Genomic DNA, 115,343 nt, shown 5'->3' with positions numbered 1-115,343 from the left:
ACACAGAGCAGTGTAGAAATTCGTGTTGCTGCCGATGCGGTCAAGTTCGTCAGGGGCACTGGCATGGAGATATATTCTTCGCCGGTCAGTGCCACAGTCGAATATTGCATGACCCATGATTCCAGCAAGGCGGACGAGTATGAAACGCAACAGGAAGATTATAATGGGCAGTCACCAGTGGTCTACATCGGAACTGTCGAAAAGCCGCTGGTCAGTGATGACGATGCTCCTGATACGGGTGCGGTCTACTGTGTAAACTCCGTCACTCCAATCAACGGCACGCTCGACGACAACCCCCAATATGAGGAGCTTTCCGAGAGGTTGGGCACAGCCATCTGGCGCTATCCATCGCGTGTGCTTGAGCCGGATGAAGAGCAGCCGTCATGGGAGCCGGAGCCAGATGCGGCTTATAAATATAAACGCAAGAATCCTATTGAAGGTCCGGTAGAGGGCGGTTTCTATTCCACTCCCACTCTTGCCCATGCGACAATTAACGGTGCCACCACGCTGGTGTGTTATATGACCGGCTGCGACAGACAGGTCTACGCTCTGGATGCCGAAACAGGCGAGCTTCTCTGGAAGGGCCCGGGCATGACTGTAGGCGAGCGGGCAGATACCGGATGGAATGAAATAACCAGTCGAGACGACGCTTTCGGCGGCAGCATTCGTTACTCCACCAATTCCACTGCGGTCACACGCTGGACTTTTGATTCAAGTAAGCTCGCAATGTCGAGAAGCAGCCAGGGAGATGGTTGGTCATACAGCGTATATGCCTGGATACCTCCTGTCGGCTATGGTGAAACATCCGCAAGGGGTAAAGGCAAATATGTTATTTCATACAATGGCAGTGATACAGCCACTGTAATAATCAACCAATCGAGCACATCAAACCAGGGCAAATGGGTGCAGCTCGGATCCTCATATTTCAACGTCAAAGAAGTCAGTCTCCAGCCGGTTACTTCAGGCAGGACTGTGGTTTCCGACGCTGTAATGATAGTCCCTGATACCATAGGCACATTCAGCTATTGCAGTCCGGTTGCCAATATCAGTAAGTCGCTGAATGAGTATGATGTCACCGGCACAGATACGACCAACATGATCGCCGACACCATTTTCGCCGTCACTGCAACCGGCAGAGTAATCTCTTTCAGCGCAGACGGCCTGCAGCAGGACAATCTCAGCGAGGTCAAATGGGTCTATCCGAAGATTCGGACCAAGGCTGAGATTACGGAACCGAGCGATGCGGATGCAGACCCGCTTGGCTCGATTGGTGCCACTCCGACTTATTGGTTTAAGAACAGCATAGGGCATCTGTTTGTTGCTGCTCTTGACGGCCATATCTATTGCCTCAATACATCAGACGGCAGCGAAGTGTGGACGTATTTCGACCAGGCTGAATCCGATTCATTTGGAGACGAAGTGACTGTGGGTGGTTTCACCTCGACTCCGACTATAGACGACTCAACCAGTCAACTCTTTATCGGCTCGGTAACCGGCTATTTCTACAGTATCAATGCAACGGATGGCAGCCTGATTTGGAGATATCCAGACAATGATACTGAGCCTCTCGGCGCATTCAGGTATTCGACCACTGTTGTCGGCGATGCTTCGGATGGCAAGACAGTGAATGGATCCGCTGAACTGCATCGTGCATGGATAGGCAGCACTGACGGCACTGTTTACAGTTTCAATGCGCAAAAAACCGGGGTTGATCTGGACAACCGCCGTCTATACGTATCATATCCCACATCGAGCACTCGCAAAATTCATGGTGGTGTTGATTACACTGAATTTAGCATTTCTCCGATCCAGGGGTCGGTTGCGTTCGATGCTGCGCCTGCCAGCAAAGACCCAACCTATTACACGCGGTCATCGGACAAGGCGAGTGTGGGCGTGGAAAACACAATGACCATGTATGCCGGTGACATGGAGGGCAGACTCTACTGGCTCAGCGCCAACTCAGGCCGCAGCGACTGGCGTTTTGACTCATCCAATCCGAATGCAACGCAGGCGGATCTTTCCCCTGGCGGAAATGAAAAGAATAGAAAGGGCAAGAACTATCAGTATTTCCAGACAATGGGCGAGCTTTTCTCGTCGCCCAACGTCACGCCGTTCAAATACGGGACTACAAGTAACCCGATAAGTTATGTTTATGTGGGCTGCTCGGATGGTCGGGTGTATGCTTTTTCGGATTATGGCGGTGCGTGGGGCGGCAGTTGGGCTGGTGGTTACTGGCCGTTCCCTGAAGACTCGATGAAGTCCGAGGGCTTGGAATCTGATCCTGAGGTCCAGTGCGAGATTTTCAAGAATGACTTTTATCAGAATTCCGTTAACAACGAGCCTAATCCTAAGGGAACAAAGCCCAGCACGGACCCTGACGGCAATCCTACCACCTTATACTACACACCTTACTCCTCAGACACAAATGCTTGGTATCACTACAACACTTCCGGCAATGAATGGATAGTAAGCCCGGATATGAAAATGATTACCAACGTGCCGACGAGCACGGGTACAGCATTCGATATGGATGTGGACAACCTGCTGAAGGATGCCGCCAAGGAGCAGCGTAAATTTTACTTTGGCGGCAGTGCCCGTACCAATGACACGCCTATCTACTTTGAGTGGGGCGAAACAATCAACATCATCCTGTGGAACCTGCCGGCCAGGAAAAATCTCAAGGGTAGGGGTTCTTCTGCGTTTAAGCTGTCAATGGCGAACGCCAGCGGTGGTTCCAGTGCGGGCAGCATCACGACGAGCACCAGGTTCAAAGTCAAAGAATACAATGTTTTATATGGCAGCACCGGCGATGATTTTGCGCCTTTGTTAAGGGATAGCAACGGCAAGACTGTCAGACGCACCTATGCATATCTTGCTCTCAAGATCAACTACAAGCGGTCCAACAACAATGATCCGCCGAGTCCCGGTCCGGGATGGACATTAAAGATATCTGTCACCAGCAGGGACGGCACCACATCGTCGTCTTCTTACACCACAAAGACCTATCCCATCGCACGCCTGATTTCGGGTAATCCGCCGACACCATTTGTTGCGGACGAGGTATATCAGGAGCAGGATATTGGTGTAAACAATCCCCTTGCCATCATGGACGACCAGGGGGAAACCTATGATGACAATAGCTGGATTACCGGAAAAACAAGCAGCACTAATGTTTCGATTGCCTGGCCGAACTCCAGTAGCACTACAACTGATTTCCGCGCTACGAGCGTTACTGCCTGGGGTTCATACGGCAAGTCCAGAAACGATCCAGAGGCGCATTATAACGGCAATGCCAAGCTGGATACTACCACAGATCTAACTACAGGCACTACAACCAACACGTACAGCAATAGCATTCTGCCGACAGTCGACCTGTGGGCGGTAAACCATGGCACCACTTCGCGTCAGGCGCGGCTTTGGGTAATGGACAGGAGCGCGACCGGCACTAATCAAAGCAAGTCGGGGAATTGGTATAAACTAGGCAGATTCAGAATAAGTGCTGACGAGCTTGGCTGGAATGGTGGTGAGACTGCAATTAAATATTCTGGCGGGGTCAAGTTCCCCTGGGAGTTCAGCATAGGTTCGGCTGATTACCCGAATATTTCAAAGCAGCATCAAAGTTATCAGAAGGCCAGCGATGGCGCTGATCCTTCAAACGGCAGCACCGAACTGCCGCGCGTATATGAGTCCGGTGAATCCAGTATAAAGCCTCCATTGGAGTACGATGATTGTATTTTGCGGCCTGATGCGGTGTATGTATCGATTGATGTGCCGCGTTTCCAACCCGCCAATATTTATGGTGCAGGCAAATCAAACTCGGGTTACAGCAAACGTATGAAGACTTATATTGATTCGGATGGTGATGGGAAGTGGGATTCCGGCAATGTGACCATCGGCAAACCCGCCACCTATCAGGAAGCGTATCGCAGGTTTTCCTGCGGCGTCAGGGTCCCGCCCGATCCAAAGATTGAGGTTGAGCAGCAGACTATCGATATTGGCCGTACGCCTCATGGACTGGGTTTAGGTCTAACTGATGCTCAGGCATTCAGCCCATACAATCCGAATCCGGATGTTTCTCAGTGGTTCAAGGAAGTCACCATCAAGAATGCGGGCAATGTGAACATACCCGATATGTATATAGGCCGCCAGGTTCGCCTATACAGCGATCAGGCAGGTTCAATTTCTCCGGTTCCCTATAACTGCATTACAAGTTCATTGGACTGGAGCGCTGACAGCCCATTCCAGGACTTCAAGGAATCTCCATTTACAACATCGATCACATCGTTAGATATAAACTCGGCATCTGCCAATTCAAATGCCTACTGCTATACGCTCACCAAGTCCAAGGTAGGCGATCCCGACCCAAGTATAATGACGATACCCGACAAGCGTAAATGGGATATGAACTTCTATGACAAGAGCACCACGCGTTACACCAAGGATTATACCGAAGGTGTGCTGACCAATCTCAACAGCGCGTTCGGCACGAGTCTCGATACAGACGAGCCGCTGCCTGTGAAGGTGAGCGTGGAGGTGCCGTTGACTCAGCCGATAGGAGCATATCGCAGTTATGACTTGGCATATGGTCTGCCTTACGTGCCTGTGTTTGCCGACCTTGATGGAGATGGTGTTCTTGACTTGAAATCAGAGCCTGTAGCCGAGACCAGCTTCCAGCTCAATTTAAGCGTACGTGAAAACCAGCTCACGGGCGGTGTCACCAAGTTGACTCTGCCGCAGATCGATATTCCTGATTCGGGCACCAATTTGACGCCGCGAGTGGGTGATTCCACTCCCGCTGCATTCAGGGATCCGGCTTCTGGAAGCATCTATTTATTCTGGTCAAGCAACAGGATGCTGGCCAGCAGCAGCGAGTATCCAACGAGTGCCAATGATTCCAACAGCACAGACTTTGCCAATGCGCCATGGTTTATCGATCGTGCCACATTAAACTGGGATAGTGGTAAGTGGGAACAGGCTGATGAGAATCGATGGTGGTCCGTGCCGACAGCAGGTTCATCGAATTCCATACTGCCGCCTACTGGCAAGCAGTGGCCTACTGATGTGTCTACTCCTATGAGGTGGACACTGGGCGGCAGTGACACTGACTTCTATTCGGTTCGTCACCATTCGCCTTCAATAGCCAACAGGCTCACATCCGACTCGGTAACCGGTTACACTCCAAGCTCAAGTTCATCAGGAAGCGCAAATTCCACGTGGCCCACGTGGCTGGCGTGGGCAGGTGACGCCGATGTAGAGAACAGCGACAATAAAGTCACACAGGATCATTTGATCTTCTATACGAATGTTACCGGAGGCGACGTCACTTCCGAAGATGCCACGATCAACTATATCAAGCATGATCCCATTACGATCAAGCGCTCACCAAGTATGGCTATTTATGGTGACAGAGCCTGGATGTTCTGGCAGGGCGAGAATGACGGCAAGCTCTCGCTTATGTATTCGACAAACGATACATCAAAGTTTTCGATAGACGGATGGGCTGATGACAATGTGCTTGCCGTGTCGGGTTGTCTGTCTTCGGTAAGTGCTCCAAACTGCATATTCCGCCGTTTCTGGGGTGACTTGAACACTAGCCCGGACTATTCCGGCTGCAAGGAGCTTCTGGATGTCATCTACGCGGGGACGAGCAAGTACACCCAGAACTCTGATATACTGCTGAGTCGTTATATCGCTGCAAATCAGAATGACATCAACAACCAGACTGATGCGACCATTAAGGAAGCACTGAGCAATGCTCTGCCGAGCAAAGTCGCTCGGTCCATGCCCAGAGTCTTTAACGAGAAGCTCAGGCGCGATCCCAAATACGGGTTCTATGCCTCGCAGCATCTGTCGTGGATAAAGCCGGATATGACATCGCTTGTTGCGGACAGTTGGGGCAGGGACGAATATACTGCATCCTCAACCGATGTGCCTTATATACATGTGCTGCTGCCCGAGGGCTACACTTTGCCTGACGGGACCACGATTAGCAGCGAATACATAGTAAGCGCCACTGACGGCAGCATCAGGTCTGTGAATGATGGTGATGACTGGAATGACGGGACCGAGGTAGTAGCAGCCTCAGCACCCAGCATTACATACGATGAAGCGACCGGCATATACACTTACGAATATGCCAGTGCTGAGACAACGGCAATATTGGGCAAGATGTTGATCGACTTTTCGGGTGGAGTAGTCCGGTTCACGCAGCCTCTTAACGAGGTCAAGGACGGTGACAGTTTCATTGCGCCGGAGGTTCGTGCGGACTATACTCCTCTGACCTGGCGTCTGACCACTGATGATGCTGTCGATAACAGTCCCAGGGCATTTATCGAGCGCACTGACATGAACTCGACGACAAACCCCGGCTTGTGCAAATTCGATGGCACGAGTGCGCCGGTAGACAGGTTGTGGGTGTTCTGGCGCAAAGCGGGGACCGGTGTCAAGACCAGCACTATATACTACAAGACCTATCGTGTCGGCATTGACCTAGCGGCGCTGGGCTATGACCCAATTCCGATGGTTACGCAGCGCAGTGTTTCGGGAGCTTCCGTGGGTCATGTCAACCCTTCGGCTGACCTGGCTATCGACAATGCCCGTGGTCCATGGGAGGTAAATCGAGCAGGGACCAAGATATATTTCAGTGAGGTCGACGAGCGTTATCAGTCATTAAATGGCGCGTTGTTTGATAATCCTCCAGCCGATATTAAGATCAAGTATACACCCAGTTCATCGAGTGGTACAGGCTCGCAGGTGACTGTGACTGCAAAGGACATATATTGGATTGAAGAGACACCCGAGCAGTCGCTTTTGGGCTTTTCTGCGGACGGAAATGTCAATGAAGACAGCATATATGCATTTGCGGACCCAGGATATCCAAACTCAAGTGGAACTTTCGTGGCTCCAACTTCTTCAAAGATATGGGTATTTTGGACAAGCACCCGTGGCGGCACCTCCGATTTGTTCTGGGAAACAGTGAGTCCGAGCTTTGCCGCCGATTAGTTCGGTTTGTAATACCGATGGCCCCGTGCATATGTGCGGGGCCGGAGGTAATTTTATTGACATTCTGCTGTGTTTGATGCTACGATATTCCTCGTGCATGTTGTTAATGGAGATTAGGAATTATATATGAGTCCGTCACCCAAATCCGCGCCTTCCGCAGTTGTAGGTTTGGACATCGGCACAGATACGATCAAGGTAGCCGAGGCCAAGAAAACCAAGGACGGGATAGCCATAACTGGTCTGGGCATTGCTCCCCTACCTGAAGGTGTGGTGGAAAACGAAGTAATTGTCGACCCCAAGGCTCTGGGCAGTGCAATTAAGTCTCTGCTGGCCGAGAGTGGAATAAAGACGAAAAAGAGCGTCAGTTCTGTGGCGGGGCAGTCACGGGTAGTCGTTCGTGTTATTGATGTTCCCAAGATGAGCGGCAAGGAATTGGCTGAGACGATCAAATGGGAAGTCGAGCGGCATGTTCCGTTTCCTCCGAATGAGATTGTGATGGATTTTCAGCCGGTGGAGCGGCCCAGTGCTGATCCTAACGCGCAGAACATGGAAGTGCTGCTTGCGGTTGCGCAGCAGGAGCTGATAGACAGTCATGTGCAGATGCTTATGGCGGCAGGTCTTAAGCCCATGGCGATAGATATAGAGTCTCTGGCTGCAAGCCGTGCGCTTGTGGAGACTTCCACCAACGGCGTAAAGGACGAAGTTGTCGCCATCGTCAACATTGGGGCACATAACACTGATCTCGGCATATTTGAAAAGGGTATTCTCACGTTTCCAAGTCCTCCGCTCGGCATAGCAGGTGCTACATTCACGCAGGAAATCGCCGAGGCTCTTGGTCAGAGCATTGAGCAGGCCGAGATTACGAAGAAGGAATACGCCGCGGTGGACCTGGACGGTTTTGCGGACAGTGCAGCCGATGACCAGAGTGGTTTCGACTTTGGTTCTGAGCCGACTTCTTTTGGCACTTCGGTTGGTCCTGAGGATTCAGCCGGTAGTTTTACGCTTGATATGGACGAACCCGGTTCTGCCCCAACTCCTGTATCAGGAGATGCGGACACCGAGGCGGTTCAGCCCGGAGGTTTTGCAAACACTATCGACGGTCCCGATTTCGGCTCCGATGATGCGCTTGGCGGGATCACATTCGGTTCACCCGAGTCTGCACCCTCAAAGCCTGCATTTGATCTTGACGGTGAACCGGATCAAGCAAGTCCTGCGTTTGATTTAGGGTCGGACGAACCGGAGGACGAGGGTCAGGCATTCGATCTGGGTGGTGGTGAGCCTGCGAGTGGACAGATAAAGCCGTCATTCGACCTTGATGACCAGGATGAAATGCCGTCGATGGACACTGAAAAGGTGGAGCCTAATTTCGATCTGAGTGACACCAGCAGGAATGCCGATCCCGGTGAAGAGGTGCTTGTGCCGGTGCCGGTGGCCAAGCCTGCTGGAAGTGGATCGATGGAAGAGAATGTTTTCAAAGCGATCTCGGGCGTGTTGACGGACCTTGCGGTCGAACTGCGACGTTCGCTTGATTATTACGGCACGAAGTATGCCAATCCTCCGCAGCGCATATATCTGTGTGGAGGGACGGCCAAAATGCCCAAGTTGGACAAGTTTCTGAGTAGAGAGCTTGGGGTGCCATGTGAAGTTGCTGATCCGATGAAGTATCTGAAGGTAGACGTGCCTTCGGCTTCACCGCAATATTTAAAGGACATCTCGCCGGTCTTTTCCGTATGTATAGGTCTGGCGATTAGAGATATGATCGGCTGAATTGTCGATCGATGGAGTAACGCAAGCAAATGATCAAAATAAACTTGCTGCCGCGTACAATAAACGAGAAGGCGGTCATCAGAAACACAGCGATAGCTTTTGGTGTAGTTCTGATCGCCATCATTGTAGGCGGATTTGTGTTTTCCACAAACCTGGGTAATCAGGTATCCCAAAAGGAATCTGAAGCTCAGGCGGCAGAGGCATGGCAGAGCAGGGTCGAGGGGATTCAAAAACAGGCTGCCGACCAGCAGGCCTCGGTCAAGCCGATCAAGGATAAGCTTGACTTTATCAATTCCGTTCTCAAATTCAACGGTGTATATCCAAAGCTCTTTTCCGATGTTGCCAAGTGGACTTATGAGAAGGTCATGTATACAGGCATGGCTTGTGATGGCACTCAGTTGGTAATCACGGCTCAAACGAAGAACCTCGATTATTTGGGCAGATACCTGCTGAACATGTATCGCGCAACCGACCTTTTTACCGAGGTTACAATTTCCGGTGTTCCGGGTTATGGCGATGCCGGCGCTGCCAGTGTGGCAAATGGTTTTCCGAACGGTATGCCGGGAGAGATGTCACCGCAGATGTCAGGTCCATCGTTTGATCCCGGCACTCAGTCATCTCTTGCCGGCATCAGTGCGATCAGCTCTTCTATGCAGAATATTCCTGGGGAAAAGGGTTGGATCAGCTTTACTGTGTTGTGTAAGCTCAAGACTCCCATAACGGCTCCTTCGTTTGCTGGAGCGGGTGGTTCAGCGCCTGTCGGCGCGCCGGGTGCAACGGGTATGCCATAACTAATTCGGCGGACGGTTAGTAAGGAATAATAATGAGTTTTTCCAAACTTAAACAGATACATGTCATAATCATTGGTGCTTTCCTATGCGTTCTTGCAATTGTCGGCGTATTTATGCTGCTTGTAAAGCCCAAGCAGGAGGCTGTGAAAGCCGCTCAGGCACGAGTTGATAAATGCACGCTTGCTAATTCGGCATCTGAGAACCAGGCCATCCAGAGTTTGAACAATGCGATCCGCGAGACAAATAGCATTCAGCAGATAATGAATGAACAGATGAAAAAGCGCATGCCAAACCTGAACTTTGCCCGCCGCGATCTTGGCATGCTTCAACTTTGGCACGAGCAAATAAGCACGCTTGGCCCACTGCTTGAGAACTTTGCAAAGGACAAGAATGTAAAGGTAATAAACGCCAAGTTTTCGCTTCCGGCGCCCCCGGCAAATCCGAATAATGCAATCTTCGATCAGGATGTGCTGGTATTTCAGCTCGGCACTGTTGTGGTTCAGGGCAGCTTCAAGGACCTGATGGCAAATATACAGCGGTGGAACAACTGCAGCAGACTAGTAATGGTATCACAGCCGATGCTTAGCGGGATTAGTCCGAATCTTACGGCGAGTTATGCTCTTACATGCTATATTTTCCCAGCTGCCAAGGGCGGCGAGAAGATTCAGATGGCAGGCACAGGGGAAGCTGGGGATGCAGCAGGTGCATCTCCTGGTATGACTATGCCTGGAGCGCCATAAGATGGTGCTGATATTGGGAGTTGAACTTTAATGGATTGGCTTAAAGATAAAAAGAACCAGCCGATAATCGCGGTTATCGCGGCAGTGATAATCGTGGCTGTGTTTGTGTTTTTGCTTCGTCCAATGATTTTCGGTGGTGGTTCAAGCGAGGACACTGCAGCCCAGACGTCACCGGATATGACGGGACAGCCTACTACAGATCCGAATATGACGGGACAGCAGGGCGCGGACCCGAATATGATGGGGCAGCCAACTGCATCCCCATCTCCTGATGCAAATACAGCGGCTCAACCGGCTCAGAGCGATCAGGTTTCCAGTGGCGCAACTCCCATGGAGGCATGGAGGTCTGACCCGTTTCTTCCCGTAGGCTATAAGGCGCCGAAGAAGCGTGTTGTGAGAAAACTGCCGATTGCAGATTTTCCTTTTCCGACTGTTCTATTGCCAAAGACAGATATACAAAAGACTGAATATCAAGAGGCTCAGCAGCCGGTCAGGCGAATGGCAGGGTTGTTGCTTAACAAGCGAGTTTATGCGATCATAGAGACAAATGGTTCAACTGAGATTGTCCAGCCAGGTCAGCAGCTGAAGGATCACCTGGCGGTTGTTGAGAAGATAGAGCAGGACAAGGTAATCCTTAAGACGACGGATAAGAAACCCAGATATATAGTTGTAAGAATGGCTTCCTCGCCAAAAAACGATATTGGCACGGGTGCAGTTTCGGGTGAGACAGGTCTCATCGGCGGTGGCGCACCTCAAAAGCAGCGAGGAGTCAGACTGCCGCCGACAATGTGAAGTGATCTATGCTCATAAGCGGAACCTTGATTTGTGATAGCAAGTCAAACCAAATGTAGGCTTCAGCTTGAGATATGGTATTGTATGTGTAGTATGCGCAGGAGGATTAAAATGGGCAAGCAATTAAAGGGGTTAATTGTTGCGCTGATAATAGCGGCAGCAGCCTCGGGGCTGATGTGTTCTGCAGGCTTTGCCGCAGCGGACAAGGGTGAGCCTGTCACTATTGAATTAAAGGATATTGATGTAAAGACTGCTATTGATGCGTTGTTCAGCGGCACAGGCATCGGCTATGCTGTTGATTCTCAGGTGGCAGGTGTTGTCTCATCATTTTCGGTTAAGGACACGCCTTTCGAGGTAGCGCTAAAGACATTAGTAAAGGCAAACGGCCTTGTATATCGTCTTGACAACGGCATCTATATCATCAGCAAGAAGCCCGAGCAGACCGATATGAATCGCCCCGTCGATATTCAGAGTGAGATTCCGCAGGTTGATACGACCACGACATCCGAGTCGATTATCGACAAGGTTGCACTAAACCACACCGGCGCGAGCGAGCTGCTCAATATGATGAATGGTAATACCAACAACACTAACGGTTTTGGCACGAGTGGTTTTGGCAGCAGCAGTAGTTTCGGTAGTATTGGCGGCAGCAGCGGCTTTGGCAGCAGTGGCGGCTTTGGCAGCAGCGGTGGCAGCTGGGGTAGCAGCAGCGGCAGCAGTGGCGGCTGGGGCAGCAGCAGTGGCAGCAGTGGCAGAAGCTGGTAGGATGCTTAATATTATAAAGATTTGTGCCCTTTAACCGGAGGAGGAAATAGTAGATGCTTCAAATATTAAAGCCATGGCATATATCAAGGGTCAGGGCTTTGCTGGTTGCCGTAATGGCTCTCGCAGTATTTATACTTGCGGGCGCAGCGGATGCGATTTCACTACAAATCAAGGACCTTCCGCTCAAGGAAGTGGTAATGCTGCTTACCCAGCAGAGCGGTACAAACATAGTCATAGCGGATGACTCCAAGCTGGATAAAAAGGTAACAGCTTCTCTGAATGATATTTCTATTGAGAAGGCGCTTGATTATGTAGTGAAGGGTGCAGGAGTTTCTTATAAAAAGACAAACGACGGCACATATATAATTGGTGCAGCAATCGATGATGAACCTGCTGTATCGCTGACAGACGTGGCTGCCTCGCTTCCTCCGGTCGAGGTTCCTGCATATCAATCTGTGAGCAATCAGAACAAGCAAGTTGTTGTTGTGAAGCTTATTCATTCCAAGCCCAGTGAATTATTGAGGCTTATCGGATGGGAGGGCAGGAATCCGCTGCCCAACTGTGACTCTATATGTCCCGAAGGCTTTGGTAATGGATATACGATCAGGGAGACAGTCAGGCCGTTGACAACAATCAACAATGACGGTCAGATATTCGATCCCATGTCGAACATACGAAATCAGAACAGCCAGCCGGTTGTTCCGTCAATTGATCCGAGCAGTCTGAGCCGTGGATCGGGAAGAGCAGCCGATCAAGTGACGGGTGCATCGCAATATCCTAATGCAGGTGCTATGCGACCTGGTGGTTATGCTCCCGGCGGCGGCAATTATAATCAAGGCGGCTATGGTGGTCAGACGCCATACTCCAGGCAAGGTGCCACACCTTCTTCATCCAGCACATCCGGCAATGACAGTTTTCTCATGCCGGATGGAATAGATGATGTAAAACCATTCGACCTTGATAACTCGATCATCGTAAAAGGCACCGAGGACGGCATCGAGGATTTCAAGAGGATCGTACGTATGCTCGATGTTCCTCCGAAGCAGGTTCAGATCAAGGCTGAGTTTATCGAGGTTACAACAACCGACATCAAAAAATTCGGAATCGACTGGAGCCTTGAAAGGATCAATGAGAGTTTCAACACATCATTTAATCCTGAAGGCAATGTAGTCATCGGTTTTACCAGTGGCAACCTTACTGCTCAGCTCAAAGCTCAGCTTACGAGCGAAGTCGGACGGATTATCAACTCACCGATTATTTCGACAATAAACAACCAGACGGGTTATATACAGATATCGGACGTTATACCTTATTGGCAGAGCGTAACGGTAGTTTCAGACAGCACCACAAACACTTCCTATTCGGTGAACTATATCGAGATCCAAAGCATATTAGCGGTTTTGCCACGGGTTAACGGAGATGGTACGATTACGATGACTCTATACCCGCAGGTAGCTGACACAGGAACTATATATACAGGTCCTGACGGCACTCAGATTCCTGAAGAGCGCACGCAGTCGCTGTCTTGTCAGAGGCGAGTATCAAATGGTGAGACCGTTGTAATTGGCGGGTTTGTCAGGAAGTCCGATTCCAACTCCTACAAGAGTATTCCAATTCTCTGCGATCTGCCGATTGTTGGCAGTCTGTTCAGAACTCACTCAAACACGACCGAGGATCGTGAACTATTGATCTTTGTTACACCGACCATCATCTCTCCATCTGGCACGGGTGTGGTGGGCGAGTCTCTTGTTCCGTAATCATAGAGTGTAATGATATGATTAAGGGGGTTGCACTATTGCAATCCCCTTTGTTCCATGTACACGGGTTGTTAGGAAAATGGCTGAAATCAGTGTTAACCTAAATGAACGCTCATACGTTATTACGATAGGTGCTGGAATCCTGGCACGTGTGGGAGAGGTCGTCTCTTCCGTGTGCGCTCCAACATCCGCAGCTGTTATTTCAAATCCGACAGTTGCAGGACATTATGCAGCGGAGGTAGTTGCGAGCCTTGAGCATGCAGGCATCCGCACACATACGATAATATTACCAACTGGTGAGCGCTTCAAGACTCTGCACAGTGTGAGCAGGATATACGACGGCCTGTTGGATATGAAGATGGACCGCCGAGGTGTTGTAGTGGCGCTGGGCGGTGGTGTGATCGGAGACATAGCCGGGTTTGCCGCAGCCACATATATGCGCGGCATCGATTTCGTTCAAGTTCCAACGACACTTCTGGCCCAGGTGGATGCAAGCGTTGGCGGCAAAACCGGGGTCGATCTGCCCAGGGGCAAGAACCTTGTCGGAGCTTTTCACCAGCCGAGAGCCGTGGTGATGGATATAGAGACGTTGCGCACGCTTCCGATGCGCGAGCTGCGTTCGGGTTTTGCCGAGGTTGTCAAGCATGGTATAATTTACGACCGGGAGTATTTTGATTATATCGACACCAATGCCAAGGCTCTGCTGGCTCGGGATATGGACAAACTCGAACATACGGTATGCAGGTCAGTGGAAATCAAGCGCGATGTCGTCCAGTCTGATGAGCGTGAGTCGGGCATCAGAGCAATACTGAACTACGGTCACACACTCGGTCATTCAATAGAAGTCCTGAGTGGTTATGGCAAGTACAGGCATGGCGAGGCGTCTTCAATAGGTATGGTAACCGAGGCGCTGTTGGCCGAGGAAAACTCCTTTGCGCAACAGGGCATAACAGATAAGATATCAGCGGTTCTGAGCAAGATGCGCCTGCCGGTGAAGTTCGATGCTTCTCTGAATACAAGTGATGTTATAAGTGCAATCGAGCTGGACAAGAAGACTATGGGCGGCGCAATACGTCTTGCGCTGCCGGTCAAGTTAGGCGAGTGCAGAATCGTGTCAAACATAGACCGCGAAATGATCGCTCGTGCGATAGACAAACACAAGGCATTGTTCTCATGATGAGATTTATCCTGGACATTGCGATTGCTGTGTGGATAATATTAATGGGTGTGCTTTTCGTTCTGAGCCCGTTTTTGGAACTGCTGTCTGTGAGCCGATGCGTATATATAGTTGTTCTTGGGTTGTGCATGACTGGTGCTGCTATATCGGTCATGCTGGCGATTTCGTGCAAGAGGCGCGGGAGATCTGAGACTTGATAGGACATATTGTGAATCATAGGTACGAAGTTTTAGAGAAGATGGGCGATGGACCGGTCTTCTCCGTGTACAAGGCTCGCGACAAGGTGCTCAACCGTCTGGTTGCATTAAAAGTGTTGGCAAAGGATCTGCGGGCGGACAGTGATTGCACTCAAACTATGCTTTCCGGCTACCGCAGTGCTGCTTCACTTGCGCATCCCAATATTGTCAGGGTGCTTGATGTGGACCAAACCGACACTGAGTTTTTTGTTGCTTGCGAGTTTGCCCGTGGGACAAATGTCAAGGAGCGGATTCGCAGAGCTGGTCCAATACCAGCACCCAATGCATTGGATATCATTCTGCCAGTGCTTACTGCAGTCGAGTATGCGCATGCAAGCCGTGTTGTCCATGGTGACATAGCGCCGCAGGACATAATTGTCAGTCCCGACGGCGAGGTGAAATTGACCGATTTCGGTCTGTGGCCAACAGTAAGCGGGTGCCGAGCTGCGGCGGACAAATGCGCAATGCGTTCGGTTCACTATCAAGCGCCCGAGATCACGGAGGGCGGGACTCCGACTCCTCAGGCGGATGTCTATTCAATAGGCGTTATCCTCTATGAGATGCTCACAGGCCAACTGCCGTTTAGTGGCGCAACAGCCATAGCTGTGGCTTTAAAGAAAGTCAAGGAAGTGCCTACTCCTCCGCGTTCAATAAACACTGCCATTCCCAAGTCTCTGAGTGATATTGTAATGCGTGCAATTGAAGCATCTTCTCAAGATCGTTATCAAAGCATTTCGGCTATGCTTGCCGATATCAAGGCTGTCAGCGAGTCTATGAGGACAGGCCACCCAACAGTAGTAAACCCATCGCGCCACATAGCCGCGCCCACCGACGAGTCTCGATCCGAAGAGCAGCTCTTGAAAAAGAACTTCATTTGGCTGGTTGTAGTTTTTGTGGCCGTTGTAGTGCTCTTCCTTGGGATGACGATGTATGTCATAGGTGGCAAGTCGCAGATCAAGGTGCCTCCGCTGCTGGGCAAGACATGGGATGAGGCGCAGTTTATTGCGGACGAAAACAACATCAAGCTCGTCGATGATGGCAGAGCCTTTAGCGATACCTATGCGGCGGGTCAGATATGTGATGTAAACCCGGCCACGGGCTCAACGGTATCTAAGGACAATCCCATAGTAAAGGTAAAGATAAGTACGGGTCCGAGTATGGTTGAGATACCTGACCTCACGGGTCTTCCAGAAACGCAGGCCAATGAGACCGCCGTACATGCAGGTTTTACCATAGGCAGGGTGAAGCAGGAATACAGTGAGAGTGCGCCAGCAAACACGGTTATCTCTCAAGATCCGCCAGAGGGTGTGAAGCGTGCTCCCGGCAGCGCAATAGATATTGTTTTAAGCAATGGTTCCAAGCCGGAGGATGATGAGAACGAAAATACAACTACACCAGCTTCGTCCGAAAGGCAGCATCGCTATAAAGTCAAAGTCGAGGTTCCCGCTGATGCCGATGGCGAGCAGGAGGTCCAGATAGTGGTCGACGACAGCCGTGGTGAGACGACTGCATATTCTGAAAACCGCAGTCCCGGTGACCGCTTTACCGAGACCGTGACCGCATATGGCGACAATGCATCCATTAAAGTATATGTGGGTGGAGAACTGGTCAAGGAGTTTTCGGCTGGAGGCGGCAGCCAGGAGTGAGTATGAGCAGATTGATAATTGCGCCGTCGCTGCTGTCGGCAGATTTTAGCAATTTGAGCAAGGATGTAATGGCGGCTCAGGAGGGTGGGGCGGACGGGCTTCACTGCGATATCATGGACGGCCACTTCGTCCCGAACATCACATTCGGTCCGATGGTGGTGAAGGCGGTCAGGAAGATCACGAGCATGCCGCTTTATGTGCACCTGATGATCGAGCAGCCCGAGCGCTATATCGAAGACTTTGTGAGTGCGGGAGCAAGCGAGATCACGGTTCATGCCGAAGCCTGCAAGCATCTGCACCGCACCATTGGTTCCATCAAGGCACTGGGCGTGCCTGCCGGAGTCGCATTGAACCCACACACACCACTGTGTGTCCTGGAAAATGTAATAACCGACCTGGATGTAGTTTTAATTATGACCGTAAACCCCGGTTTTGGCGGGCAGAGCTTTATTGAGACAATGCTGCCCAAGATATCCAAAGCACGTGAAATGGCTGAAGAAGCAGGCGTTGACATAGATATAGCGGTTGACGGGGGCATCGATGTGAACACTGCTCCGAAAGTCGTTAGAGCCGGGGCAAATGTGCTTGTCGCGGGTTCTTCCGTATTCGGCAACTGCAAGGGTATTATGCAGGCCTGTGCAGATATAAGGTCTGCAGCCGAGAGCGCGCTTTTAGTCGGGGAAATATGAAATGCCCGGATCATTCATCCAATGGCTGGCTCTGGTCGGCATAGTCGCAATACCGACTGTCTTTCTCGTTGAACTGCGCAAATGGCAATCGCCCGGCTCCGTTGTCGGCAGACGCCTACGTATACTTCGCGTAATACTGATATCGATCCTCGAATTGCTGCTTATCATGATCCTTGCGGGTGGATGGGTTGCTCTTCACGTGAGCAAACTCGCCGAGCTGATATATTGGTTCATCTGCATTCTGCTGGGTCTGGCTGTAGTTGTATTAGCGACATTCGATTTGCTGGCTGTGATGAAAGGCTACTCATCGGTTAAAAGCGTTCTGCGCGGTGTTGAAAAGGACGAGCGCAAGTGACACATGAAGACTATATGCGCCGTGCTCTGAGCCTTGCAAAACGCGGCAGGACAAGTCCGAACCCCATGGTCGGCGCGGTGATCGTAAAGGATGGCGAGATCGTCGGCGAGGGATATCATCCCAAGGCAGGTGAGCCGCACGCCGAGGTTTTTGCTCTGCGCGAAGCCGGTGACAGGGCTGCAGGCGCAGTCATGTATGTCACGCTCGAGCCATGCTGCCATCAAGGGCGCACTCCTCCCTGCACCCAGGCTATTATAAAAGCGGGTATCTCCGAAGTATATGCCGCCATGACCGATCCCGACCCGAAAGTGTCCTCCAAAGGTCTTGACGAACTCAGATCGGCAGGAATAAAGGTTCACAACCCTCTGCTCGAAGAGGAAGCCCGCGCGCTCAATGAAGCCTATATCAAGCACCGCACCACAGGTCTGCCGTTTGTGATCCTCAAGTCCGCAATGAGCATTGATGGCAAGATTGCGACCTGCACGGGCGATTCCAAGTGGATCACCAACGAGCGCTCCCGCGTATATGCCCATGGCGTCAGAAGCCGTGTGGATGCTATAATAGTTGGCGGCGGCACAGCGCGCACAGACGATCCTGCTCTGACTGCTCGCATCGGCAGGACAGTATATTATCCGATCCGTGTTGTTATCACGGGTACCGGTGACTTGTCGCCGAGCCTGAAGTTATTCAACGAGCCTGGCGAGTCGATTGTAGCCGCCGGACCATATGCCGATGCTGCATCATTAAGGAAACTCGAAGCGGCCGGTGCGCGTATAATAACATTGAATGAGACGGGTTGTCGTCCGCCACTGACCGGGCTTATGCGCGAACTGGGCACTATGGGATGTTTGAGCGTGCTCATCGAGGGCGGTGGCGAAACAGCGGCCTTTGCCATAGAGGAACGCCTGGTCGATAAAGTGTTATATTTTCATGCTCCAATTATCATCGGCGGGCATGATTCAGTAAATTCTGTTGCGGGTGTCGGAGCGGAGAGTATATCTTGCGCGGTTAAGCTCGACCATATTAGGGTAAGACGATTTGGCGACGACATTGCCGTCGAAGGGTATGTAGTATATCCCGATACTGCATGAGTGCATTTGCTGTGTGCTCGCATAATGTCATTCCGAACGAATGTGAGGAATCTGCTTTGAACTATTGTGATCGCAAATGGAAATCAATCGATCTACGAAGGCTTTCTTAAGAATTGCTGAGACGCTTTCCAGCAAATACTCAATATCAAATCTAAAATACTCAATCATAATGGCTAGGGGTTTTAGTTGTTCACAGGCCTGATAGAAGAAATAGGCACGGTAAAAAGCCTCACCGTCGGCACGGTGGGGCGGCTTGTTGTCGGGTCGAGCAAAGTGATAAATGATGTGTCCATCGGCGACAGTGTGTCCATAAATGGCACTTGCCTTACAGTCACGTCTATTGGCTCGGCTGAGATGACTTTTGATGCCGTGACTGAGACTTTGAGCCGGAGCACACTGAAGAGCCTGCGTCCAGGCGACAAAGTGAACCTTGAGGCAAGCCTCAGGGCGGGCAAGATGATGGGCGGTCATTTCGTGCAGGGTCATGTCGACGGCACAGGGACGATCATGTCGATAGACAGACTGGCCGAGTCCGTGGTGATACGTATAGCTGCGCCGCCCGAGATAATGCGTTATGTGGTCGAGAAGGGTTCCATTGCAGTCGATGGAACAAGTCTGACCATTGCTTCAGAAAATGACCGCGAGTTCACTATTTCGGTGATCCCGCACACTCTTGAGGTGACCACGCTTGGCTTGAGGCGGGCAGGCGATAGTGTCAACCTCGAGGCAGATATAATAGGCAAGTATGTTGAGAAATTTATGAACGCTCGCGGTGAGTCCGGTGTGACCGAAGACCTCCTCCGCGAAGCAGGATTTATGTAAAGGGCATTTGTAATGAATAATACTGAAACAGTATTCGCCAATATCCCCGAGGCCATTGAGGATATCAAGGCCGGGAAGATGATAATCGTGGTCGATGATGAGGACCGCGAAAACGAAGGCGATTTTATAATGGCGGCGCAGGCCGTCACCCCGGAGGCGGTCAATTTCATGGCCAGATACGGCCGTGGTATGATCTGCGTGCCCACAACCGCAACGCGTCTTGAAGAGCTGGGTCTGCCGATGATGGTCGAGAAGAACACAGCCAGGCTTGGCACGGCTTTCACGGTCAGTGTGGATGCCATTCACGGCACCACCACAGGCATCTCCGCTCAGGATCGGGCAAAGACCATCAAGACCTTTGTCGACCCGGATGCCCGTCCCGAAGACCTTGCGCGCCCCGGCCACATCCATCCGCTGCGCGCCGAGGAGGGTGGGGTGCTGGTTCGTGCCGGTCACACCGAGGCGGTGGTCGATCTGGTCAAACATGCCGATATGGGTTCGAGTGGTGTGCTTTGTGAGATTCTCAGCGAGGACGGTACGATGGCCAGGCTCCCCGAACTGATCGAGATTGCCAACAAGTGGGATATGAAAATCGTCACCATCGCCGACCTGATCAAATATCGCCGATTGAATGACCGCCTGGTCTTCGAGTTTGCGGCCTGCCGTATCCCGACGGAGTATGGCGAGTTTATGGCGCATGGCTATCAATCTACTGTCGAGTCCAGCCCTTACATTGCGCTTGTGATGGGCGATGTCACCGACGGCGAGCCTACACTTGTGCGCATCCATTCGGGATGTCTGACTGGTGATGTTTTCGGTTCACTGCGCTGCGACTGCGGCGAGCAGCTTCACAGGGCCATGCAGATGGTTGCCGATGAGGGCAAGGGCGTCATTTTGTATATTTATCACCATGAAGGCCGGGGCATAGGCATTGTAAACAAACTCAAGGCATATGTGCTTCAGGATCATGGCGCCGACACAATCGAGGCCAACCATATGCTCGGCTTTCCCAATGATATGCGCGATTACAGCCTTGGTGCGCAGATTCTGGTCGACCTGGGTCTCAAGAAGATCCGCCTAATGACCAACAATCCGGGCAAATATGTAGCTTTGCAGGGTTACGATTTGGAGATTGTCGAACGCGTGCCCATGGTTTGCGAGCCGAACAAGGACAATGTCCGCTATCTCACCACAAAGCGCGACCGAATGGGACATCTTCTTGATTGAGTAATGAGTATTTTAGATTGAGTATTTGACGTAGGGCGCTCCATATACCGTCATTCCGAGGAGTAACGACGAGGAATCTGCTTTTTTTGTGCTTTGCGGGTAATGGGTGAGGATTTGATCTATGATCGGGTGCGATATCTGATCGCACCCGAAAAAGAAGTCTCGCAATTTCCGATTGCGGTGCTTGATTGTCCGGGGTATTCCTGCCCCGGCGTTCCAACTTGATTGAGTAATGAGTATTTGATATTGATTATTGATTTATGCTTTGCGGGCGGTGCCCTGAAGCTATGAGGTTAACTGAGCGGTAAATGGTCCGGGCTCTTAGCTCTCGACTCTCCGCTCTCAGCTATTTTCAAGGGAGGCAAAAATGCCAAAGGTATACGAAGGTCAGCTTGTTGCGAAAGGCCTGAAGTTCGGTATAGTGGCGAGCAGGTTCAACGAGTTTATAACAAACAAACTTCTGGAGGGTGCGCTCGACGCGATCAAACGTCATGGCGCTTCCGAGGACGATGTCGAGATTGCATGGGTTCCCGGCGCATTCGAGATTCCGGTCATAGCAAAGAAGATGGCAGAATCCAAGAAATACGATGCAGTCATCTGCGTTGGGACCGTAATCAGGGGTGCCACGCCTCACTTCGACTACATCGCCTCGGAGGTATCGAAGGGCATCGCGCATGTCGGGCTGCATACAGGAGTTCCTGTAATTTTCGGTGTAATCACCACGGACAGTATCGAACAGGCGATTGAGCGAGCGGGAACAAAAGCGGGTAATAAAGGCTTTGACGCCGCCGAATCAGCCATCGAAATGGCAAATCTAGTCAGGAGTATCGGTAAATGAAAAGGTTTATAGAGTACTTCGTCGTTTTCATCCTTGGTTTTATAGTTTGCGCCGGGGTGCTCTACCGCTGGTATGGTCCGCCTACTGCCGGTCCCGTTTCCGCGCCCAATATTCCGCGCGGCGGTCCGGCTGTCATAAATGGTGGATCGAACAGCGTCAGTAGTGCTGCTGCAATAGTCAGCGACTATGTGGTGAATATCGATACCACTGGTAAGCCCACGGTGCAGTTCAATCCATTCGATTTCTTTGGTGGTATGCCTGAGAAGGTTGTGCCGAAAGGTCAGGGTTCCGGTGTCATATTCAGCCAGGACGGCTATATCGTGACCAACAACCATGTTGCAGCAGGCGCTGCCGAGATGAAAGTTACTTTGCACAACGGCAGGCAATATGCTGCAAAGCTCATTGGGCGTGATCCGGCTTCGGACATCGCGGTCATCAAGATTGATGCGCGCGGTCTGAAGTATGCCAGATTCGCCAATTCGGACACACTCAAGGTCGGTGACTGGGCGATAGCGGTCGGAAGTCCGCTGGGCTATGAGTCAACGGTAACGGTTGGTGTTGTCAGTGCACTCAGGCGAGGTCCATTCAATATCAATGGTCAGACACTGCAGTTGGAGAAGCTGATCCAGACAGATGCCGCCATCAATCCAGGCAACAGTGGAGGCGCACTTTCGGATCTGAACGGCAACCTTATCGGTATCAACACAATGATCGCCTCGACATCCGGCGGCAGCATAGGTATCGGTTTTGCGATACCCAGCAACACGGCGAAGAATGTGGCCGAGAAGCTGATAAAGAGCGGCAAAGTCGATCATCCGTATCTGGGCATTATGTATGGCCCATATGATTCGGCTCGCAGGAAGCAGCTTGAGCAGGGTGGAATCACCGGTATGCCGAAAGCTGATGGAGCCGAAATACGCGGTGTGCGTCCCGGCAGCCCTGCTGAGCAGGCGGGTTTGCAGGTCGGTGATATCATACTCAAAGTCAACGGCAAGCCTATTTCCAATTCCAGCCATGTTGAAAGCGGCAAGACAAGCGTGAGCAACGAGGTCCTGCAGGCAAAGATAGGTCAGACTATCAAGCTGCAGATATGGCGCCGCACCGACGGCAAGACAGTCGATGTGACTGTCAGGCTCGGCAAGATGCCCGCCGATTACGGAACCCAGCCTCAGCAATGAAGATAGGTGTAATCAGCGACACACACGGCAACATTGCCGCCTATGAAAAGGCTCTGGGCTTTATAGGCGATGCTGATCTGATAGTCCATGCGGGGGATGTGCTTTATCACCCCCCGCGTATGGGCTTTATGGATGGTTATGATATTCCAGCTTTAGCGGAGGCCATAAACTCGTCCGAGATTCCCATCGTGATAGCTCAGGGCAACTGCGACGCGCAAGTTTATGAAGAGCTGCTGAAGATTCCTGTGCAGTCGCCGTATGCGTATGTCTCATGCACCGGAGTGCGTATTGTAATCAATCACGGCCACACGCTCTCACGCGATCAGATGATAGACCTCGGCAAACGCTACAAGGCACATTATTTCATCTCGGGCCATACTCATGTGCCTGTGCTTGAGGATGCGGGTGATCTTGTCCTGATGAACCCCGGCAGCCCATCGATTCCCAAGTATGAGATAGACGGTAAGCCGGTTCCTAGTGTCGGGGTAATAACAGATACCGGTGCAAGGATCATCAACATAAATGATGGGTCTATAATTGCAGATTCAGGTGAGCTTTAATACTTGATTTCAGACTCCAGCGCCAGTCCATCCACGGCTATTACCCGCCACACCTTTACTGGTATGATCCATGCATGTTTTGAGTTTTCTTTTGCCATGTGCAGCGTCAAGTCGCGCTCGTACATGGGGCTTCCATCCTTGATGGCAGTCACTGTGAAGTGCAGTTCCACCTCAGCCTTATCGCCTTCTATACTGACGCTCTTCACCTTTGCGCTGGCATGGTAGTCGGTCTCGACACGCAGTGCCTGAGCAACCAGTATTCTCAGGCGTTCATAAGTCATATCGGTGGAGTCTTTATAGTCTCTGGATACGCATCCGATTGTTCCGCCGAGGTCGCGCTTGTTGATGGATGAGACTGTGTCGCTTACCATAGAACGTATCTGCGCCTCATCAGCGCTTCTGTCCACCGTCACAAATGCGATGATGACGAAAGAGACCACAATTGCAAGCAGAGCCAACCATATATATGTGCGCATAGCGAGATACCCTGGGGATAAAGTGTAAGCATATCATAACACAAAAAATGATGATTGACACCCTCGCGGGCGGGATGTAAAGTATATTAGCATGTATCTATCATACGTTGTAGGACAGACCATAAAAGACCCAAGCGGCAGAGAACTGGGCAAGCTCGATGATCTCATCGCATCTCCCGGGCCGCATCTGCCCGTCATATCGGCAGTGGTTGTAAAGACCGGCAGGCATCAGGTAAGAAATGTCGCCTGGCAGTCTTTTGTGTACGACGAAGAGTCCGAGAGGTTCTCATTGGCGGTCAATGTGGACCAGATAAAGGATTATGAGATAACGGACGAGGATCTGCTGCTGCGGACCAATATTATGGACAAGCAGATCGTGGATGTGCATGACTACCGTGTGGTGCGCGTCAACGACGTGCGTATTGAGCCGTCCGGCGACAGGCTGTATCTGGTCGGTGTAGATACTGGTGCTCGCGGACTGCTGCGCAGGATGGGTCTGATGCATGCAGCGGACAAGCTCTCGAAGATAATCAGGATCAAGCCGAGTTCTAGAGTGATTGCATGGCATGACATGGAGACCTTCGAGCGTGGTCTGGGTCGACTCAAGCTTAAGGTGTCGGCGGAGAGGCTCAGCGCGCTGCATCCGTCTGATATTGCCCGTATTATAAATGAGCTTGATCCTCATCAGAGGGCGGATGTCATAGAGACTCTGGATGTTGAGACAGCCGCCGAGGTGCTTACGGAGGCCGATCCCGAGGTTCAGGCATCGATCGTCGAGAATCTTGAGGATGAGCTTGCGGCGGATATTCTGGAGGAGATGGAGCCGGACGAGGCTGCGGACGTTTTGGGTGATATAAGTGCCGAGCGCCGCGAAGACATCCTGGAAGAGATGGAGCCTGAAGAGGCGGAGGATGTCAAAGAACTGCTTGCCTATGAGGACAACACAGCGGGTGGCTTGATGACGACCGAGTATGTGGCGGTATCGAAGGATATGACCGCCCAGCAGACCATCGACCGGCTGCGTGAGCTTGAGCCGAGCGCGGAGACGGTCTACTATGTGTATGTTGTCGACTCAGCCGAGCATCTTGTGGGGGTATTGTCGCTGCGCGATTTGATAGTGGCGCAGCCCGAGACCAGGATCGAAGATATCATGGTCTCCAATGTTATTCATGTGCATTTGGATGCGGATGTAGAGAAAATCCAGCATACGATGAGTGATTACAATCTGCTGGCTGTCCCGGTTGTTGATGAAGAAAATGAGCTGCAGGGCATCGTCACTGTGGATGATATCCTGGAAGAGATCACGCCTGAGGGTAGACGCAGGCGTATCCCGAAAATCTGGAGCTGATTAAAAGTGGAAAGTGGAAAACGAAAAGCTGACAGTGGAGAGCAAAGGTTAGAAAGCGCCGATCAGGGCGGTGACGTACCCAACCCTCCATTGCGAGTAGTGGAAAATGGAGTGTGGAAAGTGGAGGCTCCGAAACCACTGGCACAGCTTTTGTACGCCGACCAAATACCAAATCAAATATCAAATATAAGATCTCAAATACTAAATTGGAAGGGGGTTAGTTATGAGGCGACTGGGTCGCAAGCGGCTGCTGATGTTTCTGGCCGTAATTGGACCGGGGATCATTACGGCCGCGGCGGACAACGACGCGGGCGGGATCACCACGTACTCGGTAGCCGGCGCCTTATATCGTTACGACCTCCTCTGGGTTATCGTGCTGATCACATTTGTGCTGGCGATGATCCAGGAAATGTGTGCGCGGATGGGTGTGGTCACTCAAAAGGGCCTTGGGGAGCTTATCCGAGAAAACTTCGGTGTCAAGTGGACCATGTTTGCGCTTGGCACACTGCTTATTGCTAACCTCGCAACCACCTCCGCCGAATTCGCGGGCATTGCTGCAAGCCTGGAACTCTTCGGTATTTCTCGATATTTCACAGTCCCAACGGCAGCCATAGTCATATGGCTTTTGGTGGTGAAGGGCACGTTCAAGACAGTTGAGCGCGTCTTTATGGCTCTCACTATACTGTATGCCACATATATCGTAGCCGGAATAATGGCCAAGCCGGACTGGTCTGAAGTGATGCATGCGACCCTGGTGCCGAGACTCAACACCAACCCTGTGTTCATATATCTGGCAATCGCGGTCATCGGGACCACAATCACTCCGTGGATGCAGTTTTTCCTCCAAGCGACAGTGGTTGATAAGGGTGTGCGCGTGCAGAACTATGTATATCAGAAGTGGGATGTATATGTCGGCGCATTCATGACCGATCTGGTATCGTTTTTTATTATTGTGGCTGCTGGTGCAACCGTATACGGCAAGGTGAGCGGCTCAGAAATAACTGCTGCGCAGATAGCCAAGGCGCTTGAGCCTGTCGCTGGCAGGTATGCAGAGATATTGTTTGCCGTGGGTCTGTTCAACGCATCGCTCCTGGCGGCTGCGGTCTTGCCATTGTCGACCGCCTACACATATTCTGAGGCTTTTGGCTGGGAGATCGGGGTCTCTCGCAAGTTCAGTGAGGCACCGATCTTTTATGGCATCTATACATTTTCCATACTCTTTGGAGTGGCGGTCGTCCTGCTGCCTAACAAGGGATTGATCCAGATCATGATCAATGCCCAGGCGATAAGCGGCATATTGCTGCCGGTCATACTTGTATTTATGCTCAAGTTAATCAACCGCAAGGACGTAATGGGATCCTACACAAACTCAAAGGTCTACAATATTGCAGTGTGGGCGATGGCTATAGTGCTGATTGCGATGACTATTGCGTGGCTTGGCGGATTGGTTTTGGGGTTAGGGTAAATATTCTTCCAGTGCATCATCATATGGCTGGGAATCATCATGCTGATCTGTTTCCTCTTCCTCAGACTGCTGCACCTTTGTGACAATTGCTTTCTCTTGCCTGTCCTGATCCAGTCTGCCCGCCTCATCAAGCTCCTTTTTTGCTTGGTCGACAAACGTCTGGGCATTGTTTTTGGACTGTGCCAAGTTGGTTTCCAGATAGTCGATCATACTGGATGCAGCCTGAGCAAAGAGACCGCAGGCCAGGCTGCGATGAAGATTAGCCGGCTGCTTTTGCGCGGGAACTGTCAGGGCATCCAGAAACTGTGCCATAGCCTCAGAGCGCAGAGATAGTCCCCTAATGGTGCTGTAATAGCCCTCACGTGTTATTTTGTGCGCACGGAAATTGTCTGACTCGGACTGATACTGGTTCAGAAGCATCGCGAAAGACTTGTCGAATATCTTACGCAGCATTTCATATCGCCTAGCGACAGTTGCATCCGAAGGGTTTGTCTGCATTGTCTTGAGCTGCTCCAAGACTTTGCGACTCTCGCCGAACAGCGACATCGAAGCATCCACGACCGCAAGTCTTTCATGTGCTCGCCAGTCAGATGGGTTGAGTGAAATCGCCTGCATGTATGATTTGGCTGCCTCATCGGGGTCACCCTTATCCCATAGCTTATCGCCCTCAACAATCTTGGCAATGGCTGCTGAGGCTGCATTTTTTTTGTTGATCCGCACAGGCTGGGTAGTCTGCCGAGTATTGGATGGAGGTTCATGCACACTTGAATTATTTGAAATATCTTGCTCAGGCTCTTTGGTAACTGCTGCTACCTGGCCGGTTTGCATCGCTTCTATCTTCTGCCTTGCCGAATCAACCAGAGCCTTTTCCGCACCTATTGCCAGGGCACGGTCGAGCGTATCCAGTGCTTCCTTATACATTTTCTTTTGCGCATAGGCTTCGGCAAGCTTTATGCGCAGCGGTCCGTTAAATGGGTCAGAGTTCACCGCATTTGAGTATTCCTCGATTGATTCGGCCAAATTTCCGGCGCTGATACTTGCCTCAGCCTTGGAACTGTAGTCACTTGCATCAAGCTGCTTTACTTCCAAGGGTTTTGCAGCCCCAATTGCTATGGACTCATCGCCGGTAGTCGGATCGACAGAATTGACGATAGGCAGTTTTTCAAATGCCTGGCGTGTGACTTCGAGCACAGCCTTGTTTGCGACTGACTGAATGGTGTTATTTATGGCCATGGCGTCCGTATCCATATATACGGCGGAACTTGCTGTTTCCCAAATTTCCTTTGGTCCCGCATTTACGTCGACCAGCCAGATTTTCATTTTGAGAATTTTTTTGCCGATGTCTTGAGGTGTATCTATAGCGACCGCCGCGCACGAGGCATAATCGAACCCAAGGACTTTTGCAACCTCTATCTTCTGTTCGCGAGTGGAATAACTGGTGACGCTGTCTGCGCTGAGCTTTTTATCCAAAACAGCGCGTGCGACGGTAGGTGACTCACTGTCGAATATCATCACATCAACTCGTTGGGTTTCACGGAAGTAGGTTTTAATTGCGCGGGTTGCGGCTGTGATGAATGAATTGTCGAAGTCCTGTGTTTTTTCGGTCTTGTACAGCAGCACGACGGGACGCGACTTCTCCTGTGCCATAATGGGGCTGCCAAGAGAAGCGGTGCATACTATGATTATGAACCATAAAGAAATAATTCTGCTCATCATTGTGCCTGCTGCCAGAGCGCGATCAGCTTTTTGGCATTTTCGATTCCGCGTTGAGCGCTTGTCGCATTGGAGCCGGAATTGATCTCCGAATGAAAATGAGTGATAGCTTGCTCGGCGGTGCTTATTGCCTCCTGTGTTTGCCCTTTATTTCGCAATTGGATAGCGGCTGCAAGAAGGCTGCTGCCGTCTACTTTTGGCGTAGTATTCTCTTTTTGTGGCGATGGGGTAGGCTTGGCCGCTTTTGCCTGGGCTGGTTCGACCGTGGCGCTTGCTTTCTTAGATGCCTTTGGCTCAGCAACAATAGTAAGCTCATTGCCGATTGAAGGCAATTTTACCGGTTTGACCTCTGAAGAGCCAGGTTTGGTGTTTGTTGCAGGCTTAGGAGCCGGTGTTGGCGCAGGAGTCGTAGACTGCGTCGCAGGCGCAGGAAATGTATAGACTTTCAGTCTTGGAGAGGAATTGGTGCTCTCCAGGCTTGAGCTGTTGCTGCCGGCACTAGCCTGCTGCCTGACGATAGAGTTTGGCTTTAATCGCTCAGGCAATTGAGACTTTTTACTACCCGGAATAAGTATGATTGCAAGCATCAGTATAACGATAAACGCGATACCCGAAGCAAACAATGGCGGCGGAATAGAGTGTGCTGCTTTCTTAAAAGTAGCAATTCGCCACAAACCCGGAGTCTGTTTTTTACCCTTGAGTTTTGCCCGCAGCACTGCCAACTTCTCTCTGTCAGCGGTGCTTTTGGGGTTGAGACTGATAATTTGCTCATATTCAGACAGCGCAAGCTCCAGATAGCGGCGGGCGGACTGTGCATTATAAGCGTCCAGTTCCATCTCGCCTTTGCGCTCATATATCAGAGCCAGTACGCCATGCGCGGATGTGCTGCCCGAATTATTGAAAACTATCTTCTCTGCTTCTGCAAGGGCTGCATCCAGGTCCCCCGATTCGTAGCAGTTGTAAACATCGGCCAGCGCTTCACCCAGCGCAACTTCGTCATTGGCCTTGTCCGCCTGAATGTTGTCATCCTCGACCACCCACGACAGGTGCAGTCCACATTCCCTGCAAAACTTGTTTGTTTTTCCATTATATGTGCCGCATTTTGGACATTTCATAGGCAAATACTCGGTTGTATATTGTCAGTTCAAAACAGGCCGGATTGACCTGCATTCTTTGGCGTCATGCCAAGGTGTTCATAAGCAAGCCGGGTTGCGACACGGCCGCGCGGCGTGCGATTGATAAATCCCAGTTGGATGAGATACGGCTCATGAGCATCCTCGATAGTATCGCGCTCTTCACCAGTGGCGGAGGCTATAGTCTCCACACCTACCGGACCGCCGTCAAATTTCTCGATTATACACTTGAGCAGGCGCCTGTCCGCGTCATCCAGTCCGCATTCGTCAATTTCCAGCATCGCCAGGCCGTCTGTCGCCACATTCTGGTTTATTGTGCCGTCAGCTTTGACCTGGGCATAGTCACGCACCCTGCGCAGGACACGGTTAGCGATGCGCGGAGTGCCTCTGGATCGACCTGCAATCTCATATGCGCCGTCGTCAGTTATCGTTACTCCCAGGATCGACGCAGATCTGGAGACTATCGTGCTCAGGCTTTCGACGTCGTAGAACTCAAAATTGTGAACTATACCGAACCTGGCCCGCAGTGGCGATGTGATGAGACCTGTGCGGGTAGTTGCGCCTATCAGGGTGAACTTGGGCAAATCCAGCTTGATTGTCCTTGCACTGGGACCTTTGCCTATCACCAGATCGAGCTGATAGTCTTCCATAGCCGGGTAGAGAATCTCTTCGACCGCGCGGTTTAGTCTGTGGATTTCGTCGATGAATAGCACGCTGCCTGGCTCGATATTGGTAAGGATCGCCGCGAGGTCGCCCGGGCGCTCAATGGCGGGGCCGGATGTGCTCCTTATCGAGACTTCCATCTCGTTAGCGATAATATAGGCCAGGGTGGTCTTGCCAAGGCCTGGAGGACCGTAGAGCAGGACGTGGTCGAGCGCCTCCGCACGCATGTGTGCGGCCTGAATGAATACGCTCAGACTTTCTTTTATCTTTGCGCGACCTATGAATTCGTCGAGCCTGCGCGGACGGAGGGACAGTTCTGCAGCCTGGTCCTCATCCATAAGCTCCGGCGACATCAGCCGCTCCTCAAAATCCATGCTCACTCCTTAACAAGCTGAGAGCGAAGAGTGGAGAGCCAAGAGCCCATACACTCTCTCCGTTCGGACCGGATATCCGATCCGGTCCGAAACAGAATCTCGCAATTTCCGATTGCAATTACACAGGTCAAAAACAGAATGTGCGAAAACTACGGGGTTGCGCCCTCACCCCAACCCTCTCCCCCAGGAGAGGGAGTGGCGTCATGCCTGCTTTCGGCTTTCCACTTTCAACTTTACACTCAGCTTTTCGACAACAACTTTAACGCAGCCCTGACTATATTTCCAGTCTCAGGCGTGCCCTTAATAGACTTCACAGCCTCCTGGGCGGCGCTGCGTGCATCATTGCGATTGTAGCCCAGTGCAACCAGACCTTCGATGGCGTCATCGAGACTGCGCTGCTCTGCAGGCATCGATGCACGTGCCGCTTGCGCCCACTGCGGCAACGTAATCTTTTCTTTCAGCTCTAATACGATCCGTTGAGCTGTCTTCGTGCCCACGCCCGGAACCCTGTTGAGTTCTGTATGACGCTCACCGGATATGGCGCTCACTATCTGTTCGACTGACAAAACCGACAAAATGTTCAGTGCAACCTTGGGTCCGACTCCGCTCACGGTCAACAGCAGTTCAAACAGGCTCTGCTGAGCTTGGTCAACAAAGCCATAGAGCGTGATCGAGTCTTCTTTAACAATTGTCGAGACCAACACCTTGATCTCATCGCCTATCTGGGGCATCTGAGTTATGGTGGCAAGAGGCAGATATGCCTTATAGCCGACACCGTTTATGTCGATTACGACATAGTCGGCTTCCACTCTTGCCAGTTGTCCATGCAGATGTGCGATCAATAGTCTATCCTCTGATTACGAATTGATTCCACTGTTTTCGCGATGAGCTGCGAGCGCGTTCTTTTCTGCCGCCGCAATATCGGCCATCAGGTTGTCGACGGATGCGCTACTTGTCAGATGCGTATCCATGACCACGACAATCTCGACATTCATCGGTTTTTTTGAGAACCTCTGTGAGCTTACGCGATATCTCTTGTACTCACGCATCTCGACTTGCACGCTTCCGCGCTTCACATTGGCAGCAAGCAACTGCTCCAGCGGAATTATACCATCTGTACTGTAGCTGGTCATTATGAATCGTGCGTTTATGGAGTCTATCAGCCTGACGTATGCCTGCAGAGCCTCGGATTTGTAGTTATACGGGCTGCGACGCAGGTCGCGCCAGTCCATACGGATTGCCGACTTTGTGCCATGTGTAATTTTTCTGCTCAGCTTAGGTTTGTCCCACAGCGCAACCGAGTTGAGCACATGATAGTTACTGCCGTATGGATGCTGGTTATACGGCGGGTCGAGATAGGCTATGTCGACCTCATTTTCGCTCATGTCGTCCACCAGTGCCTGCGCATCACGACATGTGACGATGTTGTTTTTGTGATTATCATAGAACACAGCCGGAGACAGGCGCAAGTCCCCTGCTATACGATACAGCGCAGTCCGTGTCTGTCCGCCCCAGCCGTTGTGAAATCCCTTGAATACGCCGCTGGTGTTGCTGTTATAGCATGCCTGGTAAAGCAGCGGAGCCAGCAGGCACTCCTCCTCCACATCTTTTATCTGCCCGGCGTTTTTCCAAAGCTCTATCTGGTTGCGAATCGCGTCTATGCGCATCCCGTTTTTGCGCATATAAAACATGCGATCCCTGGTCACGTCATACTGCGTGTCGTCATCGGGACAGAGGTGCTCGGTGACCCAGTCCACACGCGAAGGCAGGCAATTCAGAATATCTATCGCCGTCTCATATCCGCCGAGAGCAGCAAAAGGTGGAGCCTGATTGCACTCTATATAGCATGTATTGATCGGCCTTGTATACGGCTCCCAGTCATTCGATATGACTCGATAATCCAGAGACTTGGCAAATCGAGACACGACCCCGCCACCCGCAAACAGGTCAAGAAAAGTTGAATCTGATCGGACACCAGTGCTTCTCAGCGCTTTTGCGATAAGGTCGAGCAACTTGCGCTTGTTTCCGATATACGGGATCAACTGGTTATAGAGATAATTGGACCTGGCAGATACCAATTGCTGCTCCGTTGATATTGAGGGTTTCACCCTCAAATTTCCACCAAAGCAGATTGTTTACTTTTATAATACACATATAATTGTATAAACAATTTGCTTTGCCCAGAGTCTCTGGTGGGGGATTGGGGGCAAAGCCCCCACTAATAAATCACTTTATTAAGCGCATACTCCACAATCCCTGATGCTCCTGCGCGCTTGAGGCTTGGGATAAGCTCACGAACGGCGTGTTCTTCCACAATAATCTCAGCAGCGACCCAACCCTCGTCCGCAAGCGGCGAAATGGTCGGCTTTTTGAGGCTGGGAAGCTCGGCCAGAATGTCGTCGAGCTTATTGCAAGGAATATTCATCTTGAGACCCACAAGCCCGTCCGCTGTGAGAGCGGCCTGCAGCAGCATGGCAATGTTTTCGATCTTGCGGCGTTTCCACTCGTCGTTCCATGCGTCTTTATTTGCAATCAGACGTGTCGTGGAGACGAGCAGAGTATCGAGAATTTCCAGACCATGCGCCTTGAGGGTGCTGCCTGTTTCAGTTCCTTCGACTATCGCATCCACCAGTTCGGGGACTTTGACCTCCGTCGCGCCCCATGAGAACTCTACCCGGCAGTTGACCCCATGTTCCTGAAAATAGCGCTTAGTAACGTTTACAAGTTCTGTTGCCACACGCTTGCCTTCCAGGTCTTTGGGTCCTTTGATTCCGGAATCCTTGGGAGCCGCAAGCACCCAGCGATATGGTTTTGTGGTGGCTTTGGAATAGTGCAGTTCACAGACTTCGTGAACATCCGCGTCACATTCGCGTACGTTGTCGTGGCCCGTGATGCCGACATCCAGCACTCCCGCCTCCACGTAACGCGCAATCTCCTGTGCGCGCAGCAGTGTGGCTTCTATCTCAGGATCGTCACAGGATGGATGATATGATCGTGACGAGACCCTGAAATCCCAGCCCGCTTTCTTGAAAAGACCAAATGTAGCTTCCTGCAAGCTCCCTTTCGGCAGCGCAATCTTAAGTGTCAATTATATTTACCTCGATACAAGTTCAACCGCAACATTATATCGTGAGCAGGGAGCCTTGGTCAAATCAGGATTCATGTCGAAACAGTTCAGTTTTCGGGAACAAATACGGCTCGGTGGGAACCTCGCCCTCCCGGAAAGCACACTCTTGGGAGGGCGAAGCTCCTGCTGAGCCAAGACCGGTAAGATCCCATATAACTGAACACTATCAGAGGCAGACTCCCTGATCGAGAAGTGTGCCTATCAATGTGTCAACAGGCAGTTTGCGGGGAGTCGTGTTCATCTTGACCGACAGAGCTGCTGCGGTTCCTGCGGCCTGACCTATTGCCATACAGCAGGGCATCACCCTGGCGCTTCCGGCTGCAAAATGTGTGGCCGAGATCGTGCGCCCCGCAACCAGGAAGTCGTCCAGATTTTTAGGCAGCATACATTTGTATGGGACATGATAGTCCGATCCGGCGGGCACAAATCCGTGATTTTCGAGCTTGTCCAGATGAGCATCGGGCAGATGCACATCAATGTTGTGTGCATACCTGCATATGCCGTCCGGAAACTTGCGCGCCGAGAGCACATCATCTTCAGTAAGAGTGTAGTCTCCGACAATCCGCACGGTCTCGCGTATACCAAGGCTCGGGGCGGTGTCGATCAGGAAGACATTTTCACAGCCTGGTATGTTGCGTCGAAATAGTTCGGTAAGCTCGATAGCTTCTCTGCGGCAGTGTTCAACGGCATGTGAGACGTCCCATGGCGAGCATCCATCCACGCCTGGGCTGTGCAGATTATTGATGCTGAAAACTCCCGGCATCAACGGCACTGGCGTCCAGCAGCCCATTTTCCGGCCTGTAGCTTCGCGGAAGTTCTTATTCAGGCTCAGGTAGACATCCGATTCTCTGACGTTAGCGTTTCCGATCATGAACACCAATGTCGGCGGCTGCATTGTCCCGTCGCTCTGCCTGCCTCTGACAATTTCGGCGCCTGCAAATCGTGCCAGGTCGGCATCACCGGACGCATCTATGACCTGCCTGGTTTTGAAAATTACTTGTCCGCTTTTGGAGCATGTGTCCACTGCCCACTCATTGTTTGTGCGCTCTGCCGACAGAGCTGAAATGCCATAGATTATCTCTGCTCCGGCCTGCCTGACCATTTCATCTGCAATAATCTTCAAGTATTCGGGGTTGATAGATATATATCCGAGTGGTATTTTCGAAGCCGCGCCGACAGACTGCATTCGGATCAGCATTTCTTCCGGGATGCCTTTTATAATGCGCTCGCCCTCGTTTTTCAGCTCATCAGGCCATGGCTGGTTGTCTTCGTACAGGCGCATGCGGGCGAAGTCATTTCTTCGGTCTGCGTTATCGAATGCACCCCAGTTGCACAGCAGCCCACTCGTAGCCGTTCCACCCAGACATTCCGACCGTTCGATCAAAAGCGTATGGGCTCCATTCCTTGCAGATGCAATAGCCGCTATCATGCCCGCAGGCCCGCCTCCGGCAACTATGACATCATATGTTTTATCCGGTATAGCGGTCATTGCTTTTCTCCTGACAAGAAATCACCCGGCCAATTACAGGTGCTATTATCTTCGCCATTGTGCAAAGTCCAAGGTCGGTGGGATGTGTGCCATCCACAGTCTGCTCACCGTCATCATTCAAGAGTGTATGGCATTCGATGTAATAGAGCCTGCCGTTCCAATCATCCACGCAGTCCTCGTAGACCTGTTTTTGAATAAGGTTTCTAGCGGTGGTGTTTTGCGGTTCATCTGGATACATGAACATCCATTGTCGTTGAGCTTCTTCGACCAAGATCACAGGAGTTTCAGGACGAGTTCGCTTGAGCTTGCTCATGAGATAGCGAAGTCTCTGGTCGATGTCGTCGATATCCATGTTCGGCATGCAGTCGATTACATAGACCGAAGGATCAAGCTCGGCCAGAAGATCGGAGACTTCCTTCTCGCATTTGGCACTGCCTGCAAAGCCAAGGTTTATAGTCTGGATATCGAGCTTGCGCCCGATTATGGATGGATATGCCATGCCCGGTCGTGAACAGCTGATGCCATGAAGAATGGATGTGCCATAGAAGACGACAGGCTTTGTGGCGGGTTTTCGCGGAGGGGCGGTTTGAATATCCGAGCCGTCCGCAATGCCGATCTCGACAGATTCGACTGCATTATATATAGGCAGATACAGCGCATATTCTCTCATCTCGCGCGTCATGCCGGTTCTCAGCTCCGATTCATTTTCGACTGCCAATGGAAAGCCCGTTGCCAGCCATCGCAGCCTGCCCTGGTGTCTGACGTAAAGGTCTACTCCGCTCACTCCGGTCGCGGGCATATGTGTAAGTCCGAGTTGGGGATATTCGAGTTTCCACCTGGCATGAATTGCAGGTGAATCGCTGATGAATCGGACGGCTATCCCTGCGCTGTATCGCGACAATTTCCAGAGTGTTTCATTGACCATCGCTTTTGCTTTTGCCGGAAAGCGGTCATAGAAATGCACCGTATCCGTCCAGCCTTTGCCTTCGATGGTTAGAGTCGCGGCGTCGGTCCATTTGATAGAGTTGTTCTGATTCATTGACAGCAAGTCCTGACATAGGTGTTCTATGCGGTCGGCAAATAGATCGAATACTATTTCAGAGCATCACCTATCACGGGCGCAATTGCGTTTGCCATTCGATAAAACCCGAGATCGTTGGGATGCAGGTTGTCGACAGTCGCCTCGCCGTCATCACCCAACAGAGAACTGCCCTCTATATAGTGCATCCCACCGTTCCAACCATCCACACAGTCCTGATATACATCTTTTAGTATAGCATTTTTCTGCAGAAGATTCCATGGGTCATCATGGCAAATACGCTCTTTCTGCAGTCCTGGGCTTTCGATCAAGATGACCGGGGTCCGGGGGGCGGTTATTAATGTGTCGAGCAGATAACGTATTCGCTCGTCAACCGTATCGACAGCCATATTGGGTATACAGTCGATCACATATACCGACGGGTCGATTTGGGCGAGCAGTTCCGAGACTTCATGTTCACACCTGCCGCTGCCAGAAAAGCCGAGGTTTATGGTCTCGATATCGAGCATTCGTGAGATGATAGACGGATATGCTCTGCCCGGACGCGATGCGCATGCACCCTGGACTATCGATGAACCATAAAACACCACAGGTTTGATGTTTTTCTTGTGTTTGCCAGCTTTTCGGATCGTCGAATCTGCGCATACACCCAGTTCAACCGACTCCACGCCATTATACAAAGGCAGGTACAGCGCGTATTCGCACATACGCCCGCAGAGATTTCTTGCCAGTTGGACTTCGTTTTCAGCTTCCACAGGAAAGCCCACCGCCAAATGGCGCGCTCTGCCGTCATTCATTGCATACAGATCTACGCCACTCACTCCTGTGGCGGGCATATGCGTCAGTGCGAGCCGGTCGAGCGTGAGCTTCCATCGGACATGTATTTCATTCGAGTCAGTCTCAAACCGAACGACAATCCCCGCGCTTTGTTTCGCGAGATGCCAAACGTTTGGGTCGACCAATTCTTTTGCTCTGGCCGGGAAACGGTCATAGAAACTCTCAGTGTCGGTCCAGCCTTTGCCTTCGATAGTCAATGAGGCGACATCAAGCCAGGTCAGTGGGGTGTTTGTTGCTTCTCCAGTTGCAGTCACTCTATTTAGCTCCGTATTTTTTCGGCTGCCTCGCATAGTTCTTTCGGCAGCAGGTTAGGGGTGATGAATTTGGCGTCCTGGTCTGCAAGGACGATCGCCCGCTCGATAGTGTTTTCAAGCTCACGCACATTGCCCGACCATCTGTAGTTCATCATCATTTCAAGCGCTTCCGGGCTTACGTGTTCGATCTTTTTGAAGTTGTCTTCGGCATACATCTCAATGAAATGGTCGATAAGCAGCGGTATGTCGTCCACACGATCGCGCAGCGGCGGCATATTTATTGTGACCACCTGCAGTCTGTAAAAGAGGTCTTCTCTGAACTTGCCTTCTTTGACCAGTTTCTCCAAAGGCTGATTGGTGGCGGTGACCATCCGCACGTCCACTTTGATAGTCTCGGTGCCGCCGACCCTCTCGAATTCGCGTTCCTGCAGCACTCTCAACAGCATCATCTGGACCGTGGGCGGTATGTCTCCGATCTCGTCGAGAAAGAGTGTGCCGTGGTTTGCAGTCTCGAACCGGCCTTTTTTGCGATCTATCGCGCCGGTGAATGATCCCTTCTCATGCCCGAAGAGTTCGCTTTGCAACAGTTGTTCGGATAACGCAACGCATGCCACCGGCACAAATGGTTCTTTTGCCCTTACGGAGCCGAAGTGCAGCGCTCTGGCCACTCCTTCTTTACCGGTGCCGCTCTCACCGCGAATAAGGACCGATGCGCGGCTGTCTTTTACCCGCTCGATCATTTCGATGACTTCTTCCATAGCGGGAGAACTGCCTATGATATTGTCCACCTTGCTGATGGTTTTCTTACCTGTATGATTTCTGGCAGCACTTGTGCGGGTGTCCTGGTTCATTCCCCTGCGTTCGAGAGCGTTCTTGACCACGATTTTAATCTCATCTAGGTCAAATGGCTTCGGGATATAGTCCAGTGCGCCGAGTTTCATAGCATCCACAGCACTTTTTATTGTGCCATGGGCGGTAATCATCAGGACGGATATGTCCGGTATAATTTCCTTTGCGGCTGCCAGCAGTTCAACACCGTTGATATCCGGCATTATAAGGTCGCTGATCAATACGTCCACATTGGTGTTTTTTTGCAGGACTTCTTTGCCTTTGCGCCCGTTTTCGGCTGTGAGGACTTTGTGGCCTTCCTTGGTCAGCACAGCTTCCAATACTCTTCTTATGTTCGGCTCGTCATCCACGACGAGTATATTGCCGGTCTTTTTACTCATACTTAAATCATACCACATCTGAGTGTTGGGTGATGGTTATTGGGTGCCAGGGAAAAACACTTTTGACTGTTAAGTTCGATATTTGCCATCCAGGGATCTCCTGACATCGGCAATTCGGCAGCATCCGATATTCGTCGTAATTGCTGATAATGTTATAACATCCATTCTCCGACACTCGATGGTCGGGGGGATTCTTGCCCCCGACCTTTCTTTACGGGCATTCTTGCCCGGATATACAAAGCTATCTAGAAATGCCGGAGTAGGAATGCTCGTCAAGCACCTGATACCCAACACACGTCACCTGTTTCACCTACATGCGCCGTTCCATTGTTTGATCGTAGTCTGCAGCGATGGCCGAATAGGTTTTGGAGCGCGGGAGCACGATCTTGAATGTTGTGCCCATATTCGGTTTGCTCGTTACTTCGATCCGTCCTCCATGGTTTTCGATAATCTTGTGGACCACGCTCAGTCCCAGGCCGGTACCTTTTGTTTTAGTAGTAAAGAAAGGCTGGAAAATGCGCTCAACCTTGTCCGGCGCAATACCTACTCCCGTATCGCTCACCGATATGAACGCACCGCCTGCAGGCATCACTCCCGTCTCTATCGTGAGCATGCCTCCTTCTGGCATAGCCTGCAGCGAGTTGATTATCATGTTTTTGAGAACCTGTTCAAGCTGGCTGTCGTCGGCCTGAATTTCCGGCACGGATTTTGCCAGATCTTCTTTGACCACCACGTTGCTGTCGGTGATATGCACGCTCATCAGGTGCAGCGTCTTCTCGACAATATCATTTATGCAGGCGGGCTTGAGTTCAAGCTGCATAGGCCGCGCGAAATCCAGGAACTCGGTTGTGAGGCGGTTCAGACCGTTGACCTCATCAACGATGATTCCAAGGAACTCGACGATTGCTGGTTCCTCTTCATATTCTTTCTGCAGGAACTGCGCGGCTCCCTTTATGGAACTCAAGGGGTTTCTGAGTTCGTGTGCGATACTAGCTGCAAGCTGGCCGACCGCTGCCAGTTCACCCATGCGCCTGAAGTCGTCCTCCATCTTGATCTCGCGGGTGATATCTTCAAATATAATGACCAGGCCGAGCTGTTCACTTGCGCTGTTCAGCAGTTGTGATACGCTGACATTGATATAGACTTCATCGCCATTGTTTGTCGGATGGAATGCAAGTTTGTATCCGTGATAGGTCTCACCGGTTTTGAAGACTCGCTCGATTGACTTTTGCAGGCTCTGTTTTTCTGATTCCTCGACCTTGAGGTGAGCCATAGCCTTGTCATATTGCATTCCCACGACTTTTTCGACACCGATACCGACAATATTTTCGGCAGCCGCATTCCAAGTAAGGATCATTCCATCTGAATCAAGTGTGACCACCCCTGCCGCTATACTGCTCAGGATATTGTCAGTATAGCTGGTGAGAGCGCTCAGCGCTTCGAGTTCTTTATATATAGCGGCGCCCTGGCTCGCGATAATCGAGAGCACCCGAACGTCATCGTCCGAATAATGGTTGGGGCTGTAGTTGTGCACGCTCATCACCCCGACTACTTCGTCCTGCAGAATGAGTGGAATCGCCATCAATGAGCGCACTTTGTGCAGATGTTCGGTTTTGAACCTTGGGTCGATCTCAATATCCGGAGAGACAATAGCCTTTTGCTCACTAACCGCCCAACTGACAACACCTGCGCCACCAAGCCTTTCATCCGGCGGCATGGATATTTTTTTGCTGCGTGATCGCGCAGCCTTTACAGAAGCGATTCCGGCATCATGGTCAACTGCATAGATAAACGCCTCGTCATAGTCGGCCAGGTCCGATACAATCGCCAGAATCGAGTCGAGGGCTTCTTCCAGGTTCGCCGCGGAACTTATCTTCTTGGAAAACTCATAAAGCGCAGTCATCTCGAGCACACGCTGATGCATCTTCTGCTCATATGTCATGGCATTTTTGAGGACTGTTGCAGCGTGTGACGCCATTATCGATATCAGTTTGAGTTCCGTGCTTTCAAACGCTTCTCCACCGTTTCTATATAGGACGATTGCGCCGATGGTGGTATCCTCAGCGACAAGCGGCGCAAGCATGAGTGTTGTTCTACCCGGCGCGAGAGCTTGAAGCAGTTCTGAGTAGGCTTCACTATCGCTGATATCGTTAGGTGATATCAGCATTGGGGCCTTGAGTTCACGCACAAAATCGACTGATTTTTGATTCTTCGTGGCTTCTTCGATCTTTGCTGCAAGCGGCTTGAGCCCGCCGGAAAAGGCTTTGAGTATCAGGTGACCGCGCTTTGTGTCGAAGAGTAGCAGGCCGGCACCATCGCATCCGACCGCTTTTGCCGACGTCTGCACCAGCATATGAGATGCATTGTCCAGACCGTATGCAGCGCTGATATTACGGCTGTGCTCATAGAGGACATTGAGTTCGGCATATTTTTCTTCCATCGCCTCATAGAGCCGCGCGTTCTCGACGGCAATACCGGCCTGGCTCACGAATGTGGCCAGCAGGTCCACATGCTCGGGTTCTATTGCATTATTATTCACGGAGTTGTCCGCGACGACCACTCCGATAGTTGTCTTTCGCACCACAATCGGAGCTGCCAGGAATTCGCCGGAACCCTGCTGGCTGGGTTCAAAAGGGGAGCCTTGTGAAAAGATAGGAATCTGTTCTTTAGCTGCCAGGCCGATTACTCCTTCGCCCGGCTTCACACGGTCAATGACATGATCATTTTCATCATATCCTTTACGCGCCCCTGCAACGAACTCATTCGCCCTGGTGTCCAGCAGGTATACACAGCACCTGTCGAATCCCACGATATCGGTGATGCTCTCGACAATCTGATCGAGCACATTTTCAAGATCGAGTGTAGAGTTGATAGCCCTCAGTACTTCGGATATTCGCGACATCTCCTCAATCTTGCGGTTGAGCCGTGAGGTTAGATGAGTGTTTGATATAGCGAGCGACGCATGAGTTGCAAAGACGCAAAAGAGCTTTAGGTCATCCTGTGTAAATGGCGGTTTTGGTTTATGGCGTCTGATGCTCAGAACGCCTTTGACATAACCCTCTTCATCTTTGAGAGGTACACACATAGACCCGCTGACACCCGGTCTGGGTTTTATGCTGTCTTTGAACCTTGGATCATGCGATATGTCTTCTATCAGGACCGGCTCGCCGGTCTGAGCCACTCTGCCTGCGATTCCTTCGCCCATGGCTATCCTGGCTCCGTGGACTATATCGTCTGCCAGGCCATAGCTGGATTTGATGACCAGTGTGTTCTCGCCCGGCTCTATCAGCATCAACGAGCAAGTCTGCGCGTCCATCACCGATGCAGCCTTCGTCACGACAGTGTTGAGCAGCGGCATCACGTCATGCGGATCCACGGCCTGTCCCACTTCGTATAGGGATGCGATCTCTTCGAGATGCCTGCGGTCCGGGTGAGTGGATGGATCCGAGGCGTTATGAGACGATCCGGCTCCCAGAGCATCGCGGGAAATATCGAATATTTGCCGCATAATCTCCGGTGCCGATCCGTTCGATCCTATCAGCTCTGCAATTTTATGTATGGCAGAGTTATCCGAGGGCGATTGTGACATAATCTTTTGTAGTGCGCCGGCAGTTATGGTCCAAATTGCATTGACTGTCGAACACCATGTTACCCGTAAATCCTCAACTATAACCTTGTTCCACAGATGAGTTGTTTATGATCTATCTCATGCCTCTTTGGGCAGCACACTTATTATAAATTTCGGTAAGCATATTTGAATAACCTATATGTCCATTGTCTTCGATACCCAGCTTAGCCATCAGCGGCACAGCAATTTTGGACGCAAGTTCTTCTCGCACTTTTCCGTCAAGCTCGGCTTTACGTTCGACAAATCTCTTTATCGTCTCGAAATCATCCGGGCTGACAAGCTCGATATTTCTCACAAGTTCGGCCTCCGGGTATTGCGCAGCGGATGCTTCTTCCTGAGTTTGCTTTTCCTTGGTGTGCATCCATTCACTGCGTTCTTTGACGACCAATGTGCCCGCCGCAAAATCTCCCAGGCGTTTATTTCTGCTGTTTGCCAGCACAGATATCATTCCGACAAGATATATTCCGGGGATCATATCGACTATCCTCACCAGGTTGCGAACGGCGGCGCTTGCGAAGTCTATAGGGGTTCCACCTTCACGAATGGTGCGCATTCTGGCATAGCGTTTGCCGGGCGACTGTCCGTTCCAGACAGTCTCGAAGTAGACATAATAGCCGTACCACATAACAAACGACGCTATTGCCAATAGTGCATTTGCCCAAGTCGTTCCCGGCCATCTGCCGTGTTCGGATAGGAGCATGCGCACCCCCAGCACAGCCAATATCAATAGTACCTGAAGCAGCAGGTCGATAATTGCAGCCCCTGCGCGCGAAGCCAGCCCCGCCAGTTCATATTCTATCCTGACATTTTCAGGCGTAACTACGGTTATGTGTCTCGACAAACCCAACCTCCAACTTCCAACTATCGGCCTCTATCTGCTATAATTCAAATGTGGACGAACGCTCATACATAGAAAACAGACAAGATTCATGGCATAGCCTGTCGAACAAGATCGACCGCATACGCACGCATGGCCTGCGCTCTCTTTCGCGAGCCGAACTTGCATCCATAGGCTCGGAGTATCGCAGCGTAGTCTCCGACCTGTCGTTTGCCCGCAGCCAGGGCGCAAGCAATGAACTGGTGCTCTATCTCAACGAGCTGGCTGCCAGAGCACATGGTATACTTTATGCCACATCCGGCGCAAGTGTCAGCGGAATTTGGTCCTTTCTTATTAGAGAGTTTCCGGCGCTGTTTCGTTCCACAATCAGGCATACACTTTTGGCCACGCTGATCTTCATGGCAAGCTGGGCGGGCGCGTCTTATCTGGTTATTACCGACCCGAGCATATCTTATGCGCTCATGCCAGAGAAGCTGCAGGCCAAGGATGTCAGAAATATCAAGTCTCCGATCCCCGACCCCGCGCAGATGTCGAGTTATATAATGACCAACAACATCAAGGTCGGCATATTTTCATTTGCCGGTGGAATAAGTGCGGGCGCAATAACGGTTTTCGAGATGGTCCAGAACGGCGCGATGATAGGTGTGGTCGCCACACTCTATGCGCCCATAATGGGCAGGGCGCGATTCTGGTCATATATACTCCCTCATGGAATAATCGAGCTTGTGGCCATATTTATATGCGGCGGGGCAGGGTTAATGATAGGCTCGGCTATGATTGCTCCGGGCAATATGCGCCGCTCTGATGCTATCCGATTGGCATCCGGTAAGGCTCTCAGGCTCTTTGCAGGGACGATCCCAATGTTTATCGTTGCCGGGATGATTGAAGGTTTCATCACACCGTCGGTATTGCCTATATGGTCCAAACTCACATTTGCCGCCATAACAGCCATCGGCCTGACAGCGTACCTGGGCTTTGCCGGGGGGATAGGGAATACCAATCCCTAACCTCTAGCCCCTACAACATGTTTTTGCCTTTTATGTTCAGATATTCGTTTATCACAGAAGGCGTGAACTTTTCCGGCGGGACATCGAGGACAATTGCGCCGGAGCGTACCAAATGTGCAGCCGCTTGTTTTCTAGACTGCAGCACCTGTCTGGCCGCAGCGGCATTGAACGCATCTTCTGAGTTTTCAACTTTAGTTCGCACAGCATCAGTCACAGCCGGGTCCGCCATCGTGACGATCAGGCACAGATGTTTTTTAGTAAGGCTTGCGATCTGCGAGATTAATGGCTTTGAGGATTCCGGGTCAACCAGGTCGGTGAAGAAGACTATCAAACTCCGCCGGGTCCATTTTTTTGATAGATAGGGTATCGCGCGGTAATAATTCGAGTCCCCTTCAGCGTCCTTGAGGTTATAAGTAAGCCGCAGCAGGCTCAATGTCTGGCTTTTGCCTGCCTTTGGGGGTGAGTAGTTGGTTATGTCTTCGCCGAAGGTCATCAGCCCGACCTTGTCGCCCTTTATCGCCGCCACATGCGCGAGCATCATGGATGCGTTTATGCTGTGGTCGAGGCGTGTAAGAGTGTCGATCACCGGTCCCATGATGCGCCCGCAGTCCAGGACTATGAGTATGTTCTGCGATCTCTCCTGCTGATATATCCTGGTCACCAGCCTCCCGCGTCTGGCGGAGGCTTTCCAGTCGATTGCTCGAAACTCATCATCGGGCATATAGTCCCGCAAAGACTCGAACTCAGTGCCTCTGCCGCGAATCCGCGCGAACCTCTGTCCCGGCTGGATGGCATGTTCTCGCCTCAGTCCGATCTCATATCTGCGCATATCCAGCAGGTTAGGGTAGACCTTGCAATGCTGCCTTGCTGGAATCTTGTACTGCCGAATGACCAGTCCCAATGGGCCGAAGAGCCGGACGTATATATCCATAAACTCATAGTTACCCCTTTTTGGTGGGATCAGATGATAGGTCGTCTCCCATTCCGACCGGGCAGCTAATATGAAATTGACGACATTTCCATGCGCGTCGAAGCCCTCTGGATATTCATCGCGAACAATGCCGTTCACGTGTCGATAGCCGGAGTTCCTCATGACCAGTCGCACAGGATTTCCAACGCCCAGTGAGAGCTTCTCGTCACAAACACGCATGACCTCGACAGATTTCCCTCGCACGATCCACAGCCATTCCCATGCCGCGGCGGCAGCTGCGAATGTTATTATCACTATTCCGCTGGTCACAAGAGCACCGGACCATCCCGAGAAGCCGATCATCAGCGCTCCGATTACAAGCAGTATTACGAATCTGGTTGTAAAGATCATGTGTTTCCCATCGTCACTGTGTTTTGATTTTTCTTCGGCTCAACGTATTTAGGCGTCGTAAAGGATATGGAGTAATTCCATCTCTCCAGCTCGGCGCCTTTATCCGCTTTAATCTCAAATTTATAGTTGAAGACTTTGTCATTCTGGCTCACAGTTCCATACAGCCTCAACGCTGTAACTGCGGACTCAGGGCTCAGAGGCGAACTCAGCTTGCTCGGCGAACCCAGCCAGGCTTCCAAAGCAGGTCTCTTGTCCCACCTGATATTCAGCAGGTCGAGCCCCTTTTCAGTAAATACGGAGTTTTTCTGTTTTTGTGTAAGCGTGGAGTAGAATTTGAGCAGACCACTGCTGTCGGACCGGCCGATGATCGAATGGATTTCAGATGTATTTATGTCCTTATAACCGTTAAGTATTTCGTCCGATCCTATGTTATATATATATTGATATTTAGTTAACGTCGCCATCCATGTAAGGTCGTCGAGATCGAGCGTGCCGGTGTCTTTGAATACCTCTCGCCAGTGTTCCATCCATTCGTCCGGGATTTGCTGCTGCCTGAGAGTATACCAGTCTTTCTTGCGTAGTTCCACTGTGTTTTCGCGCTTCCACCAATTTGCATTGCATGCACTTGCAACCCGTGAAAGTAAGTCTCCCAGGCTCATTTCAATGCCATGCATGTCCTGCCCCATAATGCCGATTGTGCCGCCGCTTATGTCACCCGGGTAGCCGTCCGAAACAATATTCAACTTGAACTTTTCGGCCAGTGTTCGTGCGAAATCTTCAAGCTGGTATTTTTTAAAGGGAGTGATAACGTCTTTTTCAACCCGTTTCATATCAGGATCATCAGAATGCTGTGCTTCAGGGTCATTACTTATATCGATCAATTCTCGCCACTCAGGCATTGTAGCTTCGATCTGCTTTTGCCAGTATTTCCGGTGGATGTCTTCGTAAGAGTCATCCGAACCCCAAACTTCATCGATGAAATTACCTTCTATCTTTGCAGCATAACTTTTCGGGTCACAGAACCCAAAGCGAAATCCCAGATAACTGTGTGTGGATATGTTCATCGACAGGTTATTTATGTATCCCAGAAATGCTGTTGTGTTGTTGCCGAGCACAAGGGAGATTTTGTCCATGTCTTTGCTGATGTCCTCAGGTATGGATGCAACCTTGTTTGGGTTTCTGCCATATTGAACATCCATCTTGTACAAACCTTTAAAGAAATCGAGCATGGCCTCCTGACCGCTTTGTGATAGCTTTGCCGAATTGATTTCCAACTCAGTTCCGTTCGCCATAGCCATCTTCAGGTCGGGGCATTCTACAAACAGCCTCGACATGGCGTCCGCAGTGCCTGACTGATCCAACGCTGACAGATACGGGTTATCCTGATCTGAATTATCAATCCATGCATCCGGGTCGGCGAGTGTATTCACCAGAGACAGCCTGGCATCGGCAAGTTTCTTTGCTGCCGATTCGGTTTCTTTTTGTTTGCGCATCTCGGCAGTAATTACGGCTGCACGATCCATGTACAGCCGGTATACGGTCTGATCGCCGTCGCCTGTTTTCTTCCACTTGAACTTCATCACGCGTGCTATGGAGTTCATCAGATCGCCGATAGGCATGTCCTTTACAAACACATTCATCCGTCTGTCGCGCACCTGCCAGTCCTTGTCGTTAAACCCGGCATTGAGCGTAATGCCGGTCAAAGTGGACAAGACGTACAGTGTCTGGACGACTGATTTCTTTTCCAGCGAGCACGATATCTTCTGCGCCAGCCTGGAATCGTTGTTTTCGATCTCTACTTCGGCAGAGTTCGGATCAACTGTTGTTTTCCCGAAAGCCAGAGCATCGGACGCTGCGCTTGCCAGCAACATGAAAACGAGCAAAACCACTGAAAAACGCTTCATAAGACATCCTCTGAGGTATTGGCCAGCCGCACAAGTTATAAATTTGTTTACTCAAATCCTCTGCGCATTCCTGCATTTACAGAAACTCGCAGGAATCGAGTTCACTTTCGCATAAGGCCTACCTGTTATGGATAAGTTAGCAGATCTACACACTCACACCACATCCTCCGATGGCTGCCATACCCCGACGCAAGTTGTTGAGGCAGCTGCGAAAGCAGGTCTGACCGCTGTTGCAATTACGGATCACGACACCGTCGCAGGTATAGATGAAGCGCTGGAAGCTGGAAAACACAATTGGATAGAGGTCATACCCGGCATCGAGATCAGCACGATATATCACGATAAAGTCGAGGTGCACATTCTCGGCTATTTTATAGATCACAAGAGTCCTTCGTTGATCGAGAAACTCGATGTGCTCAAAAATGCCAGATATGATCGCGCCAGACAGATGGTTGAAAAGCTCAATGCCGTGGGTGTGCATATCAGCTTTGACCGAGTGTTGGAGCTTGCCCAGCATGGTGCGGTCGGCAGGCCGCATGTAGCGAAGGCCATCTGTGAGGTGGGCGCTGCATCATCCATGGACTCTGCGTTCGGCAGGTTTTTGCAGGAAGGCGGACCCGGTTATGTGCCTAGATATAAAGTGACGCCGTTGGAGGCGATGGAGATAATTTCCGAGGCCGGAGGGGTTTCATGCGCTGCACATGTGGCAAAGCTAAGGAGAGATGAAATCATTGTGGAACTGGTCGGCAGTGGTCTTCGCGCCATAGAGGTCAATCATCCTGATCACTCTTCGGCAGGGCGAAAGTTCTACAAGCGGTTTGCGCAAAGCCGGGGGCTGATTGCAACAGGCGGTTCCGATGCCCATGGTTTTGCGGGTAATATTCGGCCTGGAGTAGGGGATGTGACCGTTCCATATGGTGTTGTCATCGAACTGAGAATCAAGTCTCGACTCAGGCGTGAGTGTTAGGAGAACGAGTTTTCTCACTTTAGCTTCTGACCTCTAGCCTCTATCTTCCAGCAAGGGGGTGTAGATGATGGCGAACAGCAAAGCAGCCATGGAGGTCAGTCCGGTAGTAGCGGCAGTAATTATCATTGTCGCGATATTAGTTGCCGCCGGAATAATGAACTACATGGCCGGTCACCAGAATGCAGCTTCTTCAGATTCCAATCAGGCTCCTGTAAACCCGGCATCCAGTGGCGGGCAGGGATCCAGTGGGCAAAACGTGCCCGCATCGCCTTCGCAGACAAGCCCTGCTTCACCGGCATCGCCCGGTGGGCAATAACCAAAGTTTTATGATCTTGTGGGGCACAACGAGGTGCCCCATTTCTGATTGTTGGAGGTTGGGTTCGATGTCTGAACGATCCGAATGCACGTGCGAAGAAAAACTGGATGCGGCGATAGAGTCCCTGATATATGTTTTTTCCAGCCGTGATGGTCTGATGCGCAAGTCTGCACGTGAGGCGCTCGTCGTCATAGGCAGGCCCGCAATTCCGTCTCTGATTCAAGCGTTGGCGGACAAGAACAAAAATGTGCGCTGGGAGTCTGCAAAGGCCTTGGAAGAAATCGGTGACCCAAGCGCTGCTCAGGCTCTTGTAGCCAGGCTCAAGCAGGACAACTTCGGCATCCGGTGGATAGCTGCGGAATCTCTGGTCAAGTTCGGAAAGGATGGTCTCAGGCCGCTGTTTCTTGAACTGCTGCAAAACCCTGATTCGGGCTTTTTGAGAGATGGGGCGCACCACGTGCTCTATTCCATTGCCGGCAAAGATCCGTCGCTGCAGGGCATCCTCAGCCCTGTCATTGACGGTTTGGGCGCAGTCAGTGGAGCAAAGGATGTGGTTCCATACATTCAAGCAGCTCTGGAAGCTCTCGATATTGAAGCTGAAAGTGTTGAAGAAGACGAACTGCTCGGAGACTCATAGATATGCCGACCCAGTTTCATTCCGAGCAAGGTCAACAACTCAAAGACGTGCCTGTCGAACAACGATTTAAGCTCTTGAACACATCCGACATCGGCCTTCCGCAAAGCGAAGCCCAATCAAGAATGGTCTATCCGACCAGCACGAGCGTTAATGATAACCACTATTAGTGCTCAGGTCATTGCAACTCTAGTCTCTGTTTATGGTTTGTTTATGACCCCGATAGGCTGGGCTTTGGCAGTCTGGGGTTATGCTCTTGCCTGGTTTCTGGTCAACGACCGTATAAAATTGCTTGGATATCGCATCTTGGATCCGGCGGAACCGTCTATCTTGGCGAAAAAAATATAAACTGATGCGGTGTTTGTATTTCCCGATTATGGGTATTATTGATGAGGCTGCATGAAGGAGACGATCATGTTTGCGCGAATACTCTACATACTATTTGCGTCACTGTTGGTTTCGAGCGGCACATTATCTGCCGCGCAGTCTAATATTACTGATGGAGGAACGATTAAAATGCACGAACTACCCCCACTCCCCTACGATTACAAAGCACTTGAGCCTTATATCAGTGAGCAGATTATGCGTCTGCATCATGATAAGCACCAGGCAGCGTATGTTGCTGGTTTAAACAAAGCCGAAGAGGAGCTTGCGAAGGCTCGGTCCGAAGGAAATTTCGCGGTCGTCTCGTACTGGGAACGGCAGCTTGCTTTCAACGGCTCTGGAGATGTGCTGCACACTCTCTTCTTTGCGAGTATGTCTCCGAATGCAGGAGGCGAGCCGACTGGAGACCTTGCAGATCAGATAAAGAAAGACTTCGGCAGTTTTGATGCCTTCAAGAAGCAGTTTTCCGCCGCTGCAGTTGGCGTTGAAGGCAGCGGTTGGACAGCATTAGTTTGGCAGCCTGAGTTTGAAAAGCTCTATATAACACAGATATTGAACCATCAGAACAACGAACTGTCAGGAGCGCAGCCGATACTCGTTCTGGACGTATGGGAGCATGCCTACTATCTGCAATACGAAAACCGCCGTGCTGAATGGGTCGAGAACTGGTGGAACGTAATCAATTGGAACAACGTCGCCAAGAACCTGTCGGCAGCCAGATCATATGTGCCCGAAAAGATCAGTGCAAGCATGTGATATCTGTGGGTGTTTGATCCTCATTTTATTGATCGTGTATCGCCTGGTCGTTGATTATGGCGATACACGATTGTCCTCGTTTGATCGCAAGCGCGGTTTTGGAGTAACATAATCGTAATTAAATCAATCGGAACGCTGGAGAGCCATCATGCGTAGCTAAGTAAAGAGCAGTCTTGAGCTTGCATCGGAGATATGTGTTCTGAATATACGGTATCCAGATCGTGACGTGCAATTTACTTAGTCCGCATTATTCACGAGAAACGTGAATAATGCTCTCGGAAACCCGTGTTATGCGCTTTACGCGTAATACGGGTTAGCGTAAAGCGCATAATTTGTATGGAGTTTGGAATGCGATACAAAAAAATATGGTTTATTATTCTCGCCATTCTTGCGCTGGGGACATCGGCGTTTTCCGAGCCTGTAGTAAAAGAAGTTGCTGACGGAATCACACTCTACCAGGATATCACTACCGAGCCGGAGCCATTAGTAACGAATGTGGTGAGGATAGACCTTGCGAACCCGGCTGTTCATGTAAAGGCGGCGATAGGCCGGGATATGGTGATGGACAATACTCCGAGCAAAGGCCGCGAGATAGTCAGTTCGATCACTGCGCGCAAAGGGGCGGTGATTGGAGTAAATGCCGACTTCTTTCCATTCAATGGAGACCCAAACGGCATATGCATATCTGACGGCGAGCTTATAAGCGAGCCGTGGAATGGCAGGCCGGCTTTCGGACTGTTGAGAAACGGACTTGTCGTCTTTGACACCCCCAGTCTCAATGCAACACTCACCTTTGCCAACGGTGTTGGCCGGCAGATAGACGGCATCAACCGTGGCAGAGAGACGAACCAGCTGGTAGTCTACACCCCCACATATGGTGATAGCACTCTGTCCAAATTCAAGGGCACAGAGGTAGTTGCCACAACAGATGAGCTGCCTGTGCGGGTAGGCTGCAGTCTAGCCCTGACGGTAACCGAGATCAATACAGATGTCCTGGACACAAAAATTCCAAAAAATGGGGTCGTGATATCGGCGGGCGGACCAGCCGCATCATTTCTCGCAGGTAATGTAGCGGTTGGTGATAAGCTGCGAATGGTTCTAAACATCAAAAGCGCCAGCGGCGTCGATTGGACACAGATGGATCAGGCAGTAGGTGGTGGACCATGGCTGATAAAAAGCGGCAATATATATTTGGACTATAAAGCAGAAAATTTCAAAAATGACTTTGCCAGAAAGAACCATCCACGCACTGCAATCGGCGTCACTTCGGACAATAAGCTCCTTATAGTAACGGTCGATGGCAGACAGTCGTTCAGCAGCGGGCTTTCTCTGCAGAAGCTGGCCGAGGCGATGAAGATACTAGGTGCATGTCAGGCAATCAACCTTGACGGTGGAGGCTCCACGACACTGTCGATACGCGGGACCATAGTAAACAGTCCTTCAGGCGGCGCTGTGGCGGGCAACCCATACGATGGCGGTGAGCGTGCCGTAGCCGATATGCTGTTGGTAAACGTAGAAAAAGATGCCGCTGAACGTGAGCTTTCCAAGCTTAAAATCAGCGGCATTGGAAAAGAGATAGAGTCGGGCGAGAAGACTCAGCTCTATCTGACCTGGGGCAACGACGATCAGACGCTTACGGAGGAGCAGCTTTCGCGAGTGGTGTGGGGATGCACAAAGGGTATAGGTTTCATCGACCAGAACGGCTATTTCAATCCAATAATGGCGCGCACCGGGACAATCGATGCATTTTATGGTGACCAGAAGGTAAGCATTCCCGTCACGGTAATCGGTGGTCAGCCTGCAGGAATCAGCATATCTGCAGTGAATGACAAACTCGATCCGCGGCGCACGAAGGTCAAGGCAACAGTAACCGATCAGAACGGCAACTTTCTTGCGAATAAAGATATCACTTTGACGATTACAAACGGCATCCCAAACACCAGTGCTGGGAAGACCGACAAAAACGGCACATATTCGACGGATGTTGTATGGGACATAACTGAGAAGCGGATTGTCAAGGCTGTGGTAGATGAAGTATCCAGCGAAATATCAGTTCCCAATAGCAATTAGAACACGGTCCTTTTCATGGAACGATAATTAAGATATGCCTCGGGACGCCAGTTTCCGAAGCGGAGGATAATTCATGAAGTTTAGAGTCTTGATCTTGAGTCTGGCTTGCATGCTGGTGCTGGTGGGATGCGGCCATAAAAATACTTCGGTGAAGTCTGCAAAAAAGCCAAACCGTCAAACAGCGTCAACGAGCGCAAACTCTCCCAATAATACAGCCACGAAGCCTCAAGCGGCAAATGACCAATCGGATTCCGGGCTGTCGTTTAATATCCAGCCGCAGACACTGGATCAGGCACTTAATCCTCTTGGCGCACTGAACAATAATAGCCAGGCCAGCCCAAAAGGCTCCGGGATTGCTGGAAACCTTAATGTGCCTACCAAAGCACCTGCAGCTTCAGCGCCAGCCGCACTTCCCAAATCGGTTAAGCCAAAGCCCGATCAGCTTCTGGCGCTTGTGCAGATGCGATATAGGTCCGTCAAGACTATCAACATAACAGGCACAACAGGCGTGATTGTTGAGGCTGATGGCAAAGTTGTAAATAAGAGTTCAGGCACCAAATCTAGTTTTGTGTTTAAGCGTCCTGACAAATTCAATGTCACAGGATCAAATGAGCGGATGGTAAGCGACGGCAAAGTAGTTGTCAGGTATTTCAGTGGCACAAAACGCTTTGCCAAGACCAAGCTCGACAAAGAAAAGCAGCGTCTGCTTTTCAGAGAGATGATAGGTTCACAAGCAGGTGTGCGGAGTCTCGGTCTATTGATGGGTCTGGACTACGCTCCAATGATGTCTTCGATGAAACTGCTTAAGGACTCCAAAGTCGGCGGCAGAGATACTTACGTTCTCTCTATGCGTATCAAAGAGGGTGTCGGCTGTCCAAAAGGCTCCAATGCTGTTCAGACTCTCTGGATAGGCAAGAAGGATTTTGTGATTTATAGAAATCAGTTAGTGGAAAAAGGTAAGCCAAAACTGCCGAATGGCTTCAAAGGTAAAGCACCGAAACTGCTTGAGTCCACAATTAACGTTGTTGTGACCAAATGCGTCCTGGATGCAAATATGCCGGATTCCAATTTTGTATTCAGTGCTCCGGCGGGTGCAAAGCCTATCGAAGATTTGACCAAGGACTATCTTCACGGCAAAAATGCTCCCGAACTTGCATTCACCTGGACTGATGGAAGCAAGAAGAGTTTGGCTGATTTCCATGGCAAAACCGTGATACTGGACTGCTGGGCGCTGCCGATGTGTGAGCAGCATCTGCCTGTGCTGCAGAAGATCTATGAAAAACACAAAGAGGCGGTGCAGATTGTCTCTGTTTGTGTCAATTCGGACACTGAAGAGGTAAAGAAATATCTCTCTGAAAAATCACTCGATTTTCCGGTGGTATATGCAAATGAGGACATCGCGCATATTCTCAGGACCAAATATCACGTGCAAGTGATCCCAACAATTTTCCTGATCGACAAGTCCGGTGTTGTCCAGGAAACCATACTCGGCATGCCTCCTGAGAAGGATATCACGGCCAAGCTAGATAAGTTACAGTAAGGTGAAGCACATTTGGCTGCCGTTTAGGTGAGGAGGGATTTGCATGCAGGTAGTTCACTCAATTGATGAGATGCGCACAATAATCCATCAGGCTCGCACAGACGGCAAGACCATCGGCCTGGTCCCGACGATGGGTGCACTGCATGTGGGCCACCTCAAGCTGGTATCTCATGCAAAGCAGGACTGCGGATTTGTCGTGGTGAGTATTTTTGTGAACCCGACTCAGTTCGGACCCAGTGAAGACTTCAACAAATATCCCAGAACCCTTGAGGCCGACTGCCGCAAATGCGAGAGCGCTGAGGCCGACGTCATATTTGCGCCACTTGCGGTGGACATGTATCCCGGCGGCTTTGACACGTGGATAGATGTCAAAGGACCGGCTGAACTGCTGGAAGGCCAGAGCCGTCCTGAGCATTTCCGAGGGGTTGCAACGGTATGCACCAAGCTCTTCAACATAACGGATGCCGACCGCGCCTACTTCGGCAAAAAGGACTATCAACAGCTCATCGTGATCAAAAAAATAGTCAGTGACCTCAACATGAATGTCGAGATAGTGCCCATCGACACAGTGCGTGAACGCGACGGTTTGGCGATATCTTCTCGCAACTCATATCTGGACTCGCGTGAGCACGAGGCCGCTCTCGTGTTGAGCAGATCACTGGAGATGGCCAGGCAGGCATTTGAAAAGGGTGAGAGGAACGCCAAAGCGCTCCAGACACGTGTTTGGAACCTGATTGCTGCCGAGCCGCTTGCAAAAGTGGATTATGTTGCCGTTGCGGATGCCGAGACGCTTGCTCCAGTCGAGACAATCGAGCGAGATGCGGTCGTGCTTTTGGCGGTCAGGGTAGGCTCAACGAGGCTGATAGACAACATTGTGCTGGCTGCCGGCTGCCGGGTGTCAGGTGTCGGATGATGGGTTCGATTCCACTCTCCATCCCCTTACCTCTAGTCTCCAGTTCCTAACACCTGACCCCAAATCTCTAAACAGATCCGTGCTGCGGCTGGAATTATCCTCGGCCCGCTTGCGCATCATGTCGCGTGCTCCACAGCACGGATCGCTGGGGGAAACCGTCTGCGTCCGCCTGATCCCTTAGTTTGCCGCTTCTTTTTTCTCGCGACTCCCACCCAGCCCGGATTATACGCTTCCGCAAAACCCGGGTTTCCGAGAGCATTATTCACGTTTCTCGTGAATAATGCTGGCCAGACGTTCGCACCTGTTCTATACCCACCAGCCCAAGTATGCAAACACTAAAATTGTCGCGCTCTTTGTTATGAGACTTTGGTGCTCTTTAATGCGGCTTCAATGAAGTCGTCAATATCACCGTCCATCACACGCACCACATCGCCGGTCTCATGGTTATTTCGATGATCTTTGACCATAGTATATGGCTGAAAGACATATGAGCGCATCTGATTGCCCCATTCTATGGCACGAATATCGCCCCGCAGTTCCGCGATGCGCTGTTCATTTTCCTCATTTGCAAGCTGACCGAGCTTGGCTGCGAGGACCTTCATTGCCGATTCTTTATTTTTGTGCTGTGAGCGTTCATTCTGACATGTGACGACTATTCCAGTCGGTATATGAGTAATTCGGATGGCCGAGTCTGTCTTGTTGACATGCTGGCCGCCCGCACCGCTGGATCGATATGTGTCGACTCTTATCTCGTCAGGGTTGATGTTGACCTCGATGTCTTCTTCGATTTGTGGGATGACGTCGACAGCCGCGAATGATGTATGCCTGCGCTTGTTTGCATCGAACGGTGATATCCTTACCAGGCGGTGCACCCCGCGTTCGTTCTTGAGGTAACCGTAGGCATTGCGACCCCCAAACAGGACCGTGACGTTCTTGACCCCGGCCACATCGCCCTCGACAGTGTTGAGGATTTCTGTTTTATATCCGCCGCGCTCAGCCCATCTCAGGTACATGCGAAGCAGCATATCTGCCCAGTCGCAGGCTTCAGTGCCGCCCGCTCCGGCGTTAATCTCCATTATTGCGTTGGCCGAGTCATGCTCGCCGGATAACAGAGTCTGGAGTTCGAGCTGTTCATGAGCATGCTCGATTGACGCCAGTTCATGCCGCAGTTCATCTGCTTCGGAACCGGTGTCGTCATCGACCATCTGAGCAAGCTCTATAAAATCACTCACACGTGATTGCAATTCAAGCAGTGGATCGATCGTAGACTTAAGGGAGCTTAGCTTCTTGAGTGTTTTCTGAGCTTCCGAGGCGTCGTCCCAAAAATCGGGGTGTCCTGATTGTTCTTCCAGACGTGCTATTTCTTCCTGTAATCTAGGGACGTCAAAGATGACCTCCCAGCTCTTCGAGGTCTCGCTTGAGGGCAGCGGCTTTTTCTATTTCAACGTTTAGCATCTTTTCTCCAATATCTGATAGGCCGGGACGAGTCTGCCCAGGCCATGCTCTATACATATTATATTATTTATTGACTCTCACGCCAATGCCTAAGTGTCTGTTTGTATTCTCTCAGCAGCCAGCCTAAAATGAACGACTCCATCAGGACAGGTGAAGTCAATACTTTCAGCGGTTTTGCCGCCAAGCTCCCTCAGATCACCACCGCTTCTTACAGCAGTCATCAATGGGTATGCGATCATCATACACTCTGGGCAAAAATCCACAGGACATTCATATGTTGACGTGAATGTGTCTTCCGGCTCGAAGCCCAGCCTACAGTGCTCGGCTCTATCGTTATCGCCGACTTTGAGCACGCTAATCGTGAACTTCCAATCTTCCTTATACCATTTATGCATCTATTCCCTCTCTGCTGGCGGATTTATTACCCAGAGCTTTTTGGGCCAAACAAGTATACAAAGTCACCCATTTGCCAGGTCTGCCTACCCGTTCCTTCGGCAGATATGATTTTGCCAGTGTGCCCTCAAGCTTAACCCTGCCAAACTCATCTTGTTTAGCCTTGAGCATATCCCAGGCCTCTTGTAACTCTGGAGCCTGTCCAACACCGAGTGATGCTAGCGCTTCCAGTAGATGTGGCAGGCCAACACGCTGAATTTCTATGGGGAAATAGGCATCAATCATTCGATAACCGGGGCGAACATCCAATACCAGTTTCTGAGGATTATCCATCCTATAGAAAAGCCTGCGTCTAAGGAAATACTCGATCAACCCATCGACGCACAAAAAATGCATGCCGCACTTTTTCATCTCACTTGCCATAAGCAGCGCATGCATATTTGCCTTAATACAGCTCTTTGGTATTCGATTCATCTTATTCACACGATGAAGACAAAGCCAGCCGCCATCCGGCAATTGTGCATCCGCAACTTGAGCAAGCCAGGTCTGAACGCGAGAATCATTTCCATAGCCAAGCATAACCAGCGAGCGCAATATTTGAAAATCACCGCAGTTGATATCATAAGGACTTTGGAATCTGTCAATGACCGAATCTACATCCAGGTAATCTCGCGTCAGACCCGATTCAGACAGAGCTATGAGACCTCTTATTGGCGCTGTAGGTCGAGGATTCTCCATCCAAGAGAGATCGCGCGCTTGATCCAGCGTTTCAAGCACTAGTTTACGTGCTTCAATTACTTGCTTGTCGTCATTAGGCAGATCGCACAAGCCTGTCAATGTACGCGCACGGACTCCGGGATTATCTTCACCGAGCAGCCAGTCAAGTGTTTGAGTGTTCACGGTATCTCCTTAATTTGCTGTTCTTACTGCTTCCCCACCAGCCCCCTTGCATACGCATCCTGCGCAAGCCGCAAATAAACGTCCGGGCGTACCACAGTGAATCCATTTTCTTCAAGACGGTGGACAGTCTCGATAATCGCATCCATATCTACGTCATAACAGTTCACATGAGCGCACACAAACACAGGTCCAGACTGCCGCGCAGCCGATTCCTCGAATTCGCGAATTGCTCCATCAACGTCTTTGCGGACCAATGCGCTCCCGGGGCTCCAGAGCCTGTCGTCGCACCAATGTGGATTCTCACCTGGAATTCTCTCCCAGCCCTGGAAGAATCCAAGAGCATCCGGCATAGCCTCCATGTATTTTGCTATCACCTCATCGTCCACTATATCGGCGCCCTTCTGATCCTTGGGACCGCCGAATTCCTCCATCTGCTTGCGAGTGTATACAACGGTTTCATCCTTGAGCTTGTGCTCTATCCCTCCGCCGGGAACGTGCCGGACAATCCTGTTTATCGCCCAAATAGATTTAAGGGAAGTCTTTTTCATCGCGTCCGCACTGATTTTCAGATATCCCGGCAGGTCGGCAAAACCGCTCGGATAGTTGTATGCAATCCCTGAGGGTCCGCTGACTATATAGTCGTTTTCGGTCTTGGTCTTGTAATAATATTCGAGCACAGCGGGACCGATCTTTTCAAAGATTGGAGCCACTTCCCAGCCCAGTGGAACCTCTCCTCTGCGCGGATGCAGCCAGAAATGCTTTTGCACATCGCACATCGAGTGCCAAGAGTCACCGTCCGAGAGAGTGATCGTGGCATATTTAGCGTTGGGGTCACATACTGCTGACGGGCAGTGATCCTGAGAATATTCGGCAGATGCCTGTATGTGCTGATGGAATGAAGTGTTCCATGCATACGCACAATAGACCCACACACTGTGTTGACTTGCAAAATAAACATGTGTGGCTTCGCTGTCGCGGGGATTATGCCAGCCTATCATCATCGCATGATCGGGCGCAGCCGTCTGGACCTTGTCCCATAGCTCGGCCTCTTCGGGGAAATCAGCCGCGTTGATAGTGCAGCCCATCCCAAAGCCCCGATGAGCGATCAGGTAATCCATATCGGGTATCAAACGCGGACTATCGCCCTGAGTATAACCGCCCAGGACACTTAAGTTGAAGTCGCCCAGGTGATTATCTATGACCCACCGATTCGTATCGAGCCGTCCCTCGAACCGCCCGCGCAGATCCAGCAGGCATTTTAAGCCGAGTGACTTCATTTTTTCTTCGCCTGACGGTGCGCAAACGAGCGCATCCATCACACCGGCCAGCGATATCGCCGCATTGAGCGTATCGGGCACTGACTGGTCAAACACAATATAGCCCTTGAATTGATCTGCATAATTGTGCAGCAGGCTGTCGAGAGTGGTTTCAGCGGGTTCATAGCCATAGTTGCGATACCACTCGACCCAGTGATTTTCCATGCCTTTTGAGCTGGGGAGCAGATATATATTCGGGGCGTCACGATTGACAATACCCTGCAGGCTGACCGTTATCGGCCAGTCATCGGCTGCAACACTTTCAAGCGGCAGCAAGTGATATGTTTTCACTTTAGATCTCCTTGTCAACGGCGAGAAATGCAATCCGGTATAGTATAGCCGATTATAGTCAGGTTGCCTACAATAAATTTACGTATCAAAGCCCCGTATTTTTACCAGCACTTTCTTAGCAACCACCTCGGAATAAGTAATTGTGGGTATAGGTATACTGTTGAGGGAGCACACACAGTGGAAAAGCTGTATCGGATAAAAACCACGGGGCAGATGACTGCATTCACGCCATTTGGTGAGGTGAAAACGGAAGTTTGCGTGCACTGGTTTTATGATCAGCGCGAAGCTCCGGCTCTGCCTTATGGTAAAGCTATTCCAGCTTGGAACGATATGCATGCTTCCGACGAACCTTCCGAACGAAATCCTGAGTATGCGCAGCGTCTTCGAGCATATGTAGACCAGCTTTTCACACGCGAAGAGGTAGATACAATAAAGGACTATTTCCTCCAAGCCAAGACGCTTGAGACCGTGATAGAAGAAGTCGATGTGCCGGTAATGGATTACGAAGTTCCTTTCAGGGCGATCCCACCAGCACCCGAAGGTGGTGACGGCTATGGATTCATAGAGCTTTGTGGGATCGAAGGATATCCGCTTCCGTTCAAGGTGAGTGGTTTCTTCGACGTTGTCTACGATAATCCATATGATCGCTATCAAATGTCGGTAGTCAAAGGGATGATTGAACGGGCTGGTCTGGCATCGCGACATGAGAGCGATGCCCATGCGCAGTATAAAGAGATAGGTGAAAAGCTGAAACGTCTCCAGATTGTTCTGCTCGATCTTGAGCGAGCTTTAATTGGATTGAACAAAGAATTTTATAGTGAAGAATAGGCATCAAAAAAACGCCCAGTGACAACCGGGCGTCTATAGTTCTTATTCTGTTTTGTATTAATCTACCAGCGGCGTCCGCCGCCTCCGAATCCTCCTCGACCGCCGCCGCGTCCGCCGCTGCGCTCAGTTCGAGGGCGAGCTTCGTTGACGGTGAGTGTTCTTCCGCCAAGCTCTTTGCCATTGATTTCTTCAATAGCTGCGGCCACATTTTCTTCGGGGATATCAACGAACCCGAATCCCTTGTCGCCGATGACTCTGATCTCGCCTATCGGGCCGAATGGCTCGAACAGCGTACGAATGTCATCTTCGCCGGCGCTGTAGGGCATGTTGCCTACGTAAAGTGATTTATTGGCCAATTGCTTGCCTTCTTTCTGGGATTTACCCAAGCGTTTCAACGGGGCACGTGGCTGCTGAATGCAGCCTCAAAACGGACTCGATCAGTCGCAGAATATAAGGCAATCCACGGTCTTGACCAAAACGCCGATGCGCCTGCGTTGATTGTAACCGAGTACAGTATATAGCCGGTTTTAGAAAAAAGCAAACCGATCAGCCACAAAATGAATCGTTTGACATAAAATGAGTTGCAGAATATACTGATATTCAAGAACAGGCGGCTCCAAGTCGGGGGTGCGGCTGGGCCTTAATATCAGGCAGCAGGTATAGCCCTGTGGGACTTCAATTGGGTTCCACGGGGCTTTTTGCACGATTACGGAGGGATAATCAGTGGACCACGCGTCACGAAAATCCAGCGTAGCCTTGCTTTCGGTTGTTTCAAACACGATCCTGGTCATAATGAAGCTGGCCATAGGTTTGTTGATAGGATCTGTGTCGGTGATATCCGAAGCGATCCATTCGGGTGTAGATTTACTTGCGGCATTGATTGCATTTTTTGCTGTTAAGAGTTCGGGGCAACCGGCGGACAAGGAGCACCCATTTGGCCATGGCAAGATAGAGAATATATCCGGTACCATCGAAGCGCTGCTGATATTTCTAGCCGCGGGATGGATTATTTGGGAGGCGGTGCACAAACTGCTGCATCCCCAACCACTGGAATCCGTAGGCTGGGGCGTTGGAGTAATGCTCATCTCCGCTCTGGCCAATATGTTTGTATCTCACATGCTCTTCAAAGTCGGCCGCCAGACTGATTCCGTGGCTCTCAAGGCCGACGCCTGGCATCTGCGCACTGATGTATATACTTCAGCCGGAGTAATGGCCGGTCTGGGGTTGATATGGCTTGCAGAGGCGGTGTTTCCCGGTGAACATTTCCACTGGATAGACCCAGTTGCAGCCATGGCGGTTGCGCTGCTGATAATCAGAGCGGCATATGAGCTCACGGTCAAGTCCGGCCGCGACCTGCTGGATGTCAGTCTGCCGGATGATGAGGAGCGATGGATTGTGGATTATCTCTCGCAGATTGATACGGTGAAAGGTTTCCACCATCTGCGCACTCGCAAGGCAGGCTCCGAGAGGTTTGTCGAGTTTCATCTGCTTGTGGACCCGAATATGTCGGTTGAGCAGTCTCATCAAATAGCCGACGAGATCACACAAGGCATCCGTGAACGGTTCATTGGCACTGCTGTCACAATCCACATTGAACCCTGTGACGGCAGGTGCGGTCCCGATTGTGCCCAGTCAACAGAGTGTTCGCATAGAATTTCCAGCGACTGATGCGCACAATGTGAAACAATTAACGCAGTTTTCGCGTATAAAAACCAGTTTGCTGTATTGCTGATGGGATGCGTTTGGTGACATTTCTGTGGCAGCCATACACATCTTGACCACATCTGCCTTATGTGATACCATTTGAACAGCACACCTGGAGGATTCCCCTTTGATAAAAAATCGTGGATTAAGTCTGCTGCTCTTAGCGATGAGTGTTCTACTCTCATCATTTGCATTTGTTGCATGTGCCGCGCCTGCGCCCGGTGTCAAGGCTGAATTTGCAAAGTCATTTATGCCTGTCTCCCAGATAAAACGGGGTATGCGCGGCTACGGACTCACTGTTTTTCAGGGCACGAAGATCGAGAAGTTCGATGTTGAGGTGCTTGGCGTCTTGAAGAAGACCAACACCGGCAAGGACCTCATACTGGTCAGAGTCGGCGGTGGTCCCATCACCAGCCGCCAGACCGAGATCATAGCCGGCATGAGCGGCAGTCCCTGCTATATAAATGGTAAGCTGATCGGCGCAATATCATATGGTCAGGGCTTCAGCAAGGAGCCCGTCGGCATGATCACGCCGATAGAAGACATGGTCGAGGCATGGGACGAGAATCTTCCGAAGCAGGCCAGCGGCTACAGCACCGGCACATTGTCAGAGCCGGTCCAGATCGACGGCAAATCGGTCAGAAGCATATCAATCGATCCATTCGGGACCGGCGCAAAGGGAATAGACAATGGGGTCCTCCACATGCAGCCGCTCATGACCCCGATGATGGTCAGCGGTCTCTCTCCGCGCGGCTTGGCCAGACTTTCAGTGATACTTCAGCCGTTCGGCATATCGCCGATGGCAGGACCGGGCAGCGGGGGGCGCAAAGCTGAGGAGGCCAAAGCAGAGTTGGTTCCAGGAGCTGCGGTCGGGATGTCACTGGCAAGCGGTGATATAGACATGACCGGCATAGGCACGGTGACATATCGCCGGGGCAACAAGATTGTTGCGTTCGGTCACCCGATGCTCGGCATTGGGGCAGTCGATGCGCCGATGACCACGGCATATGTCGAGGATGTGCTCTCGAATTACCAGGTGTCCACCAAGATGGCCTCACCGATAAAGATGGTCGGGCGAATATTCCAGGACAGGCCGTGGTCGATTGCGGGCGCCATAGGCAACATGCCCAAGACCATCCCGATCAAAATTGCGATCAACGATCAGTCATCAAAGCGCAGCCGTACATATAATATAAATGTAATAGACCATCCGCTTCTCGCTTCCAGGCTGATCACGATGATTGTTGGCGAGGCGATTTATGAGATACATCCAGCCCCTGGGAATGCTACTGCGGAGCTGAACTATACGGTCAATGCTGACCAGGTCGGCACGATCAAGCGCAGCAATGTCTTTTTTGATCCAATGGCAATAGACTCGACTGCAATCGATGACATAGGCTCACTTCTGCAGATTCTCGGCAGCAACAAGTTCTACCCGATCGATATCAAATCAGTTAATGTCAGCGTCCGTATAATTGACAAGCGCAACACCGCGACGGTGGACAGGATATTCGTGAAAAAGAGCGAATACGAGCCTGGCGAGACCGTAGATGTGGGTGTCGTGCTGCGGCCATATAAGAAGGACCGCGTGACCAAGACTTATAAGATCAAGATTCCAGCCACTGCAGGCAACGGCAAACTGGTTTTGCAGGTTCGCGGAGGCGCGACTCCCACCATTGCTCAATTGGGGGCGAGCATTTCGGCCGACGATGACGATAGCGGCGGCGCTCTGATTATGCCTGGCACATCCACGACAAACGTGGACAATGTCAAACAGCTCGTCAATAAATATCTCGAGCGTGAGAAGAACAACCAGGTCGTGGTACAGATACTACTGCGCAACACCGCAGTGAATGTAGCGGGCGAGAAGCTCAGCGGGCTTCCCAGCAACATAGCAGATGTAATGAAGTCCTCTCGCAACTCCGGTCTCAAGCTGGAGAGAGAAGAGGTCAAAGAGCTATATGATGAGGATATGATAATCACCGGCATGGCGCGCCTCACTCTTAACGTCAAGAAGAAAAACCTTAATGAGGGCAAGCAGACACCGAAGAGCGCTCCCGCCATCTCGTCTGATGGCATTCAAGATGAACCTGGTTCAGTGCCCTCGGACGATTCGACTTCTCCTGCATACGATGGCGACTTCCAATATTATTCGACAATGGGCTCCGGTCCATCAGTTGATGTGACTGAGGCTCCTGCCGACGATTCCGACAGCGCTGCGGATGATGATACCGACGATGACGCGATGGATGATGCGTCCAATGAGCTTCCAATGCCGGATCAGCCTGCCGATGTTCAACCCAACGTGGAGGCTCCCGCTCCTTCGGCTGCAGCGCCGACTGCGGCAAAGACAAATGTAAAGAGCGTAGTCCGCCAGACAAAGAATTGGACGCAGAGCACTCAGTCAGACTTCGCGAAGGGCACTTTTTCCGGTGTCTCCGCTTCCAGCGAGAATAAACTCGAACTGGTTCCAACGTTGAAGAAACTGGTGGAAACCCCCGAGCAGTTCGTGTGGTGCATAGCACCCACCAAAGACGGTGTATATGCGGGCACCGGCAATTCCGGCATGATATACCGTATCACTGAGTCGGGTGACATGAAGGTCTTTTATGAGACAGGCGAGTTGGAGGTCCATTCCATCATTCGGGATGCGGATGGCAATATTTATGCCGGCACTTCTCCCAACGGCAAGATATTCAAAATATCACCGGACGGCAAGGGCAAACTCCTCTTCGAGGTCGATGGCAAATATGTGCTTGCGCTGGCAGCAGACAGCAAGGGTAACATTTATGCCGGCGTCGGCGATGCAGGCAAAATATACCGTATATCCGCAGATGGAACGGGTAAGGTATTCACAACTCTGAGTGAGCAACAAATTCTCAGCCTCACCTGGGACAGCCGGGGTTTTCTGGTTGCCGGAACAGGCACCAATGGTGTCGTATACAAGATAGATTCCAAGGGCAGCGCGGAGCCGATCTTCGATGCCGATGAGGATTCGATTGCGTCAGTCGCAGCAGATGGCAAGGGCAATATATACGCTGGGACCTCGCCTAAGGGGATCGTGTATAAGATAAGCTCCGACTTGCGCTCGAAGAAGGTGTTCACCAAGGCCAGCCGTGTCCTTTCGATGACAGCGGACCCAAGCGGCAACATCTATGCCGTATCGGACGGCACTCTGGTCAAGATCACGCCCGATGAGAATGTGATCCAGCTCGATTCTTCACAGGACAAGGTTCAGTTTCTGGCCACAGCATACAACAGCGCCACTGGTGCGTTGTATGCCTCAACTGGAAATATCGGTTCCATATATGTGAGCAAATGCTGCGATATCTCGGGTTCATTCGAATCTGCAGTGCATGACACCAAGATGGTCTCACGCTGGGGCAGGATCAAGTGGACTGCCGACACACCGTCAGGCACGTCTGTTGAGCTGCAGACCCGAACCGGCAACGTCGAGACGCCGGATGACACCTGGACAAACTGGTCGCCGGTATATACAAACGGTACCGGCGAGCAGATTTCTGGCGGCAGTTCCCGCTATATTCAATATAAGGTGACTCTCAAGACTGCCGGTCCGAACGCATCTCCCAGAGTCTCCAGCGTCACACTATCCTATCTGACGCCCAACCAGGCGCCGAGTGTCAAACTTACGGCTCCTGCTGTCGGCAGTGTATGGGCAGGCAGCCAGACCATCAAATGGGTCGGTTCGGACCCTGACAAAGACAGCCTGACCTATGATGTCTACTATTCCAAAGACGGCGGCAAGGACTGGACTGCGCTGGTTGGCGGAGTGGGAGGCGGCACCGATGACAACCAGCAGTCGGCAAAAGCCATAGTCGATAAGGTAAAAAGTGAACTCAGCAAATCGCCGGATGTGCCGGAGGATATGAAGAAGCAGGTTCTAAACGGTACTGAGAATGCTGTGACCTCTCCGACGCATTTGCCTTCGGCATCCGATATCGCATCGAGCAAGAGTTCATACGCTTGGGATACCAAGAAAGTCGAGGATGGCAGCTACATCCTGAAAGTGATTGCCAGCGACCGAACGAGCAACGCAAGTGACCCACTTACGGACGAGGCCATATCAGATCCGCTTGTTGTATGCAACACAGCGCCGAGACTGGTGCTCTATCAGAGGGCGTTCACGCAAAAAGGCGCTGGTCCGGCTGTTATATCAGGTTCGGCAGCCAGCAAGATGATAGAGATCACAGGTGTGCAGTTCAGAGTAGACGGCGGCGCATGGATGGCTGCTGCTGCGGACGACGGAATGTATGATTCTCCATATGAGGTATTCAAAGCAACCACGGGCAGCCTGCCCGTGGGCAGTCACAAGGTCGAGATTCAGGCAATCGATTCCGCCGGCAATGCCTCCACTCAGACTGTGGACGTGACTATCTCGTAAATGGTCTAATAGCTGGATAGACAAATGGTCAAGACGGCCCGGTAAGGATTACTTGCCGGGCCATTTTGTTTTATATAGGCCATAGCATCCCGTCATTCCGATCGCATCCGACACTATTATAGGTGACGCTCTCCAAATTACTACTTTGATGCAAATCGTCTCCCCGAACGCACAGGTTATTGTTTCCGCTGGCTATACCTACGTGTTGCTTCTCCAGCCCAATAAAATTCAAAAAAACAGCCATACCCGGCAATAATAATGCTTGACAGCCGTCTTAGCGTATTGACACAGAGTTTTACTCGTGTTAAGATTCCGTGAACCAGGCTGGCTATCACACTAATAACGGCGCAGGCAAGAAAGGAGGTGCACGATCCTTGAGACGCCTGTGAGTGCCCTAAGTGATAGTATAGGCAGAGATGGATTCGATAAAAAGGGCAACGGACTGGTCAGGCAACATGGATACTGGCAAGTCCTAAGTTCTTGAAAGAAAATCCTCCTGCCGTTGTTTTACATTCAAGGAGGAATATCATGAAGAAAATGACATTCGTTTTAGTGGCACTGCTTTGCGTGTGCTCGATTCCTGTTTTTGCGCAGGGACCGTTCACCGATGTGCCGACGGATCACTGGGCATATGACGCAGTGAACCAGTTGCAGCAGGATGGGATCATTATTGGCTATCCGGACGGAACATTTGCCGGCAAGAGGACAATCACCCGCTACGAGTTCGCAGTTGCGATTGCAAGAGTGGTTGATTACCTCAGCGGCGCTGTAACTCCTTCCGGCGCTGGTGTGACCCAGGCTGAGTTGGACAGTGCTCTCGAAGGCTATGCCAAGAAGAGTGAGATCCCCACGGTTCCCACTTTGGCTAACCTTGCCAGCAAGTCCGATCTTGACCAGGTTCGCAAACTCGTTGATGAGTTCCGTGATGAACTCGCTGCTCTGGGTGTTGACGTAGACGCTCTGAAGAGAGACGTAGCTGCTTTGACTTGCCGCGTCGACATTCTCGAAGCTGAAGTCAATCGCGTCAAGGTTACTGGCGATCTTAATGTTGCAGCGTTCACAGATATGAACCGCAGCGCGAATAATATCCAGTCAGCTGCAAATGCTGTTGACTTGGACAACAGGACAATTCCTCAGGCAGATAACCTGGGCAATTCGATTGGCGTAGTTCATGATCTCGATCTCAACATCGTTGGCCGCGTAAGTTGTTCCACGACAGTGAATGCGACGATCGACTACGGCAACTATCTGAACTATATCAGATACGTTGACGATTATGTAAACGGTGACAGGCCGACCACAAAGACCGATCAGCAGGACGGCAAGGATTTTGTGGATGCGTTCTTCCCATATTACGCATACATCAATGCCGCTCTGTGCAAGGGCACATTGAGCGTTGGTCGTTTCCCGATCGCCTTCACTCCTTATACCTTGAAGAAGATCGATGTTGATGCTTACACCAACATCCTCAAGACTGATGACGGCTACTATCCGATGGACGGTATCAGCCTCGCGACAGTGTTTGGCGGCGTGGACGTAACACTCTTTGCAGCCAAGAACAACGAGAACGATTACATGAAGAACGGCCTTACCGGCCAGCCGAGCAATGCTATCGGCGTCTTCAACGTCAACGGTGGTAATGCTGTTGGTGGTATCGATGCGTTGATCACTCAGACCGCTGGTGGTCGCTTCACAGTAGGTATTCCGTGGGGCGGCAAGCTTGGTGGAACATTCTATCAGGCATGGGCGAATGATGCGACTCTTACTCGCGATCAGGCCAGAGTCTTCGGTGGCGATTTGGCCATTCCTTACAAAGCTTGGAGCTTTGCTGGAAGCTGGACAAGATCTGACACCAGAGCAGCCAGAAATTCTGGTGCTGCAAACACCGATGACGAAAACGTTGCATGGGATGCCAAGGTCGGCACAATGGTCGGAAAGCTCGACATCAATGCCGGTTACAAGGACATCGGCCGCAACTTTGCAGCCGCTGGCGCATGGGACAAGATCGGCAATTGGACCAATCCTGTAGACATCAATGGTCCGTATGTTGGCCTTACTTATCCGATCATGAGCAACTTGAAGGCTGTCTTGAACGGTGAGTTCCTTACCGTTAAGGACACAGTCACTACAACAGCTACTGCTGGATTTGATCCTGTCACCCTGAACAAGGATGATCAGATCATCAAGGCAGAGGGTGGAGTGCAGTGGGGTATCTCCAAGGCTAACTCCCTTGCTCTCGGTTATCAGTGGGTCAAGTTCGATCCTGACGATGCCAATTATGACTATGCAATACAGTCTTACCTGACCATAGGTTGGGCTCATCAGGTCAATCCTGATGCCGCACTGAAGATCGGCTACCAGTTCATGAACTGGAATGGTGGCAACAATGCCATCGTATACGGCAAAGACTATCAGGCGGGACTTGGCGTAGTCCAGTTCGGCGTGAGCTTCTAAGCTCAGTCTAAGCGATAACAAAGGCTCTCGGAGTAATCCGAGAGCCTTTTATTTAGTAATGGGTATTTAGTATTGATTATTTATTTGTTGAGTGCGCAGCCTGTCGATATTCAGGAGCAATCTCATATTCTGCATTAGTCGGAGGATGTCATGAAAAAGTCGACAATAATAATAGCTGCAGCGATCCTGTTGGCGAGCAGTATTTGTTATGGTGCAGTGCCGCCTCCGGGCGAAGCTGCAGGTCTGATCCCACCACCGGCGATAAACATTCCTTATGGCGGGACCATTATAGTCGAGGTCAACATAAGTGACGATAACATTTTGGGCATTATAAAGCAGACCATCCCTGCAGTAGCGGCAGCTTTGGATGAAGTCCAGAAAGAATCCGACCAAGAGAATGCTGAACTACCTGGGCAGATATCATTAATCAGCAATCTCCAACTAAAGACTCTTGGTGAAGTGATCGATAGTATCAAAGGTGTCAGGCTTGTCGTTGCCAAATACAACAAGAATGTCGTGCTTTCTGACTTGATACATAATTTTGAAAAGGGGCTGGCCAAGGTAGGGACATATTCAAAGGTCGCAAGCGGTTTGGACATTTTGCCTGGTGCGGCTGGGTTATACGCGGAGGCAGGCAATGCCGGTTATGTCGGTTTTGCATATGATTCGCATGAGCGCATGCTATATGCGGTGAGAGTAATCGGCTCCATGGATGTATCTAAGCTGGCCGCTTGGACGATCCGCGCGATGACTGTGGTAAACAAAATGGGGACTGTTCTTCCAGGAACCTCGAATGCCGAAGAAACAGATAACTAATAATCGATACCTTTTCTAGCTTGTATACCCCGCTCAAATGGGTGTTTGATCTGTTTCATTTCAGTGACATAGTCTGCGGCCTCGATTACCTCGGGGGCAGCATTGCGTCCGGTGAGTATGAGTTCGAGATGCTCTGGCTTGTTTGCAATAAGCCGGAGGATGCGCGAGACTCCAATCAGATTGCAGTGTGCGGCATTGTTGATTTCGTCCAAAATTACCAAATCAAAGGCATCATTTGAGACAATCTCTTCTGCATATGCCATGGCATTTTCAGTTTCTCTTTTTCGCTTCGAAACCTTTTGCTTGTCTATGCAGCGCGAGCTGTCTGCAGCAAACTGCTTCAGCGTCAATTTGTCTGGAAACTGTCGTGCAAACACAGCCTCTCCAATATCAGAATAGCCCTTTATAAACTGGATAATACAAACCTTTAGTCCCCATCCAGCGGCTCGCAGGGCTATTCCAAGCGCTGCAGTTGTTTTGCCTTTGCCTTCGCCGGTATAAACATGGACCAAACCCCTTTGATTTTTGACTTCTTTCATTGCCACCTCCAGCGTGCTTAGCATATTATCACGCAAAAAAATGACCGTCAAGAAAAAATATGGTTCAGCTAATCGATATTTGGGTATCAAGCTCAAGAGGGGCGGTCATTCTCACATTCGCGGTTTAGTGTCGGGGGGGGAAGTCGACCATAAGACCGAAGAGCATCAGATTCAAGCTTATTCTGGTTTTTTTGTTAGCAATGGGTCCTTTGTTATGCATTCAGATATGCGTAAATGTGGAGATGTATCTGAAAACACATGAAGCCATTGCACATCAGCAAATTGCCATTTTGTCTGGTGATCCGGTGATAGTAGGTCCAAGGCATATATGGCTTGAGAGCACGGCTGCCACATCTATTTGGGGGCTGATCGTGATTTATGTGGCAGGTAAGCGGATATCACGTCCTGTCAAGAGGTTTGTGCGAACTGCTGCGGCAATGACTGCGGGTGATTTCCGGAGGCCGGTCACCGTTAAGACCGGTGATGAATTGCAGGTGCTGGGCGAGGCTTTCAACAGCCTCGGCGAGAGTTTGGTCGAGCATGAGCTGGCATTGAAGCGGCAGTCCGTGATGTTGTCGGGTATGATGGAAGCAGTAAGGTCTGTATCTTCTTCTTTGGATGTAAAGACATGCGGCAAATCTATCGCTAAAGCTGTGTGTGCACATTTAGGTGCAGATGGTTCGGTTGTTTTTATGAAAAACGTTACCGATGGTGGTCTCAAGACGCTGGGTTTTTGCGGTCATTGTCAGAAGGTCGCCTGGAAGCGTCTGGCGAACCATGCAGCGGACTCAGGCGGATATCTGGTCATAACGGAGCATAATGCAGCCCAGTCTGATGCCGGTGTGTTATTGGTGGGTGTGCCTCTTTCCGCTGGTTCAGAAACTATTGGTTCGATAGTGGCGAGGTTTTCACAGGGAATCAGCCGTGACGATTTGAAGTTGGGAAGCATCAAGAGTGATCTGCTCATCACATTTGGGATACACGCAGCAGCAGCTATTGTAAATGCCCGGATGCACTCTGAGACTGAGAAATACTCTGAGGTCCTTGAAGACTGGGTCGAGCATCTTTCGGCAGTGATGGAGGTGACCAATGCGATATCTCCGTCTTTGAATCTGGACGAGACTCTGACTGCGCTTGCTGGCGCCACGACTGCAGCTATGGGCGCTGATGATTGTGCGATATATCTTATCAGCAACAGCGGCAAACTGGTCTCAAAAAATTCCTGCACCGGCTGGCATGCCAGTGTACTGTCCTCCGGCATCGAACCAGGAGAATTAATTACAGGCAGAGCGTTTAAGCAGCAGCGTCACTATGTATGCTGTGATATGACGAAGAGTCTTGATGCGAATATCAGACAGATATCGGAACGCACGGGCAGTCGATCGGCTATGAGCGCTCCGCTAATTGTGGAGAACCAGGCGCTTGGGGCGATTACTGTGTATAACAAAGAGCCTCATAATTTTACCACCAGAGAGATCAGGCTTCTTACTTCGATAGCGCTTCATGCGGCGGTGATTGTGTGCAATGCCGGTCTTTACACTCGCCAGGCATCCATAGCGGAGCAATTGCAGAGCAGCCTGGTGTCGGAGGCTCCCGAATCGTGTATGGGTCTGAATTTTGCTGCCAGATATATACCGGCTCTGAACGAAGCGCGTGTCGGTGGCGATTTTTATGATGTATTTGTGCTTCCGAACGATAAGGTTGCGCTGGTTATAGCGGACGTGTCGGGCAAGGGGCTTATGGCAGCGATTCATCTGGCTGCCTGCAAGCACATGCTCAAGGCAATGTTATTTGAGTATCCTGACGACCCAGCTTATGCGATGGGTGAGCTAAACAATGCAATGAACCATTTCTTTGAGCTCAGTTTCTTCATGACTGCGTTTTGTGGGATCATAGATCCGACCGATGAGACACTTGTATATGCAAATGCTGGTCATCCTCCCGCGCTGCTGATAACCGAGCAGGGAAAGATGCAGCATCTGCTTGCGGGAACAGGTATTCCCGCCGGTTCGGGTCAGGATTGTAAATATGACAAGATCCGGGTCAGGTTCCATTCATCCGATACACTTTTGCTCTACACAGATGGAGTAACCGATGCCGTGAATGATGGAAATATGCTTGGGGTGGAAGGCATACAGAGAATGGTTTTCGAGGCAATGCCGTGTTCGCCGCGTGATCTGATAGAATATATTTGCGGCCAGCTGTGCAATGAGACAAATTTCACAAAGAGGGATGACATAGCCCTGCTTGCTGCGGCGTATGGCGGCGCCATGCAAAGCAAGGATGCTTCACATGGAGGTTCACGTGAACAGAGACACTCTATCACAACCCACTCTTTTTGATAATGACAAATGTGTCGACAATGAGGTTCAGACCCTCGTTATCTCACGTGACTTGTCATATGAAAATGCGGCTGACGTGATCCAGGCTGTAACTTCGTCGCTTGCGAAACAGCCTTGTGAGATAAAGTTGGATATGAGCCGGGTGAGCCTGATCGACAGCAGTGGGTTGAGGGCGCTCTTGCAGAGCCGCAAGCTGTGCGAGGAGTCAAACACCGAATTTAGTCTACTAGGTGTTTGCGCTGCCGTAGAGCGAGTGATAGCCATGAGTGGTTTCGCTGGAATTTTTGGCATGCGGCAGATTGAGCAGGACACCTACGTACGTGGTGACAGCGGCACTGTTCCGCCGGATAACGAAGAGTGGAAAGTGCTGGAGTGCCAGTCGATAAGCGATTCTCTAATGGTCTCTGTGCTCAGGAGCAAGATAATGAATGTGGCTGCTGCTGCCGGTGCAAGCGGTGACATCTTCTGCGATATTCAAATTGCTGTCGGCGAAGCGTTGACCAACGCCTTCAGGCATGGTTCACCCAATAAAGGTGTGGACAAGATCAAGTTGCGATGCATGACATGTTCAAGAGCCATTGTCATCGAGATTGAGGATGAGGGCGAGCCGTTCGACTCCGAATCCATATGTGAGCCGGACCCGTCATGTCTGCGCGATCATGGCATGGGCATATTTTTGATGCGGCGTGCGATGGATGTGGTGGAGTTCCATACGCATTGCCCTGGAAACCGTGTCAGAATGATCAAATGGCTGAACTGCTAAGTGAATCACGGTCGGTCGCTTGCATACCACTATAGTTTTTCGCACAGTAAAACCACATACAAACGTGCAATTTACTGACCGTAAATTGCTTAGCCCGCATTATTCACGAGGAACGTGAATAATGCTCTCAGAGACCAGCGCATAATACGGGCTAAATTAACCTCAATACATAATTCAACTGTGCTTCAATAATCACCCTCAAGATTTTCGACACATTATCTATTGACGCGGACATTTTTCGGTAGTAGAATGAAATGTAAGCGGTTACATTCAACCTTACAAGTGGCGAAAAACATGTCTAATCAAAGCAATACAATTACAATACGCGAGGTTGCGTCAGACGCTCGTGTAAGCACAGCCACAGTCTCGAGGGCGCTCAACGAGCCATGGCGTGTAAAGACGGACACACGTAACAAGGTCAATGCCAGTGTTGTGAAGCTCGGCTACACGCCAAATCCACGTGCGCGGTTGCTTGCCCGGGGTAATTCCGGTACGATCTGTTTTTTGTTGTGCAACAGGCCGTTTATTCACTCGGTTCATGCTGAAATTTTGCAAGGTGCATCACGCGAAGCTGACGCGATGGGTGTGCAGGTAGTCTATGCGACTTGCACCTATTCTCCTGATGCTTTGCCATCTGATATCGAGATGCCCAGGATTATAGGGGCTTGCAGGCTGGTTGATGGGATTATTTTGGCTGGGACAAACTATCCCAACATGATGGCAGCAATAGATGAGCTGGATTTACCCTATGTAGTATTTGGCACGAACCTTATAACCGAAAGCGACGTTAAGGTTGATAACGGCATTTATGTTGATGACGTGGACGGTGGTTATCAGGCGACTGTGCATCTGCTCTCTCTTGGTCATCGCAAGATCAGGTTTATCGGTGACACATCGCTGCCCTGGTATCGCAGGAGATATGCAGGCTTTGCAATGGCTATGGCTGAGGCTGGACTCGACAATCCGTCTCCGATTGGTTATGCTGCCGAAGGTGAACTGGTGATGGGCTTTAATGCAGTCAACGATCTCTACGAAAACGGTGAGGAGTTTACTGCTCTGTTTATCGGCGGTGATATGGGCGCATATGGGGCGATGAAGGCTTTGCTCAATAGAGGTGTGAGAATTCCTGAAGAGGTAAGTGTTGTGGGCTTTAATGACGAAGAGATTTCCCAGCTTGCCGAGCCGCCGCTCACGACGATCCGTGCGCCAAAGGAAGATGTGGGTGCTCAGTGCATACACCTGCTCAATGATGTCATCTCTTCCGGTTCTGCGCGAAATCGACCCGAGATGCTCTCTGTTCAACTGGTATTGAGACTTTCGACTGCCAGACCGGCGGAGATGAGAAAGGAGTAGAGCTAAATCTATTGGACTAGTAGGGAATCTGTTTTAGACCTGACGCTGCAATATAGATCCTCCATGGTTGATCGCGCGATATCCGCAGGTTTTTCAGAACTTATTATTCCAAGCTACGATCGGGCTGTCCATATGCGCCCGAAACAGAACAACTGGACGAATATCAAACAACTATAAAGGGGAAAGAAACAGTGACGAAGTTTAAAAGCGCCGAGGTGGCCTTGAACCTCGTAATGGACGCAGATGACCGAACAGAGGGCATGATGGCAGGTTGGGATATCGAGCTTGCCCGTCAAAAGATGCTCTTTTTCACAACACCAGACGAATTCTCGGCAGTCTACGAGGGAGTAGTCAGACCGTTAAATGCCAAGTTTCCTGCAAGTGGGTCGGCGTTAAAGACCCGTGCGATCTCATTTATGCTTGGCATAGCAGAGTCACTGCTTTCACCGATTGAACTGCACCATAATCTGTGCAGTGATAAGTTATTTGGCTGCTCAAAAATGAGCGATGACGACGTTGCAAGATATCGCAAAGCTTCGGCTGATTTGGTGCGCGACTGGGCCAAGCAGGACAAGAATGCATTTTTAAGCGTAACCAAACTCATCAAAGTCGAGGACATGGCTGCCAACAAGGGCGACAATCTTTTTGCTGCATGGGCGCTTAAGTGGCAGGACGAGAATGGCCGTGATCCATATGCAAGTGTGGATGATTACCTGACATGCTTTGGCGCACTCTATCAGCGTGGTATGTATTATCCCGATCTATATTTTGCTCGTGAAGACGGCAAGACCAAGACCCAGTTCTTTAATGATTATGGCATGCAGGCGTTGCGCTGCCGCAGAATGGGCAGTCTCGGCGGCACCACCAACCCCGCAATCGCGCTCGGCGGCGAGGATGACATGTCCGGCATATCCAATATCTGGGGCAAGACTACAACAGACTTTATTTGCTCTGTGCCCAACAAGTGGCATAACGTGCGCAAACTCATTGCGGCGGAGCAAGTCGAGAAGAGTGAAGCGGACGACTGGGGCGCCACCAAGTTCACCGAATGGGTCGTGGTGGACGCAATGCTTGGTCTAAGATCGATATTCCTGCTGCGGGGTCTGGGTCGAGTCGCATTCCAGCTAAGGCCGGACTGGCACAACGATGAGAAGAAACTTACATACGCGGGCGGCGAGATTTACGATATCCTCTGCTCTCGCGTAAAGATATTCGATGACATCCTGCTCGATGGAGCAGATGAAAAATACAAGCAGATTGCCAAGCCGAGGGTCGGGGTGTCGAACAATCACTTCAAGGTCGCATGCACCGGCCAGGCGTGTCTGAACGTGGTCAGGAGCTTCAATTCCGGTCACAGCGAGAACTATCCTGATGCCCTCAAGCATCGTATGTTCACCAACGTAACTCTCTCATATGAAGTATCTCAGATGTATGCTGCATCGATGGCCACAGAGAACGGCATTCGTGACTATGAGAAGCGCGCAGGCGAAAAGGTCGACGACGGCGAGGGCGGCTCCGTCATCACAAGTATGATCGGTCGTTTCAACGATGCCATACGCGACTATCGTGTAAAGTCTCTCATTGCCGCCTTGCCGGGGTCGAGTAAATTCAAGAGCATCGAGCCGGCGTCGGTCAAGAAACTGACTGATGCATCAGTCAATAATGCCGAGTTTGTGGCTGAAGCAAAGGCTGCCGGAATCGATTTCGACCCGACATCCGAGGAAGACGCGATAGACCGTGCGGGCACTTTGTGCACCAAGCGCGTAGTCATGCTGCTTGAGAAGAACGAGGGTCTCAAGCGGACTCGAATTCTCACTGCCTCCAAACGCAATTTCTTCCAGAACACCGAGCTGTTGGACGTGCCGTTCTCGACGGATTTCGGCAACATCCAGCGCATGTATCTCAATGTGATGCCACTTGAGGTTACCGACTGGAAGACACTGTACGAGGACATGGGTGAAAATGGATATCCCAAGCCGGGCAGCATCTGGGCAAAGCGCAGTGAGACGCTGACAAAGATTTGGCCGGACTGGACCAAGGTCTTTGAAGTGGCCACAGTCAAGCCCGAGGAGTATGAGGGTGCGATATATGTCCAGCCGACCTTGAAGCAGTTCATCGGCATGTGGAACGAGAACATCGCTCGCGCAAAGAAATTTGCCGGTAAAGTAAATAAATAATCGTGCACAGGTGAGCGGCAGCAGTTGATGGGCTTTCGGTTCTCAACTCTCCGCTCTCTGTCGTTTTGAAGGAGCAGTGAGAGATGCCAAAACTAATGATTCCCGGTCCAACCGAGGTCAGTGAGCAAGCCAGACAAAAAATGGCACTGCCGACCAGACCGCACTATGGCACGCAGTGGTCAGCGTTCTATTTTCAGGTAGTCGACAAGCTCAAGAAAGTATTCCAGACCCAAAACGATCTGTTCGTGCTTGCGGCGACTTCATCCGGCGCGATGGAGCTGTCTGTCAGCCATGCGGTCGAGCCGGGCGATAAGATACTTATTTGCAATAACGGTTTCTTCGGTGACCGCTTTGAGGACATGGCTAAGCACTATGGCATAGTCACGGTCACCACCCGCAGCGAATACGGCCAGCCGATAAGGGGCGAACAGGTCCGTGAGGCCATCAAGAAGGACCCGGATATCAAGGCTCTGGCTATAGTCCATAACGAGTCTTCGACAGCAGTCGAGTCTCCGCTTGCAGAGATAACATCTGTCGCCCAGGAATATGGCGTATTGACCATAGTGGACTGTGTATCGAGCATGGGCGGCGTGGATATTCCCACTGACAAACTCGGCATCGATTTCTGTATCAGCGGCAGCCAGAAGTGCTTTGGATCACCTGCAGGTCTTGGCTTTGTATCAGTCAGCGATAAAGCATGGAAGACAATCGAATCTCGCAAGACCCAGGTTCCGAGTTGGTATCTCAATTTGATTACTCTCAGAGATTATCAGAAACAGTGGACCAACTGGCATCCCGAAGGCCCGAACACCGCGCCGGTTGCGTTGTATCTTGCTCTCAATCAGGCACTCGATGAGATTTTTGCAGAGGGCTTGCCTGCGCGTTTTGCCCGCCACACCCTGGTTCGCGATGCTTTCCGTGAAGCCATTAAGGCCATGGGCCTCAAGCTCTTTGTCGGTGACGACTGGGCCAGCCGGACTCTGACAGGTCTCTGCCTGCCGGACGGCATTGATGGCGAAGCAGTCAGAAACAAGATCGAAAGCAAGCATGATATACTGCTTGCAGGCGGGCTGGGAGCGACTGCCAATTCTATCATTCGTGTTGGCCACCTATCAATGACCGCAACACCGGAGTATATAGTGCCTACGCTGATGGCGCTGGAGACCGAACTGGCAGCAGCAGGCGCAAAGATCAACAAAGGTGCATCAGTCGAGGCATTCGTAAGGAAATATGGTGCATGAAAAAGCTGCGTGTAGGCATCGTTGGTCTCGGAGATTTTGGCGAGTTGCATGTGACGGCTTTCTCGCAAATCCCGTATGTCGAGATCACGCGTGTCTGCTCGCGCACAGCTTCCCGCGCGCAGGAGGTTGCCGACAAATACAATGTTCCGGCAATCAGCACGGACTATGAGCAGTTTGCGTCATCCGATGATGTTGATATCGTCAGTGTGGCGACTTTGAGCCGGGATCATAGAGTGCCCAGTGTGACTGCGCTCGAATGCGGCAAACATGTGCTGCTCGAAAAACCGATTGCAGACAGCCTGGAAGACGCCGAAGCAATAGCTGCGGCGGCAAAGCGGAGCACCGGCAAGTTTATGACTGCTCATATCTGCCGTTTCATGCCGCCGTATGCGCATGCCAAGTCCATGATCGACTCCGGCAAGCTGGGCGATATATCGATGATCCAGGCATATCGTAACAATCACTACACGACTCTTTCGCCGGGTCGAAAGCTGAACCCCATGCGCGAGACAGCCATACACGACATCGATCTTGCACTGTGGTTTACTGGCAGCGATGTGGAAGAGTGCAGCGGCTACAAGCGCTGTAATCAGTCCGATAAAGAGGCCGACAGCACACTGGCGGTGGTGAAATTGGCCAATGGGACTTTGTGTTCGTTTGCATCATCCTGGATGGGTCGCGATGCGATGCCTGCGGGTCTCGACGCTATGATGAAGATCATCGGCACAAAAGGCGAGATCGAGATCAAAATGCCCCCGGACAACTTCCGCTTTATCGATGATGCGAAGCATACCAATTTCAATCCTGAGACTTCTCTGGACCCGATAATCCTGAGGCAGTCGGCTCTGGCTGCCGAGATCGAGTATTTCCTGCGCTGCGTCCTGGATGATAAAGAGCCTGATGTGGTTACGCCGGAAGATGCACTAAAGACTCTAAGGGCTTCAATCAAAATAGACGAAAACTGCGTCTGATTTAGTAATTGAGATTTTGTATTGATTATTGTTGTGTGTGATATCGGTACGCTAAGTTCGGGCGCGATATCTGATCGCGCTCGAAACAGAACGTCCGGCCTGGAGATCGTCGGGGATTTAAATCCCCGACGCACGTATTTGGGACTTTAGTCCCTGAACCAGTTTCGTGATTCAGATGAGTATTCAACAACCGTCATTCCGAACGCAGTGAGGAATCTGCTTTGCGCGAACGTTCCAATAATCGCGAGGTAGGCAAAATGAGTATATACGATGCGCACATACATCTGTTTGAAAAACCGTATTGCGACCTGTTCGACAACTCGCACATAAAAGACGGCATTGACGGCAACCTGCACCTATATGAGCAATATAGAGCAAGTTTCGACATAGACGGCGCATTTGTAATATGTTACGAAGACGGCGACTGCCCGCGCAACAACTCCTTTGTAGAATCAATAAAACCGGGCCGCGGCTGGATATATTCATTTGCTCACACAAAGCCCAATCCCTCGACAATGCTTGACGACGCAAAGCGTTTTCATAATCGCGGCCACTTTGGCTTGAGCTGCTATCCAGATAGGGATGACGATCTGGCATGGTTTACTTCTCCAGAGATGTATGGTTTCTGGGACTACTTGCAGGAAATCCGTATGCCCATCAGCTTTAACCTGAGTGCATTCCAGTGCGCGCCAATAGTCAATGTGCTGAAGCAGAGACGTGATGCCACTGTGCTGATAAGCCATATGGCCAGACCGAAGGTTACAAACGGCAAGCTGGATGAGGATGATTATGAGCCACTGCTTCGCCTGGCAGAGTGCGATGGAGCGTATGTGAAACTCTCGGGTTTCTATGCGTTTGTCGCGGACGGCTGGAGATATCCCCAAAGCGAGCTTTTCACAGTCGTGGACAAATTAAGGGACACATTTGGCTCAAAGAGACTGCTTTTTGCATCGGATTTCTCGCCTGTGCTCGAACACAGCACATATCGCCAGGCGCTGGAGCTTTTGAGGGTCGAGTATAAGGGCTTTACCCCAGATCAGTTGGAAGATATTTATTGCAATAACGCGCGCAGTATAATAGCGCAGCGAGGAGAATTAAATGGCAATCGTTGAACAGATCGGTCCATATCGAATAGTGGACCTGAGCAAGCACGTATACCCCGAAAAAGAGACCAGGCGCTGTCACCTAAGGCGTTTCTATCAGGACTGGACCAAGGACTATCACACTGATATGGACCTTGAATCGCATCTGGGCACTCACGTCGAGACTCCGGTCCACTACAAGGACGGCTGGAAAGATATTCTCGATTTACCTCTGACTGCATTTATAGGCCGCACGGTCGTCCTGGACCTGGATATCGAGCCGAAAGCGCCGGTCACAGCAGCGGTTTTGGACAAGGCCGATAAGGGACGCGTACGCGAGGGCGACGCCATTATCGTGAAGAGTCCATACCACTGCGTGCCCTTCTCTGATGATCCGAACGACCAGAGACCGTATTTGTGCCGTGAGTCGGGCGACTGGTTTGCCGCAAAGAAGGTCAAGTGCATAGGCTTTGGCGATTCCGTAGCCATAGAGCACACAGTCAAGGATGCATGCGATGTGCACGAAGCCGTCATGCCTCACGATATCACCTTCCTGGAGGTCATGCAGAACCTGGACGAACTAAAGTCGGACGTATTCCTGATGGTCTTTATGCCCATGCCGATCAAGGGTCTGGACTCATGCTGCGTCAGGCCGGTTGCGATAGAGGGCGTGCCGGGGTTCACCGAATGACTGACGCAAAATCCATATTAGAAGACATGATCGCAATTCCGAGTGTGAACCCGGCGGGCAGAAGTGACCTGTCGCCCGATATCGTCGGTGAGGCGCGCATGGCAGATTATGTAGAAGACTTCATACGCAAACTCGGCGTCGACCTGATCGTGCAAAAGACGGGCAGTAATGGCGAGCGCAATGTCGGCGGCATGCTCTTTCGAGGCAAAGACCGCAAAACTATAATATTGCAGTCGCACATGGACACAGTCGGCATTGGAGATAACAAAAACCTGCTGGTTCCAAGGGAAGATGGCGGCAGGATATATGGACGCGGCGCGTGTGACGACAAGGGCAGCCTTTCCGCAATGCTCTCAGCCTTGGCCATTGCTGCCGATAAGCCGGCTGGTGAGTATAACATAGCCGTGGTCGGTGTGACGGACGAGGAATACAGTTGGCATGGCAGCACCACTCTTGTCGCGCAGGCTCCGACCGCCGGTGCGTATTTCGGTATTGTAGGCGAGCCGACCGGCTGCAAGCTGGTGCATGGTTATAAGGGGCTTGCCCGCTGGCGTATTGCCACTACGGGTGTCAGCGCTCACAGTTCACAGCCTGAAAAGGGAAAAAATGCCATCTATCGCATGGCCAAGGTCCTTAATGTGCTGGAAGAGTATGGCAGCGAGCTTGCCGGTATGGTAGACGATAAACTGGGAGCAGAGACGGTTTCTGTTGGAGTTATTCGAGGCGGCAGCGCTGTCAATGTCGTGCCGGATTACTGCGAGATAGAGATAGACAGACGCCTTACCAGGCATACTACTCCTCAGCAGGCAAAGCAGTTTATCGATGATTACTTAAAAAAACATGGCATCACACAAAACTACACTATGTCTGATTTTACTGATGCGCAGGTTGCGGCGGTTGTCGATGAGGACCATGCAGTGGTAGAATTGCTCAGACGTATATGTCGCGACCAGGGCCTTGATGACGGCCTGATAACCGTAGGCTTCGGCTCGGACGCATATCGCATGAACGATGCGGGCATTCCAACGGTAGTCTGGGGACCGGGCAATATAGACGTGGCTCATGGCGACAACGAATACGTCGATTTGCAAGAAATAGAACAGGCCACTGCCTTTTATTCGGAGGTGATGTCGGCCTGATATCAAGCACTAGAGATAGTTTAGTAATACGGGAATGATCTTGGGGCTTTGCCCCAAACCCTACCCAAATTGAATTGTTCACACAATCGCATATCTAGTCGGAGTGAACAATTCAATTTGCCAGAGACTCTGTCTCTGGACTCTGCAAGGAAACCAGGTTTCCTTGACCTTCTGACCCGAACTTGATTGTCCCCCTTTTTGTGGGGGACAATCAAGTTCGAGATGGGGGTCCAGGGGCCACTCGGCTCCTGGCGGGATCCAAGGGCAGCGCCCTTGGTGGGAGTCTGAGGGTGAAACCCTCAGCATCTTTTCATAACACTAACACTTTCTAGCACTAGGTGGTAAAAATGGTCAACAGACAACGCACAAAGATCAGCTCAGAGTGGATGTTTTACAAGGGCAGCGTCCAGAGTGCGAATGAGCGCGATTTCAATGATAAAGACTGGCAGAGTGTTAATCTGCCTCACGATTACAGCATAGAAGGTCCCCCAAATCAGGAAAACTATTCCTGGGGCGGCTACCTTCCCAAAGGCCCCGGCTGGTATCGCAAATATCTGCCGTCCATGCCCGATGACGGTCGGAGGGTCTACCTCGAATTCGAGGGTGTATTCAAGAACTGCACCGTTTGGGTCAACGGCACTAAGGTCTATTCTCATCCGTGGGGCTACACAGGTTTTGTAATCGACATTACCAACTTCCTTTGCCATGACGGCAAGCCGGAAGTAATCAGTGTTTTTATCGATGTCGCAAATACAAAGTTCGTGCATGACCCGGGTAACGAGGGCTGGTGGTATGAGGGTTGCGGGATATATCGCAATGTCTGGCTGATATCCACCAATGCCGTTCATATAGACAAATGGGGCACATTCGTGACCACGCCCGAGGTCGATAAGTCACATGCGCTCGCAAATGCAAAAACCACTCTCAGGAATGACACTGACTCCGAGCAGCACGTAACTTTGCAGACGGCTCTGATCGACCCTGACGGCAGCAAGATAGCGACAATATCGAGTGACTGCGTCATACCTGCAGGTTCGAAAATCGATGTTGAGCAAAGCGCTGATATAGACAACCCGACTCTCTGGTCAGTAAATAATCCGGTGTTATATTGCGCCGAATCGAAGGTTATAGTCTCAGGCGAGGTGGTCGATACCTACACCACCGAGTTCGGCATCCGCTGGTTCGAGTTCACATCGGATAGGGGCTTCTTCCTTAATGGCGAGCATATGCAACTCAGGGGAATGGATATCCATGCCGACTGCGGTGGTCTGGGAATGGCGCTGCCCGACCGGGTCAACTATAAGACAATCGAGATTATGAAGCAGATGGGGTGCAATTTCCTGCGTTCGTCCCATCACGATGCCGCTCCATCGCTCATGGAGGCCTGTGACAGGCTGGGAATGCTGGTTTGGGCTGAAACCAGGTACCTCGAGGAAGCCAAGACACCAGTCCCTGCGCTTACGGACCTTATACATCGAAACCGCAACCATCCGAGCATAATCTGCTGGGGTCTGGCAAATACTGCAGGCAGCGAAGATGACACTCTCACCAACGCTCTTAAAGTCCTGAACGATGTTGCTCATAAGCAGGACCCGACTCGACCTACTGCTTTCGGCTGCGAGGGCAACACGGATGCCAATGCGAACGGCTTCGCATTTGTAACGGACATCATGGGCTATAATGGCGGCGGCATGGGCATTGATGACCGTGACCACCAGCTTTATCCGGATCGCAAAATGCTTATAAGCGAATTTTCCTCCGGCCATGGCACGCGCGGAGTATATGAAGAGATTCCATCAGGCACGCTCAACAAACTCGTGCTGGGTGACGGGCGAGTTGTGGAGAGCAATTCGCGATATATCAGCATCTACAAACTCTGCGAGCGGTTTGAAAAAGAATGGACTCACATAGCCGAGCGACCATGGCTTGCCGGGGGCGCGATGTGGTCCGGCATCGAGTATTACGGCGAGACCGTCGGCTGGCCGATAATCACCAGCCAGTTCGGCGTGCTCGACATATGCCGATTTCCAAAGGATACATACTATTACTTCCTGCAGGAGTGGACCAAGGAGCCTATGGTTCATGTCTTCCCGCACTGGACATGGCCCGGCAAAGAGGGTCAGGAGATCGATGTCTGGGGATACACCAACTGCGAGAGCGTTCGCCTTTCCTTGAACGGCAATCTCATAAGCGAAATGCAGCGCAAGCCTCTCACTCATATTGAGTGGAAAGTGCCTTATGAGCCTGGAGTGCTTATTGCAGAGGGCATTGTCGATGGCAAAGTAGCCTGCTCTCAGGAAATACGAACGGCAGGCGAGCCTGCGCAGATTCATGTGAGCGCGGACCGCACCAGTATATCCGCCGACGGCATGGATGTGAGCTTCGTCACCATCAGCATTTATGACCGCGACGGCAACTTCGTTCCGACTGCAGATAATCTGATCGATATACAAATCACCGGTCCGGGCAGGTTGATAGGCTTGAGTTCAGGCGATCCTCGCAGCCATGAGGACCCGAAAGGCTCAAGCGCAAAAACATTCAATGGCCTACTTCTGGCAATTGTCCAAAGTACAGGCGAGCCGGGGGCGATAAGCGTGACTGCTACTTCAGACAGACAGGAGCCTGGGCGCATTGTTGTCACTGCTGAGCCATAAAGAAGGAATACAGACCCATTTGCAGTAAGAATCACTCATAATATTTATCAAAGAGGGATTTGGGAGGGTCTGTAAATGAACGTTTCGGCAAATCTGATCGATAAACTACGTGATCCAAAAGAAAAGACGGCACTTACGTGGTTGCTGGTATGTTCAATTCCGATCTGGATTATGTTTGTCGCCTGGACCATTATCAGTATCGGCGGTTTTTTGCTGATAGTCGGATTTATTGTGCTGATCCGCTTTCTGGCTGAATTGTTTGCGGTGGCGTACATTAAGTCAAATGCGATAGAGGTCAGCGAGAACCAGATTCCGGGCGTATATGAGGCTGCTCGTGTTTGCTGTGAGAAACTGGGGAGCAATCAGCCGGCTGTTTATGTAATGCAAGATGGTTTATGGAATGCCTTTGCCATGAAGTTGGCGGGCAGACGAATTGTTGTGTTGCTCTCAGGAGCTATTGATTCACTGCTGCTTAAGGGCGATATGCGTCAGGTGACGTGGCTTATCGGCCATGAAATCGGCCATCATGCGGCAGGGCATTTGGATTTCTTGTCAAAAACTGCGGAGTTCGGCGCGTGGCTGCCATGGTTGCTGTTATGGTATAAACGTCGCTGTGAACTCACATGCGATAGAATCGGTTTGTATTGCACCGGTGATCCGACAGCATGCCTTACGGCTTTGGCTAATCTGTCTGTCGGCGCTCAGCTTGCTCCTTGTGTGAATATAAATGAAGCAATAGCACAATGGCATCGCCATCAGCATGAGGTATATGTTCGGTATCGAACAATATACTCCACTCATCCGCCTCATCTCTGGCGTATGGAAGAAATGGCGAAGGCAGCAGCGGTGATGGGTATGTTTGCAAGCGCGTCAAACAACTCACCTGCTTCCGATCGGCAACCACCAACGGCCTAAAAAAAACCGCTATCTTTGATGAGCCAGGGAATTTTTCCCTGGCTTCACATTAGCGAGATTCCTTCCGGCATAGCGCCGCCAACTGAATGAGTTCACTACATTAGCGCATATCGGAGCCATAAGCATGCAAACAGATTTCGATAGAGAAAGATCCTGGTGGGATGCGAAAGTGCCTAAAGAAGAATCCGACATGGCGGATGAATCGATCAATCGAGCATTGCGCTGGCGCGAGATTGAACGCCATCTTGATGGAGTGAAAAGTATTCTCGATATTGGAGCAGCTACCGGTGCATTTTCAATTCCCCTTGCCAGGCGAGGGTTCAAGGTTACTCATCTTGATTTCTCACCGGCGATGCTTGAGGTGGCACGATCGAAGGCCGAAGGCATCAAGAACATCGAGTTTGTTGAAGCTAATTCTACTAATCTACCATATGCAGATCGATCGTTCGATCTGGTTATCAACATGGACGGTGCGATTTTTTTTTGCGGTTCAGATGCGAATAGAGCTCTATCGGAAGCATGCCGGGTAACGGGAAAAACTCTTATTGTAACTGTGTCGAATCGCGCAGTTCTGATACCAGGCTGGATAAGGACAAGCATCAGTTCTTTCGACCGCTTTATACCGTCAGTAAAAGAGATGCTTGAAAATGGATTCTGGCATCAGGATCAATTTTCTGAAAATGCAATGTTGTCGAAATGCTGCACAATGGGTTATCTCGGAACCATCAAAGCATTCTTGCCGGATGAATTAAGATCTGTCCTGGAATCACAGCATATGGAAATCACCAGGCTCGGTGGGATCGGTTCACTTGCATGCCTATGTGGCGATGAAGCTGTAAAGCGTATTACTTCTGACCATAATCTCCTATCAGAGTTCGTCGATATGTGTGAGTATTATGATAAGTGTATTATGCCGGAAGGTCCAGGCACTTGGCAGCGTGCAGGACTTATTGCAGTCGCTACACCCGCGGCACGACGTCAGTAATAAAAGCGCCAAAGTTGGAATACTACCCGGCCTATATTGCTCTTGTTAGTTCTCGACTCGGCTGATCCCGAAATCGCAAACGTGCTACAATAGAATATAGTAAAGGCGTTTCGAGGACAAACCATGGCCAATCTAAACCAAACCCCTTCAGGCGAGAGGGTCCACATATCAATATTCGGCAGGCGCAACTCAGGCAAATCCAGCCTGATAAACGCTCTAACCAACCAATCTTTGGCAATTGTTTCTGACGTCGCGGGGACAACAACCGACCCGGTTTCCAAGTCTATGGAGATACTTCCTATAGGGCCGGTGGTGGTGACGGACACCGCCGGTATAGACGATGTAGGCGACCTGGGCAAAAAACGAGTCGAGAAGACTCTGCGTGTGCTTGAGAATACTGATCTTGCGGTGCTGATTATCGAGAGCGGCACCGAGCCTGGCGAGTGGGAAGAGGATATAGTCCGGCGCATCAAAGATCGCGATGTCCCGCTTGTTATCTGTGCCAATAAAACCGATATCAACCCTGACTTTTCAGCAATAAAGAAATGGGCTACCGGCCGCAGTGCCATGTTCGTGCCCGTGAGCGCCGCCACACGCGATGGTATAGAGCAGCTAAAGGCAGCACTGGTGCAAATCTCGCCAATCGCGATTTCCGAACCGACTATAATCGGCGACCTGATCACCGGTGGAGACATAGTCGTGCTGGTGGTCCCGATAGATAAGGCCGCGCCAAAGGGACGGCTGATCCTGCCGCAGGTGATGACAATCCGTGATGCTCTCGATCATGACGCAATCGCAGTCACTGTGAAGGAGCGCGAACTTTATGAGTGTCTTCGTAGCCTCGGACGTAAACCCAAGATTGTCATCACGGACTCCCAGGCATTTCTAAAGGTGGATGCCGATACCCCCAAAGATATCTGGATGACCAGTTTCTCGATTCTGATGGCGCGGTATAAGGGTGATCTGGCCGGTTTTGTCGAAGGTGCCCGTGCGATTGATAGTCTCAAGATAGGCAGCCGCGTGCTCATATCCGAGGGCTGCACACATCACCAGCAGGCAGACGATATAGGCAAAGTGCAGATTCCGCGATGGCTTAGGCAGATGGTCGGTGGCGAATTGGAGTTCGGCTTTGCGTCAGGCAAGGATTTTCCGCCTGATGTGGACAGTTATGACCTGATCGTCCACTGCGGCGGCTGCATGCTCAACCCCCGCGAGATGCGTTACCGCCAGAGAGTGGCATCCGAGGCCGGTGTCCCAATGACGAATTACGGTGTGCTGCTCGCAAAAGTGCATGGCATATTAGAGCGCGCCATTCAGCCGTTTCCACTGGCTCGACTCGCCTTGGAAGAACTGAAAGATACATGTGCTTTCAGGATGGAACGGACCACATGACACGTTTCAAGCGGCGCTTATGTAGGTAAGACATATTTGTTGGCGGCCTGCATATCGCTGTTCGATTGGAGGGCATGTGGAGATGAAGGGATGGATCTACCTGGTGGCATGCGTGGTGTTGCTCGCCGCGCCTTCTAGAATAATTGCCCAGATCATCATGCCTGAGGCGCTTGGCTTTGAGTATTCACTTACTGTGGGTGCATCATTTTCGGTCAACAATGATGTTGATAATTCGACCAGTCCTATGGTCGGGATAGCATGGTATGGGGCTGCGTCGGATGTATTTGGTGAGAATGCAGCGTTCGGGCTTTCTGGTGATTGGATCGGTATCAAGACCAACTCCGATAGAGATGTCTCGCTTGTGCCGATCATGTTCAATTACAAGCGATACGGCCACTTCGGTCCTTATAGGCTATTTACAAATCTTGGCATCGGGATTTTGGCCGCGACGGACAATATTCCTGAGATGCTGATAGATAACGGCGCAAATTTCGGATGGACTGGAGGGTTTGGGATAGATCTCACGAATCAGTTGTTTGGTCAGTTCAGGTTCATCGCTGGCAGTCATACCGGCCAGGACGGCCTGTCGACTATTCAGCTCGGGTATCGGTTCTAACTTGGATTATGCCGGGAGCATCATTCACGTTTCTCGTGAATGATGCGGTAAAACTTAATAGCGTGCACCGTATTGCCAAAAAACCAGACAGGACGCCGTCAGTGCCGGCGTCCTGTTGTTTATTCCGCTATGTCCAGCACATGCCGGATTTTCTCGATTCCCAGACGATATCTGGCATATATAGTGTTGGCCGATACCCCGGCCATCTCAGCTATCTCTTTGAATGTCATCTGATGAAGAATCCTCAGGACAATCACTTCCCTCTGCTCCACATTCAGGTCTGAAAATGCTTCACGTATGGATATGATCGTGGCAGATGTGCGTCTGTCCTGAGGCACGCATGCAGTTGCCAGGTCCGAGCAGATTGCATCATGCAGCGCCTGCGACCGTTTCCTGCGCCTAAGGATGCTGTATGCGGCATTGCGGGTGGCAGAGAATAAATACGCGTTCACGTTGCGCACTTCTCCAAATCGCTTCCAGTTCTTTGCGATCCGGGTAAATACCTCCTGAACGGCGTCCTGCGCATCTTCAACAGAGCCTGTCAGAGCCAGCGCATAACGAAATAGCGACTGCGCGTATTTGTCATGCACTGCCCTCAGCCATATTTCGATGGCGTCGTCTTTCTTGCGCAGCATTCCCGTCCTGTGCAGATCGAAAATTTGTGTCATTCGGTCATTCACGGTTATCTCCCATGGTGTATGACGCCGCAAATGACTATTTTGTTGTCACAATGAATAATTTTTTCGATCAGACTATCAGCACACTTGCCTGCCCATATTTGGGGATGCGTACGCTGAGGATATCGCCATTGAGTTTTGCTGTGTTTTTGGCCAGGGGACGTTCCAGAATATCGGTCTCCATTGCCTTAGTGCCCTGTTTGATGATGTCGTTGATCCTGATTTTCGCCTGAGTGTCTTTGCCTTCGACCTCGAACATGCGAATCACTATTCCATTTGAGTCCTCAGCTTTTTTAATGGCCGAAATAAATACATTCGGTGTAAGCACTTCGGCAAAACTCTTCTCGGGCGGCAGAGCGCCGTCGTGGACGGTCTCGCTGAGGATAGACATGTAAGAGTTAAACTCTTCGCCTGCCCGTATGGCATCAGCCACATCGCATGGACCCTGGTGAGCAATCACACCGAACCTTATCTTATGGTCGCCCACCTCTGGTATAGGATCGGGATCATAACTGGTCCTGATCAATGTCAGATGCAATGTGTCATCTATGCATGAATGGCCGTATTTGCAGTCATTGACCAGTGTGATCCCATGCTCTTCGTCTGAGAGGTCAGCCCACTTTTGAGCCGGTATCTCCTGAACACTCTGCACTCGCCTCTGGCTGCCGAAGGGTATTTCGTATGTCGGCATACCATTTGTCACGTTCACCGGGAAACTGGTTCGCAGCATGGTGACGCCGGTCTGAGGGGTGCATATCTCGACCCATCTCGACTCCAGCGTAAAGTCGACCATCCGCGACCCTGTGTTGAGCCCGATCTCCACGCTTATCCGCGAGTTGCCATGTGTATGCTCTGTTTTCATACATACACGGTTAGGCCCCATCTGCGTGATCTTAGTCTGGCCGCCTGTGAGTGGGGTGATCTTTGTGAACTGACCTATAGTCCATGCGGACATGCCTCTATGAGCCTCATTGCATATCTCCAACAGCCCCAATAGCTTACCTTCAGGCACATAATCGAACCCGGTCTGCCTGTCGATCAGGTGTTTGATCGCACCTGCCGCCGGGTCTATCTCGATCCTGAGGTGCTCGTTCTCCAAGATGGTGCCTTCGCCCAGTTCGATAATTGTGCTTTCCGTCCCTTCAGGCAGATGCTTGACTATCCTTGCGCAATCAGTTTCTGATGGCAGGTCCTCGATTGTGTTTTCATTACTATGCAGCATATAGTCCTGGATCGCATAAGTCTTGTAGCCAAGAGCAGGCACATCTGCCTTGAACGCGACAGTCAAATAGTCATGATGCCGGAACCATCCTCTGTCGATCACCTGGCAGCGCATCTCATTTCCATCCGGGTCCCGCGCAATGATATGCCCGTCCTTAAGAGGCTTGTCCCAAACTCTTACAAAGACCACTTCCGACCGCGGCCATGGCTTTGCATTATAAACGATAATCGGTTCAGGACCGGGCGAGCCTGCTCCGCGTGAAGTCACTCCGCCGGGTATCACAGGGTCGCCGGCACCTGCTCCCAGGCCATCACCTGAGCCAAAGTCGTCATGTCCGAGGTTCACAAATGACGTGTCGATCTGCCCGGCAAGTTCACGCAGAGCATTTGTCCGGGCATTATCGGCGGCAGTTTTTATCTCTTGAAAGAGCCCCTGAGAATATTCATAGGTCGCATGAATGCCCGAGCCGGGCAATACATCGTGAAACTGGTTGAAGAGAGTATTACGCCAGGCAGAAAGCAGGTTTTCGGATGGGTAGTTTATGTCACAAAACGCACCGGCGATGACAGATGCAGTCTCCGCTTCAGGCAATATGGTCTCACTGATGCGGTTGGCGCGCTTGATGTTGCTCTGAGATGTATAGCAGCCCTCAAACGTAAAATTAAGGTCGGCGTCTACGACCGGCAGATCAGGCTTGGTGCTCTCTATAGCGGTGAAGTATGCGTCGTATGTGCTCAGCTTGACAGTCGGAAATATCGGCCAGTCCTTTATCTGCATATATTTGCGAAGGTCGCGCCTGGTCGGCCCGCCGCCATGGTCGCCTACGCCATAAACGTAAAGATATTCCTTAAGTTGGGTATCGCTCACATATTTTGCAAAAAGCGGGACTATCACAGCCGGGTCAAGGTCGCCGCTGTAGGAGATATCTTTTTCGTGGAACACAGCAATTTCGGAACTGTCGGGCGAACGCCATTTGAAGAGCCATGGTCCGGGACCGGTTCGGAATATATAGCACCGGCTGATGCCTGCGCGAGAGAGTATGGACGGCACACTCCAAGCCTGCCCGAACGTATCAGGTGACCAGTCAATTTTCACATGTTCGGGCTCAAAGCCGAATTTCTCTTTGAAATAGCTGCGGGTATAGAGTAACTGCCTGCACATAGACTCACCAGAGACGAGGTTCCTGTCGCTTTCGACCCACGAACTGGCCGTCACTTCCCAGCGTCCCTCTCTCACGCGCCTTTTTATCATCTCGAATATCTTCGGGCAGTAGCGCTCCATTGCGAGGTATAATGACGCCTGGCTCTGCGAGAAATGAAAGTCCGGGAACTCGTCCATCAGCGTATTGACGGTCGTAAACGTGTCGCGAGCAATACTCACAGTCTCCGGCCAGTCCCATTGATAGTTCATATCGATGTGCGCATGCCCGCACAGGTGCATAGTATAGCCTTTTGCAATCTCACCTATGGGAGACATAATCCGCTCAGCTTCAAGAATGACTTTTTCCGGGTCGATGCTTCCGCCTGATGTGAGGGCTTTTTCAACGTGCTTTACGGCATTTGTTATGAGCATCTCCCATTCACTTTTGTCCAGAGCCTTTGCAAATGCCGCGGCAAACTCAATTTCTGATTTGAACCGCGCTATCGGCTCCACCGCTGTTTCCAAACTGCGGTTCAGTTTGCCATTAAGAATGTCCAGCTTCTTTTGAAATGACATCGTTCTCTGACCTACTTGTTATATACATCGAGTTTCATAACTGCATCTACAGCATTATCTATACTCTCATCAATCTCAGCATCAGTCAACCGTATGTCTTGGCATTCGTCGGGATTCAGGGAAACCATAATAAAGAACTCACGCGCTCCCTTATTTCCCGTGACATGGCTGTGAGAGATTCCGATGACGCAATAGTCCAGGCCATTTATGTAGTCCGCAAGGTCCCGCAGGAGTTCTCTATAAATATCGGGGTCGTCGATTATGCCTGTCCTGCGGATACTGCTGTCCGCCACTTCAAAGAGAGGCTTAACCAGGCAGATCAGATCGCCTTTGCCGTGCAGAATCTCGGCAAAGATCGGTATGGCTTTTTTTAGAGACAGATAAGAGAGGTCCACTGTCGCAAGGCTCGGCCTTGGATCGAGGTCTCTGAGCGCCGGGTCGCTGATATTTACTTTTTCCATCGCGATTACTCTCGGGTCCACTTGCATCTTGCCGGCAAGTCGCCCGAACCCTACATCCACCGCATAGACTTTTTGTGCTCCATGCTGGAGCAGGCAGTCCGTGAACCCTCCGGTGGAAGCCCCTGCATCGATGGCGACAACTGCCTCGACGTTCACGTGGAAATCACTCAATGCTCCTTCGAGTTTGAGTCCGCCCTTGCCGACATATTTTTGGTCAATTCCTTTGACGATGATGTCGTCTGTGATCTTAACAAGCTGGCCGGGTTTGTCTATTCTCATGTCATTGGCGTAGACATTCCCGGTCATCACCCACGTCTCGGCTGTTTTTCTGTCCTCTACCAGCCCTCGCTCGACCAGCAGTGTCCATATCGGCGCTTTTTTCATAATCGTCTCTCGCGGCAAACTCACTAACCCGCATTATTCACGAGGAACGTAAATAATGCTCTCGGAGACCCGGACTATGCGGTAAGCGCATAATCCGGGCTAAAGGAATAGTTATTGTTCCTGCGTGGTTACTCCTGCCGATATGAAGTAAACGGTGGAAATGTAGGCTGTTATTTGATTGCTCTGACGACCACAACCACTTGATCGTCAGGTTGGATGCCTTTGCTGCACTCCTGAACAGTTCCACATACATATTCAAGAAGTTCCTGAGAAGTGAGGCTCGGGGCGTGCTCAATCACACTGGTAAGGCGCTCGCATCCGAACCGAGTGCCGTCTTCGCAGGGGACATCGGTCAATCCGTCCGTATAGCAAAACAACAGGTCATCCTTATTGAACTGCACATATTCAGTGATGTAGTTGCGGCTGGATTCCACACCCAGAACTATGCCGTTGGGAGATAAACTGCGAACTTGGTGTGTATCATGGCGTAGAATCAGTGGACTCTCATGTCCCGCGTTCACATATTCGATCAAGCACTTTTCCATGTTAATAAGGCCATAGAACATAGTAACAAATGCAAATTCTTCCATATAAGTCCAGAGCGCATAGTTGAGATTAGTCATCACAAAACTTGGGTCCGGGTTTTGTCGAGCAAAGCCTTTCAGCATATATTTGGCTTCTGCCGTATGGATAGCGGCTTCCAGTCCCTTACCCGAAACGTCTGCCACCACCAGTCCCACCCTGGAGTCTCCGAAGTCGATAATATCAAAGAAATCGCCTCCAATGCCCACTTCTCCTTTGGCGGGCAGATATAGTGTGGCGGTATCCAGACCTTGCACGGCAGTTTTTTCGGGTATCAGGCTTCGCTGCAGAGTTTCTGCTATTTTTGTTTGTTTCCTGTAGAGGGAAGCATTTGTAAGGGAGGCCGAGGCATGGCTTGCGACTTCGCTCATAAACCAGAGGTCTTCGTCATCAAACGGTTTTTCGTTTTCCATTCGAGCGTTGGAAAAAACACCGAATAGTTCTCCTTCAACAAATAATGGGACAGAAATAGATGATTTCATGCCAGTTTTTTTTGCAAGCTCGACGGACCTGGGTGATTTGAGCATAAGGTCGGCGCTTATTCCTGCTTGAATGCCTGTTGTTCCAAAGATGTCCGCAATTGTGATACCAATTTGTTCAAAGGCTTCATCCACTCGTCTGCCGCTTTCAATGTCAATGCTGTAGGTTTCTATAATGTGCAGGTGACCGGAGTCTGGCTCGATTTCTTGCACCGAACAAATACAATTGAGCAGACCACCAGTCGATCTCACAGCGGTGGATATAATTTTGCTTGTATCACGTGTAGAGGCGAATACCTGGCTCATATCAACGAGCGCCGCAATCAGCTTGGAATGCCTGGCTTCTCGTTCCACCGCCGCCATTTGCTTGGTTATATCCATCCCAATGCCATCGTAGTAGATCAGATCGCCTTCGGCGTCAAACCTTGGCGTAATTTGCCCTCTGACCCATCGCTCGCGTCCTGATTTATGCTTCACTTTTATCTCCACAAATTCAGAAGTCTTGCTGGTATATGCTTTGTCGAATGCTGTATGCAATATGTCCAGATCTCGCTCGGATAAGAACTCCTGCCATATGTTGCTGTTACCGATCAGTTCGTTAATTGGGCGTCCTATCCAATTATTGAGCTGTCCTCCCAGCGTCAATATTCTCATGTTCGGGTCAACTTGAAGTATGATGGCATCAATGTTTTCCACCAGTGTGCGAAGTCTTTCTTCACTTTGCAGCAGTGCTTCTTGGGCCTGCTTTTTCTGCGTGACATCTGTGAGAGCAGAGTAGAAACCTATGGCCTCACCATTTTCTCCAAAAAGTGGATTTGTCGCCACATCCACATTTCTTATCTGGCCATCTTTGCGTATTATGCGCACTTCTCCCTGCCAGGGTTCGCTGATCATCTTCGGCAGTATTTCATTTTCAAACCAATCGATGTCTTGAGTAGGAATAATATCGCTGGGCAATGTGAGCATAGCTTCTTCCACAGAGCCGTAGCCTGTCAGTGTTACATATGCCTGGTTGCAATAAATTACCTGTCCCGAAATGGTGCGCAGGCTGGTTGGTGTGGGGGTCTGGTCGAGCAGTTGTTTGTATTGCACCAGGCGATCAGGTGCACTTTTTTCCAGCGAAGCATCTGAAGCTATACCGATAACATGGTAAAGGCCATCTCTTTTTGCTGCGACAGCCGACACTCGTATCCATCTGAGCTGTCCGTCTTTCTGATATATGCGGTATACTTCGGCCAGAGGTTTACCTTCACTAAGGCGCGCAAGCATTTGTCGAACGTGCACTTCGTCGGCAGGGTGCACTATCTCAAGCCACAGTTCTGGCTCAGACTGCAGTTCCTGGTTGCTGTATCCGATTATCTCTGCCACTCCTGATCCAATCGAGAGTGAGTGAATTTCATCGCCCGTCACTTTGGCCGTGAAGAGGTTGTTTGGGAATTCTACGACTGCTCTTTGCAGGAAAGCATCGTGTTCCTCATCGGGATACATATTAGTATCTGTATAATTGTTTTGCCTGTTCATTTGTATATATCCAATGCATACTTTACCCAGTCGAGCATCGTTCAAAGAGTATAATGTGGCGGGAGGATTGAAAAGATATGCCATAAAGTGTATATATAGTGTGCGGAGGTCATAATGGCTGCAGGGTAAGGATTTTCTGCCAAACCTCCAACTATTAGTGTAGTATTACCAGGAGGGAAAAATGTACGCTGCAATAATAGCCGGCGGGTCGGGCACAAGGCTGTGGCCGAGTTCTCGCCAGGACAAGCCCAAACAATTTCATAAGTTATACGGTGACAACACGCTGCTGCAGGAGACCGTCAAACGCCTTGATCCACTCGTAGACAAAAGCGACGTCTACGTGATCGCAGGCAGGTCACATGAGGGTATTGTCAAAAAGCAACTCCCTTGGCTCGAGGATGACAGATACGTAGGCGAGCCGATGGGCAAGAACACAGCTCCAGCAATTGGAGTGATTGCGACTCTCATCAGCCGCAAAGACCCGAATGCCGTGCTTCTGGTCACCCCTGCCGACCATATAATAACCAAAGAGAAACACTTCCGAAGGCTGCTTGAGGTGGCGGAGCAGGTGGCAGCCGAGGGCCCGAACGTAGTGACCATCGGAATAAAGCCGACCTATGCAGCCACCGGCTACGGTTATATTCAGATGGCCGAGTCAAAGCGGACTATTGATGATGTGGACGTTCACCAGGCGATGAGTTTCAAGGAGAAGCCTGATCTGAAGACTGCCGAGGAGTATGTATCGAGCTGGCACTATGTCTGGAACAGCGGTATGTTTATCTGGTCCGCGAAGACGATCATGGACCTATATCGTGACCATGCCCCCGATATCTACAAGCTGCTGATCCGCTATGACGGTGCGATAGGCACACCAGATGAGTCCAAGGTCTTCGATGAGATATACGACGCATTCCCGAGCATATCTGTGGACTATGCGATCCTCGAGCATGCTCCCAACATCACCGTGATTCCGGCTTCGATAGGCTGGAGTGATCTGGGAAGCTGGTCTTCTCTGTATGAGATCATGGATAAGGATGAAGACGGCAATGCGGTCACAGGCGACCATGTGGGTGTAGATACACACAACTGCCTTATCCATTCCGAGCGTCTGGTCGCGACCGTGGGTCTGGACAATATGGTAATAGTGGACACAGGCGATGCAGTGCTTATCCTGCCCAGCGGCCGTTCACAGGACATCAAAGCCCTGCTCGACGAACTCAAAAAGCAGGGCAAAACAAAATATTTGTGATCTAGCCTGTATTATGCGCTTCCCGCATAATACAGGGCTCCGATAGTATTATTCACGCTTCTCGTGAATAATGCAGGCTAGTATTTTATATTGATTATTTTAACTTGTTCGGGCCTATGTTCGGGCCGGATATCCGATCCGGCCCGAAACAGAACCGTTAATCTACTTCACATTTTTCTCCAGCATCATCTGTGAGCCTACGATGTAGGATTTTGCCGACTGCATCTGTCCGTTTACTTTCGACTTGTACAGATATACTCTGTGAAGCATTACGTCCTGGCCATGCTTGGCTGCAATTTCGACAGAGAAATAAGATGTAGTCCTAACTTCGACAGCCGAGTAAGTATTGTCCGTCCACTGAGCGCCGCCCTCGGGTGGTCCCCATTTCGAGCTTGTCAGTTTGACTTTCATAATAACGGCTTTGGGATATTTGTCCTTGACCGCTTTCTTTGCCAATGCGCGCAGCGCGTTTGCGTCTTTGCCCTTATACTTTTCCGGGCTCATAAACACTTTTGCGGCTTTCTCAAGCTGTTCTTGCCTGATGAAAGTATGCATATTGCCTATAGTCGTTTTGGCTTCGGCAAGTTTAGGATCATCAGAGGCAAGAACCTTTGCCAGGTCCGCCAGCCTCTGGTCTGCCTTATCCAGCCATTCCTGACTTCGCGATACGTTTTTTTTCGTATAGCCCTTGGCAGTGTCGATGAATTCATTGGTCACTTTGTCGCGGTCCCGTTCCCAGACCTCAACGCTCAGCTTCGTCATATTGTAATCACTGTAACCACTGAGTTGAACATCAGTGCCATCAGCTTTAATTTCATCAATAAGCGCTTTTGCGGCCTGGTATTGGGGCAGACTGGCGACCAGTTCCTCAGGGTAAGTTGCGCCGGGGTTAAATTGACGAAACTGTTTCAGCTTCTCCAGTTGTTCTTCGGCTTTTCCTGCTGATGCATTTTGCTTTTCCTGAGCCTCGTCATATCGTTTTTTCAGAGCTTCATAGCGGTCTCGTGCCGCCACCACATCCGGGTGATCCCAAGATCCGCTTTGATATTCTTTTATTGATTCCAGTCTTTCTTTGGCGACCCGCAACGGTTCCCTGGCCATATCCGGGTTTCTCGCGTCGAGTTCGACCTCCGCGTCATTCAGCGATTCGATGCACCTATCCACCTTAAACTGCACAGAGTTCGGTAATTTCTCTGCCATAAGAGGTGAGACAGTTTGAAAAAACGCCATCAGTCCTACGCAGAGTGCGAGCAAAGCTATGCGAAATTTGTATGTCATCATTTCGATTCCTCCCTCATTTTCTCGGATCATCTGCCGTATTATACAACGCTCGAGTGCCAACATCCTTTGTTTGTGTCTTATACTGGACCGAAATTAGTCTTGTAGTTCAATAACATAATTGCCGATAGCCCAGACTGCATATTCTCGCAGCGCCGCACATTCGCCCTGCATGACTTCTTTCAAAGCCGGGACTGCCTCTTCACATTTGATATTACCGGCGGCTATTATGGCATTTCGTCTGATCTTTGTCCGCCCAATCCAGCCTATCGACGTTCTCTTAACATTTTCTTTGAATTCTCTCGCACTTATGCGGATTAGTGGTATAAGTTCTGGACATGCTCCCGGAAACACATCCTGGGCAAATTCAGGAGCAGACACTCTGACTGATGCATTATGCGGGCAGACTTCCTGACATCTGTCGCACCCATATATCCGATTTCCCATCGCGTGTCTAGTCTCAACCGGTACTATTCCGCCGGACTGTGTAATCGCAGACAGACACTTGCTCTTGTCAATTGCTCCCGGCGCAATGATTGCCCCCATCGGGCAAGCGCGAATACATTTCTCGCATGAACCGCACAGGTCGATCTCATTCGGCTGCGATACAGGCAGTTCGATATCGGTCACAATCTCGCCGAGCGCCGCGTATGATCCGCATCCATCGACAAACACATTTGCATTCTTTGCCCGGCTGGCTATTCCACTCAGCACTGCAAGTTTCCTTTCGGGCAATGGCGATGTATCCACACATATCTGTGTATGCGCGTTTGGGTAGACAGCCTTGATTTGTTCGACCATGTGTGCAAGTTTGCAATGAAGGACATCGTGATAGTCCGCACTCCGGGCGATCCGTGCTACCAGAGCGCGGGGAGTATCATCCGAAACAGATGTCTCGGGTGGCAAATAGCAGACAGCAGTCGTCACGACCGACTTTGCCCATGCAAAGGATGTGCGGACTTCGTCGATTGCCGGAGCTATTCCCAAAGCCGCCAATCCAAGTTCATATGCTGATTTACGCAGGTCATTTATCATTACGCAACTATAATATCAAATTTTATCTACAGGATGGGCCGACATTCGCGGCGAATTACTTACTGTTGAGAGGAATCGTGACGTTATATGCGCAAAACGAGACAAAGTCCTGAGGTCGTGACGCTCAAGGCAATGTGGCCGGCACTGCTTTTTGCGGGGGTCTGGCTGCAGTTTGCCGAGACACGCCGTCATCTGCCCGTAGACAGCCGCTATGGCTATGTCCTGCTGGGAATGCTTGCGGCAGTGATGATCTACCGCGCCAGGGTAGCTCTTGCCAGACCCAGTGCGCGCGTGCTGCGATACATGCCCATATTGGACGCCGTTTTGCTTGCGCTTACGATCCGATATACTGGCGGAATAAAGAGTGAACTGTGGCTTTTTTACTATTTTATGCTGATCGCAGGGGCGATGGACCCGCGCATCGGCACCATCGAGCTGGTAGCGCCGCTTGTATTGATCTCGTATATTGGCGCGACAATACCGAGGCTGAGCGCCTGGGACTGGCAGATAATCGAGATCGCGGGCACCAGGCTGCTATTTTTATTTTTAGCCAGCTTGCTCACCCGTCAGATAGCGCTTGCCAGGGGCAGACTTTCGGATGAGATATCCAGCCTCAACGAACAGCTCACCCTCTCTCAGGAACGAAACCGAATAGCGCGGGAGATTCACGATGGTGTCGGCCATTCTCTGGTCAACTGCATCCTGACATTGGAGTTGTGCGAGAGGCTTGTTCGCAAGGATCCAGAAGAGGCAGGAAAGATAATATCTCAGGAGAAGAATGACCTTCGCTCCGCGCTGGAAGAGATGCGCAATTACGTCCACCATCTGCGCCCTGCTGAGATAGAAAATGAGCCACTGAGCCAGCTTATCAGGAAATATATAACCCGTTTTGCCGACCGCACGGGCCTTGCTGCGAACATAAAAGAGACCGGTGGCAGCATCGATCTTGCTCCATCATCGCGTTTGGTGCTCCTGAGGATTATACAGGAGGCTCTCACCAATTCAGTCAAGCACTCGGACGCTTCTCGTGTCGATGTAAGCCTTGCGCGGACGGGCGATGGCGGAGTCCACTGTGTGATCTCAGACGATGGCTGCGGATTCGATGAAGAAGCTGTACTGGGTGACCCGGCAAGCAGCCAGGGTTTTGGGCTAAGGACAATGAAAGACCGCGCATCAAGTGTGCACGGCGATGTTCAGATAGAGTCCGAGCCAGGTGAAGGAACAAGAATCAGCGTGTATGTGCCCGGCTAGAAATATTTATCTCTGACAATGCGGGCAGATAAAGCTCGCGGTGCTGCCGGTTTTGATTTTCTCGATGGCTGTCCCACATACGGGACAGGGTTTGCCTTCTCGATAGCCGATCAGGAACTCAGAGAACCGCCCGTTCACACCGTGCAGGTCACGCTCATATGCCAGTCCGCCGAGTTCCAGTGCATTACTCAGGTTTTCCACGATTACCCTGTGAAGCAGCTTACACTCTTTCTCACTTATATCTGATGTCTTTCTGTCCGGGTGAAGCCCTGCGCGAAACAGTATGTCCTGAATATAGACATTTCCAATTCCGCAGATGAGCTTCTGATCGGTAAGTAGAGTCTTTATCTTACACTTTTTGCTGCCGACCAGCCTGGCAAATGTTTCATATGAAAACCCATCGCTATCCAGCGGATCGAGTCCCAGCGACGCAGTCATCGCGTGCTCCGAGAGTCGAGACACCGGCATCACATGCGCATAGCCGAACCACCAGAAACTAATTGTAAACACTCTGCCGTCGCTGATTCCCAGTTTTATCTGGTATTTGTCCGGCAGGCTGTTTCCGTTCTTATGCAATACAGTGTCTGCGCCCATCCCAAGGTTCAGCAGGAAGACTGCATCGTCCGCAAGCGGCATAAATATCCACTTGCCGCGTGAATAGGCATTGCCGATAGTCTTGCCTGTCACCAGTTGCTCGAATTCGGCGACTGGTACGTTGAGGCATTTCTCCTGCCTTATCTCTGATGTGACGATCTTTTTACCGGCCATCTCGGCAGATATCTGCATTGATAAATTGCGTATTTCCGGCAGTTCAGGCATGTTCGGCCTCTCTTGTTGAGAATTTTATCTATTATGCCATTTCAGAGCCTGTTGTCAACTTTCGTGACTCATCAGAGTGAAAGCAAGAGGTTGATGTCATTCCCGCGAAAGCGGGAATCCAGGAACCGGCACTCTAGCAAAAGCAGGTTGACTGGCTTGTCACTTACGCGAGAGTGACACGGGCTCGGTTGTTATAATAAGAGATTTAGCCTATCCAGGATTAATCAAACACTACAGTCCCAAATCTGTCCGGGCTGTGGAAAGTGCCGTATGGCACAGCCCAGGTGAGGTATGCCATCGCTCCCGATGTAGTGCGGTTTCGCGTCAAGTTAAGTGCCCACTTTGTGCCCGGAGCTGGGGTGCTCATCCCGAATTCCTTGAACGGTATTGCCATTTCCACACTATAGCCGTCAGCGCCTGTCTGCGCACCCGATTTCCATTCACCGTTCCAGCCCGGGTTGAAGACCTTCTGATCGAACTCGGTCCCCAGAGTATTGGTAGAAAGGTGATAATACGTGCGCCTTTGGTTCGCCGGATCGACGAATACTTCAACCGAATCATCATAAAACGTCGGCCCATCCCGCTTGGTTACGTTTGCTTTGAGCTTACTCATCAGCGGCTCATCTGCGTGGAATGCCACGTAGAGATTATCGTTGTCATATGTCAAAAGTGCAGTCGTCTCGACTGGCGCGCTGCCGCCTTCATTTGTGTAATCGAGTTTGACCTTTGCCGCATCGGCCCATGCGCCATCATCTAGCTTGCCGTCTATGACTATAGGCTTGTCCGTCTTTGGTATCTCCACATTAGGTAATGGGACTATATTCTCCGGTATCACCAGCGGCGGGTCAGTCGGCGATATATACGGCTTGTCTTTTGTTATGTAATCGGCATAGCGCGCCAGTGGCCATGCCCGCTGTGAATAGAAATTCTTCAGCGCACTATCACTCGTATTTGCAGTAAGATTACAGAGCAGTCTGCATTTGCTCAGCGGGTCCCTGAAAGGCAGCTCCGCTGGTGATTTATATGCGCTTTGCTCGAGAGCCGATGCTAATCCGTCAGTGTAGTATGACGAAGCAAACAGAGCCTCGCCTCCGGCCATCAATTGGCGAGCGATCCCAATCTGCCCTATGCTCTGCTCAGGGTTGTCTTTCTGCATATGCAGCCCAATTCCCGGTGCAATGAGAGTCTTTCCGTCCACAGCAGCCATCTGGTCAGTCACCAATTGTGTAAACGTGGCGTCATTTGCCGTGTAAGCCATCGGGGTTATAAAGTCCACCCATCCGTTGTCCACCCAGTTCACCCAGTTCTGCATCAGATTGAGCCGTGCGGTCACCGGGTCGGACCCGACTGCTGCCGATATTTTCACATGGGGCTTGAGCGCGCGTGTCTGCATGGCGATCCTCTGGACGAATGAGTTTATTTGTCTTTCCCTGAACTTGTTCCAGAGTATCTGGTTGGTCGAGAGCCGGTCTATATCCGCAGGATCGATCCCATATTGATGCTGGAATGTACATCTGGCTGTCGTGTTGTATCCATAAGGGGTAGGGGACTGCACTTCGTAGCGTATGTAGTCCAGATGCAGCCCATCGACATCATACTTTTTGACCAGTTCAGCGAAAAGACATGCAAGAAAATCTCTGGCGGCGGGTATATTCGGGCTGATCCATAGTCCTCCATTGGCCGACAAGTCTTCTCCGTATTTGCTGAGCATGACCCAGCCCGGGTGAGCGTTAAGGATTGCGCCTCTGTCCTTTGTGTAGCCGGCGCGAAATACCCACACCCATGGGTGGACCTCCATCCCCAGTCTGTGAGCCTCTTCAATCATTGGCGGCAGGGGATCGACAGCATCCTTGAATCGAGGGTCGCGGGTCAGCAGCTTAGTTGGATATGCGGCATAACCTCTGGCTATCACTTCAGGAAAGAGGACATTGATATTTGCCTTGTGATATGTCCGCACAAGCTCACGTATGCCCGAATCGGTCTTGGGTATTGCGTCCGCATTGACCCATATTCCCCGAATTTCGACCACCGGATTGATGCACTTATAATCAACCGTCTCCGATGCCCATGCTGTGAGTGGTATGATTGCGAGTAGAGCAGATATAATCCATTTGAACATGACACAACCTCCGTGCTTGGAGCCAATATATCAGCAATGAGTCATGTCGTCAATCCGACTAAACACGCTGGCAGAATAAAATATCGAATATCCAACTTTTCTTCTGATATGATGGAATATATGGGTCGGCTTGCGCATCTTCAATGTGGAAACGCGCAACGATGCAGGAGTAGAGCAGTTGGAAGATTCAAGAATAATTGAATTAGTGTTGTCTGGCGATCATGAGGCTTTTGGTCTGCTGATGGACCGATATTATGCAATGGTTTACCGGTTGTGCTTCAATATGAGCGGCAATGTGCCGGATGCCGAGGAACTTGCACACGATTCATTTGTGGAGGCTTATCTAAACCTCAGCCAGCTTCGCGAACCGGAGAAGTTCGCTGGGTGGCTCAAGACCATAGCGCTTAACATCTGCCGGATGTGGTATCGCAAAAATCAGCAGAGAGACTTGGAGTTGGTCGAAGAACACATCGCATCAGTCGATGAAGGCGATGAGGATTCTTCTATCTATGCACGCATGTCCTATGGCTTGAGCACACTTTCAACTTCTCACCGTTTGGTTATAGCGCTTTATTATCACGAGGGTCTGTCTTACGATGAGATAGCAACATTCCTGGAAGTGCCCAAGGGTACGGTTATGAGCCGCCTGCATCGCGCGCGTCAAGCATTGAAAGAGGTAATGGAACAGATGACCGAATACGAAGAGATTCCAGATGTGCCTGACGACAAGTTCAAAGAGGTCGTGCAGGCCGAAATCGCTGTGCTTATGAAGATGTTTCCCGATGAGCCTAATGTGCCTGAGCGCCTGACTCTGGTCCTTAAGAAGTCGCCGGGACGACTGGCCGATCTGGTTGCGGGTGCAAATGCGGATGAGATGCTGCGGAATATTGCGATACTGCTGCCGCATCTGGGGAGCGAAGCAATTGACACGGTCCTGAGCTGCCGTTTCTCCGATGATGAGTATAAAGTCTCAAAGACGAGCCAGCTTCTGCGGATATACGCCTCCAGGTGCGGGATGGTTTCACCGCGCGAAGGCATGCCGGATATCGCCTCAAAAGAAGCTTATCTGCTTCTGGACAGGCTGTTTGCCCACCCGGCAGACGACAGTGCCAAGGCTGAAGTCCTGCTGGAGATGATGGAAGCATCCGAGCACTCTTGCCCGGCGCTCTTGTTTGCAAATGCGTTGATGTGCTATGAACAGGCCTTTCCTGTTTTGATGGAGAGGTTCATCAGTCAATCCTCCGATCAGCCGTCCAGGGTTATAAATGCTCTGGTTCGGACGGGAATGCGCTTCGCCGAAAATATGCTATCGCTGATTGAGGAGGCAGATCAAAACCGTCAAGCCATGGGCCTGATCGGCTGTGAAGCAATTGCCAGGTCGCTTTGTCCGACGTGTTTTGTCGACACGAGCCGCGAACAGTTTCTGAACGACTTGCGCACCCAGGAAAAGTGGCCGACGCTTATGGTCGAAGAGATAGGCGCAGACCTGATTGAAAGAATAATCCGGGCGATAGCTGCTATAGCTGAAAGTGGCTCCATTGGTCTGCGCAGTCAGGCTGTTCGTATATTGGGGTGTTTGAAAGCAGACAAATACACCAGCCTAATCCGTGAAATGCTCCACGATGCGGACCATGCTGTGAGGCTTGCGGCTATTTTTGCTTTGTCGGAGATCGGAGATGCAGCAGCGGCTGAGGAACTCATCGACTGCGCTCAAAATGGCGATACCCAGGAGCAAGCCGCAGCAATAACAGCCCTCGGCAGGCTTAAAATCGTGCATGCCGAGCATATCTTGGTGGATATGATATCCAGTGATGACAATCAAGTCTGTGAGGCAGCCGTGACCGCTCTTGGTGAAATGGGAAGCGTCAGTTCGCAAATTGTGCTGCAGGAACTGATGCGCGGCACAAATCACAAATTGCAAAAGGTTGCCGCAAAAGCAGTATTTGGCGGAGTCGCGCATAGAAAGCCGGTGCTTTCAGATGTTGAGCAAAGACTTGCCGCGAAGCGCCGCAAAGTTAGCCCGATTGCAATGATTTCACCCGATGCCGTGTTGCGTTTTGGTGTGACCCAGATGCGTAGCTATGACGAACGAGAACTCACCGAATGCATTGCCCGTGTCTGTTCGGATTATTGCGCTACCAGGCGTTATATGATCGAATTGGGATTGATGACGCGCTCCAATGGCGTTTACGAGTTCACTCCAAGTGGTGAATCAACCTGGCGTGTCGAGCAATTTATATGCCAACGCTATTTAGCAAAGGCTGGTAGATGTATGTTATTTACACAGTAACGGGCTCTTAAAAACTTATTGTTTGTGTGATATAATGTTCCAAACCGCTGGGGGTGCTGGTAGAGCAGCTGAGAGAAGCGGCGTAATGACGCTTCATCCCTTTGAACCTGATCCGGGTAATACCGGCGTAGGAAACGCGGAAGTCTCCTATGGAAGACCTCACGTTGGCGTGTAATCCGCGCATGCTCACCTCTGCCTCCCAAGTATATCATCCGTCTTTTGACGGACCATTGGGGGTAATTCAATGATCGAAAACATTTCAGACCTGGAAGTATCGCGGCTGATTATGCGCGACTACTTCGCCATGCTCGAAGACTCACTCGAGTCCGACGTGATAATAGTCGGCGGTGGACCGAGCGGCCTTGTCGCAGGCTATACTCTGGCCGAGCAGGGCAAGAAAGTCACCATTATGGAAAAGCGCCTCTCGCCGGGCGGTGGAATCTGGGGAGGCGGCAAGGGCTTCAACAGAGTCATCCTCGAACCGGCAGTCAGCGACATTCTCCGCGAAATCGATGTCGAGGCAAAGGAGCATGACGGCTATCTGGTGGTCTCATCAGTTTTGCTTGCCTCTGCGCTCATTAAAAAGGCAATCGAGAGCGGTGTCACGCTCCTCAATCTCTTTGCGATAGAGGACGTCTATTTTGACGATAACCGTGCTTTGGCCGGAGTCGTGGCAAATGACACCGGCTATAAGATGGCCAATCTTCCAATTGATCCGCTCACATTCAGGAGTAAGATCGTGATGGACAGCACCGGGCATGAAGCGGTAGTCCTCAATTTTCTTGCCAAGCGCGGGATAGTCCAGATCAAGGGTGAGGACACTATGAACGCACAAATGGGTGAAAACGGTGTCGTCGATGGCACTCGTGAAGTCTATCCTGGTCTGATTGTCACCGGCATGGCCTGCGCTCAGTTCTTCGGCACACCTCGCATGGGTCCGATCTTTGGCGGCATGCTGCTCTCGGGCAAGAAGGCAGCCGGTATAGCGATAAAGAAACTGGCTGACGAAGAAGTCGGTGTGAATTAGAGTCGTTTCAAAATTGACAATAACCCCCTGCTGTGCTAGCATAAATCGGTTATTTGTATGTAATATAGCAGGGGGTAATTTTGATAAACAGCCACGCCAATATGTCCCGTACTGGGTCACTTGTGCTCCCCAAACTGAGCGATCTTTCTTCACTCATCTCGAGCAAGTCTACACTAGAGGAAATCGATACATCCAGTATGGTCTTTCCTGGCATTAAGGAGCAGATAATGCAATCATCCAATTACGATACCGACATCATCATAATCGGGACCGGACCAGGCGGATATGTCGCTGCCATTAGAGCTGCACAGCTTGGCGCTCGTGTTGCAGTGGTCGAGAAGAACTCCGTTGGAGGCACATGCCTTAACGTGGGATGCATACCCACCAAGGTGCTGCTCTCCAGCGTGGCTGTTCTGGACCATGTAAAGCACGGTGCCGAGTTCGGCGTTGAAACGTCTGAGCCAAAACTAAACGTTTCGACGATGATGAAGCGCAAAGCAAACATCGTCAAGCAGCTCACAGGCGGTGTCGAAGGCTTGTTCAGAAAGAACAAGATCAAACTTGTGAGGGGTCACGGCAGGATAGTCGATCCACATACTGTAGCAGTAGAGACCGAAAAAGGTGTCGAGACCCTCAAGGCCGAAAAGATTGTAATAGCGACAGGTTCAGTCTCTGCTCGTCTGCCTATGGCAGGCTTCGAGATCGGCAAGAATGTCTGGACCAGCAATGAAGCTCTCGAGTTTACTGAGGCTCCCAAGAAGCTGCTTATAGTGGGCGCCGGAGCTATTGGTCTTGAGTTTGGCTATACGTTTGCTCGATTGGGGACTGAAGTCCTCGTGGTCGAGATGATGAGCCAGATACTTCCCGCAGCCGACACCGAAACCGCCAACACTCTCCAGAAGTCCCTTGAAAAGGCCGGCATGAAGTTTATGCTTGATGCAGGCGTCACTCGCGCGGAGGATATCAAGGGCGGCAAGCGGGTCTATATCAAGTCCAACGACAAAGAAGAGGCCATGGACTTCGATAAGATATTGGTCGCAGTCGGCAGGCGCGCTGTTATGGACAATATCGGCCTGGACGAGGTCGGCATAGAGCACGACAAGCGCAAGATCATAGTCAACGAGCACATGCAGACTAACATACCAAACATCTATGCCATCGGCGATGTAATTGGTGAGCCGATGCTGGCGCATGTAGGCTGGACAGAGGGTGCAGTTGCAGTCGAGCATGCTATGGGCATGAACTCCAGAATGAGCTATAAAGCCTTCCCGGCCTGTGTTTACACTACCCCGGAGTGCGCTTCAGTCGGCCTTACCGAGTCTCAGGCAAGAGAGCGGTATAAGGACGTGCGCATAGGCAAGTTCGGATTCAGCCACAACGGCAAGGCCATGGGTATCGGCGAGACCGAAGGGTTCGTCAAGTTCATAGTAGACGGCAAATTCGGCGGAATCCTGGGCGTGCACATAGTAGGTCCGCATGCCACCGACCTGATTGCCGAAGCAGTTCTTGCAATCAACAATGAACTGACTGTCGATGAAGTCATGGCGACAATCCACTCCCATCCAACCTTGAGTGAAGTCATGCAGGAAGCCGCATATGACGCCATGGGCAGAGCAATCCACAAGTGATTTTATAATTAGTATTTTGGATTGAGTATTGATTGAGATGGCCTGGTGAGGATTACTTGCCGGGCTGTTTGCTTTCTATAGCAGTCGGTTGTAAGCAATGTCCACTAATCGAGAGTTGAATTACATTGGATATGCACTGGTTGTTAACTATTTATGAGCTTGTTTCTTTCAATAGCGAGCATGCCGGGAGGGCGAGGCTCCTGCCGAGCCTTATTTCCCTGTGAAGACTGAATGGTCGTTTTTGTATCTTGACAGCAATTAAAGTCTACACTAGTATGATTAGAAGTTGCGAATCAATATGAATAAATAGAGATGGATTGTTTCATGCTTATGAAATAAGTGTGAGTCATAATCGAGAAGAGGGCTGTCATGGGATTCTATTTGCGCAAGAGTCTGAAAGTTGGACCTGTGAGGTTTAACCTTTCAAAATCAGGAATAGGGGTCTCAGCGGGAATAAAGGGATTTAGAGTCGGAACTGGACCCAGAGGAAATTATGTGCATATGGGTCGTGGTGGACTTTATTACAGGAAGACATTATCGAGCAACCATAGTGAAAGCAGACAACCCCAAAGTGCAAATGTATCATCTCCTAACACAACCAAATCAATCTATGGACAGGTGCAAACAATTGAAAGTGCATCAGTCTTGCAAATGGTTGATTCGTCAGCATCATCTCTTCTTTCTCAACTGAACGAAAACAGACGGAAAATTAATCTTGCTCCAATTGTTGGAGCATTATGTGGTTTCTTGTTCCTTGTTATGATTTCTGCGGGTGCGCCTGCTTTTCTGTTAGTCCCAACAATTATTTTTGCTGTTATTGCAACGTGGGCATCTTATTATAATGATGAATTGAACAATAACACCGTCCTGTTTTATGAACTTGAGGGCGAATCAGAGCTATCATATGAAATGCTGCATAATTCGTTCGATGAACTAGCAAGGTGTTCTGGTGCATGGCATATCGAGGCGAAAGCAGCAGTAATAGACACAAAAAGGTCTGCTGGCGCAACTGAATTAGTCAAACAACACAGAATCACTATACGAAAGACAGCACCACCGAGAGTAAAAACAAATATTGCTATACCGATGATGCCAGCTGGAAAACAAACACTTTATTTCTGTCCAGATAGGGTGTTGGTATATACTCAAGATGGGATAGGTGCAGTAAATTACACCGATATTTATGTTGCAGTCAACCAGATTAATTTTGTTTTAAGTGGATTCGTTCCATCTGACACTAGGATAATAGGGCACACATGGCAATATGTAAACAAGGATGGCAATCCAGACATGCGTTTCTATCCCAATCCACAACTTCCGATAGTGCAATATCAGAGTTTTCACATAAAAAGTAATTCTGGGCTAAATGAATTGTTCTATTTCTCAAGACCAAATGCAGCTAGTTCACTCAGTGTAGTTTTGCGTCAGCTTGCAAATGCCAACCTAAGTTGAAGATCATATCACAAATTATTAGTCGGGCTGGATATCCGATCCAGCCCGAAAAAAGAATGTCAGCTTTCATGTATATATGAAGCATCAGACCATCAAACCATCCAGCCATCAGACTCTCTCATTCACTCAGTCAAAGCCAGCACTCTAAGAGACTCTTCGGCAGTAGTCAGACCGTCGAGCACTTTACGCCGTGCATCTTCTCTGATGGGCATAAAGCCGTTTGATATTGCGGCTTGAAGCAACTCATCACACGGTGCGCCTTCGCCAATCATCTCACGCAGATGACGGTCTATAACCAGCAGTTCATATATCGCCGCTCTGCCTCTGTAGCCTGTTCCATGGCATTTGTCACAGCCCTTGCCTTTGAAGACCTCATGTGATTTCAGGTCGTTCTCGGTTATCTTGAGCATTTTCAGAGCTGGGTTTACTTCAAGCACACGCTCTTTGCAGTCAGGACACACTCGCCTAACAAGCCGCTGGTTCATTGCGCCGAGTAAGGCTGCAGATATCACATAACTTTCTATTCCCATATCGCGAAGACGCTGAATTACCCCGATTGCATCGTTTGTGTGCATCTGAGAAAGCACCATTTGACCGGATATCGCGGCCTCCATAGAAATAGCGGCGTCTTCCATGCACCGCATCTCGCCGATCATTATGACATCCGGGTCGTGCCGGAAAAATGATCTCAGCGCAGTGGCAAAAGTAAAGCCGTTCTTCTTGCAGATTTGAGAATGGTTTACACCCGGTATCATGATCTCAACAGGGTCTTCTATTGTCATAATTTTGACTTCAGGTTTATTTAACTCAAGGAGCGTGGAGTATAGAGTCGTGGTCTTGCCTGAACCTGTGGGGCCGGATGTAAAAAACATCCCCATCGGCTGATGGAGCAAATCTTTGAGTGTTTGAAGATGATCTTGATAAATGTAGATTTTGTCGAGACCGAGTAAGGGCGAACGTTTGTCAAGCATCCGCATCACAATTCCTTCGCCGAGAGTAAATGGGCAGAACGCTATTCGTATATTGTAATCTCGACTGCCCAGTTTCCACGGCATCCTGCCATCCTGAGGGATCCTGGTCTCGGACGTATCCACATCAGCCATCATCTTAATCCGCGTAACTATCCCTATGCGCTCAGCCGAATCAATCGACATTATATCGTGCATCACGCCATCAATTCGATAACGGACTCGCAGTGTGTTATCTCTCTGCGACTCAAAGTGAATATCCGAAGCCTTGCTTTTTATTGCATTGTCGATGATGTCATCGACTTTCTTCACTATTGCCTGCTCGGATGCGGCCTCTGTCCAAGTCAGCAGCCTGCGCGCGCCTTCAAGTTCGTGCCGGCATGCTGGGCATCTGGCAAGATGCTCCTCGAGCTTTGTTTTCTGATCCTCTGAAAGCTCGCCTTTCAGATAAGCGATAATCTCTGTTCTGGCCTGTTCGCAGTTCATGGGTATTCCTCCTGTAATAGGGTCCTGAGCATATTTACAGCCGCGTGCATTCTTGACTTCACCGTCCCAACAGGTATCTCTAACAGTTCTGCAATCTCAATATATTTGAGACCCTCGAAGTGTGAGAGAGTAAACACCATCTTCTGACCCTCGGGCAGCATGGTTATAGCCCGGCGCATCCGAAACCTGCGATACTCCTCCATAAGATGGACCTCAGGCTCTATGCGCTCATTTGCCCTGATATTCTCGAACGGTTTTCTTCCCAGGCTGTCCTGATGGGCGAGCGATACCTCTCCGGAACGGTTTTTTGCCTTGCGGCGCTGCGAGATGTAATAGTTCTTTGCGATCTGGAAGATAAACGTGGAGAATTTGCCCGTCGGTTCATACCGGTCGCGCGCCCGATATAGCCTTAAGAAAGTCTCCTGCAGATAATCCTCCGCTGTGTCCTGATCCCACGTGAGCTGGAAGAGGAACCTGCGGATAGGCTCAGCGTACCGGTTGTAGAGTTCATCAAATGCACAATAGTCACCGGTTTTCACGAGTTCCATCAACTCTGCGTCCGTCAGTACTTCCATTCGTCCTCCCGACATCTCACATGTGATAGAACGCTCAGGAAGCAAAAATGTTCGACCGATGTTGCTTGCCCATTTTGCACTCGACGGTTTTTGGTGGTAGAGTATTGTTATGAAAAAAGCACTCATATTTGCCGCACTTATAATCATTGCTTTGGCATCGGCTGCTGCCGCCGATTCACCTTCCGGCTGCGCGGGTGTTATCCGTGTATTTGGTGATCGGTCGAACTGGATGAATATGTGTTTTGTGGTCGGCGACGGCAGTTGGGTCGTCACTACTTATGATTCGATAAGCGAAAATGTCGGCAAAGATGCCACACATCTGATCCACCATCCGATCTTTGTCAGTTCATATACTGGTGCGGCATATCAGTGCGAACTCAAGTCATATGACAAGGATCTCAACCTTGCCCTGCTCAAACTTCCGATAAGCGGCCTGCCGTCGGTCACTTTTGCGCAATCGAGCGATTTTGCAAAGGCTGCAAGGGGAACACTGGGCGAGCTTATGAGTGGTGACCCCATCGGCAATCGCTGGCCGACACAGATATATGGCGTGACTCGTGAAAAGTCCGGTGAGTCATATAAACTTATGGTTGGCAGTTGGAGCGCAGATAAAGTATTCGTCACCGAGATCGGTAAGTACTATTGGGCATTTATAATTGATGTAAATCCGACTGAGTCTATCCCGGACGGATCGATAGTTGCGCGTGGACCATTGGTAGTGGGCATGTACCTCAACCGGATGGTAATCACCGGCGGCAGGCAAGATCAGATATTCGGCCGGTGCGCAATTTCCACTGCAATTGTGCGCTGGCTCGGCGAGCATGGTGTTGACACTGCCACGCTGTACTCGCCGCCTTCGGCAACAATCAGCCGTGGAGCCGATGCGGATGCTGTCTTTCAATTGCAAGCGAGTGTTTACACCATGATCGGAGCGTCGAGGCCGGACCTCGCGCAGTCTATCGCGCAGTCTCTGGTCAAACTACGCCCGTCCGATGCCCAGCCGCACCTTGTTCTTGGTATAGCGCTCACCGGGCTTGACAAGTATGATGAGGCAATAAGTGAGTTCGACGCAGCAGGCAAGATAGATCCCAAGCTGCCTATGCTGCATATAAACCGCGCTTTTGCCTTACTTGGACAAAAAAAGGCCGATGAGGCCGAAAAGGAATTAATAAAAGCAGTCGAGGAAGCGCCGGATGATGTTCGTCCGGTGGCTGCGCTTGCTGATTTTTATCTAGCGGACGAAAAAAACTACGAGAAGGCTCTGACATATGCAAAGAAGGCTGTCACGATGGCTTCAGACAGCCCGTCTGCATATTTGCTGCTGGCTCGTGTGCAGAAGCGCCAAAAAAACTATCAGGACTCTGTCAACTCCATCGGCCAGGCTCTCAAGATGGCTTCTGACTGGCCGGATGCATGGTATGCTCTCGGTTCGACGTATGAAGAAGCCGGCGATTACGAAAAAGCCGAAAAATCCTACCGCACTCTGGCCGAGAAACAGCCAAAAGACCCTCATGCGCTGCTCACTCTTGCCTCTTTTCTTGTCGACCGCGGCAAGAAGGATGAAGCGATGACTGTAATCGGTAAGATTCGGGCGCTGAATCCCCCCAAGGATGTGCTTGAGGCCGTACAGATTTTAGAAAATAAGGCCAGCAAAAAAACAACAATCGCAACAATAAATCACAAATTATGTGGCTGATTGTCTATCCATGTATGACCAAGTATCGTATGCTTCGATCGCAGCTCAAAATTCCCCACCAAGTATGTCTTCGACCTGGTAATCTTGCCAGTTTTACCTTAATGCTGTCTTCAAAGTATTGACAAACAAAACTATCTAGCTCATCATGATAATTTAATGGTTGGCTGTTGTTTTGTGTCGATTTAATGTGCAGTTTTATTAAAGAGATAAGAGGCTGGAGGGATTGTCATGCGCATCTGCACGCGTATTTTTTGGGGAGTTTGCATTTTACTGGGAATTTGCGTTCCCGCATATGCCACAAACGTCGGCGGAACAATATCTGCAAACACTGTCTGGTCTGTGGCGAACAGTCCATATGTAGTCACATCCAATGTTACAGTAAACTCATCAGTAACACTAACCATAGAGCCTGGTGTGAGTGTCTATTTTTCTAGTGGCACTCGCTTGTACGTCAACGGGACTATCAACTGTTCCGGCACGAGCGCGGACGGCATATATTTCGGTTCTGCACTTGAGTTGAACACACCTTCAACAGCGGCGCCGGGGGACTGGAGTGGTATAGTCATAGCGAGCGGCATATCCAGTGTGTTGAGCTATTGCACAGTCGCGTACGCTACGAACGGTATATATGCCAATGATTCCGCTGCTCCCACGATTACAAACTGCACATCCAGCAATAACAGTCTTTATCCTATATCCGTATATCCCGATGGTGTGTACAAGACCTCCGGCAACTCGGGCATCGGCAATGGTTCCGGTGATGTGATCGCGGTGAGAGGCGGCGATATAACCACCAGCCAGACGTGGATTACCCAGCCTCTTTCATACCGTGTGACCGGAGATATTGTTGTATACGGTGTGCAAAATGACCCCACACAACCCTGTGTGCTCACACTCGATGCCGGGGTCGCCGTCAGGTTCAACTCTAGCTGTGGACTGGATATCGGGCGTAATCATTATGGTTGGTGGTATGGCGCACTTGCCTGTGCAGGCACGGAAGGCAACGGCGTATTGCTCTCATCTTCGTCCGACAGCCCCGCGGCAGGCAGTTGGCAGGGTGTACGTTTTTACGCTGGAACGCGGTCCGACCTTTCCAATATGACCTACACGACAGTCGAATATGGCGGCCAGGGCACCAACGGCGGCATTAACTGTTACAGCTCAAATCCCACTATCAGTAATTGCACACTGCAATATAACAGCAGCCATGGGATATACGCTGATGACAGCGCATCCCCGACAATCACCGGCTGCAGTCTTAACAATAACAGCGCTTATCCAATATATATCCATCCCAACTATGTTTATAATACCTCCGGCAACTCGGGCATCGGCAATGGTTCCGGTGATGTGATCGCGGTGAGAGGCGGCGATATAACCACCAGCCAGACGTGGATTGCCCAGCCTCTTACATACCGTGTGATTGGCGATATTGTTGTATACGGAGTGCAGAATGACTCCACACAGCCCAGCGTGCTCACACTCGATGCGGGAGCAGTTGTAAGGTTCAATTCCAACTGCGGACTGGATATCGGGCGTGATCATTATGGTTGGTGGTATGGCGCACTTGCCTGCGCAGGCACGGAAGGCAACGGCGTATTGCTCTCATCTTCGTCCGACAGTCCCGCGGCAGGCAGTTGGCAGGGTGTACGTTTTTACGCTGGAACGCGGTCCGACCTTTCCAATATGACCTATACCACCGTCGAGTATGGCGGCCAGGGTACCAACGGCGGCATAAACTGTTACAGCTCAAATCCCACTATCAGTAATTGCACACTGCAGTACAACAGTGGATATGGGATCTACTCCGATGACGGTGCTGTTCCTTACATAGCAGATTGTGTTTTGAATTCAAATGGTTCCTATCCGATCAGTGTCTACTGCAATAATATACAAGGCAGACTCACAGGCAATACCGGCAGTGGCAACGTATCTGGCGACTATATAGCAATCCGAGGCGGCAGCGTTACCACCAGCCAGAGCTGGATTCCGCAACCCCTGGTCTATCGCGTGACGGGCAACGTGAATGTATACGGGGTTCAAAATGATGAGGCCAAGCCCAGCATACTCACACTCCCATCCGGGACCACAGTCAAGTTCAACAGCGGCTGCGGGTTATATATGGGAAGAGAATTTTATGGTGCCTGGTAT

The 115,343-nt window shown here is 50.8% G+C and carries 87 protein-coding genes and 1 riboswitch (1 of these 88 running past the window's edge); of the genes, 56 read left to right on the top strand and 31 right to left on the bottom strand.

Annotated features, from left to right (window positions below; all coding sequences use genetic code 11):
• The 17 genes from LLG46_04895 to yfcE all read left to right on the top strand — a co-directional run.
• Positions 1-7,002 carry the 3' portion of a PQQ-binding-like beta-propeller repeat protein gene (locus tag LLG46_04895; protein MCE5322640.1) on the top strand. The gene continues 822 nt to the left of window position 1, outside the view, so only the last 7,002 of its 7,824 coding nucleotides appear in the window; its start codon lies beyond the left edge, outside the window; the stop codon is at positions 7,000-7,002.
• Between the two features lie 126 nt (positions 7,003-7,128).
• Positions 7,129-8,769, top strand: a complete 1,641-nt coding sequence (pilM, locus tag LLG46_04890; GenBank protein ID MCE5322639.1) for a type IV pilus assembly protein PilM — start codon at positions 7,129-7,131, stop codon at positions 8,767-8,769.
• Between the two features lie 29 nt (positions 8,770-8,798).
• A complete protein-coding gene (locus LLG46_04885; protein ID MCE5322638.1) occupies positions 8,799-9,560 on the top strand; it encodes a hypothetical protein in 762 nt (253 codons plus the stop codon).
• A gap of 32 nt (positions 9,561-9,592) precedes the next feature.
• Positions 9,593-10,300, top strand: coding sequence for a hypothetical protein (locus LLG46_04880; protein MCE5322637.1), 708 nt, complete (start codon positions 9,593-9,595; stop codon positions 10,298-10,300).
• A gap of 30 nt (positions 10,301-10,330) precedes the next feature.
• Entirely contained in the window at positions 10,331-11,092 is a 762-nt protein-coding gene (locus LLG46_04875; GenBank protein ID MCE5322636.1) for a hypothetical protein, read from the top strand.
• A 111-nt stretch (positions 11,093-11,203) separates the two neighbouring features.
• Positions 11,204-11,857, top strand: a complete 654-nt coding sequence (locus tag LLG46_04870) for a hypothetical protein (protein MCE5322635.1) — start codon at positions 11,204-11,206, stop codon at positions 11,855-11,857.
• Between the two features lie 53 nt (positions 11,858-11,910).
• On the top strand, positions 11,911-13,614 hold the full coding sequence (locus LLG46_04865) for a secretin and TonB N-terminal domain-containing protein (GenBank protein ID MCE5322634.1): 1,704 nt from the start codon (positions 11,911-11,913) through the stop codon (positions 13,612-13,614).
• A 79-nt stretch (positions 13,615-13,693) separates the two neighbouring features.
• Positions 13,694-14,791 (top strand): 3-dehydroquinate synthase, encoded by a 1,098-nt coding sequence (gene aroB, locus LLG46_04860; GenBank protein MCE5322633.1) that lies wholly within the window; start codon positions 13,694-13,696, stop codon positions 14,789-14,791.
• Between the two features lie 208 nt (positions 14,792-14,999).
• Entirely contained in the window at positions 15,000-16,673 is a 1,674-nt protein-coding gene (locus tag LLG46_04855) for a protein kinase (protein ID MCE5322632.1), read from the top strand.
• A gap of 2 nt (positions 16,674-16,675) precedes the next feature.
• Positions 16,676-17,362, top strand: a complete 687-nt coding sequence (gene rpe / locus LLG46_04850; protein ID MCE5322631.1) for a ribulose-phosphate 3-epimerase — start codon at positions 16,676-16,678, stop codon at positions 17,360-17,362.
• Position 17,363: 1 nt separating this feature from the next.
• Positions 17,364-17,717, top strand: coding sequence for a hypothetical protein (locus LLG46_04845; GenBank protein ID MCE5322630.1), 354 nt, complete (start codon positions 17,364-17,366; stop codon positions 17,715-17,717).
• Positions 17,718-17,731: 14 nt separating this feature from the next.
• Positions 17,732-18,808 carry a bifunctional diaminohydroxyphosphoribosylaminopyrimidine deaminase/5-amino-6-(5-phosphoribosylamino)uracil reductase RibD gene (gene ribD / locus LLG46_04840; protein ID MCE5322629.1) on the top strand — a complete coding sequence of 359 codons (1,077 nt, stop codon included), beginning with the start codon at positions 17,732-17,734 and terminating at the stop codon, positions 18,806-18,808.
• Between the two features lie 186 nt (positions 18,809-18,994).
• Positions 18,995-19,630, top strand: a complete 636-nt coding sequence (locus tag LLG46_04835; GenBank protein ID MCE5322628.1) for a riboflavin synthase — start codon at positions 18,995-18,997, stop codon at positions 19,628-19,630.
• Between the two features lie 12 nt (positions 19,631-19,642).
• Positions 19,643-20,857, top strand: coding sequence for a bifunctional 3,4-dihydroxy-2-butanone-4-phosphate synthase/GTP cyclohydrolase II (locus tag LLG46_04830; protein MCE5322627.1), 1,215 nt, complete (start codon positions 19,643-19,645; stop codon positions 20,855-20,857).
• Between the two features lie 367 nt (positions 20,858-21,224).
• A complete protein-coding gene (ribE, locus tag LLG46_04825; GenBank protein ID MCE5322626.1) occupies positions 21,225-21,695 on the top strand; it encodes a 6,7-dimethyl-8-ribityllumazine synthase in 471 nt (156 codons plus the stop codon).
• Positions 21,692-22,873: a trypsin-like peptidase domain-containing protein gene (locus tag LLG46_04820; protein ID MCE5322625.1), complete on the top strand. Its 1,182-nt coding sequence runs from the start codon at positions 21,692-21,694 to the stop codon at positions 22,871-22,873. The genes ribE and LLG46_04820 overlap by 4 nt, the downstream gene beginning before the upstream one ends.
• Positions 22,870-23,433, top strand: a complete 564-nt coding sequence (gene yfcE / locus LLG46_04815; GenBank protein ID MCE5322624.1) for a phosphodiesterase — start codon at positions 22,870-22,872, stop codon at positions 23,431-23,433. The genes LLG46_04820 and yfcE overlap by 4 nt, the downstream gene beginning before the upstream one ends.
• On the opposite strand, the gene LLG46_04810 is transcribed toward yfcE, so the two are convergent.
• Positions 23,430-23,909: a hypothetical protein gene (locus tag LLG46_04810; protein MCE5322623.1), complete on the bottom strand. Its 480-nt coding sequence runs from the start codon at positions 23,907-23,909 to the stop codon at positions 23,430-23,432. The genes yfcE and LLG46_04810 overlap by 4 nt on opposite strands.
• Positions 23,910-24,000: 91 nt before the next feature.
• Here LLG46_04810 and LLG46_04805 point away from each other — a divergent pair, with 91 nt between their 5' ends.
• Positions 24,001-25,257 carry a CBS domain-containing protein gene (locus LLG46_04805; protein ID MCE5322622.1) on the top strand — a complete coding sequence of 419 codons (1,257 nt, stop codon included), beginning with the start codon at positions 24,001-24,003 and terminating at the stop codon, positions 25,255-25,257.
• A 223-nt stretch (positions 25,258-25,480) separates the two neighbouring features.
• Positions 25,481-26,722, top strand: a complete 1,242-nt coding sequence (locus LLG46_04800) for an Nramp family divalent metal transporter (protein MCE5322621.1) — start codon at positions 25,481-25,483, stop codon at positions 26,720-26,722.
• Here the strand turns inward: LLG46_04800 and LLG46_04795 are convergent.
• The 12 genes from LLG46_04795 to LLG46_04740 all read right to left on the bottom strand — a co-directional run bounded on the left by LLG46_04795 (position 26,714) and on the right by LLG46_04740 (position 43,049).
• Positions 26,714-28,438, bottom strand: coding sequence for a tetratricopeptide repeat protein (locus LLG46_04795; protein ID MCE5322620.1), 1,725 nt, complete (start codon positions 28,436-28,438; stop codon positions 26,714-26,716). The genes LLG46_04800 and LLG46_04795 overlap by 9 nt on opposite strands.
• Entirely contained in the window at positions 28,435-29,550 is a 1,116-nt protein-coding gene (locus LLG46_04790; protein ID MCE5322619.1) for a zinc ribbon domain-containing protein, read from the bottom strand. The genes LLG46_04795 and LLG46_04790 overlap by 4 nt, the downstream gene beginning before the upstream one ends.
• A gap of 29 nt (positions 29,551-29,579) precedes the next feature.
• Positions 29,580-30,605: a Holliday junction branch migration DNA helicase RuvB gene (ruvB, locus tag LLG46_04785; protein ID MCE5322618.1), complete on the bottom strand. Its 1,026-nt coding sequence runs from the start codon at positions 30,603-30,605 to the stop codon at positions 29,580-29,582.
• 239 nt (positions 30,606-30,844) lie between these two features.
• Positions 30,845-31,447, bottom strand: a complete 603-nt coding sequence (gene ruvA / locus LLG46_04780) for a Holliday junction branch migration protein RuvA (protein ID MCE5322617.1) — start codon at positions 31,445-31,447, stop codon at positions 30,845-30,847.
• A 15-nt stretch (positions 31,448-31,462) separates the two neighbouring features.
• On the bottom strand, positions 31,463-32,713 hold the full coding sequence (locus LLG46_04775) for a DNA adenine methylase (protein ID MCE5322616.1): 1,251 nt from the start codon (positions 32,711-32,713) through the stop codon (positions 31,463-31,465).
• 110 nt (positions 32,714-32,823) lie between these two features.
• Positions 32,824-33,693 carry an ATP phosphoribosyltransferase gene (hisG, locus tag LLG46_04770; GenBank protein MCE5322615.1) on the bottom strand — a complete coding sequence of 290 codons (870 nt, stop codon included), beginning with the start codon at positions 33,691-33,693 and terminating at the stop codon, positions 32,824-32,826.
• Positions 33,694-33,898: 205 nt separating this feature from the next.
• Positions 33,899-35,221, bottom strand: a complete 1,323-nt coding sequence (locus LLG46_04765) for an FAD-dependent oxidoreductase (protein MCE5322614.1) — start codon at positions 35,219-35,221, stop codon at positions 33,899-33,901.
• The gene (locus tag LLG46_04760; protein MCE5322613.1) at positions 35,202-36,260 is read right to left on the bottom strand and encodes an SGNH/GDSL hydrolase family protein; all 1,059 of its coding nucleotides are present in this window, start codon (positions 36,258-36,260) and stop codon (positions 35,202-35,204) included. Before LLG46_04760 ends, LLG46_04765 begins: the two co-directional genes overlap by 20 nt.
• Positions 36,261-36,313: 53 nt before the next feature.
• Positions 36,314-37,351, bottom strand: a complete 1,038-nt coding sequence (locus LLG46_04755) for an SGNH/GDSL hydrolase family protein (GenBank protein MCE5322612.1) — start codon at positions 37,349-37,351, stop codon at positions 36,314-36,316.
• A 5-nt stretch (positions 37,352-37,356) separates the two neighbouring features.
• Positions 37,357-38,580, bottom strand: coding sequence for a sigma-54 dependent transcriptional regulator (locus LLG46_04750; GenBank protein ID MCE5322611.1), 1,224 nt, complete (start codon positions 38,578-38,580; stop codon positions 37,357-37,359).
• Between the two features lie 310 nt (positions 38,581-38,890).
• Positions 38,891-42,088 (bottom strand): GAF domain-containing protein, encoded by a 3,198-nt coding sequence (locus LLG46_04745; protein ID MCE5322610.1) that lies wholly within the window; start codon positions 42,086-42,088, stop codon positions 38,891-38,893.
• Positions 42,089-42,281: 193 nt separating this feature from the next.
• Positions 42,282-43,049: an RDD family protein gene (locus LLG46_04740; protein ID MCE5322609.1), complete on the bottom strand. Its 768-nt coding sequence runs from the start codon at positions 43,047-43,049 to the stop codon at positions 42,282-42,284.
• A 50-nt stretch (positions 43,050-43,099) separates the two neighbouring features.
• On the opposite strand from LLG46_04740, the gene LLG46_04735 reads away from it, so the two are divergent.
• Positions 43,100-44,053, top strand: a complete 954-nt coding sequence (locus LLG46_04735; protein MCE5322608.1) for a stage II sporulation protein M — start codon at positions 43,100-43,102, stop codon at positions 44,051-44,053.
• Between the two features lie 10 nt (positions 44,054-44,063).
• Here LLG46_04735 and LLG46_04730 read toward each other — a convergent pair whose 3' ends face one another.
• Positions 44,064-45,374 (bottom strand): DUF58 domain-containing protein, encoded by a 1,311-nt coding sequence (locus LLG46_04730; GenBank protein MCE5322607.1) that lies wholly within the window; start codon positions 45,372-45,374, stop codon positions 44,064-44,066.
• Complete coding sequence (locus tag LLG46_04725; protein MCE5322606.1) at positions 45,371-47,278, bottom strand: hypothetical protein; 1,908 nt, start codon at positions 47,276-47,278, stop codon at positions 45,371-45,373. Before LLG46_04725 ends, LLG46_04730 begins: the two co-directional genes overlap by 4 nt.
• Before the next feature lie 127 nt (positions 47,279-47,405).
• On the opposite strand from LLG46_04725, the gene LLG46_04720 reads away from it, so the two are divergent.
• From LLG46_04720 to panC, 9 genes are all read left to right on the top strand, one after another.
• The gene (locus LLG46_04720; protein MCE5322605.1) at positions 47,406-48,245 is read left to right on the top strand and encodes a PHP domain-containing protein; all 840 of its coding nucleotides are present in this window, start codon (positions 47,406-47,408) and stop codon (positions 48,243-48,245) included.
• A 64-nt stretch (positions 48,246-48,309) separates the two neighbouring features.
• Positions 48,310-48,561, top strand: a complete 252-nt coding sequence (locus LLG46_04715) for a hypothetical protein (protein MCE5322604.1) — start codon at positions 48,310-48,312, stop codon at positions 48,559-48,561.
• Between the two features lie 67 nt (positions 48,562-48,628).
• Entirely contained in the window at positions 48,629-49,198 is a 570-nt protein-coding gene (locus LLG46_04710) for a HEAT repeat domain-containing protein (protein MCE5322603.1), read from the top strand.
• 2 nt (positions 49,199-49,200) lie between these two features.
• Positions 49,201-49,365, top strand: coding sequence for a hypothetical protein (locus LLG46_04705; protein ID MCE5322602.1), 165 nt, complete (start codon positions 49,201-49,203; stop codon positions 49,363-49,365).
• Complete coding sequence (locus LLG46_04700) at positions 49,349-49,543, top strand: hypothetical protein (GenBank protein ID MCE5322601.1); 195 nt, start codon at positions 49,349-49,351, stop codon at positions 49,541-49,543. Before LLG46_04705 ends, LLG46_04700 begins: the two co-directional genes overlap by 17 nt.
• Before the next feature lie 168 nt (positions 49,544-49,711).
• Positions 49,712-50,335, top strand: coding sequence for a superoxide dismutase (locus tag LLG46_04695; protein MCE5322600.1), 624 nt, complete (start codon positions 49,712-49,714; stop codon positions 50,333-50,335).
• A gap of 348 nt (positions 50,336-50,683) precedes the next feature.
• Entirely contained in the window at positions 50,684-52,405 is a 1,722-nt protein-coding gene (locus LLG46_04690; protein MCE5322599.1) for a phosphodiester glycosidase family protein, read from the top strand.
• 73 nt (positions 52,406-52,478) lie between these two features.
• Positions 52,479-53,945, top strand: coding sequence for a redoxin family protein (locus tag LLG46_04685; GenBank protein MCE5322598.1), 1,467 nt, complete (start codon positions 52,479-52,481; stop codon positions 53,943-53,945).
• Positions 53,946-53,988: 43 nt separating this feature from the next.
• On the top strand, positions 53,989-54,858 hold the full coding sequence (panC, locus tag LLG46_04680) for a pantoate--beta-alanine ligase (protein MCE5322597.1): 870 nt from the start codon (positions 53,989-53,991) through the stop codon (positions 54,856-54,858).
• Between the two features lie 356 nt (positions 54,859-55,214).
• Here panC and prfB read toward each other — a convergent pair.
• The 4 genes from prfB to LLG46_04660 all read right to left on the bottom strand — a co-directional run bounded on the left by prfB (position 55,215) and on the right by LLG46_04660 (position 59,213).
• Positions 55,215-56,313 (bottom strand): peptide chain release factor 2 gene (gene prfB, locus LLG46_04675; protein ID MCE5322596.1). Its coding sequence is split into 2 segments (ribosomal slippage): positions 55,215-56,255 and positions 56,257-56,313, totalling 1,098 coding nucleotides; the frame shifts between segments, so codons are not numbered across the junction.
• 89 nt (positions 56,314-56,402) lie between these two features.
• Positions 56,403-56,708 (bottom strand): TIGR04076 family protein, encoded by a 306-nt coding sequence (locus tag LLG46_04670; GenBank protein ID MCE5322595.1) that lies wholly within the window; start codon positions 56,706-56,708, stop codon positions 56,403-56,405.
• Positions 56,701-57,606 (bottom strand): hypothetical protein, encoded by a 906-nt coding sequence (locus tag LLG46_04665; GenBank protein ID MCE5322594.1) that lies wholly within the window; start codon positions 57,604-57,606, stop codon positions 56,701-56,703. Before LLG46_04665 ends, LLG46_04670 begins: the two co-directional genes overlap by 8 nt.
• Positions 57,607-57,629: 23 nt before the next feature.
• Positions 57,630-59,213 (bottom strand): hypothetical protein, encoded by a 1,584-nt coding sequence (locus LLG46_04660; GenBank protein MCE5322593.1) that lies wholly within the window; start codon positions 59,211-59,213, stop codon positions 57,630-57,632.
• A gap of 177 nt (positions 59,214-59,390) precedes the next feature.
• Here LLG46_04660 and LLG46_04655 point away from each other — a divergent pair, with 177 nt between their 5' ends.
• Positions 59,391-60,041, top strand: a complete 651-nt coding sequence (locus tag LLG46_04655; GenBank protein ID MCE5322592.1) for a hypothetical protein — start codon at positions 59,391-59,393, stop codon at positions 60,039-60,041.
• A 62-nt stretch (positions 60,042-60,103) separates the two neighbouring features.
• On the opposite strand, the gene LLG46_04650 is transcribed toward LLG46_04655, so the two are convergent.
• Entirely contained in the window at positions 60,104-60,367 is a 264-nt protein-coding gene (locus tag LLG46_04650) for an RNA-binding protein (GenBank protein ID MCE5322591.1), read from the bottom strand.
• 397 nt (positions 60,368-60,764) lie between these two features.
• Here LLG46_04650 and LLG46_04645 point away from each other — a divergent pair, with 397 nt between their 5' ends.
• The 4 genes from LLG46_04645 (at position 60,765) to LLG46_04630 (ending at position 69,417) form a co-directional block, all read left to right on the top strand.
• Entirely contained in the window at positions 60,765-61,709 is a 945-nt protein-coding gene (locus LLG46_04645) for a cation diffusion facilitator family transporter (protein ID MCE5322590.1), read from the top strand.
• 163 nt (positions 61,710-61,872) lie between these two features.
• Complete coding sequence (locus LLG46_04640; GenBank protein MCE5322589.1) at positions 61,873-66,147, top strand: hypothetical protein; 4,275 nt, start codon at positions 61,873-61,875, stop codon at positions 66,145-66,147.
• A gap of 528 nt (positions 66,148-66,675) precedes the next feature.
• The gene (locus tag LLG46_04635) at positions 66,676-68,601 is read left to right on the top strand and encodes an S-layer homology domain-containing protein (protein MCE5322588.1); all 1,926 of its coding nucleotides are present in this window, start codon (positions 66,676-66,678) and stop codon (positions 68,599-68,601) included.
• Between the two features lie 150 nt (positions 68,602-68,751).
• A complete protein-coding gene (locus tag LLG46_04630) occupies positions 68,752-69,417 on the top strand; it encodes a hypothetical protein (protein MCE5322587.1) in 666 nt (221 codons plus the stop codon).
• On the opposite strand, the gene cobO is transcribed toward LLG46_04630, so the two are convergent.
• A complete protein-coding gene (gene cobO / locus LLG46_04625; GenBank protein MCE5322586.1) occupies positions 69,414-69,956 on the bottom strand; it encodes a cob(I)yrinic acid a,c-diamide adenosyltransferase in 543 nt (180 codons plus the stop codon). The two genes, LLG46_04630 and cobO, sit on opposite strands and share 4 nt — an antisense overlap.
• 200 nt (positions 69,957-70,156) lie before the next feature.
• Here cobO and LLG46_04620 point away from each other — a divergent pair, with 200 nt between their 5' ends.
• From LLG46_04620 to LLG46_04555, 14 genes are all read left to right on the top strand, one after another.
• Positions 70,157-72,298: a SpoIIE family protein phosphatase gene (locus LLG46_04620; GenBank protein MCE5322585.1), complete on the top strand. Its 2,142-nt coding sequence runs from the start codon at positions 70,157-70,159 to the stop codon at positions 72,296-72,298.
• On the top strand, positions 72,261-73,061 hold the full coding sequence (locus tag LLG46_04615; protein ID MCE5322584.1) for an ATP-binding protein: 801 nt from the start codon (positions 72,261-72,263) through the stop codon (positions 73,059-73,061). Before LLG46_04620 ends, LLG46_04615 begins: the two co-directional genes overlap by 38 nt.
• A gap of 294 nt (positions 73,062-73,355) precedes the next feature.
• Positions 73,356-74,414 (top strand): LacI family transcriptional regulator, encoded by a 1,059-nt coding sequence (locus LLG46_04610; protein MCE5322583.1) that lies wholly within the window; start codon positions 73,356-73,358, stop codon positions 74,412-74,414.
• A 191-nt stretch (positions 74,415-74,605) separates the two neighbouring features.
• Positions 74,606-76,591: a hypothetical protein gene (locus LLG46_04605; GenBank protein ID MCE5322582.1), complete on the top strand. Its 1,986-nt coding sequence runs from the start codon at positions 74,606-74,608 to the stop codon at positions 76,589-76,591.
• An 83-nt stretch (positions 76,592-76,674) separates the two neighbouring features.
• Positions 76,675-77,832 carry an alanine--glyoxylate aminotransferase family protein gene (locus LLG46_04600; protein MCE5322581.1) on the top strand — a complete coding sequence of 386 codons (1,158 nt, stop codon included), beginning with the start codon at positions 76,675-76,677 and terminating at the stop codon, positions 77,830-77,832.
• A complete protein-coding gene (locus LLG46_04595) occupies positions 77,829-78,803 on the top strand; it encodes a Gfo/Idh/MocA family oxidoreductase (GenBank protein MCE5322580.1) in 975 nt (324 codons plus the stop codon). Before LLG46_04600 ends, LLG46_04595 begins: the two co-directional genes overlap by 4 nt.
• Positions 78,804-79,024: 221 nt before the next feature.
• A complete protein-coding gene (locus LLG46_04590; protein ID MCE5322579.1) occupies positions 79,025-79,915 on the top strand; it encodes an amidohydrolase in 891 nt (296 codons plus the stop codon).
• Complete coding sequence (locus tag LLG46_04585) at positions 79,902-80,576, top strand: cyclase family protein (protein MCE5322578.1); 675 nt, start codon at positions 79,902-79,904, stop codon at positions 80,574-80,576. The genes LLG46_04590 and LLG46_04585 overlap by 14 nt, the downstream gene beginning before the upstream one ends.
• The gene (locus LLG46_04580; protein MCE5322577.1) at positions 80,573-81,715 is read left to right on the top strand and encodes a M20 family metallopeptidase; all 1,143 of its coding nucleotides are present in this window, start codon (positions 80,573-80,575) and stop codon (positions 81,713-81,715) included. The genes LLG46_04585 and LLG46_04580 overlap by 4 nt, the downstream gene beginning before the upstream one ends.
• Positions 81,716-82,062: 347 nt before the next feature.
• The gene (locus LLG46_04575; GenBank protein ID MCE5322576.1) at positions 82,063-84,369 is read left to right on the top strand and encodes a DUF4982 domain-containing protein; all 2,307 of its coding nucleotides are present in this window, start codon (positions 82,063-82,065) and stop codon (positions 84,367-84,369) included.
• Between the two features lie 75 nt (positions 84,370-84,444).
• Positions 84,445-85,284, top strand: coding sequence for a M48 family metallopeptidase (locus tag LLG46_04570; GenBank protein ID MCE5322575.1), 840 nt, complete (start codon positions 84,445-84,447; stop codon positions 85,282-85,284).
• A gap of 124 nt (positions 85,285-85,408) precedes the next feature.
• Positions 85,409-86,269, top strand: coding sequence for a class I SAM-dependent methyltransferase (locus LLG46_04565; GenBank protein MCE5322574.1), 861 nt, complete (start codon positions 85,409-85,411; stop codon positions 86,267-86,269).
• Positions 86,270-86,392: 123 nt separating this feature from the next.
• Complete coding sequence (gene hydF, locus LLG46_04560; protein ID MCE5322573.1) at positions 86,393-87,661, top strand: [FeFe] hydrogenase H-cluster maturation GTPase HydF; 1,269 nt, start codon at positions 86,393-86,395, stop codon at positions 87,659-87,661.
• An 82-nt stretch (positions 87,662-87,743) separates the two neighbouring features.
• Positions 87,744-88,277 (top strand): hypothetical protein, encoded by a 534-nt coding sequence (locus LLG46_04555; GenBank protein MCE5322572.1) that lies wholly within the window; start codon positions 87,744-87,746, stop codon positions 88,275-88,277.
• Between the two features lie 119 nt (positions 88,278-88,396).
• On the opposite strand, the gene LLG46_04550 is transcribed toward LLG46_04555, so the two are convergent.
• From LLG46_04550 to LLG46_04535, 4 genes are all read right to left on the bottom strand, one after another.
• A complete protein-coding gene (locus tag LLG46_04550) occupies positions 88,397-88,957 on the bottom strand; it encodes a sigma-70 family RNA polymerase sigma factor (protein ID MCE5322571.1) in 561 nt (186 codons plus the stop codon).
• A gap of 67 nt (positions 88,958-89,024) precedes the next feature.
• Positions 89,025-91,892 carry a glycosyl hydrolase-related protein gene (locus LLG46_04545; protein ID MCE5322570.1) on the bottom strand — a complete coding sequence of 956 codons (2,868 nt, stop codon included), beginning with the start codon at positions 91,890-91,892 and terminating at the stop codon, positions 89,025-89,027.
• Between the two features lie 11 nt (positions 91,893-91,903).
• Positions 91,904-92,737 carry a TlyA family RNA methyltransferase gene (locus tag LLG46_04540; protein MCE5322569.1) on the bottom strand — a complete coding sequence of 278 codons (834 nt, stop codon included), beginning with the start codon at positions 92,735-92,737 and terminating at the stop codon, positions 91,904-91,906.
• Positions 92,738-92,907: 170 nt separating this feature from the next.
• Complete coding sequence (locus tag LLG46_04535) at positions 92,908-95,319, bottom strand: SpoIIE family protein phosphatase (GenBank protein ID MCE5322568.1); 2,412 nt, start codon at positions 95,317-95,319, stop codon at positions 92,908-92,910.
• Positions 95,320-95,500: 181 nt separating this feature from the next.
• Here LLG46_04535 and LLG46_04530 point away from each other — a divergent pair, with 181 nt between their 5' ends.
• Positions 95,501-96,568: an NTP transferase domain-containing protein gene (locus tag LLG46_04530; GenBank protein ID MCE5322567.1), complete on the top strand. Its 1,068-nt coding sequence runs from the start codon at positions 95,501-95,503 to the stop codon at positions 96,566-96,568.
• Positions 96,569-96,730: 162 nt separating this feature from the next.
• Here LLG46_04530 and LLG46_04525 read toward each other — a convergent pair whose 3' ends face one another.
• A complete protein-coding gene (locus LLG46_04525) occupies positions 96,731-97,849 on the bottom strand; it encodes a hypothetical protein (protein MCE5322566.1) in 1,119 nt (372 codons plus the stop codon).
• 93 nt (positions 97,850-97,942) lie between these two features.
• Positions 97,943-98,881: a tRNA epoxyqueuosine(34) reductase QueG gene (queG, locus tag LLG46_04520; protein ID MCE5322565.1), complete on the bottom strand. Its 939-nt coding sequence runs from the start codon at positions 98,879-98,881 to the stop codon at positions 97,943-97,945.
• A gap of 87 nt (positions 98,882-98,968) precedes the next feature.
• Here queG and LLG46_04515 point away from each other — a divergent pair, with 87 nt between their 5' ends.
• Positions 98,969-100,132, top strand: coding sequence for a sensor histidine kinase (locus tag LLG46_04515; protein ID MCE5322564.1), 1,164 nt, complete (start codon positions 98,969-98,971; stop codon positions 100,130-100,132).
• A gap of 6 nt (positions 100,133-100,138) precedes the next feature.
• On the opposite strand, the gene LLG46_04510 is transcribed toward LLG46_04515, so the two are convergent.
• On the bottom strand, positions 100,139-100,951 hold the full coding sequence (locus LLG46_04510; GenBank protein ID MCE5322563.1) for an Fpg/Nei family DNA glycosylase: 813 nt from the start codon (positions 100,949-100,951) through the stop codon (positions 100,139-100,141).
• Positions 100,952-101,171: 220 nt separating this feature from the next.
• Positions 101,172-103,070, bottom strand: a complete 1,899-nt coding sequence (locus tag LLG46_04505) for a family 10 glycosylhydrolase (protein MCE5322562.1) — start codon at positions 103,068-103,070, stop codon at positions 101,172-101,174.
• Between the two features lie 178 nt (positions 103,071-103,248).
• Between LLG46_04505 and LLG46_04500 the strand changes: the two genes are divergently transcribed.
• From LLG46_04500 to LLG46_04485, 4 genes are all read left to right on the top strand, one after another.
• Entirely contained in the window at positions 103,249-105,360 is a 2,112-nt protein-coding gene (locus tag LLG46_04500) for a sigma-70 family RNA polymerase sigma factor (GenBank protein MCE5322561.1), read from the top strand.
• 39 nt (positions 105,361-105,399) lie between these two features.
• Positions 105,400-105,512: riboswitch (TPP riboswitch) on the top strand.
• 92 nt (positions 105,513-105,604) lie between these two features.
• Positions 105,605-106,387, top strand: a complete 783-nt coding sequence (locus LLG46_04495) for a sulfide-dependent adenosine diphosphate thiazole synthase (protein MCE5322560.1) — start codon at positions 105,605-105,607, stop codon at positions 106,385-106,387.
• Between the two features lie 80 nt (positions 106,388-106,467).
• A complete protein-coding gene (gene lpdA / locus LLG46_04490; GenBank protein MCE5322559.1) occupies positions 106,468-108,015 on the top strand; it encodes a dihydrolipoyl dehydrogenase in 1,548 nt (515 codons plus the stop codon).
• A 369-nt stretch (positions 108,016-108,384) separates the two neighbouring features.
• Complete coding sequence (locus tag LLG46_04485) at positions 108,385-109,467, top strand: DUF4236 domain-containing protein (protein MCE5322558.1); 1,083 nt, start codon at positions 108,385-108,387, stop codon at positions 109,465-109,467.
• A gap of 122 nt (positions 109,468-109,589) precedes the next feature.
• On the opposite strand, the gene tadA is transcribed toward LLG46_04485, so the two are convergent.
• Together tadA and LLG46_04475 are read right to left on the bottom strand one after the other, a co-directional pair.
• The gene (gene tadA / locus LLG46_04480; protein MCE5322557.1) at positions 109,590-110,921 is read right to left on the bottom strand and encodes a Flp pilus assembly complex ATPase component TadA; all 1,332 of its coding nucleotides are present in this window, start codon (positions 110,919-110,921) and stop codon (positions 109,590-109,592) included.
• A complete protein-coding gene (locus LLG46_04475; protein ID MCE5322556.1) occupies positions 110,918-111,496 on the bottom strand; it encodes an RNA polymerase sigma factor in 579 nt (192 codons plus the stop codon). The genes tadA and LLG46_04475 overlap by 4 nt, the downstream gene beginning before the upstream one ends.
• Positions 111,497-111,605: 109 nt before the next feature.
• Between LLG46_04475 and LLG46_04470 the strand changes: the two genes are divergently transcribed.
• Positions 111,606-113,192, top strand: coding sequence for a tetratricopeptide repeat protein (locus LLG46_04470; GenBank protein ID MCE5322555.1), 1,587 nt, complete (start codon positions 111,606-111,608; stop codon positions 113,190-113,192).
• A gap of 228 nt (positions 113,193-113,420) precedes the next feature.
• Positions 113,421-115,343: right-handed parallel beta-helix repeat-containing protein (locus tag LLG46_04465; GenBank protein MCE5322554.1), on the top strand; the 1,923-nt coding region annotated here is incomplete at its 3' end.

The sequence above is a fragment of the bacterium genome (genome assembly GCA_021371935.1).
In the GTDB taxonomy this organism is placed as follows: domain Bacteria; phylum Armatimonadota; class UBA5829; order UBA5829; family UBA5829; genus UBA5829.
The sequence above is the reverse complement of the archived record's forward strand: the minus strand, read 5'-3'. Positions and strand labels throughout refer to the sequence as shown.

Bases quoted from the DNA above. Each gene is read 5' to 3' on its own strand.
- LLG46_04690 (MCE5322599.1), top strand. From the start codon at position 50,684: ATGCGATACAAAAAAATATGGTTTATTATTCTCGCCATTCTTGCGCTG.
- LLG46_04565 (MCE5322574.1), top strand. From the start codon at position 85,409: ATGCAAACAGATTTCGATAGAGAAAGATCCTGGTGGGATGCGAAAGTG.
- LLG46_04635 (MCE5322588.1), top strand. From the start codon at position 66,676: ATGAAGAAAATGACATTCGTTTTAGTGGCACTGCTTTGCGTGTGCTCG.
- LLG46_04830 (MCE5322627.1), top strand. From the start codon at position 19,643: ATGAATAATACTGAAACAGTATTCGCCAATATCCCCGAGGCCATTGAG.
- LLG46_04570 (MCE5322575.1), top strand. From the start codon at position 84,445: ATGAACGTTTCGGCAAATCTGATCGATAAACTACGTGATCCAAAAGAA.
- LLG46_04555 (MCE5322572.1), top strand. From the start codon at position 87,744: ATGAAGGGATGGATCTACCTGGTGGCATGCGTGGTGTTGCTCGCCGCG.
- LLG46_04845 (MCE5322630.1), top strand. From the start codon at position 17,364: ATGCCCGGATCATTCATCCAATGGCTGGCTCTGGTCGGCATAGTCGCA.
- LLG46_04800 (MCE5322621.1), top strand. From the start codon at position 25,481: ATGAGGCGACTGGGTCGCAAGCGGCTGCTGATGTTTCTGGCCGTAATT.
- LLG46_04485 (MCE5322558.1), top strand. From the start codon at position 108,385: ATGGGATTCTATTTGCGCAAGAGTCTGAAAGTTGGACCTGTGAGGTTT.
- LLG46_04510 (MCE5322563.1), bottom strand. From the start codon at position 100,951: ATGCCTGAACTGCCGGAAATACGCAATTTATCAATGCAGATATCTGCC.
- ribE (MCE5322626.1), top strand. From the start codon at position 21,225: ATGCCAAAGGTATACGAAGGTCAGCTTGTTGCGAAAGGCCTGAAGTTC.
- LLG46_04475 (MCE5322556.1), bottom strand. From the start codon at position 111,496: ATGGAAGTACTGACGGACGCAGAGTTGATGGAACTCGTGAAAACCGGT.
- LLG46_04805 (MCE5322622.1), top strand. From the start codon at position 24,001: ATGTATCTATCATACGTTGTAGGACAGACCATAAAAGACCCAAGCGGC.
- LLG46_04820 (MCE5322625.1), top strand. From the start codon at position 21,692: ATGAAAAGGTTTATAGAGTACTTCGTCGTTTTCATCCTTGGTTTTATA.
- LLG46_04515 (MCE5322564.1), top strand. From the start codon at position 98,969: ATGCGCAAAACGAGACAAAGTCCTGAGGTCGTGACGCTCAAGGCAATG.
- LLG46_04470 (MCE5322555.1), top strand. From the start codon at position 111,606: ATGAAAAAAGCACTCATATTTGCCGCACTTATAATCATTGCTTTGGCA.
- yfcE (MCE5322624.1), top strand. From the start codon at position 22,870: ATGAAGATAGGTGTAATCAGCGACACACACGGCAACATTGCCGCCTAT.
- LLG46_04600 (MCE5322581.1), top strand. From the start codon at position 76,675: ATGCCAAAACTAATGATTCCCGGTCCAACCGAGGTCAGTGAGCAAGCC.
- LLG46_04505 (MCE5322562.1), bottom strand. From the start codon at position 103,070: ATGTTCAAATGGATTATATCTGCTCTACTCGCAATCATACCACTCACA.
- LLG46_04685 (MCE5322598.1), top strand. From the start codon at position 52,479: ATGAAGTTTAGAGTCTTGATCTTGAGTCTGGCTTGCATGCTGGTGCTG.
- LLG46_04535 (MCE5322568.1), bottom strand. From the start codon at position 95,319: ATGAACAGGCAAAACAATTATACAGATACTAATATGTATCCCGATGAG.
- LLG46_04670 (MCE5322595.1), bottom strand. From the start codon at position 56,708: ATGCATAAATGGTATAAGGAAGATTGGAAGTTCACGATTAGCGTGCTC.
- LLG46_04760 (MCE5322613.1), bottom strand. From the start codon at position 36,260: ATGAATCAGAACAACTCTATCAAATGGACCGACGCCGCGACTCTAACC.
- LLG46_04790 (MCE5322619.1), bottom strand. From the start codon at position 29,550: ATGAAATGTCCAAAATGCGGCACATATAATGGAAAAACAAACAAGTTT.
- LLG46_04580 (MCE5322577.1), top strand. From the start codon at position 80,573: ATGACTGACGCAAAATCCATATTAGAAGACATGATCGCAATTCCGAGT.
- tadA (MCE5322557.1), bottom strand. From the start codon at position 110,921: ATGAACTGCGAACAGGCCAGAACAGAGATTATCGCTTATCTGAAAGGC.
- LLG46_04650 (MCE5322591.1), bottom strand. From the start codon at position 60,367: ATGCCCTACAGCGCCGGCGAAGATGACATTCGTACGCTGTTCGAGCCA.
- LLG46_04865 (MCE5322634.1), top strand. From the start codon at position 11,911: ATGCTTCAAATATTAAAGCCATGGCATATATCAAGGGTCAGGGCTTTG.
- ribD (MCE5322629.1), top strand. From the start codon at position 17,732: ATGCGCCGTGCTCTGAGCCTTGCAAAACGCGGCAGGACAAGTCCGAAC.
- LLG46_04495 (MCE5322560.1), top strand. From the start codon at position 105,605: ATGATCGAAAACATTTCAGACCTGGAAGTATCGCGGCTGATTATGCGC.
- LLG46_04710 (MCE5322603.1), top strand. From the start codon at position 48,629: ATGTCTGAACGATCCGAATGCACGTGCGAAGAAAAACTGGATGCGGCG.
- LLG46_04870 (MCE5322635.1), top strand. From the start codon at position 11,204: ATGGGCAAGCAATTAAAGGGGTTAATTGTTGCGCTGATAATAGCGGCA.
- LLG46_04545 (MCE5322570.1), bottom strand. From the start codon at position 91,892: ATGTCATTTCAAAAGAAGCTGGACATTCTTAATGGCAAACTGAACCGC.
- LLG46_04585 (MCE5322578.1), top strand. From the start codon at position 79,902: ATGGCAATCGTTGAACAGATCGGTCCATATCGAATAGTGGACCTGAGC.
- LLG46_04530 (MCE5322567.1), top strand. From the start codon at position 95,501: ATGTACGCTGCAATAATAGCCGGCGGGTCGGGCACAAGGCTGTGGCCG.
- LLG46_04610 (MCE5322583.1), top strand. From the start codon at position 73,356: ATGTCTAATCAAAGCAATACAATTACAATACGCGAGGTTGCGTCAGAC.
- aroB (MCE5322633.1), top strand. From the start codon at position 13,694: ATGGCTGAAATCAGTGTTAACCTAAATGAACGCTCATACGTTATTACG.
- LLG46_04750 (MCE5322611.1), bottom strand. From the start codon at position 38,580: ATGAGTAAAAAGACCGGCAATATACTCGTCGTGGATGACGAGCCGAAC.
- pilM (MCE5322639.1), top strand. From the start codon at position 7,129: ATGAGTCCGTCACCCAAATCCGCGCCTTCCGCAGTTGTAGGTTTGGAC.
- queG (MCE5322565.1), bottom strand. From the start codon at position 98,881: ATGATAAATGACCTGCGTAAATCAGCATATGAACTTGGATTGGCGGCT.
- panC (MCE5322597.1), top strand. From the start codon at position 53,989: ATGCAGGTAGTTCACTCAATTGATGAGATGCGCACAATAATCCATCAG.
- LLG46_04875 (MCE5322636.1), top strand. From the start codon at position 10,331: ATGGATTGGCTTAAAGATAAAAAGAACCAGCCGATAATCGCGGTTATC.
- rpe (MCE5322631.1), top strand. From the start codon at position 16,676: ATGAGCAGATTGATAATTGCGCCGTCGCTGCTGTCGGCAGATTTTAGC.
- LLG46_04885 (MCE5322638.1), top strand. From the start codon at position 8,799: ATGATCAAAATAAACTTGCTGCCGCGTACAATAAACGAGAAGGCGGTC.
- LLG46_04575 (MCE5322576.1), top strand. From the start codon at position 82,063: ATGGTCAACAGACAACGCACAAAGATCAGCTCAGAGTGGATGTTTTAC.
- LLG46_04730 (MCE5322607.1), bottom strand. From the start codon at position 45,374: ATGATCTTTACAACCAGATTCGTAATACTGCTTGTAATCGGAGCGCTG.
- LLG46_04810 (MCE5322623.1), bottom strand. From the start codon at position 23,909: ATGCGCACATATATATGGTTGGCTCTGCTTGCAATTGTGGTCTCTTTC.
- LLG46_04880 (MCE5322637.1), top strand. From the start codon at position 9,593: ATGAGTTTTTCCAAACTTAAACAGATACATGTCATAATCATTGGTGCT.
- LLG46_04695 (MCE5322600.1), top strand. From the start codon at position 49,712: ATGCACGAACTACCCCCACTCCCCTACGATTACAAAGCACTTGAGCCT.
- LLG46_04745 (MCE5322610.1), bottom strand. From the start codon at position 42,088: ATGCGGCAAATATTCGATATTTCCCGCGATGCTCTGGGAGCCGGATCG.
- LLG46_04795 (MCE5322620.1), bottom strand. From the start codon at position 28,438: ATGATGAGCAGAATTATTTCTTTATGGTTCATAATCATAGTATGCACC.
- LLG46_04725 (MCE5322606.1), bottom strand. From the start codon at position 47,278: ATGAAGCGTTTTTCAGTGGTTTTGCTCGTTTTCATGTTGCTGGCAAGC.
- hydF (MCE5322573.1), top strand. From the start codon at position 86,393: ATGGCCAATCTAAACCAAACCCCTTCAGGCGAGAGGGTCCACATATCA.
- LLG46_04525 (MCE5322566.1), bottom strand. From the start codon at position 97,849: ATGATGACATACAAATTTCGCATAGCTTTGCTCGCACTCTGCGTAGGA.
- LLG46_04630 (MCE5322587.1), top strand. From the start codon at position 68,752: ATGAAAAAGTCGACAATAATAATAGCTGCAGCGATCCTGTTGGCGAGC.
- LLG46_04620 (MCE5322585.1), top strand. From the start codon at position 70,157: ATGGGTCCTTTGTTATGCATTCAGATATGCGTAAATGTGGAGATGTAT.
- LLG46_04595 (MCE5322580.1), top strand. From the start codon at position 77,829: ATGAAAAAGCTGCGTGTAGGCATCGTTGGTCTCGGAGATTTTGGCGAG.
- cobO (MCE5322586.1), bottom strand. From the start codon at position 69,956: ATGAAAGAAGTCAAAAATCAAAGGGGTTTGGTCCATGTTTATACCGGC.
- LLG46_04765 (MCE5322614.1), bottom strand. From the start codon at position 35,221: ATGACCGCTATACCGGATAAAACATATGATGTCATAGTTGCCGGAGGC.
- ruvB (MCE5322618.1), bottom strand. From the start codon at position 30,605: ATGGATTTTGAGGAGCGGCTGATGTCGCCGGAGCTTATGGATGAGGAC.
- LLG46_04705 (MCE5322602.1), top strand. From the start codon at position 49,201: ATGCCGACCCAGTTTCATTCCGAGCAAGGTCAACAACTCAAAGACGTG.
- LLG46_04715 (MCE5322604.1), top strand. From the start codon at position 48,310: ATGATGGCGAACAGCAAAGCAGCCATGGAGGTCAGTCCGGTAGTAGCG.
- LLG46_04720 (MCE5322605.1), top strand. From the start codon at position 47,406: ATGGATAAGTTAGCAGATCTACACACTCACACCACATCCTCCGATGGC.
- LLG46_04700 (MCE5322601.1), top strand. From the start codon at position 49,349: ATGATAACCACTATTAGTGCTCAGGTCATTGCAACTCTAGTCTCTGTT.
- LLG46_04540 (MCE5322569.1), bottom strand. From the start codon at position 92,737: ATGAAAAAAGCGCCGATATGGACACTGCTGGTCGAGCGAGGGCTGGTA.